This window comes from Arthrobacter sp. ATA002 (genome assembly GCF_026898095.1).
Lineage (GTDB): Bacteria > Actinomycetota > Actinomycetes > Actinomycetales > Micrococcaceae > Arthrobacter_B.
On sequence record NZ_CP114015.1, the window covers coordinates 2,858,712 to 2,974,054 of the forward strand.

Sequence of the window (115,343 nt, forward strand, 5' to 3'; positions counted from 1 at the left end):
GCACTGCTCGGGTGTGGTCACAACGCCGGAGAGGGTGGTCTCCTCCAGCTGGGGACGGAGCATGGCATCGTTTTCCACCTCACCGGTCAGGCCCTCGCTGGTCTTGACGGCGGTGAGTGCTGCTTCGAGCTCGTCCGCCGTGTACTGCTCCTGGCCTACGGCCAGAGTGGGCGTGGGTGACGGCGAGCCGGAGGCCGGTGAATCCGCGGTGGCGGTTTCGTCGGAGCTGCCGCAGCCAGAGAGCGCGAAAACACCGGCGATGAGCAGCGCACCGGCCTTCATGGACTTGTTCATATGTGGTTCCCCCATAGGTGTTCCGCCGTCCGGCACCGCGCCGTACGGCTTTGTTGCTGTGATTGAGGCTGGATGGCCGGAAGGCCGGTCCGGTTACTCTTCCAGTTCGGCGAGCACCGCGTCGATGAGCTTCTCGGCCTCGGCCTGCGCGCCTGCCGGATCAACCGGATCGCTCATGCTGACAGTGATGTTCGTGGTGCCGGCGAATCCGCTGATCTGGAGGGTTGTGGTTTGCTGGCCGGCCATATCGATGGTCACGCTGTAGGCCTGCGTGGTGACGGCGTCGGTGGACGCGTCAACCTCTTCGGCACTTGCGGTGAACACCTGGCCCTGCGTCTCCATCTGGAAGGTGGAGCAGTCGACCATCTGCTGGTCGTTGTTCGCAACCTGCTCGTCGATGAGCTCCGCATCCTCGAAGCTGATGACCGTCAGTGCGTCCGTGGCGCTGAGCTGCATGATGGCCACGGTGGAGCTGTCGATCTTTTCCCCAAGGTTGGCGGATGCCAGGTCGCTGCATTCTTCGGGTGTGATGGTAATGGTGTCGAGGGCTCCCTCGACCCCTTCCAGCTCGGGGCGCACTGCCGCATCATTGGCGATCTGCCCGGGCAGCCCCTGGTCCTCCTTCACGGCCGTGAGAGCTGCTTCGAGCTCGTCCGGGGTGTACTGCTCGCGGCCTACGGCCGGCGTGGGCGTCGGAGTGGGCGTGGGTGATGCCGCTTCGGCGGTCGCCGAAGAGTCTGCCGCAGCTTCGGCCGAATCGCCGGAGCCGCCGCATCCCGACAGCGCAAAGACACCGGCGATCAGCAGGGCACCGGCCTTCATGGACTTGTTCATATGATTCTTTCCCCCAGTTTGTGTCCCGTCCTCCGGCGTCAGTCCGGAAGCGGGCGGTTGGTGCTGCCACGCACTTTCGTCTTATTGAAAGCACACTGAGCATCTTACTGAGGTGATGCGCGTCATGCGAAATACGACCGCGGCCGCCGCGGGGACCTGGTCAGAACAGGATCGTGGCGAAGGTCCCGACCTGCTCGAACCCCACCGTTTCATACGTGGCACGGGCCGGAGCGTTGTAGGAATTGACGTACAGGCTCACCACGGGCGCCACCTGGCGGGCGGCCTCAACCACCGCCGACATGTAGGGGCGCTGAGCCCCCGTCCGCGGTACTCCGGGTTCATCCAGACGCCCTGGATCTGGACGGCGCCGCTGGACACCGTACCCAGCTCGGCCTTGAACACAACCCGTCCGGAGGCATCGAAGTCGACCAGTGACTGCTGCCGCGCGATCAGGGACTTGACCCGCTGGCGGTAATGGTGGCTGCCGCCGGCGACGGGTGAATACCCCACTTCCTCTTCGAACATGGCGGCGCAGGCCGGAAGCAGGACGTCGAGTTCCGAGGGCTGGGCATATCGCAGCCCCGGGGCGGGCTGCACCTGCGACACTCCGGTCATCTGCAGCAGCGGCTGGTCGCTGCGCACGTCGAAGGGCTGCGGACTGGAGTGCTGCAGCTCGGACCATATCGACAGCACGGCCTCGGCCGGCCCGAAGATCGAGGAGTAACGGCGTCCGGACCGCGCCAGGTACGCACCGATCTCGGGGCCCGTATCGGTAGTGACCCCCACCGGCACCACGTTGACGCCGGCCCAGCACGCAGCGGTGAGGTGACCGTGGTCGAAAACGCCGACGACCCGCCCGCCGGCCGGTGTGGGCGCGGCGCTGCGGGTCGTCTCGAGGTGCGAGAGCAGGAAAATGTTGGCAACCGGGTCGGTCTCGGCCAGGGCCCAGAGCGCGTCGGTGTCGGCCTTGTCCAGGACGCGGAGCATCCCGGTGCCGCTCCCGCGGACACCCCGGCCACTGTGGCCGGGAGTTCCGGTCTTAGCCGACTGTAACCATGGGGCCACCCGTGCCAGCATTTTCGCCATCGGTATCCCCCATGCTCTCTGCGATCTTCATAGCCTCTTCAATGAGGGTCTCAACGATCTGGTCCTCGGGGACAGTCTTGATGACTTCCCCCTTAACAAAGATCTGTCCCTTGCCGTTGCCGGAGGCGACGCCGAGGTCAGCTTCCCGGGCCTCGCCCGGTCCGTTGACGACACAGCCCATGACAGCCACCCGGAGCGGAACTTCCATGCCCTCGAGCCCGGCAGTTACCTGCTCTGCGAGAGTGTACACGTCCACCTGGGCACGGCCGCAGGACGGGCAGGACACGATTTCCAGCTTGCGCGGGCGCAGGTTCAGCGACTGCAGAATCTGGTTGCCCACCTTGATTTCCTCCACCGGAGGAGCGGACAGCGACACGCGGATGGTGTCGCCGATGCCCTTGGACAGGAGGGCGCCAAAGGCGGTGGCGGACTTGATCGTTCCCTGGAACGACGGACCGGCTTCGGTCACGCCCAGGTGCAGCGGCCAGTCCCCGCGTTCAGCCAGCAGCTCGTAGGCGCGCACCATGACCACGGGATCATTGTGCTTGACGGAGATCTTGAAATCGTGAAAGTCGTGTTCCTCGAACAACGACGCCTCCCAGACCGCGGACTCCACCAGTGCCTCCGGCGTGGCCTTGCCGTACTTGGCGAGCAGGCGCGGATCCAGCGAACCGGCGTTGACGCCGATGCGGATCGAGGTTCCGTGGTCTTTAGCGGCCTGGGCGATTTCCTTGATCTGGTCGTCGAACTTCCGGATGTTGCCCGGGTTCACGCGGACCGCGGCACAGCCGGCCTCAATGGCCGCAAAAACATACTTGGGCTGGAAGTGGATGTCGGCGATCACCGGAATCTGCGATTTCTTGGCAATGATCGGCAACACCGCGGCGTCGTCGGCGCTGGGGCAGGCCACCCGGACGATGTCGCAGCCCGAGGCCGTCAGCTCCGCAATCTGCTGCAGGGTGGCGTTGATGTCCGTGGTGGGCGTCGTCGTCATGGACTGGACGCTGATGGGGAAATCCGACCCGACCCCCACGGATCCCACTTTGATCTGGCGGGTCTTGCGCCGCGGCGCGAGGGTGGGCGGCGGTGCTGCTGGCATTCCAAGGTTGACCGAGGTCAAAACGTCCTCCATGTGCCTCATCGGCAGTTATTCGGCTAAAGCGCACTGCGGGAATGCGCTAATCCATTATCCACCCGCACCGATGCGGGAGGTACGAATATCGTTCAGGGCTTAGACGAGATCGGCAAAGGCGCCAATGACCGGCGTCCATTCGGTGGTCTTCATGCCCGATATGGCGCCGGCGGCGGCGAAGGGGTCCTGCATCACCAGGCTGGACAGATCAGCTTCGTCCTCGGCGGTGAAAATCAGCAAAGCACCGGCGCCGTCAGTGAACGGGCCCGAGGTCAGCAGACGCCCCTGCTCCGCCAGACCGGCCAGCCACTCCCGGTGGGCGGGGCGGTGCTCGTCACGAAGGGGGGCGGAATCGGCGTCGTACACGTATTCAACTGCAAAAATGCTCATGGCCCCAAGCCTACGGGATCACGGGCTCAGAGCAGGAAGGCGCGGGCCGCCGCAGCCACCCCCACAGCCCACAGCATGGAGGTCAAAGTCCCGATAATGAACCGTTCGGCGGCCGCGGGTGTGTCCTTAAGCTCTGCGTACCGGCCCAGGCCCTTGATCGCCACGACGTAGGCGATGGCGACCGGCTCGGAGGCCAGCACGGAAGCAGCCACGGCCAGCCGTTCGAGGACTCCGATCACCAGGCCGCCGCGAAGCACCGAACCCGGCGCCGGAGCGCTGCGGCGGTGCGCGGCTCCGGCCGGCCTTTTCGCACCGGATGCAGCCGGCGGCGGAGGGCCTGCGGGCACCCGTGCTCCGTTGGTGAGCGAGGCGTCCAAGTCCTGGTCGGCAGCGGGATCGGTATCGGAAAAGGGAGGTCCCGAGTTTTCCACTGCCCGGGCCAGGCGCAGGACGGCGGCGGTCACCGGCCACCCGAGAACAGCCGCAGCCGCCAGGGTCAGGACTATCCAGATGAAGTCCATTAAATGGTCCCCGTTTCCACGCCGGCCGGATGTTCCCCGGCGGACTTTTCCCCGGCGCGGGTCTCTCTGGCGGAGTTTTCTCCGGCGCGGGCGAGCAGCACGGCCGCGGCCGGGCGGGCCGCCCACTCCTCCTGCCAACCGGCTCGGGCGATCGTTTTGCCCACTGACTGCGGACTGATTCCGAGCTTGCGGGCCGCGGCGCTCTGGGCGCCCCGGGTCCCGGGTTCCACCTGCTCCAGGACCCGCCACTGTTCGGCGGTCCGGTCCCGGATCAACCGTCCAATCAGCACCAGGACCGCTTCGGCCTCGGCGGCTCCGGCGGGGCCCGTGACCGCCACCGGCGGCCGGTCACCCGTTTTCTTGGCGCGCTCCACCGCATCGCGCGCTGCGACAAACGCGGGCCCGGAGGCTTCCCGTGTGCTGGCCGGCAGCGGAGTGTGCACCGCGCCGACACCGATCCCCACCGACCAGTGTCCGTCCTTCAGTGCCCGCAGGGCCGCGTCCACCGCCGTGCCCGCATCAGCGGTAAGACCCTGGACTTCATCCCCCACTGACCGTTCGAACGGCAGGTCCATGGGCAGGCCGCGGAGCAGCTCCAAAAGATCAGGAACCCGGTCCCGGCCGCTGCGGCTGCCTTTCTGGTCAATGGTCAACACGAACATTGGTACCGCAGGTTCAGTGAAGTGGGATGCATAGTGAAACCGTATGCGGTTGTAATCCCAATTACAACCGTTTTCGGCTTCATCCACGTCTCCCCAGGAACTCCCTAGTTGAAGAGACTTACCGGCTTCACAATGTCCGCGTAGATCAGCAGCACGCTCATTCCCATCAGCAGGGCGAACACCACGTACGTCACCGGAAGCATTTTTGCCAGATCAAAGTGCCCGGGGTCCGGGCGCTTGAACAGCCTGGCAACCCGCCGGCGCAGCCCTTCCCAGAGGGCTCCGGCCACGTGGCCGCCGTCCAGCGGCAGCAGCGGGATCAGGTTGAACACGAAGAGCGCCAGGTTCACGCTGGCCACCAGCCCCAGCAGGGATGCCACCCGGCTCTCCACCGGCACTTCCTCCAGGGAGGAAATTTCACCGGCAATCCGGCCCACGCCCACCACACTGATCGGCCCGTTGGGATCGCGTTCCTCCGAGGAGAAGGCGGCCTGCGCGACGTCCACGACGCGCTGCGGAAGGTTGATGACCACACCGGCAATACTCTGGAGGTTTTCGCCGACTGCCGGCAGGACCTCGGAGCCCGGCTGCCGGACCAGCTCGGTGGACGCGGCGACCCCGATGAACCCCACTTCCCGGGTCACGGGATTTCCGTCGGCGTCCACGGCCGGGGCGCCATCGTCGCCGGTTACGGGGCGTTCGGTCAGCAGCGGGGTGATGACGGTGTCCTGTTCCACTCCGTCGCGGATGTAGCTGATCGGCACGGAACGGCCGGCCGCTTCACGGATTTGTGCGGACAGGTCTTCCCAGGACGAGACGGCGCTGCCGTTGAACGCGGTGATGGTGTCGCCCGGCAGCAGGCCGGCCTCGTACGCCGGAGCGGCCGGATCCGCGTCGGTGCATTCGGTCTGCCCCTGGGCGGCCTGGTCCGAGGTGATCACGCACTGGTTGACCTCGGCGAGGGTGGTGGTGCTTTGGGCGGTGCCGAAGCCCATCAGCAGCACGGCGAACAGCACGACGCCGATCAGCAGGTTCATGAACGGGCCGCCCAGCATCACGATGATGCGCTTCCAGACCGGCAGGTTGTAGAACATCCGGTTCTCATCACCGGGTTGGAGCTGTTCGGCGGCGGCGGCCCGGGCATCGGTAGCCAGCTGCTGGAACATTCCGGTGCTGGAGCTGCGGACGGTCCCGTCGGCGGCGTCGGCCTGGTTGGGCGGGTACATGCCGACCATGGACACGTAGCCGCCCAGCGGCAGTGCCTTAACGCCGTATTCGGTCTCCCCGTTGCGGCGTGAAAAGACGGTGGGGCCGAACCCGATCATGTATTGGGTGACCCGCACCTTGAAGGCCTTGGCCGGCACCAGGTGCCCTACTTCGTGCAGCGCGATGGACACGGCGATGCCCACCGCCACGAACAGGACGCCCAGGATGAAGAGGAGAACGGTCAACGGATTTCCTTTTGGTCAATCGAATCACTTGGGCCGGCGTGCCGCACGGTCAGCGTCCGCAGCGTTTGCGTGCGGCGGACCGGGCCCATTCTTCCGCCGCCAGTACCGACTCCAGCGTCAGCGGCGATGTGTCGGTGTGTTCGGCCAGTACGGCGGAGATCGTATCAACGATGTCTGTGAATCCGATGAGACCGTCGTGGAAGGCGTCCACCGCTTCTTCATTGGCGGCGTTGTACACGGCCATGCCGGTTCCGCCGGCCGCCGCGGTGCGCTTGGCCAGTGCGACGGCGGGAAAGGCCTCCTCGTCCAGCGGTTCGAAGGTCCATTGCGTGGCCTGTGACCAGTCACAGGGCCGCGCGGCCCCGGGCACCCGGTTCGGCCAGTCCATGCCCAGGGCGATCGGCAGGCGCATGTCCGGCGGCGAGGCCTGGGCGATGGTGGAGCCGTCCACGAACTGGACCATGGAGTGCACCATGGACTGCGGATGAACGACGACGTCGATCTTCTCCAGCGGCACGTCAAACAGCAGGTGGGCCTCGATGACTTCCAGGGCCTTGTTGACCATGGAGGCTGAATTCGTGGTGATCACCCGGCCCATTTTCCAGGTGGGGTGCGCCAGCGCCTGGTCCGGGGTGACATCCGCCAGCTCGCTGCGGGTCATGCCCCGGAAGGGCCCGCCGGATGCCGTCACAATGAGCCGGTCCACCTCCTGCGCCGTGCCGGAGCGCAGGGCCTGCGCCAATGCCGAGTGTTCGGAGTCCACGGGGACCAGCTGTCCGGGGGCCGCGGCACGCTTCACCAGCTCACCGCCCACGATCAGGGATTCCTTGTTGGCCAGGGCCAGCAGGTGGCCCGCGGCCAGCGCCGCGAGCGTGGGCTCCAGGCCAATGGAGCCGGTGATGCCGTTCAGGACCACTTCGGCTTCGGGCCAGGCGGCAATGGCCGTGGCCGCGGACGGGCCGGTGAAGAGTTCCGGATCATAGTCGGTTACGCCGGCGGCCCGGGCAGCGTCCTGCACGGCGCGGTGCAGGGTGGCGGTGTCAACGACGGCGGCACCGACGGCGGCGGCGCGGGTGTGGACCGCCTGCCGGGCCAGGAGTTCCAGGTTGGATCCCCCGGCGGACAGGGCCACGACGGTGAAGCGGTCCGGGGCTGAATCCGCCACGTCGATGGCCTGCGTGCCGATGGACCCGGTGGAACCCAGGAGCACCACGCGGCGGGGCACGCCGCCGGTGCTGCCGAAGGGACGGCCGGTTGCTGCTGCGGACGGGGTGCCGGAAGATGCTGAAGGCTGCATGGTTCCAGTATCGCGCACCGGGCGAGGATCGCGGTCTGCATCAGAATCCCGGAGGGCTGGCCGCTGCAAAGTCCGCATAGAGCTCCAGCAGTCTACGGATCTGCCCTGCTTGGAGATCGGTAGTACAGATAACGGGCCTACGGTGCCCAAATAAGCCCGTTATCTGTACTACCGGAGGAGTCCGGTGCCCATGCAGGGCCGGTCCGGGCGGCCGCCCCCGGACGCTAGAGCGTGATCGGAAGCGCCGCGACGGCCGAGGGAATACTGGTGGACCCGGAGACCACGGACAGCACCTGCCGGCTGCCGCGGCCGGTGTTGATCAACTCGGCGAGGACCGCGGCGACGTCGTGCCGGGGAATGCTGCCCGGTTCCTCGGCCGGGCCCAGCTCCACCAGTCCCGTGCCCTGGTCGTTGGTCAGGTGTCCCGGCCGCAGGATGGTCCAGTCCAGGTCGCGGGTGATGAGGTCCTGCTCGGCGGCGAGCTTGGCTACCAGGTAGGCATACATGACCTCGTCGACGCTGCCGGGCCGGTCCTCTCCCCGCACCGTATCCAGGCCGGACGCGGAGATCTGCACAAACCGGGTAACGCCGGCCTGCTCCGCGCCCTCAGCGAAGAGCACTGCGGCACCGCGGTCAACACTGTCCTTGCGGGCTGCGCCGCTGCCCGGCCCGGCACCGGCGGCGAAAACCGCGGCGTCGGCACCGGTCAGGACCTGTATGACGTCATCGGCAGTGCTGTTTTCCAGATCGATGACAACCGGGGCAACGCCGTCGGCCTCGACGTCGGCCGCGTGGTCCGGATTGCGGATCAGGCCGGCAACATCATGGTCACGGGCGGCCAGCAGCCGGCCCAGTTCGCGGGCAATCTGTCCATGGGCTCCTGCTATGACTATGCGCATCTTACGAAGGTAGCGCAGCACCGGTGCAGATGTCCTGACACCGGCAGCAAATGGAGTATTTCCTCAGCTATCCGCGCGGCTCAGGGTCTGCCGGGCCTGCTTCAGCAGCGGACCGTCGATCATGTCCCCGCGGAAGCGGAACACCCCGCCGTGTCTGGCGGCTTCGGCCAGGACCTCCCGCGCGTACTCAGTTTCCTCCTCGGAGGGTGCGTACGCGGCGCGCACGGCGGCCACTTGACCGGGATGAATGCAGGCCTTCGCCGCAAACCGGACGCCGCGGCGTCGCGCGCTTCAATCTCCAACCCGTCCGTGTCCGGGATATTGCCGTAAATCGAGTCGACGGCGCCCTTGCCGAAGGCTCCGGCGGCCAGCAGCACCGTAGCCCGGGCATGCTGCGCCACCGCGCGATAGCTTCCGTCGGAGCTGCGGCTGGACTCGCCGCCGAGCGATGCCAGCAGGTCTTCGGCACCCCACATCAGCGCGGTGACGCACGGTACCTGCGCGATGTCCGCCGCGCGGACCACGCCCAGCGCGGTTTCCACGAGGGCAACGACGGCGAAGTCCGCGAGCGCGGCGGCGATGGCCGGGGCGTCTTCGGCCTTGGCCAGCATCAGGGTCCGGTACGGCGTTTGCCGCACGGCGGCGAGGTCCTTGGCGAAGTCTTCGGTTCCTATGGGATTCACCCGCACAATGGTGGTGCCGGCATCCAGGTTCGACGCGGCCAGGTTCCGCCGGGCGGCCTCCTTGTCAGCGGGCGCGACGGCGTCCTCCAGGTCCAGGATCACTGCGTCAGCCCGATCGGCGGCCTTTGCGAACCGTTCGGGGCGGTCCGCCGGGCAGAAGAGCAGGGCAGGTCCCATGGCAAATGTCGTCACGCGGGTATCTCCTTCACATCCGGGGTGTGGATCCAATCTATCCTTCGCCGGCAGGGGTCTTTCACCGCCGGGTTATCCCCCGGCGCCGGTTTCCGTCCACACCAGGGCGCTGCGGGTACAGCGCCCCACGATGTCGCCGTCCTGGTTTCTGCCGGTGTGGGCCAGCGTGACAATTCCCTGGCCGGGCCGGGACGCGGACAGGCGTTTGTCCACGACTTCGGTTTCGGTGTACAGCGTGTCCCCATGGAAGAGCGGATGCGGAAAGCTGATGTCCACCAGACCCAGCTGCGCCACCAGAGTGCCCTGCGTCAGCTGCGCCACCGACTGGCCCACCATCGTGGCCAGGGTGAACATGGAGTTCACCAGCCGCTGCCCAAACGGCTGCCCGCCGCTGTAGGCGGCGTCCAGGTGCAGGCCCTGGGTGTTCATGGTGAGGGTGGTGAACAGGACGTTGTCGGCCTCGGTCACCGTACGTCCGGGACGGTGCAGGTACACGGCTCCGGGCTCGAATTCCTCGTACCAGAGGCCCCGCTGCTCAATGATCCGGGGCGCCATGGCCGGTTCGTCGGTGCCGCCCCCGGGTTCCTCATACGTCAAGGGACACCTCCAGCGGTGCTCCGGTTGCGGCGAGAACGTCGTCGACGGTAACCCCGGGGGCGGTCTCGCGCAGGATCAGTCCCTCCGGCCCCACCTCAATGACGGCGAGGTCGGTGACTATCAGGCCCACGCAGGCCTTCCCGGTCAGCGGCAGGGAACACTCGGTGACAATCTTCGGCCGGCCGCTGCGGTCGGTGTGTTCCATCATCACGATCAGCCGCTTGGCGCCGAACACCAGGTCCATGGCACCGCCCATGCCCTTGACCATTTTTCCGGGGATCATCCAGTTCGCGAGGTCGCCGTTGGCCGCCACTTCCATGGCCCCCAGCACCGCCACGTCCACGTGGCCGCCGCGCACCATGCCAAAGGACGCCGCCGAGTCGAAAAATGAGGGCGCCGGAATTCACCGTCACGGTTTCCTTGCCGGCGTTGATCAGGTCCGGATCCAGTTGTTCCTCCGTGGGGTAGGGCCCGACGCCGAGGACTCCGTTTTCGGAGTGCAGCACCACTTCCACGCCGTCGGGAATGAAGTTGGGAATCAGCGTGGGCATGCCGATGCCCAGGTTGACGTACTGGCCGTTTTCCAGTTCGCGGGCCACGCGGGCGGCCAGTTCATTCCGGGTCAGGGCCATGTCAGGCTTCCTTTGTTGACGTTGTCGAGGGTGCCGCCTCTGCGGCCGGGGCCGGGGCGGCAGAGGCAGCCGCGGCAGCCCGCACGGTGCGTTTTTCGATGCGTTTTTCCCCGGGACCCACGGGAACCACCCGCTGGACAAAGATGCCGGGGACATGAACCTGAGCGGGGTCCAGCTCACCGGGTTCCACCAGTTCCTCCACCTCGGCGATGGTAATCCGTCCGGCCATGGCGCACAGCGGGTTGAAGTTCATGGCCGTGGCATGGAAGAGAAGGTTTCCGTGCCGGTCCCCTTCCAGGCATGCACCAGGGCGAAGTCCGGGGTCAGGGACTCCTCCAGCACATACTCGGCGGTGCCGAAGACGCGCACTTCCTTCGGCTCCGAGGCCTGCAGCACCCCGCCGCCGCCGTCGTACTTTTGCGGCAGCCCGCCCTCACTGACCTGGGTGCCCACGCCGGCGCTGGTGTAAAAGGCCGGAATGCCGGCGCCTCCGGCCCGCAGCTTTTCGGCCAGGGTGCCCTGCGGGGTCAGGATCACTTCCAGTTCCCCGGCCAGGAACTGGCGGGCAAACTCCTTGTTCTCCCCCACATAGGAACTCACCGTCCGGCGGATGCGGTGGTCCGCGAGCAGCCGCCCCAGCCCCCAGTCATCGACGCCGCAGTTGTTGCTGACCGTCTCCAGGTCCGTGGCCCCCTGCCCGTGCAGGGCATCAATCAGCGCCACCGGAATACCGCAAAGCCCGAAGCCGCCCACCGCCAGTGATGCGCCGTCGGCAATGTCGGCCACCGCTTCGGCGGCTGTGCCTACCACCTTGTCAATCATCGATCCATCCGTCCGTTCGTCTCCATTGACCAACCTGCCGCGCTGCACCGGCCCGTCGGCGCCGTCGCCGCACCACCCCGTTCCGGTCCGCTTATCCTAGAGCCCCAGCTCGCGGGCGATGAGCATCAGCTGCACTTCGGTGGTTCCCTCGCCCACTTCCAGGATCTTGGAGTCGCGGTAGTGCCGGGCCACCCGGAATTCGTTGATGAAGCCGTAGCCACCGAAAATCTGGGTGGCATCCCGGGCATTGTCCATGGCTGCTTCCCCGGCCACCAGCTTGGCCATGGCTGCCTGCGTCTTGAACGGCTTGCCGGCCAGCATCCGGGCCGCGGCGTCGTAGTAGGCCAGCCGGGCGGTGTGGGCGCGCGTCTGCATCCGGGCGATCCGAAAGGAGATCGCCTGGTTGGTGCCGATGGCTGCGCCGAAAGCCTGCCGTTCCTTGGCATAGCGCAGCGCCTCCTCCACACAGCCCTGCGCCGCTCCCGTGGCCAGGGCCGCGATCGCAATACGCCCCTCGTCCAGGATCTGCAGGAAATTGGCAAAGCCGCGGCCTTCGGCTCCCAGCAGGTTGGCTTCCGGAACCCGGACGTTGTCCAGCGTCAGCGGATGCGTGTCCGAGGCGTTCCAGCCCACCTTGTTGTAGGCCTTCTCAGCGGTGAACCCCGGAGTGCCGGTCGGCACCAGGATCGTGGAAATCTGCTTCCGGAGGGAGGTGCCGCCGCTGCCGTCCGGCACCTCCGAGGTGCCGGTCACCGCAGTAACGGTCACCAGGCGGGTGATGTCGGTGCCGGAGTTGGTGATGAATTCCTTACTGCCGTTGATCACCCACTCTCCGTTGTCCAGGCGTGCCGTTGTCCGGGTGCCGCCGGCATCGGATCCGGCTTCACTCTCGGTCAGCCCGAAACCGGCGAGCGCCTCGCCGGAGGCGAGCATGGGCAGCCACTGTGCCTTCTGTTCCTCCGTGCCAAACCGGTACAGCGGCACGGCCCCCAGGGAAACTCCGGCCTCCAGCGTGATCGCCACTGACTGGTCAACCCGGGCCAGCTGCTCCAGGGCCAGGGCCAGAGCGAAGTAGTCCCCGCCCATGCCGCCGTACTCCTCCGGGAACGGCAGGCCGAACAGGCCCATCTCCCCCATCTGAGCCACCACCTTGTAGGGGAAGCTGTGCTCGGCGTCGTGCTGGGCGGACACCGGTGCAACCACGGTGTCGGCGAAGTCGCGGACCGTGTCCACCAGGTCCTGGTAATCCTCGCTGAGTTCAAAGTCCGGCATGTCCTGCTCCTTCGAAAGGCGGTGCATCGGTTTCTGGCGTGGCCGTGGCTGGATTGGCGGCGCCCGGGTTGACCGGGTTGGCGGCGCCCGGATTGACCGGGTTGGCGGCGCCCGGCGCATCGGCGGTTGGCGTCTCGGCGGGATCGGGGGTCACTACGGCCAGGACCTGGTCCGCTTTGACCTGGTCGCCGGGCTGCAGGTTCATGGACACCACGCCGTCGGCCGGAGCCGTGAGCTGGTGTTCCATCTTCATGGCCTCCACGCTCAGCAGCGGCTGGCCCGCGGTGACCCGGTCGCCGTCAGCCACTGCCACGGCCGTGACGGTGCCGGGCATCGGGGAGCGCAGCACCGGATCAGCGGTGCCTTCAGCGCGTCCGGCTGCGGCACGCTCCACTGCCAGCAGCTCTGCTCTGGAGCGGGTCCGGAGCGCGGCAGCGTAACCGGCACCGGCGACCCAGACCGTGTCATGGGCCGTCCCCGGGACCGGCACCAGCGTGATCGGCTGCACGACACCGTCCAGCGTTACCAGCGCCCGTTCGCCGTCCCTGAGCAGCGACGCGCGCCGATGCGGCCCGCCGTTGATGCTGACCACAGTGTCCGGTGCGCTGCCGCCCACCGTGACGACGTCGTCGTCGGCCCCCGCTGCGGTGGCAGCGAAGGTGAGCGTCAGCGGGCGCCGCGCACCGATCCGCCAGCCGTCGGCGCGCCGCCAGGGCGGAGGATCCGGGGTAGGGCCACCCGCGGTGAGGCTCTCCGTTCCGGCCAGGGCAGCGGCCCGCACCAGCGCGGCGGCCGCCAGCTCATGCTCCGAGGGAATGCGGAATGAGAGGCCGGGAAGCCTGCGCTCGATCAGCGTGGTGTCCAGCTGCCCGGCCCGCACCTCAGGGTCGTTGAGCAGCAGGCGCAGATACTCGAGGTTGGTCCCGATGCCGAGAATCAGGGTCTGCGCCAGCGCAGCGTCCAGCCGCTCCAATGCCGTACCCCGGTCCGGGCCCCAGGCGATGACCTTGGCCAGCATCGGATCATAGCTTGAGGACACCGCCAGGCCCGGGAGCAGGGAGGAATCCACACGGATGCCTTCTCCGGCGGGCTCGTGCAGGGCATGGATCCGGCCGGTTGTGGGCAGGAAGTCCCGCGCCGGGTCTTCCGCGTAGACCCGTGCCTCCACGGCGTGGCCGGTGAGCCGGACGTCGCCCTGGGCCAGCGGCAGCTTCCCACCGGCAGCGATGCGGATCTGTTCCTCCACCAGGTCCAGCCCGGTGACCATTTCCGTCACCGGATGCTCCACCTGCAGCCTGGTGTTCATTTCCATGAAGAAGAACTCTCCGGGCGCAGCGTCGGAGACCAGGAATTCCACGGTCCCGGCACCGGTGTAGTCCACGGAACGGGCAGCGTCACAGGCGGCAGCTCCGATCCGGGCCCGGGTGGCCCCGTCCAGCAGCGGAGACGGCGCCTCCTCGATGACTTTCTGGTGGCGGCGCTGCAGGGAGCACTCGCGCTCCCCCAGATGAATGACGTTGCCGTGCGTGTCGGCCAGGATCTGCACCTCGATGTGGCGGGGCGCACTGATCAGCCGTTCCAGGAACAGCGTGTCGTCGCCGAAGGCCGACGCGGCCACGCGGCGGGCGGCGGGCAGTGCGGCCGGGAGGTCCCCGGCCCGCTCGACGGCGTGCATGCCCTTGCCGCCGCCGCCGGCGGAGGGCTTGATAAGCAGCGGAAACCCCACGGATTCCGCCGCGGCGATGAGCTGCCGGTCGGTCAACCCCGGTTCGGCGATCCCCGGCACCACCGGCACCCCGTGCGAGGCCACATGGTTCTTGGACCGGATCTTGTCCCCCATCACGTCCAGGGCAGGCACCCCGGGGCCGATGAAAACGATCCCTGCCGTTTCCAGTGCCCGGGCGAAGTCGGCGCTTTCGCTCAGGAAGCCGTAGCCGGGATGCACCGCCTGGGCCCCGGTTATCCGGCAGGCGGCCAGCACGGCGTCCACGTTGAGATAGCTTTCCCGGGGTGCAGCCGGACCCAGCCGCACTGCAACATCCGCCTCCCGCACATGCCGGGCTCCGGCGTCGCCGTCGCTGTACACCGCTGCGGACCGGATGCCCAGCCGGCGCAGGGTGGCGATGATGCGGCAGGCAATTTCGCCGCGGTTGGCCACCAGGACCGTGTCAAAGAGTGCGTTGGTCATATCCGCTCACATCCGGAACAGGCCGAAGGAAGTCTCCGGCAGCGGGGCATTGGCGCACACGTCCAGGGCCAGGCCCAGGACGGTGCGGGTGTCTGCCGGGTCGATGACGCCGTCGTCCCACAACCGGGCCGTGGAGTAGTACGGGCTGCCCTGCGTTTCATAGGTTTCCCGGATGGGCGCCTTGAACGCTTCCTCGTCGTCGGCCGCCCATTCCGTGCCCTGCGCCTCATACTGGTCGCGCTTTACGGTGGCCAGCACCGACGCCGCCTGCGCCCCGCCCATCACCGAGATCCGCGCCGCCGGCCACATCCACAGGAACCGCGGACTGTAGGCCCGCCCGCACATGGAATAGTTGCCGGCCCCGAAGGATCCCCCGACCACCACGGTGAGCTTCGGAACTCTGGCGGTGGCGACGGCGGTCACCATCTTGGCGCCGTTCTTGGCAATGCCGCCGGCCTCGTAGTCCCGGCCCACCATGAAGCCCGATATGTTCTGCAGGAAAATGAGCGGAATGCCGCGCTGGTCGCACAGCTCGATGAAGTGTGCGCCCTTCAGCGCTGATTCGGAGAACAGCACGCCGTTGTTCGCCACGATGCCCACCCGGTGCCCGTGCAGCCGGGCGAAGCCGGTGACCAGGGTGGCGCCGTACTCCTTCTTGAATTCGGAGAATTCGCTGCCGTCCACCAGCCGGGCGATCAGTTCGCGCACATCGTACGGGGTCTGCAGGTCTGCGGGGACGGCACCGTAAATTTCGTCCCCGGAGTACGACGGCGGCAGGCTGGGCAGGGCCTTCCAGGCCGGGGGCTGCTCCGGGAAGGTCTCCACAATGCTGCGCACGATTTCCAGTGCGTGCGCATCGTTGTCGGCGAGGTGGTCGGTGACTCCGCTGACGCGCGAGTGCAGTTCCCCGCCGCCGAGTTCCTCCGCGGTGACGACCTCGCCGGTGGCGGCCTTCACCAGCGGCGGGCCGCCCAGGAAAATGGTGCCCTGGTTGCGCACGATGACTGTCTCGTCGCTCATCGCCGGCACGTAGGCGCCGCCGGCGGGTGCAGGACCCCAGGACCGCTGCGACCTGCGGTATTTTGCGGGCGGACATTTGCGCCTGGTTGAAGAAGATCCGGCCGAAGTGTTCCCGGTCCGGAAACACGTCGTCCTGGCGGGGCAGGAATGCGCCGCCGGAGTCCACGAGGTAAATGCACGGCAGCCGGTTTTCCAGGGCGATTTCCTGGGCCCTCAGGTGCTTTTTGACCGTCATCGGATAATAGGTGCCGCCCTTGACGGTGGCGTCGTTGGACAGCACCATCACGTGCCGTCCGTGGACCAGGCCAATGCCCGCGATCAGTCCGGCGCCCGGGCACTCGTCGTCGTACATGCCGTTGGCAGCGAGCGGCGCGATTTCCAGGAAGGGACTACCCTCGTCGAGCAGGCGGTCCACGCGGTCGCGCGGCAGCAGCTTCCCGGGCCGTGTGCCGTTCCCGGGACCGTTCCGGCCCGCCGGATGCGGCCTCGCCGAGGCGCTTGCGCAAGTCCCCTGCCAGCTGGGACTGGGCGGCGGCGTTGCGCAAATATGCGGGGGAAGCGGTGTCGAGCCGGGTTGCAAGGGTCTCCATTGACGTCTCTCTTCCAACCGGCTGCCGCCCGCGGGGTTCCGGAGGATCGACTGCCAGTTAATGACCACTAACTGAAATCAGGTTATTGGTTATTAACTCAGCTGTCCACCACAATGGAAGCTGCCCATGATTTGAAAACTGCCGGAAAGGTTGGCATGGACGCAGCGAAGACAGAAGCATCAGCAGCCGGTCCGAAGCGGGATCTGCCCGCGGCCCGCGCCACCGGCCGCAGCTTGGCCAAGGCGTCGCGCCGGGCTGCGATGCTCGATGCCGCTGCCGCCCTGTTCGCTGAACGCGGCTACAACGGTGTGTCCATCGAGGAGCTCGGAGCGTCAGCGGGTGTCAGCGGCCCTGCCGTGTACCGGCATTTCAGCGGCAAATCCAACGTCTTGTCGGCCCTGCTCGTCGGGGTCAGCGAGGACCTGCTTGCCGGTGGAAAGGCAGTGGTTGCCGATTCTTCAACCGCCGATGCGGCCCTCCGCGGGCTGGTGGAATTCCACGTCGATTTCGCCCTGCGCCAGGCCAACGTCATCAGGGTCCAGGACCGGGATTTGACCAGCCTGCCCGAGGACGACGAACGCGAAGTGCGTTCGCTCCAGCGCCAGTACGTCGAAGTCTGGGTGGACGCCCTGTCCGCCCTGCATCCGAGCTGCGGCCTGCCGCTGCTGAGGCACCGGGCCCAGGCGGTCTTCGGGCTGATCAACTCCACATCCCACACGCTGAACGGCAAAATGAAGCCCCGGGAAACGGCACGGCTGCGGTCGCTGCTGGAAACAATGGCCTGGGCCGCCCTCAATGCCTAGTACTCTGATTGAAACCCCTCGAGCAGAAAGACCTGCTGTGATTGAGCTTCGTGCCGTAGTTCCCGCCGATTTGGATGAATTCTTCTCCCATCAGCTGGATCCAAGCGCCAACCATATGGCTGGCTTTGCCGCCAAAAACCCCTCTGACCGCGGTGTGTTTGATCACCACTGGCAGAACATCCTGAACGACCCCACGGTTACGGTGCGCACCATCGTGGCCGACGGCGACGTCGTCGGCAGCATCCTGGCCTACCGCGACGGCGGCATCCCGGAGATCAGCTACTGGGTGGACACCGCCCGCTGGGGCCAGGAATCACCACCGCCGCCGTTGGACAGTTCCTGCAGGAGTTTTCCGAACGCCCCATCCGGGCCCGGGCCGTGGCCGACAACGCCAGCTCCATCGCCATCCTGGAAAAGTACGGCTTCACCGTCATCGGCGAAACCCAGGGCTTCGCGAACGCCCGCGGTGCCGTAGTGCGCGAGCTCGAACTCGAGCTGGCCTAAGCCGCGCCGGCGCCGACCGCGGCGCCGACCGAGTCCGGCATAGGCCGCGTTGGCGAGAACCCAGCCGCGAGAACCCAGAAACACGACAGAACCCGCAGCCCGTTCGGAGGGCTGCGGGTTTCTTCGTGTCCGGCTGACTGTCGCGGCCGCGCAGGGCACTGCGCGCCGGTGCCGAGTGTCGGGACAATGCCGCTGCCCACACCGAGAGTCGGGAAACCGTCCCTTTGACCCATCGAGTGTCGAGACAATGCCACCCCCACTCATCGAGTGTCGAGACGATGCTGTTCCCGCGCTGGCAGAGTCATATGGTCAGTGCAACGCTCTGAAAATACAGGAGCGATGCGATGCCCAGCGGTTACCCCTTCAGCCAAGATTTCAAGGACCGGTTTTACGACCTGATCTGTTCCGGCGTCTCCCTGACCAGAGCGTGCGAGCTCATGGGCGTGTCAGCGATGGGAGCAAGGAACTGGTGGCGTGATGCTGGTGCAATGAAACTAGTTCAAAGACCCGGTGGTGGCGGACTGGCAAGACCTGGCCCGTCGAATAGACCCGGCGGCCCGGGACGCCGGCTAAACCTGGACGAACGGATCGAGATCATGTGCGGACTGCGGGCCGGTAAAAGCCAAGCCGAGATCGGGCGCATGATTGGCCGGGACAAATCCGTGATCTGCCGGGAAATCAGACGCAACCTCAACGCCAACGGGATCTACCACGCAGGGATGGCGCACTCCCGCGCCCATATCCGCGCCGACCGGCCCAAACCGTTCAAACTCATAGACAACCCGGGACTCTGCACCCAGATCACGCAATGGATGGATCAGGGCTGGAGCCCAAAACTCATTTCGTTGGTCCTGGCCAAGGACTTCCCCGATGATAAGAGCATGCAGGTCAGCCACGAAACGATCTACCAGTGCCTTTACGTTCAAACCCGGGGCCAGCTCCGCAAGGACCTTTACCGCACCCTGAGCCTAAAGCGGGCCCGCCGCAAACCGTTGACCACCGATCACACCACCGGGCGCGGCAAGCTCTTCTCTGACGCGTTCACGATCAGCCAGCGCCCGGCCGAGGCCGAAGACCGGGCAGTGCCGGGGCATTGGGAAGGGGACCTGATCGTCGGAACCGGCTCCCGCTCAGCGATCGGCACGCTGGTGGAACGCTCGACCAGATTCACGATCCTGCTGCACCTTCCCGAACGGCATACCTCCGAAGCGGTCGCGGAGGCCATGATCGCGGCGATGAAGCACCTGCCGGCGGACCTGCTGCGCACGGTGACCTGGGACCGGGGCTCGGAAATGGTCAAGCACAGGCAGATCACTGCAGAGCTCGGGGCGCCGGTCTATTTCTGTGATCCGCATTCGCCTTGGCAACGCGGAACGAACGAGAACACGAACCGATTACTGCGGCACTGGTTCGAGAAGGGTACGGATTTGAGCGTGTATACCAAAGCCGATCTGCGCAAGGTCCAGGACTCCTTGAACCGGCGGCCCCGCCCGACCCTCGGGCTGGCGACACCGGCTCAGAAACTTGCTGAGCTGCTGCAACCTGCAGCAGCCTAAACCCGCGTTGCACTAACCGGTTGACTTAGCCGCTCGAAACACCGCATGAGCCCGACACTCGAGGGGTTTGGCCGCATGAGCCCGACACACGACGGGGTTTGGCCGCATGAGCCCGACACACGACAGGGTTTGGCCGCATGAGCCCGACACACGACGGGGTTTGGCCGCATGAGCCCGACACACGACGGGGTTTGGCCGCATGAGCCCGACACTCGATCCGCGGCAAGGACCGCGGCCCGCACACCCCACCTACATTAGGGCCAGTGCCATCGCCGGCTCCGCCAGCACCGCTCCCACATCGCTGAGGAACCGGGCCCCCTGTTCACCGTCCACCAGCCGGTGGTCGAAGGACAGGCTCAGGGTCATGACCTGACGCAGGGCGACCGCCCCCTCGTGCACCCAGGGCTGTTCCCGGATAGCTCCCAGCGCCAGGATTCCCGCTTCACCCGGATTGAGGATGGGTGTTCCCGCATCAACGCCGAAAACTCCCACATTGGAGATCGAAAAGTTCCTCCCGCCAGGTCCCCGGGAGGAGTCTTTCCCGCTCGTGCGGTCTGCGTCAGGGACTTCAGCGCTTCAGCCAGATCGCGGAGCCCCAGGCCGTCGGCGTCCTTGATGTTGGGGACCATGAGTCCCCGCGGGGTGGCCGCGGCTATACCCAGGTTGACGTACTGGTACTGGATGATTTCCCTGGCCGCCTCATCCCAGCGGGAATTGAGCGAGGGGTGCCGCCCCAGCGCGATGCACACGGCTTTTGCAGCAAGTGTCAGCGGTGTGAGCTTCACACCCTCGAACGCGGGCTTGCTGCGCAGCCGTTCCAACAACTCGGCCGAGGCCGTGACATCCACAGCCAGGAATACCGTGGCATGCGGGGCGGTGAAGGCGCTGGCGACCATGGCTGCAGCCGTATGCTTGCGCATTCCGGCGACCGGGATCCGTTCCTCCCGGACGCCGGCTCCGTGCATGGACGCGCCCGAGGGCCCTATGGAAGCGTCCGACGGTCCCGTGGAAACGCCCGACGACGGCGCCGCCGGATCCGCCGCCTGCGCCTGATCCGCCGCCTGCGCTGCCGCAGTGACATCGGATCGGACAATGAGACCGTCAGGACCGGTTCCCTGCACGAGATCCAAATTGACGCCCAGATCCCTGGCCAGTTTCCGGACCGGCGGCGTCGACCGCGGCCGTTCCGTCGGATGCTCCGGCGCGGGATCGGCCAAAGTCGTCCGCGCCTCGACCGGCATCGGCGGAGCCACAACAGGAGCCGACACAACAGCCGGCGCGGCCGCTGGAGGCGCGTGTGGAGTCGCGCGTGGAGAAACAGCGGCATCCGGTGCAGAAGGCTGTTCCCCGGTGAGCCAGCGCCGCCGCGCCGGACGCCCGGTCTTTTCCGGAACCGCGCCGTACCCCACGAGGTTGGGCGTCCGTTTCAGCGGCTCGCCGCCGCCGGATCCGGACGGCGCACTGTGTGCCGTGCCGGTACCCGCGGTGCCGCCCGATGAGGAATCCACAGTGCCGGGCGCTGCCGCAACGTCCGGGGCCGGGCTCCCCCCGACGTCGAAGGACACGATGGGCGCCCCGACTTCCACCACGGTGCCGGCGGGTTCGTGCAGCCGCGACACGATTCCTGCGTACGGCGAGGGCAGTTCCACCACTGCCTTGGCGGTCTCAACGTCGGCAATGACCTGGTTCAGGGTGACGGTGTCCCCTACGGCCACATGCCAGGTGACTATTTCCGATTCGGTCAGGCCCTCACCCAGGTCCGGAAGGCGGAATTCCTGAATCACAGGCCGGCTCCTTCCAGCGCCGCACCCGCAGTGCCGCGGGCTCCCGGCAAGCTGCTGAGGGAGTTGGGGCGGCGCAGGGCACGGTCGACCCCGTCCAGCATCCGGTCCAGATCCGGAAGGTGGTGGTGTTCGAGCTTGGAGGACGGATACGGCACGTCAAAGCCGGTGACCCGCACGGGGGCGTGCTCCAGGTAGTCGAAGCAGCGTTCCGTGATACTGGCGGAGATCTCAGCGCCCACGCCGCCGGATTTGCCGGCCTCGTGCGTGATCACCAGCCGGCCGGTTTTCCGCACCGATGCTTCGACCGTTGCGAAGTCCACCGGCGAGAGCGAGCGCAGGTCGATGACTTCAACGGAAACTCCCTCATCGGAAGCGGCGACGGCGGCGTCGGCGGCCGTCATCACCAGCGGGCCGTAGGTCACGAGGGTGACGTCGGTTCCCTCGGCCACCACCCGGGCCTGCCCGAGCGGCGGGGCGCCGTCCAGTGATTCCCGGACCTCACCCTTGACGTGATAGCGCCGCTTCGGTTCGAAGTACAGGACCGGATCGTTGCTGGCGATCGCCTGCTGAATCATTGTGTAGGCGTCCTGGGGATTGGACACGCTCACCACGCGCAGACCCGAGGTGTGCGTGAAGTAGGCCTCCGGGGACTCCGAATGGTGTTCCGGCGAACCGATGCCGCCGCCGAAGGGAACCCGGATGGTCAGCGGCATGTTCACCGCCCCGCGGGTCCGGTAATGCATTTTGGCCACCTGGCAGACGATCTGGTCAAAAGCGGGATAGATAAACCCGTCGAACTGGATCTCCACCACCGGACGGTAGCCGCGGAACGCCAGCCCGACGGCGGTGCCCATGATCCCTGATTCAGCCAGCGGCGTGTCAATCACCCGGGAGGCACCGAAGTCCTGCTTCAGCCCGTCAGTGATCCGGAAAACCCCGCCGAGGGTACCGATGTCCTCACCCATCAGGACAACTTTGGGATCGGCGTCCATGGCTGCGCGCAGCCCGGCATTAATGGCGCGGCCAAAGTCATGGTGCTCATGCGTTGCCTCCCTTGTCGTCGATGCCCACGGGGTCGGTGCCGTGCACCTGGACGGGGTGCGACCCGTCCTCTTCCGTGCCGTACGCGGCGAGGTAGCGCGCGTATTCCTCCTGCTGGTTCTCCAGCCAGGAGTTCGGTTCGGCGTACACATGCGCGAAAACGTCCAGGGCCGGCGGCGGCGCCATGCCAATGCAGGAGGCACGGAGCTCGGCGGCAACGGCGTCGGCATGGGCACTTACGGCGCCGGCGAACTCGTCAGTGAACAGTCCGTCGGCCCGCAGCAGGGCTTCCACCCGGCTGATCGGATCCTTGGCCCGCCATTCCTCCAGCTCCCCGGCGCCGCGGTAACGGGTGGGGTCATCCGCGGTGGTGTGCGGGCCCATCCGGTAGGTCACGGCCTCGATGAAGCTCGGTCCTCCCCGCTGCGCGCCCGGTCCAGGGCTTCGCGGGTCACGGCCATCACGGCCAGGACATCATTGCCGTCGACGCGCACCGAGGGAATGCCGAAGCCCGGGGCCCGGTTGGCGATCGGCACCTGCGCCTGCAGCCCCACCGGCTCGGAGATGGCCCACTGGTTGTTGGAGCAGAAAAAGACCACCGGTGTGTGGAAACTGGCGGCAAAGACCATCGCCTCATTCACGTCGCCCTGGCTGGTGGCGCCGTCCCCGAAATAGGTGATGACGGCGTCGTCGGTTCCGTCCGCCACCACGCCCATGCCGTAGCCGGCGGCGTGCAGGGCCTGGGCGCCGATAATGACCTGAGTGGGAGCCATGTTCACGCTGTACGGATCCCAGCCGGCCGCCGCGTTGCCGCGCCAGACCCGCATCAAGGATTCCGGGTCCACCCCGCGGCACCAGGCCACGCCGTTCTCCCGGTAGCTGCCGAACACGAAGTCACTGGGCCGCAGGGTGCGGGCGGAGCCGATTTGCGCGGCCTCCTGCCCCAGCAGCGGCGGCCACAGCCCGAGCTGGCCCTGGCGCTGCAGCGCGGTGGCCTCGGTGTCGATCCGGCGGATCACCACCATGTCCTCGTAAAGGCTGCGCAGCTGGTCGGGGCCGACGTCGTTAACCCAGTGGTCGTAGGAGGACGTCACGCGGGAACCGTCGGGGCGGATCAGCTGGACGTAGGGGCCGGCAGCGGTGGCGCCGGCGCCGTGAGGGGGTCGAACAGGAGTATGCAGAGACACGTCGGTACGCATCCTTCCGTGTTGGGCCCCAGGGATGGCGGGACCGAACCGATGCCCGGGCGCCGTTACCCGGATACTGTGACCCTACTCACACTCATCATGCGGCACAACCACACGGTAAATCATTGAGCATTGTGCCCTGCATCCGGCGATGAGCCCGTGCTAATCTTTCGCACTATGCCTTTCCTGGACAGCACCGACACCCGGCTCCTGCTTGCCCTGGCGAAGGACCCGCGGCGCTCCGTGGTGGCCCTGGCCGCCGTTCTGGGGATTTCCCGCAACACCGTCCAGGCCCGGCTGGCGCAGCTGGAGACAAAGGCGGTGTTCCTGTCCTTCGAGCGCAGGATCAGCCCCGCAGCCCTGGGCTATCCGCTGATGGCGTTTGTGCACGTCCACGTCCAGCAGCAGCAACTCTCGGAGATCACGGCGCAGCTCGCACTGCTGCCCGAGGTCGTGGAGGCCCACGGCTTGACCGGCGACGCAGACATCCTGCTGCGGGTCGTGGCAGCCGACGCCGAGGACCTGTTCCGCGTCAACAAGGCAATCCTGGCGATACCCGGCGTCGAGCGCTGCGACACCAATCTGGCCATGGGCGAGCTGATTCCGTTCCGGGTGGCCCCGCTGCTGCAGCGCGGGGATCCCGGGACGGCGGCGCTGCGGCCGCGCCCGGCACCTAATATTCCCGCCCGTTCCGGGCCCGGCGCGGGAAGCCCTTCCGGGCCCGGCGGGAAGCCCACCCGGACCGGCGCGGGCCGCCCACCCGGCCCGGCGCAGTACTGCCGGAACACGGGCTGGGGCCCCGCACCGAAGTGCGGGGCCCCAGCCGCCCGGCCGGCGGGAACCGGAGGCGCGGTAACGAGTTGGTGCGGTGCTGCGGTGTACCTAGTGGTCCACCGCTTTCTCCGCGCCGACGCCGGTCAGCGAACGGACTTCCATTTCCGCCTGCTTCTGCGGAGACTCGTCATCCTTGCCAACAACGGTGCCCAGCCAGCCCAGGAAGAACGCCAGCGGGATGGAGACCAGCCCCGGGTTGTTCAGCGGGAAGATGGAGATGTCGATGCCCGACACCATGGAGGTCTCGGACCCGGAGAAGACCGGGGACAGGATGATCAGCAGGATGGCCGAACCCAGGCCGCCGTACATGCTCCAGATGGCGCCCTGGGTGTTGAAGCGGCGCCAGTACAGCGAGTAAAGGATGGTGGGCAGGTTGGCGCTGGCGGCCACGGCGAAGGCCAGGGCAACCAGGAAGGCCACGTTCTGCCCCTGGGCGCCGATTCCGCCGAGAATCGACACGACGCCGATGACGATCACCGTGCGGCGGGCCACCTTGACCTCGCCGTCCGCGTCCACTTTCCCCTTGCGGATGACGTTGGCGTAGATATCGTGGGCGAAGGACGCCGCCGCCGTGATGGTCAGGCCTGCCACTACGGCCAGAATTGTCGCGAAGGCCACGGCCGCGATCAGCCCCAGAAGCACCGGCCCGCCGAGGGCGAAGGCCAGCAGCGGAGCCGCGGAGTTCACACCGCCGGGAGCGGAGGTAATGGTCTCGGCGGGAATCAGCGCAGCAGCCCCGTAGCCCAGGATCAGGGTGAACAGGTAGAAGATGCCGATCAGCCAGATGGCCCATACCACGGACCGCCGGGCTTCCTTGGCTGTGGGCACCGTGTAGAAGCGCATCAGCACGTGCGGCAGGGCGGCGGTACCCAGCACCAGCGCCATGCCCAGTGACACGAAGTCCAACCGGGTGATGTCGCTCTTGCCGTACTGCAGGCCCGGGTTGAGAAGCTCCGGGTTGCCGGACATTTCCACCGCGGAACCCAGCAGTTCGGACAGGTTGAAGCCGTTGTTCGCCAGGACCCAGATGGTCATGATGCCCGCACCGGCAATAAGCAGGCAGGCCTTGATGATCTGCACCCAGGTGGTGCCCTTCATGCCGCCGATCAGTACGTAGATGATCATCAGTGCGCCGACCACGGTGATGACCAGGGACTGGCCGATCGTCGAGTCGATGCCCATCAGCAGGGACACGAGCCCGCCGGCGCCGGCCATTTGGGCCAGCAGGTAGAAGAAGCAGACGGCCAGCGTGGTGATGGCGGCCGCGATCCGGACCGGACGCTGCTTCAGGCGGAAGGACAGCACGTCGGCCATGGTGAACTTGCCCGTGTTGCGCAACATTTCGGCCACCAGCAGCAGTGCCACCAGCCAGGCCACCAGGAAGCCGATGGAGTACAGGAAGCCGTCATAGCCGTTGATGGCGATGGCGCCCACGATACCCAGGAACGATGCCGCCGACAGGTAGTCACCGGCGATGGCGGTGCCGTTCTGCGGCCCGGTGAAGGACCGGCCGGCGGCGTAGTAGTCCGCCGCCGTCTTGTTGTTGCGGCTGGCCCGGAGCACGACGATGAGCGTCACCGCCACAAACAGGCCGAAGATCAGCATGTTCAGCCAGCCGGTTTCCCGGACGGCCTCGGCGGACACCTCGGCCGCCGTGATGTTTACCGTGCTCATTTGGTCTCCTCCGGACGGCTGACGCCCTTGGCCTCAAGTTTTTCGCGCAGGTCCGCGGCAATGGGATCCATCCGGCGGTTGGCGTAGCTGACGTACCACATGGTGATGCCGAAGGTCGTGACAAACTGCCCCAGACCCAGGAGCAGCCCGATGTTGATGTTTCCCCAGACCGGGGTGGACATGAAGTCATGGGCGTAGTCGGCCAGCAGCACATACGCGAAGTACCAGAGCAGGAACACCACGGCCATCGGGAAAATGAAGCTGCGCTGCCGTTTCCGCAGCTCCTGCAGCTCGGGAGATTTCTGAACCTCCGTGAAGTCGACCGGCGCCGCATGGGCGCCTGAGCCGGTGGATTGTTGTTTTGCCATCGCTCCTCCTTGAGTTGGGCACGTCCCGGCAGCTGCCTCCAGGGCAAGCCGGCTACGGACAGCACGTATGTACACAATGTGATCAGCATCACCCTGCTACGAATGGCGCCCGCGCACCATATTCCCCGCCGCGGCTTCGCTGAACGGTCCCTCCCCTGCGGTGAGCGGTGGCACGGCCGGCCGTGAGCGGTGCTCCGCCCTGCTGCGGTTAGGCTAAAGGGCATGTTCAGCCCAGCCGTCGACGTCGCCGTGATCTGCGCCGTCGCCGTCCTCACCGTGGCCCTGGTCGCCGCACTGGGCCACCGCCTCACCCGGTCCCAGCGCGACCTCGGGTCCGACCGGGAACGGGCCGTCCACTCCGCCCTGCACACTGCCAGCCTCGCGTCCCGCCACCTCCGCGCCGGCCTCACCCCTTCGGGGGCCAGCAAGGCCGGGCGGCATCTGCGCGCCCTGCTGGGCTGCGACACGCTGGTCCTGGCCGACGCCGCCGCGGTCCTGGCCTGGGAAGGATCGCTGCCGGACACCCCGGACTCACGTGCGCGGCTGCTGGAGGCCTCACGCACGGTGCTGGAGAGTGGACGGACCAAAGTCTTCCGCGGCGCGTCCCTGCGTTCGCTGGGGATCGACGACGACGGCGGTCGGCAGCTGCTGGTGTGCCCGCTGCAAGTGAACAACCAGACGGTGGGCACCCTTGGCGTCTTCACCCCCTCGGTCAGCGCCGGGCTGGTCCGCGCGGCGAATGACGTTGCAGCCTGGGTGGCCGGACAGGTGGAACTGGCCGAGCTGGACACCTCCCGCACCATGCTGATGGAGGCCGAGGTACGCGCCCTGCGGGCACAGATCAGCCCGCATTTCATCTACAACTCGCTCAACGCCATTGCTTCCTACATCACCACCGATCCGGTGCGGGCCGGGAGCTGGTGGTCGAGTTTGCCGATTTCACCCGTTACACCTTTCGCCGCAGCGGCAACTTCACCACCGTGGCGGAGGAGCTGCAGGCCATCGACCGGTATCTGCTGCTGGAGCGGGCACGCTTCGGCGACCGCCTGAAAATCAGCCTGCAGATTGGCCCGGAGGTCCTGGGCACCGTGATCCCGTTCCTTTCGCTGCAGCCGCTGGTGGAAAACTCGGTGCGGCACGGACTGGAGGCCGGCGAGGGCCACATCACGATCACGGCGAGCGACGCCGGGACGCTGGCCGTCATCACGGTCGAAGACAACGGCACGGGCATGGATCCGGACTACCTGCGCGCCGTGCTGGCCGGCCATGCCGAGGGCGACCACGTGGGGCTGCGGAATGTCGATGTCCGGCTGCGGCAGGTCTACGGCGATGACCATGGGCTGGTCATCGACACGGCGCCGGCGCCGGAATCCTCATCACCATGCACATCCCCAAGTCGCAACCGGGCCACAGTACGTAAATCTTGTAACCTGTTTCACATGTCCGCACCTGCCAAAACCCCGCCGCGGCCGATTTCCGTGGTGGTTGTCGATGATGAGCTCCCCGCCGTAAACGAGCTGGCTTTCCTGCTTGGCCGCGACTCCCGGGTGGGCGAGGTGCACCGGGCGTCCAGCGGCGCGGAGGCGCTGCGTGCCATCGCGGCCGGCCCGGTGGATGCGGTGTTCCTGGACATCCATATGCCCGCACTGTCCGGCCTGGACATCGCCCGCGCCCTGTCCGGGAGGGAACGGTCCCCGGCCGTAGTGTTCGTGACCGCCGACGAGGAACAGGCGCTGGCTGCCTTCGACCTGGCGGCGGTGGACTACCTGCTCAAGCCCGTCCGTCCGGAACGGCTGGCGGAATCGGTCCGGCGCATCTGCGACCTCGCGGCCGAGGCCACCGGCGGCGACGGCGACGGCGGCAGCCCCGACGTCGTCAGCGTGGTGCAGGGAGGCACCACCCGGCTCATCCGCCGCGACGACATCCGCTATGTGCAGGCGCAGGGCGACTATGCCCGCCTCCACACCGCCGATGCCTCCTACCTGGTCCGGGTACCGCTGACTGATTTGGAAGAGCAGTGGGCGGAGGCCGGCTTCGTCCGCATCCACCGCTCCTATCTGGTGTCGCGCTCCTACATCCGCCAGGTGCGCGTGGCCGGGGGCCGGGCCAGCATCAGTGTCGGTTCGGCGGAGCTGCCGGTCAGCCGCCGCCACCTGCCCGGGGTGCGCAGTACGCTCGCCGCCAGCCGGGTGCGGCCCCGCGCATGACCCGGGACGTTCCGCACTTCCCGGACCGAACCCCGGACACCCGCAGCGGGTCCGGGTCACCGCTCCGCGCTCCGCCCCGGTGTCCGCTGACTCCTACCCGGTGTCCCGGGAGCTGGATGAACAAACCGAAGTCGGTGAGCTCTTCATCGGATCCCTCATCCGCTCCCAGCTGCGTTTAGCCCTGGTCGTGGCCGGCGGCTTTCTCCTGATCCTCCTGGGTGTTCCGGTGCTCCTGGCCTTCCTGCCGGTCATCGCCGACCTGACGCTGTTCACCGTGCCGGCGCCCTGGATCCTGCTGGGGATCGGTGTGTATCCCCTGGTCATCATCTGCGGAGCGCTGTATGTCCGCAGCGCCGCCCGCAATGAGCAGCGGTTCCTGGACCTGGTCGATGATGCCCAGGCACGCCGGGGCTGCCGCGTGAACCCGGCCGCCGGCTATGCCGCCCTGGCAGCGGTAGCGGCCGCGACCCTGCTGATCGGGGTCTACGGGCTGCGCATCTCGCGGACCACCGGTGACTTCTACGTCGCGTCCCGGACCGTGCGGCCGTGGTGGAATGCCTCGGCGATCGGCGGCGAGTACCTCTCGGCGGCCAGCTTCCTCGGTGTGGCCGGGCTGATCCTGGTTTCGGGCGTGGACGCGCTCTGGTTCCCCATCGGCTACACGGCCGGGTATCTGATGCTGCTGCTCTTTGTGGCCGCGCCGCTGCGCCGTTCGGGCGCGTACACGATTCCGGACTTCGCCCAGGTCCGGCTGGAGTCCCTGGCCGTCCGCCGGATCACCAGCCTGCTGGTGATCGCCGTCGGCTGGCTGTACATTGTGCCGCAGCTGCACGGTGCTGCACTTACCATCGGCATCACCACCGGGTTGCCCGGCTGGGTGGGATCGGTGGCGGTAGTGGTGGTGGTCTGCCTAAGCGTGGTCACCGGCGGAATGCGGTCCATCACCTTCGTGCAGGCCTTCCAGTACTGGCTCAAGCTGGCCGCCATTGCCGTGCCCGTGTTGTTTGTCCTGTTCCGGCTGTCGTCAAACGGACTGCCGTGGACGGACGGCGGCGCCGCGTTCACTGCGGCGCTGAATCCGGAGACCCATGCGTCCCTGTACCGGAACATTTCACTGAGCATTGCGCTGCTCTGCGGAACGCTGGGCCTGCCGCACGTGCTGGTGCGCTTCTATACAAACCCGGACGGGCCGTCGGCGCGGCGGACCACACTGATTGTGCTGGGACTGCTGTCCCTGTTCTATGTCTTTCCGATCATCTACGGGGTCCTTGGCCGCGTCTATACCCCCGAGCTTGCTGCCGGCGGGGCGGACTCCACGGTGCTGCTGCTGCCCGGGCGGGTCTTTGACGGCGCAGTGGGGGATTTGTTGTCGGCGCTGGTCACGGCCGGAGCGTTCGCCGCGTTCCTGTCCACCACCAGCGGGCTGGTGGTGTCCCTGGCCGGAGTGGTCAGCCAGCAATTCTTCCGCGGCAGTGTGGGCGGGTTCCGGCTCTCGGCCATACTGGCCGCCGTCGTGCCCCTGGGCCTGGCACTGCTGACCAGTTCGCAGGCGCTGGCCGGAAGCGTGGGAATGGTCTTTGCGTTCACCGCATCGACGCTGTGCCCGCTGCTGGTGCTCGGCATCTGGTGGCGCGGCCTCACGTCCCGCGGTGCGGTGTCGGGCATGGCGACCGGCGCAGTCCTCTGCGGCGGGGCGATGGTGGCCGGGGGCGTGCTAGCCGCGCTGGGCCGGCACGTCCCGGTGTGGCTGGAACAGCCGGCGGCGTGGACGGTGCCGGCGGCCTTCGCGGTGACCGTGGCGGTATCCCGGCTGCGTCCGGACCTGGCCCCGGCCGGCGCCGCCAAGATCCTGGCCCGGCTGCATACCCCGGAGCGGCGGCACTAAACCGCGGCCGCCAGCGTGGCTGCCGGGTACAGCTAGAGGCGGCCTGACGCCCCTCGATGCCGGCGGCCATTGCTGCCGGCAGGCTGGTCGATGGAGGCCATGAGTTCGACTACCCGGTCCAGGAACGTGTCCACCTGCGTCTCCTCGTATCCGTCGGCGCCCTTGGCCTCACGGAAGACCGCGCGGCGGACCACGTCCACGCTCAGCGGCTTGTCATTCTCGAAGTAGCCCAGCAGCTCGTTGCACAGGGCATCGACGTCCTCGACGTTGTAGCTGGGCACCTTGCGCCTGCTGGGACGGCGGAACCGCTCGCCCGGCTTGCGGTGCAGCCGCGCACGCAGCACCGCCGAGGTGCGGCCGATCTGCAGCAGCCAGGCCTCTTCACCCTTCTCCTGGATCAACTCATCTCTTTCACGCTGCGCAAACACGTCCTCCAGCCGATCCAGCGCCGCATCCACGGCCTGGGGCTCGTAGCCGGCCTTCGCCGGGTCGAACGCCATGGAGCGGACGTTGCGGCTGGTGATGGGCTTTGCAGAGCTGCTTTCGGCGTTGTAGTAACTGCGTGCCTTCGCTAGAAACTCATCAACCTGGCGCGTGTTGTAGCCGTATTCCCGACGCCCCACACGCTGGAAAGGGGCGCTGGCCTGCCGCGCTTCGTCCATGTCTTAACTGTTCCTCTATGGTCATGCCGCTTGTGTCGAGACTGTTTGGAAAATCTGTGAATATCCTACGTTGCCGCCTGCCGGGTCTTGTCGGGCTACGCTCCCGTGAGCAAAACCGACAGCATGAACACCACGGGTGAGGCGAAGACCACCGAGTCCAGGCGGTCCATGATGCCGCCGTGTCCGGGCAGCAGGTTGGACATGTCTTTTACGCCAAGCTCCCGCTTGATCATGGACTCGGAGAAATCTCCGGCCGTTGCCGCGGCCACCGTGGCGACCGCCAGCACGAGGCCAAACCACCACGGCTGGTCCAGGAAGAAGAGTGCCGCCACGACTCCCACGACTGTGGCGCCGGCTGCCGAACCGGCAAACCCTCCCAGGATTTCTTCGGGCTGATTTTCGGTGCCATGGGATGCTTCCCGAAGATGGCACCGACCAGGTAGCCGAAGGTGTCGTTGGACACCACCAGCAGGAGCAGCACGGCGACGCCGATCTGGCCGTCGGGTTCGCCCAGGAGCAGCATGGCGAAGCTCAGCAGGAACGGAACCCACAGGACCACGAAGATGCCCGCAAAGATGCTGCGGACGGCATCCTCGGCCGTGTCGATGGCCCGCCACAGCAGGATCGCCACCACCGTTGCCACGAGGGCGAAGGCCAGCGACTCGCTGCCCCCGAAATACGCGGCAAACGGCAGCGCCACGGTACCGGCAAGAACCGGAACCATGGGTACCTTGATCCCGCGCACCTCCAGGGCCCGGCTGACTTCCCATACGCCCACGGCAGCAAAGACCGTGGCAATCGCCACGATGGCAAACGGGAAAAACAGCAGGCCGGCCAGGAGCGAGCCCAGCAGGACGACGCCGACGCCGATGGCTGCCGGCAGATTCCGTCCAGCCTTCGAGGGCTTGGCCGGGGCCTTCTGCTTCGATGGCCTGGGATTCTTGGACGTCCGGGCGTTCCCGGCTCCGTCGGTGGCACTCATGTCCGTGGCCTTTGCTGCCGGATCAGTCTCAAGGGACGCACCGCCAGCCTTGCTGGGAGGCTGGTCGTTCGTCATCAGACCTCTAGCAGCTCGGCTTCCTTGCGCTTGAGCAGATCGTCAATGGCCTCGGTGTGGGCCTTGGTCTGCGCGTCGAGGTCCTTTTCGGCGCGGGCGCCGTCGTCCTCGCCGATTTCCCCGTCCTTGACGAGGCGGTCCAGGGCGTCCTTCGCCTTGCGGCGGATGTTGCGGACCGAGACTTTGGCGTCCTCGCCCTTTGTCTTGACGATCTTGACGTATTCCTTGCGGCGGTCCTGCGTCAGCTCGGGCATGATCACACGGATAACCTTGCCGTCGTTGGACGGATTCGCGCCCACCTCGGAGTCACTCAGCGCCCGCTCGATGGCCCGCAGGGCGGACACATCGTAGGGGGTGATCAGCAGGGTGCGTGCATCCGGCGTGCCGAAGGACGCGAGCTGCTGCAGCTGGGTGGGCGTGCCGTAGTAATCCACCAGGACCTTGGAGAACAGTGCCGGGGTGGCGCGGCCGGTGCGGATGGTCGAGAAGTCCTCTTTGGCTACTTCCACCGCCTTGTCCATTTTGTCGGCGGCTTCGGCCAGGGTTTCTTCGATCATGGTGTCTCCTAACACGCAAAAATATCCACGCTGACGGTGGCTGGGCTCTCTTATTCATCCTAAGCCAAAAGGGTCAGGGTTCCCTGCACCGAGCCTGCGAGGTGGAGGGCAGACCCTCTTGGCGCAAAAGGGTCTTAGGTTCCCTGCACCGAGCCTGCGAGGTGGAGGGGCCGGGCCTGCGAGGTGGAGGGGCTGGGCCTGCGGGGCCTGGAACGGCGGCAACGATATTCCCTCGGCCGCGGACGGCCTCCGGAATAATAAAGCCGCCTTCCTCCAGGCCCCTACAGCCCTTGCCGTACAGGCTAGTTCGAAACGACGGTGCCGATTTTCTCGCCGCGGATGGCGCGGGTGACGTTGCCTTCGCCTTCCATGCCGAAGACCACCATGTTGAGGTCGTTGTCCTTGCACATGGTCATGGCGGTCTGGTCCATGACGCGGATGTCCTGGCGCAGGGCGTCGTCGTAGGTCAGGGTTTCCAGCCGTACGGCGGAGGGATCCTTGTTCGGATCGGCGGTGTAGACGCCGTCCACGCCGCTCTTGGCCATCAGGACCTCGTCGGCATGCACCTCAAGGGCACGCTGGGCAGCGACGGTGTCGGTGGAGAAGTACGGCAGGCCGGCGCCGGCGCCGAAGATGACCACGCGGCCCTTTTCCAGGTGGCGGATGGCGCGGCGCGGAATGTACGCCTCGGCTACCTGCCCCATGGTGATCGCACTCTGGACACGGGTCTCCACACCGGCCTGCTCCAGGAAGTCCTGCAGTGCCAGGCAGTTCATGACCGTTCCCAGCATGCCCATGTAGTCCGCACGTGAGCGGTCCATGCCGCTGGTGGAGAGCTCGGCGCCGCGGAAGAAGTTTCCACCGCCCACGACGATGGCGACTTCCACTTCACCAACAGTGGCGGCGATCTGCTTGGCGACGGCGCGGACGGTGTCGGGATCCACGCCGAGCTTGCCTCCACCGAAGACCTCGCCGGAGAGCTTGAGCAGAACGCGGCGTCGCGTCAAATCGGTGTCTTTCAGGACGTGGGCCATGGGTGCCTCCCGGGCATAGGAAATGTGCTGGTACTTAGGTTAGAGAGGGGTTTTGGGCAGACAAAGTTTTGGGCAGACAAAAGGGGCGGCCACCTTGGTGACTGCCCCTTTTGTTCATGATGACGTGTCCGTCAGGTCCAGTGCCTTGTGGGCTAGGCGCCTACGCGGAAACGGGCGAAGCCGGACGGTGCGGTACCGGCCTCTTCAAGCACCTTTGCCACGGTCTTCTTGGCGTCCTTGGCGAACGGCTGGTCCAGCAGGACGATTTCCTTGAAGAAACCGGTCAGGCGGCCTTCGACGATCTTGTTCAGCGCGGCTTCAGGCTTGCCCTCGGCGCGTGCGGTTTCGTCAGCGATGCGGCGTTCGTTCTCCACGGTCTCGGCGGGAACTTCTTCACGCGTCAGGTAAGTGGGAGCGTAAGCGGCGGTGTGCACGGCAATGTCGTGCGCAGCGGTCTTGGCTTCGTCGCTGTCGCTGTCCACAGCGAACAGAACGCCAACCTGGGCGGGCAGGTCCTTGGAGGTCTTGTGCAGGTAGGCATCAACGGTCTTGCCTTCGATGCGTGCCACGCGGCGGACAACAACCTTCTCGCCGAGGATTGCGCCTTCTTCAACAACAACCTCGGACAGCGGCTTGCCATCCACGTCGTAGGCGAGCAGCGTCTCGGCGTCGGCAGCGGCGGACTCAACCGCAGCGGCCAGAACCTTGTCGGCCAGTTCGATGAACTTGGCGGACTTGGCGACGAAGTCGGTCTCGCAGTTGAGTTCGATCATGACGCCCACGGTTCCGTCGATGACCTTGGCAGCAACCAGACCTTCGGCAGTGGAGCGGCCTTCACGCTTGGTAGCGCCCTTCAGGCCCTTGATGCGGATAAGCTCCATGGCCTTCTCAGCGTCGCCGTTGGCCTCGTCGAGAGCCTTCTTCACATCCATCATGCCGGCGCCTGTGCGCTCGCGCAGAGCCTTGATATCAGCAGCGGTGTAATTCGCCATTTGGACTCCAGTCCTCCCGTTGTAAGTTTTGGTGAGCTTCCGCCAGCGCGGCTGGCCGGAAAGTTCCGGCCAGCCGCGCTGGCAGATACTCAGCCGGGGTGATGGATCACCCCGGCCAAGGAAATTCGATCTTTACTTCTCGACGACGTCGGCTGCGGTAGCGTCCACAACGGCGTCAACGCCGGTTGCTTCAGCGGCCGGAGCCGCTTCTTCTGCCGGAGCGGCTTCAGCGGCGGGGGCAGCCGCGCCTTCGAGGAGCTCGCGCTCCCACTCAGCCAGCGGTTCAGCCGGAGCTTCAGTGTTGCCGGACTTGTTGTGGCGGGCGATGAGGCCCTCGGCAACGGCGTCGGCGATCACGCGGGTCAGCAGGTTGACGGAGCGGATGGCGTCGTCGTTACCCGGGATCGGGAAGTCGACGTCGTCGGGATCGCAGTTGCTGTCCAGGATGGCCACAACGGGGATATTCAGCTTCTTGGCCTCGTCGATGGCGAGGTGTTCCTTCTGGGTGTCCACGATCCAGACCACGGACGGAGCCTTGGTCAGGTTGCGGATGCCGCCGAGGTTGGTCTGCAGCTTGGTGAGCTCGCGCTTGAGCAGCAGCAGTTCCTTCTTGGTGTGGCCGGAACCGGCAACGTCGTCGAAGTCGATTTCTTCGAGTTCCTTCAAACGCGAGATGCGCTTGGCAACAGTCTGGAAGTTGGTGAGCATACCGCCGAGCCAACGCTGGTTCACGTACGGCTGGCCAACACGCGTGGCCTGCTCGGCGATGGCTTCCTGGGCCTGCTTCTTGGTACCGACAAACAGTACGGTTCCGCCGTGGGCAACGGTGGCCTTCACGAACTCGTAGGCACGGTCGATGTAGGACAGCGACTGCTGCAGGTCAATGATGTAGATGCCGTTGCGCTCGGTGAAGATGAAGCGCTTCATCTTCGGGTTCCAGCGACGGGTCTGGTGTCCAAAGTGGACGCCGCTGTCGAGCAGCTGGCGCATTGTAACGACGGGCATGTCGTCACTCCTTCCGGCAGCAGTAGGCGTGCTGGTGCACAATGATCCTGCTGCCAATTGACGGTTTATAGCTGTACGCCCGGGCGGGCGAAGCTCCTGGCACCCATCAGCTGATCTTCAGCATGCCTCTCCTGCCGGCTTACCGGACCGATGGAAAGGCACCCGCGGAAATTCCTGGGGAATAACCGGGATAATTGGGGCGCGCGTAGTCAGAATTCCGTGCCGGATTCCGCTCTGTTTTCGGTGAAACCAAGGCGGCATCTTCCCTGCGGGCAGGGAACATGGCACAGCAAACTGCTTCGTCAACTATACACCAGCCCGCCGGCGCATTTGTCCTCCCCAGCTCCGCTTCGGGCTCCCGCCGGTTCAGGCTGTCCACAGCCGGGGCCAGGGGCCGTACAGCCCGGGAAAAATCGCAGAGACTGCAGGCATGTTCCTTTCCCCTCTTGGCCGGCCCCGCCGCCCGCGGCCGACGACTCCGCATCTCGCCCGGGCGCTGCGCCGGCGACGTCGCGGACCCTTGGCGATGTCCGGGCTGTTGGCAGCCATGCTCCTAGCCGTGACCGTCCCCGCAGCGGGCTGGGAGCAGGGGGTCTCCGGAGGTCCGGCAAACGTCAGCACTTATGAACCGGCGTGGAGTTGGCCGCTCTCCCCCGTACCCGCGGTTGTCCGTCCCTTTGAGGCTCCGCCGCAACGGTGGCTCGCCGGACACCGGGGCGTGGATCTGGCGGCACCGCCCGGAGTCCCGGTGCTGAGCCCGGCCGCCGGCACCGTGACCTTCACCGGCTGGGTGGTGAACCGTCCGGTCCTCACAGTGGATCTGGGCGACGGCCTGCTCGCCAGCTTTGAACCGGTGGTTGCCGAAAAATCGGCCGGCGAGCCGGTGGCTGAAGGCGAGGTTCTGGGCCGGCTTGCCGATCCGGCGTCCGCGGCCCCCGGCCACTGCGCCGCGTCCTGCCTGCACTGGGGGGTTCGCCTCAACCGGGAATACGTGAATCCGCTTAAGTACGTTACGGACCGGAGGCCGTCGGTGCTGTTACCGCTGCGGTGAAACCGCGTCCGGAAGCCACGGATTCCGGACAGAAAAACAGGCGTGGCCGGCCCCGCGGGGGCGACCACACCTGTTCATCGCTTGTCTTCAGCACTCTGGATCCAGCGCTCCTGCACCGGGTAACTGGTGCAGCTGCCCGGTGCAGGCGAAAGGTCCTAGACGAAGGCGGCAACGCCGGTGATGGCGCGGCCGGTGACTAGGGTGTTGATCTCATAGGTGCCCTCGTAGGAATAGATGGCTTCGGCGTCGGCGAAGATCTTGGCCATGCCGTAATCGGTGACAATCCCGTTGCCGCCGAGGATGCTGCGGCCCATGGCCACGGACTCGCGCATGCGGGCTGTGGTGAAAGCCTTGGCCAGCGCGGACTGCTCGTCCTTGGCTTTGCCGAGGTCCTCGAGCTGGGCCAGGCGGACCATCATGCCCAGGGAGCTGACCGTGTTGCCCAAAATCTGGACCAGCTGTTCCTGGATGAGCTGGAAGGACGCCAGCGGCTTGCCGAACTGCTGGCGTTCCACGGCGTACTTGCGGGCGACGTCGAAGGCTGCCATCTGCTGTCCTACGGCCTGCCAGGCGACGGAGAGCCGGGTGACCTTGAGGACCTTGTTCGTGTCCTTGAAGCTGTTGGCGCCCTTGAGGTGGAAGTCGTCGCTGACCACCACGTTGTCCAGAACAATGTCGGCGTTCTGCACGGTGCGCAGGGCGATCTTGTTTTCGATCTTGGTGGCGCTGTAGCCCTTGGTCTTGGTGTCAACCAGGAAGCCCTTCACCTGATTGTCGGCCACGTCGCGGGCGTAGATGACGACCCAGTCGGAGAACGTGGCGTTGCCGATCCAGCGCTTCTCTCCGTTGAGGATCCAGTTGTCGCCGTCGCGGCGTGCGGTGGTCCGGGTGCCGCCGGCCACGTCCGACCCGCCGAGCGGTTCGGTCAGGCCAAAGGCGCCGATCTTTTTCATGGAATAGATATCCGGCAGCCAGGCCGCCTTCTGCTCCTCGGAGGCCAGGGCTTCGATCGAGCCGGTGAACAGTCCGTCATGAACGCCCAGGAATGTGGCAAACGAGGTGTCCGCCCGGGTGAATTCGGCGTGGCACAGACCGGCGAACAGGTTGGTGTGGCCCTGCCGGTAGACCGGGCTCATCACATCGAGTTCGGCAATTTTGGGAATCATGTGGTGCGGGAACTCCCCGCGTTCCACCAGTCCGTGGCGTGCGGGGTAACTTCGGCCTTCAACCATGCCCGGACCTCATGGAGCCGGTCCCGTTCTTTGTCCGAGAGCAGGTCCTCGAATGCGTAGAAGTCGCCGTCCGCGTACGGAAGATTGTCGACGTCGATAGTTGCCATGGAGATATCCTTCGTTGCTGATCATCGATGATCCGGGACTGTGAATCCGGTCTCACCTATGTTACCCACCGGTAATATGATCCACAACACGGACATCCTCAGGCTTCCGGCCGCCGGATGAGCCCGCCGTGGGCCCGCTTCGGGCAAAAGAAAACACCCCGGTCCGAAGACCGGGGTGTATCTGTGTCGCGACTCATCCGGAAACGATGTCTCGACTCATCACAAACGTAGGGCTGGTGGGGCTTGAACCCACGACCCACGGATTATGAGTCCGCTGCTCTGACCAGCTGAGCTACAGCCCCCAGCACCCCGAAGGGACTGGCTGCCCGCGAGGGCAATAGAAACATCCTAGTGGCTCGCGCGGCCGGGGAGCCAATTGCCCCGCGGCCGCACGAACAGGCTAGATGGCCCCCTGGGTCACCGGCCGCCCGTAGTACAGGTCCTCGAACGTGGACAGGGTCGCATCCAGGCTGTGCCGCTCCACCATGGACCGGCTGTGGGCGCCCATTCGTTCCCGTTCCGCCGGATCCAGTTCCAGGATCCCGGTCAGCCGTTCGCTGAGCTCGTCGCTGTTGCCCGGGGTGAAGAGGTAGCCGTTGCGGCCCGCCTCCACCAGATGCGGCAGGGCCATGGCGTCGGCCAGGAGCACCGGGGTGGAGGCGGACATGGCTTCGAGTGTCACCAGGGACTGCAGTTCGGCGGTTCCCGGCATGACAAACACATCAGCGCGCTGGTAGGCCCGGCGCAGCTCCCCGTCGGACACCAGTCCGCGGAACACCACACGGTCTTCCAGGCCCAGCCGCTTGACCTGCGCCTGCAGGGCGGGCTTAACTTCGCCGCCGCCCACGATCTCGGCGCAAACGTTCAGGTGCGCGGGAGTCTTGGCCACGGCGTCGATCATCACATCCACGTGCTTTTCCTCGGCCAGCCGGCCCACGAACAGGACGGTGGGGTGTTCGTTCCGCTCGACGGTCTCCCCTTCCTCCAGCTCGTACACCGAAGCGTCGATGCCGTTGGACAGGGGCAGGACGTCCGGCAGGAAGGCGTGGGCGTGCATGGCCTTGGCCGCCAGCGGCGTGGGGGTGGTGACAACGGCGGCGCGGCCCATAACCTTGCCCATGTCCTTCCACGAGTTCTTGGCGACGATGTTCTTGAACCACCGGGGAAACGGGAGGAACGGATCCAGGTTCGCCGGCATGAAGTGGTTCGTTGCGATGACCCGGATGCCGCGCTTTTCCGCCTCGTAGAGGGTGTACTCCCCCACCATGTAGTGGCACTGGATGTGTACGACGTCGGGCTGGACCCGGTCGAAGAGGAGGCTGATTTCCTTCTTGATCTGCCAGGGCAGGCAGATGCGCCAGTATTCGTGGGTGGGCACGCCGTGGGACCGCAGGCGGTGAACCGGCCAGTCGCCGTCGAGATCGGAGCGGCTGCCGCCGTCGACGTCGTTGGGCGCCAGGACGTGCACGTCGTGGCCCCGTCCGTTCAAACCCTTGGCCAGCCGGTAGCCGAACTGGGCCGCTCCGTTCAGGTGCGGAGGATAGGTGTCACAGGCAATGAGGATCGTCAGCGGTTTGTCGGCCGTTGCGTCGGTCAAAGGGAGCCCCTCTTTGGTCTTTTCCAGTTTTCGCGGCGGCCTGCTTTTGCCGGTGCCGTGCCTCTGCTCGCCGCTGGATCACATCCGGATGATAACGGGAGAGCGCGAACACCCCCACGATAGCAATCAAAGCTGCAACCCCCATGGCAACTGCAGCCACTGCCGGCACGTTGGGCTGCAGCTCGTTCAGAACCCCAATGCCGATGGCGATACCCACCATGGGATCGATCACGGTAAGCCCCGCGATCACCAGATCCGGCGGGCCGCTGGAGTAGGCGCTTTGCACGAACCAGGCCCCCAGCCCGCCCGCCACGGCGATGCCGACGACGGTGTACCAGGGGACGTTGAGCAGGAACCGGCCGTTCGGGTTGAGCAGGTCGGCGGTGATGACCTTGGTCAGGACGGCCACGAATCCGAAGAGGACGCCGGCCCCCACGATGAAGCCAATGGCGCCGATCCTGCGCCCGAACAGGGCATTGAGTGTGCCGAAGAACACCACCGCCACCGCCAGAAGCAGGACGATGGTCAGCTCCTGGGCCGGCTGGACTTCCCCGGTGTCACGCGTAACGCCGACGGCGAGGGAGACAAACAGCGCACTGCCCATGACGCAGGCCACAATGGAGACGATGGTGACGCGGTTCATCCGCAGGCCCTGGTCGCGGGAATTGACCACCGTGGTGATCACCAGCGCAATGGATCCGATGGGCTGCACCACGGTCAGCGGGGCCAGGGTGAGCGCCGTGACGTTGAGCGCCATCCCGACCCCCAGCAGCAGCAGTCCCAGCAGCCACCGGGGATTGCGCAGCAACCGGCCCAGCTGGGAGGACTGCAGTTCCAGACCGCCGGTGTCGGCCTTGACCGCGCTCCCCTGGCGCTGGGCGCCGAAAGCCAGGAAGACTGCGCTGGCCAAAGCGCAGGCGATGGCTACGCCGACCATCAGCCGTTCCCGGCCGCACTGCGTTCCCTGGCGTACTTATGCCACGCCGCCCGCAGATACCCGGCCGCTGCGTAGATGTGGCCCACACAGCCCAACAGCAGGACGGCGTTTCCCGTGGCGGACAGCCAGTCATAGTCAAAGCCGGGAACCCGCTGCAGCAGCAGGAGCGGGGCTCCCAGCAGCAGCAGCGCCGTCCGGATCTTGCCGGCGTTGCTGACCGGCAGATCGGGGCTGCCGTGGAAGAGCACCAGGGCGTTGACTATCAGGATGGCGTCGGGAATCACGATCGACAGAACCAGCCAGGCCGGGGCGATCCCCTGCACCACGAAGGTGGATGCCACGACAATCAGGGCGAGGCGGTCCGCCACGGGGTCCAGCCACTGGCCCACCTTGGACACCTGGTTCAGCCGGCGGGCCAGGTAGCCGTCCACCCAGTCCGTGGAGCCAACCACCACCAGGGTGATGAATGCGGGCCCGTACTTTTCGCCGGCGACGAAGTAGACGAAAAGCGGTACTCCCAGAAAACGAAGGACCGTGATCACGTTGGGAACGGTCCAGAACGTGTCCGTGACCGTCGTTTCGCGGCCCGGGCGTGTTCCTGCACCGATCAACCTGATCACGGCCCACCTCCCCTATCAGTAATGACGGGACTATTTGGCGGAAAGCCTGCGGATCATCAGAGCCATGGCCAGCAGCGAAGCCGCCATGACCGTCAGTGGCTGCCACCGCTCCCGGATAAGCACCATGATGTCGTCGGCTGGTGACGCCCCGCTGCCCTGGTCCGAAGCGTTTGCATCGGGGGTGCGGTGCTGGGCGGCCCGCCGGGCCTTAAGCTCCCGGATCTGCGCCTTGACGTCAACCTTCTCACCGAGGCCGTCGCGGACGGCGGCCATGTGCTCGCGCCGCTGTCGGGCACGGGTACGCAGCTCTTCGGGCGACGCCTGGGCGGGGCCGTCCTCAGCCTGCTCCTTCTTCTTCTTTTCCTGGTCCTTGTCCTTGGGTTCCTTCGGCTTCTTCTCCAGCGTTGCCGGGTCGAAGCTGCGGCCTTCCTTCAGGACACCCAGGTCGTAGCGCAGGCCGTAGATGGCTTCCTCGGGCAGGAGCGGCAGGGTCTTCTTGAAGCGGTTGATACCGATCAGTGCCCCCACTGCGGCGATCACCAGGAACAACAGGGCCACCAGCAGAGCGGCGAGCCAATCCGGCATGATCGTTCCCAGGCCAAGGATTGCGGCGACGATCAGCGCAACCGCCAGGGCCGCGGCGAAAAGCAGCGCAACGACGACGAACGCCGCAGCCACCCCGGCTTTGACGCCCTTTTGCTTCATTTCGGCGGTGGCGAGGGCGAATTCGTCATTCAACTGGCGGGGGGTCAGCCGGGCCATCACCTTCGCCAGCCCCACCAGTGACGAACTCCCTGCAGTCCTTCGTGTGCTAGCGGAGCGATTCATGCGCCCTGCCTCCGTCTCCTGATTAATCTTCGCCGTTGCCATTACCCAAAATTACCATTCTCCTCAGCTTTCACACTGTGAACAGGCTTTCCTCCACCCTACGGGGCGCCGAGGCCTTCCCTGTCCTCCAGCGCGCGCCCCGAGAATTCGGGGAGTTTGTTCTTGACGAACCAGAAGGACAGGACGGAGAAGATCGTGAAGATGGCGTACATGATCCATACGCCGAAGTTGTCGCTGACCCACGGGAACGCGAGGGTGACGATGAAATTGAAGATCCAGTTGACCATGGCGCCCAGTCCGAGAGCCAGGGAACGGATATTGTTCGGGAAGACCTCGCCCAGGGTGACCCACATCACCGGGCCCCAGGTGGCGGCGAAGAAGATGACAAAGAGGTTGGCGCCCACGAGGGCTACCGGACCCCAAATGCCGGGCAGCGCCACGTCGTCGCCAATGCCCTCAGCCTGCGAGAACGAAAGGGTTGCCATCAGCAGGCCCACGAACATGCCTGCGGAACCAATCATGAGCAGCTTGCGGCGGCCGATCCGGTCCACGAAGGCAATGGCCACGAGGGTCATCACGACGTTGATGATCGAGGTGATGACCGACGTCGTGAACGAATCGCTTTCGCTGAAACCCACCGACTGCCAGAGCGTAGTGGAGTAGTAGAAGATCGCGTTGATACCCACCAGCTGCTGGAAGGCGGCGATCGCCATGCCCACCCAGAGGATGGGCTGCAGGCCGAACTTCGGGCCGCGCAGATCCTTGAAAGTGGGCTGTTCGGTGTTGAAGCTCTCGCGGATCTGGCGGATCTTGAGGTCTGTGTCAGTCACTCCGGAAACATCCCGGAGCACCTTGGCCGCGTCCTCGTCACGGTCCTTGCGTACCAGGTACTGCGGCGACTCGGGGATGGTCAGTGCCAGGATGCCGTAGACCAGGGCCGGGAGCACGCCCACCAGGAGCATCCAGCGCCAGGCGGGCAGTCCCCACCACAATTCGCCCAGCGCGCTGCCGGCGGAATTCGCCAGGAACGCGTCGGACAGCAGGGCTGCGAAGATCCCCAGAGTGATTGCGAGCTGCTGGACGGAACCCAGCGCACCGCGCCATTTGTTGGGGGCAACTTCGGCGATGTACCCCGGAGCAATCACGGAGGCGGTTCCGATGGCAAGGCCGCCGACCAGGCGCCAGAACATCAGGTCCCATTCGCTAAACGCATAGGCGGAACCGATGGAGTTGACGGCAAAGAGGATGGCCGCACCGACCATGACCTTCTTGCGGCCCAGCCGGTCAGCCAGCTGGCCGGCGAACCACGCTCCCACGGCACAGCCCAGCAGGGTAATGGCGACGGTGAATCCCAGTACGCCGGGAGTAAGCGTGAATTCCTCACCGATGGCATCCACCGCACCGTTGATCACTGCGGTGTCAAAGCCGAACAGCAGACCGCCCACCGCGGCCGCCACGGTGACGGCAATCACCTTGAAAGGATGGGCCACCTTCTCTGATTCGCCCGGATTAGGCCTTGGCTGGCTCGCGCCCATGGAAGGTTCCTCTGTCTCTCGTCCGTAGTTGAAAAGTCCGCCCCAAACCTAGTAATCCTACGCATAACCCTAGGCACGACGCACGGTGGAGGGAACACGTGAGCCCGGACCAGGCGGGGCGGCGACGAAAGAAGGGGCGGGCTTTTTCCGAAGGAGCGGCCTTTTTCCGAACCGGGAGTGCCGGGCCAAAAGCCTGAACAAAAAAGGCTCCCCGGCCAGCATTTCTGCTGGCCGGGGAGCCTGTTTGCTCCTCCGACTGGACTTGAACCAGTAACCCTTCGATTAACAGTCGAATGCTCTGCCAATTGAGCTACGGAGGAAAGTGCGAGTTCTACTATACAGGGTTTTTGGGGCGGCCGTGCACGCCGCGGTGTGTCTTGCGACTCATGCCGCCGTGGCCCCGGCCCGGACACCGCTGACACCGGCCCGGACCGGTCAGCGCGGACGCCGACCGCACCGATGGCGCCCGGTACCCTTGGTCCACTTGGAGTACGGCCCGGCGCATGCCGGAAAGGATGAAGCGACAGCTATGGACGACGATGCCACACGAACGCCCGCCTTCCGCGATCCGCCGGGAGCCCTGCACCCCGCTCCGGAGCCGGCGGACGCCCCCGCCCTGAAGGATGTTCTGGGAGAGTTGGGCATCGGACATATAGGGGCGGCAATCGACGCGCGGGAAACCACCGGAGACGCGGCCGGCCTCGTCGGGAGGCACTTCAGTGCCTTTACCCCCGAGAATGCCGGAAAACCTGAGAGCATCCAGCCGGCCGAAGGACAGTTCACCTTTGACCGGCTGGATGAGTTGCTGGACTTTGCGGACAGGTACAGCTTGACGGTCTATGGGCACGTGCTGGTCTGGCATTCCCAAACCCCGGCATGGTTCTTCAGGGACGGCGACCGTGAGCTGACCGCCGGCCCTGCCGACCGGGCCCTGCTAAAAGCCCGCATGGAGGCCCATATCAAGGCCGTCGCGGATCATCTCGAGGCCCGTTATCCCAAGGGGGACAGCCCAATCTGGGCCTGGGATGTGGTCAATGAGACGGTTGCGGACGGCGCCACGGCCAACCCGCACAATATGCGGGACAGCCGGTGGTTCCAGGTGCTCGGCGAAGGTTATGTCGATTTGGCCTTTCACCTCGCCCGCCGGTACTTCCCGGCGGCGAAGCTGTTCATCAACGACTACAACACCGACCTGCCGCAGAAGCGCGGCGACTACCTGGAACTGATCGGCGCCCTTCAATCCAGGGGCGTGCCGGTCGACGGAGTGGGCCACCAGGTCCACACCGACGTCTCCCGCCCGGTTTACTGGCTCGAGGAGTCCATCGCGGCGGTGTCCGCGCTGGACCCGAACCTGCTCCAGGCGGTCACTGAACTCGACGTGAGCGCGTCCACCGTCAACCGGGGCGCGGACCTCGCCGGCCCCTCCACTGACTCCTACCGCCCGGCGTTCGAAAACGGTGCGGAGACGGCCGCTGCGGTCGGATACTACTACCGTGACTTGTTTGCCATGCTCCGCCGGAACAGCCGGGCCCTTGCATCAGTGACCTTTGGGGAGCAAGCAACGCCCGGAGCTGGCTGCGGACCTGGCCGGTCCGCCGTCCGTGGGAGCAGCCGCTGCCGTTCGATGCGGATCTGCGGCCCGCGCCGGCCTACTGGGGAATCGTGGACCCCTCGAGGCTGCCGGCCCGGCCAGGTGATGTGTCCGGAGTAAACGACTCATAAGCGCCTAACGGGGCAGAACAGCTCCAACAAAAATGAGGCCCGGACCGGTATTCGCCGGTCAGGGCCTCATCTGTTTGCTCCTCCGACTGGACTTGAACCAGTAACCCTTCGATTAACAGTCGAATGCTCTGCCAATTGAGCTACGGAGGAAAGCGCGTGTCCTACTCTACAGAGGTTTCGCGGGGAAGCGAAATCGGCGCCCGACACCGGTTTCCGCCTCTTCCGGCGGAGCGTCTACTGGTCGCCGCGAAGCGCCCGGCGCTGCATTTCCAGCTCCATCAGATCCCGGTTCAGCTGCTGGAAGAGCGCCGGGTCCGCGGTGGGATCCAGGCGCTGCAGCTGGCCGAGCTTCTCCGCCTTCAGATGGGTCACCTGCAGTTCGAACAGCCGGTTCAGGATGTCCCGGCAGTAGCGCCGCAGGGCATCGTCGTCGCGCGCATGCAGCGGAGTCACCGCCAGCTCGCTGACAAAGTCGCGCAGCGTGTCGGGCAGCTCCTGGCGGACCTGCTCCACCCACTGCGCCGGAGCCGTTCCGGCGTGGCCGGCGGCAATGATGGCATTGTGAACCGCCAGGTACGCCGGCACCGAAAAGCGGGCTGCCTTGAACCGCTCCCACTGCCCTTCATCGAGCAGGCCCGGCTGCTGCAGTGCCACCTCCAGTGCCTGGCGTTCCATGCGCGCGGCCGGGTCGCGGGGATCCGGCCGGGAAAACGCCGCCGGCTCCAGCGTGGGTTCGGGCACCTGCTGCTGGTAGCCGTTGTGCTGGATCTGCTGCTGACCCCGGCCATCGCGGGCGTCACGCTGGGAGCTGCGCCCGTCGTCGTGCGATGCCTGGCCGTGCGGGGCCTTGGCGGAGGACTGCTTGCCGGTGCCGCTGCCCTCGCGCAGCCGCTTGGCGGCACCGGCGACGGCGCGGGTCACGTCGTCGACGTCGGTCCCCAGCCAGCCCGCCAGCTCACGGGCGTAGGCCGGACGCATGGCCGGGTCGCGGATTTCGGCCACCACCGGGGCCGCCGCACGCAGGGCGGAGACGCGGCCCTCCACGGTGTTGAGATCGAACTTGCGCAGCGTGGAACGGATCGAGAACTCGAACAGCGGGCGGCGGGACCGAATCAGTTCGGCGACGGCGGTGTCGCCGTGTTTCTGCCGGATGTCGCACGGATCCATGCCCTCGGGATCGACAGCCACGTAGGTCTGGGCCGTGAACCGCTGGTCCAGGTCGAAGGCTTTCAGCGCAGCCTTCTGGCCCGCGGCGTCGCCGTCGAAGGTGAAGATGACCTCTCCCCGGTGCCGTCGTCGGAGAGCAGCCGGCGGGCAATCTTCACATGGTCCTCGCCGAAGGCGGTGCCGCAGGTCGCGACGGCGGTGGTGATCCCGGCGAGGTGGCAGGCCATAACATCGGTGTACCCCTCGACGACGACGATCTGCCGGTCCCTGGCGATGGTTCGCTTGGCCAGGTCGATGCCGTACAGCACCTGGGACTTCTTGTAGAGGGCAGTCTCCGGAGTGTTCAGGTACTTGGGGCCCTGGTCATCCTCGTACAGCTTGCGCGCACCGAACCCAATCACCGCGCCGGCAAGGTCGCGGATGGGCCAGATTAGCCGGCCGCGGAACCGGTCATAAAACCGTGAGGCATCGGAGCCGGTGGAGAACATGCCGGTGCCGGCCAGTTCCTCCCGGGTAACCCCCTTGCCCGTGAGGTGCTTGAGCAGAGAGTCCCAGCCCTGCGGGGCGTAGCCGACGCCGAAGTGGGCTGCGGCGGCCGGGTCGAAACCGCGCTCCTGCAGAAAATCCCGGGCCGCCTGCGCACCCGGGGTGTGCAGCTGGGCGGCGAAGAACTCCGCGGCAATTTTGTGCGCGTCGAGCAGCCGCTGGCGCTTACCGACGTCCTCGCGGCGCGGGCCGGTGCCGCCGTCCTCATAATGCAGTTCGTAGCCCAGCCGTGCTGCGAGCTTTTCCACCGTTTCGGAGAAGGTGCCGTGATCCATTTTCTGCACGAAGGAGATGACGTCGCCGCTCTCGCCGCAGCCGAAGCAGTGGTACGAACCGACCTGCGGCCGGACATGGAAGGACGGCGAGCGCTCGTCGTGGAACGGGCACAGGCCCTTGTAGGAGCCGATGCCGGCGGACTTCAGGGTTACGTAGCCGTCAATCACGGCCTTGATGTCGGTGCGGGAGCGTACTTCGTCAATATCTTCGCGTTTTATCAGACCGGCCATGCATCAAGTCTATTCTTCCCGGCCTAACCGCCTCCGTTGGCCGGCCCCGGCACGCCGATGCGGCAGTTCGCGGGAACCCCGCACAGAGAGGATCCCGCCCGGCCGTCGGCTGAGCGGGATCCTCTCGGACGATTACGCCCGTTTACTGCTCGTTGGAGCCGTTGTCCTCCGCACTGTTGGACCGTCGGCGGCTGGCAGCCATGGCGAGGCCGCCGATCAGGAGCAGTCCTGCTCCTGCGGAAAGGAAGCCGACGATCCCGGCGGCACCAGTGGACGGAAGCTCCGGCCGGGCCGGCTTCACCGGAGCCGGCTGCGGTTTCAGCGCCGGACCAGCCACCGGGCTGTAGGTGTTGGTCACGGTGGCCTCAGCCCCGCCGCCGGCAGGAATCAGGACCGGCTCCGGAAGCTCCGCCACCACGTTCACGGTGCTGGTTCCTCCGCCTGCCGGTTCCGTGACGGTGCATTCGGTGCCGGTCGGCAGGCCCCCAAACCCGGTACTCACATCAGTCCCGGTCCCGGCCGGAATGCTCACCGTTTCATCCAGGACCGAGCCGTCCGGTCCGCACCGGACCCGCAGGACAACCTCACCCTGTTGGCCCGCCGCTTCACCGGTGATGACCTTGGTGACCACCAACGCTCCGGGTGTGAATGAGTAGGTGTTGGTGACCGTGGCCGTGACGGTTTGGGCGCCGGCAACCGTGATCGGATCCGGCAGCTCCGTGACAACGGAAACCTCGGTGGTTGCACCGGTGGCCGGTTCGGTGACGGTGCATTCTGTACCCGTGGGCAGGTCCTCGAACGTGGTGGTGACGTTGTCCTGCGTTCCTGCCGGAATGGTCACCGTCTCGTTCAGCACCGATCCGTCCGGTCCGCAGAGGACCTGCAGGATCACTTCACCCTGCTGCCCGGCCGCTTCACCGGTAACGGCCTTGATGACCGCCAGGGTGCCCGGAGCGAAGGTGTATGTGTTGGTTACCGTCGCTTCCGATCCTCCCGCAGCGGGAATGGTCACGGGATCCGGCAGGACCGTGCTGACCAGGACCGTCTCCGTTGCACCGCTCGCGGATTCCGTGACCGTGCACTCAGTGCCGGCTGGAAGATCCTCGAAGGTGGCGGGCTCCGGAGCCGTGGTACCGGCCGGAATCGTCACTGTCTCATCCAGTACTGAGCCATCCGGCCCGCAGAGAACCTGCAGGACAATGTCTCCCTGCTGACCGGCTGCAGCCCCGTCGATAGTCTTGGTGACCGTCAGGCTGCCCGGTGCAAAGGTATACGTGTTGGTCAGCGTTGAAGTGACGGTGCTTCCGGCGAGAATCGTCACCGGATCAGGAAGCACCGTTTCCACCAGGACTGTCTCGGTGGCTCCGCTTTCCGGCTCCGTGACGTCGCAGGATGCTCCGGTGGGGATGTTGATGTACCGGCCGGAGCTCTGTCCGGTGGCTCCGGCCGGGGCCTGGAAGATCTCATCCAGCACGGTGGCGCCGTCCGAGATGCAGACCACCCTGACCTGTACCGTGTCCTGGTTGCCGGCAGCTTCCCCGGTGATCACCTTGGTGACCACCAGCGTTCCCGGCCGTTCCGTATAGGTATTGGTCACCGTTGCCGTTGCCGTTGTTCCTGCTGAAATGACCACGGCAGTGGGCAGGTCCACTGAAACCTCGATGGTCGCGGTCTCACCGGTGACGGGTTCTGTGACGGCGCAGGCGCTGCCCTCCGGAATTCCGTTGACAGTATTGGGGATCGAACCGGTGGCATTCGCCGGGATGGTGATGGCTTGTTCCAGCGTGGTGGCGCCGTCCAGGGTGCAGGTGACAACAATTTCTACGTCACTCTGACCGCCGGCTGAGACTCCCGCGATCGCCTTGGTAACTGTCAGCGATCCGGGATTCACCGCGTAGGTGTCGGTGACCACCACTTCCACGCCGTCTCCAGCCGGAATGGTGACGGTTCCCCCGGCGGGATCAATAACGGTGGTGACGCTGACGGCATCGTTTTCGCCGTCCGTGGTTTCCGTCACCGTGCAGCTGGTTCCCGCAGGCAGATTCTCGTATTCCTCGGTGGTTGGATCTACCGTTCCCGCGGGAATGATAATGGTATCGCTGAGCCCGGAGGTGCAGGTTACCGCCAGAACCACTTCGCCCTGGCGTCCGGCGCCGTCCCCGGCAATCTCCTTGCGGACCGCGAAGGTACCGGGCGTGAACTCATAAGTATCGGTGATGGTGGCTTCCACACTGCCGCCGGCGGGAACAGTAACTGTCCCCTCACCCGCAACGGTGACGCTGACCGCGTCCGTCTCACCGTTCACAGTTTCGGTCAGGATGCACTCGGTGCCTGCTGCAAGTCCGGGGAACTCCGAAACCTCCGGTTCCGTTTCACCGGCAGCAATAGTCACGGTGGTGTTCAGGACTGTAGCTCCGTCGGAGGTACAGATTACGGAAATCTGCACCTCGCCCTGGGCGCCGGCAGCCGTTCCGGTCACGATCTTGCGGACGGCCAGGGTTCCGGGGGTGAAGGTGTAGGTATCGGTGACGGTCGCCGTAACGGTGCTGCCCGCGGTAATGGTCTGGGGCCCCGGAAGGTCGGTCAGGACCGAGACGCTGGTGCTGGATCCGTTGGTTGGCTCAGTAATGGTGCAGGTGGTGCCAACCGGAATGTCAGCGAAAGTCTCCGACGTCACCGAACCGGTGGCGCCGGCGTCGACGGTGAAGGTGAACTGGTAGCCGCTGCCGCAGTCAACGCTGATGACCACTTCGCCCTGGCTTCCGGCGGCGGCCCCGGCAATGTTCTTAGTGACCTGGAGGGAACCGGTTTCGAAGAAGCTTGCGGACGCCGTAGCGTTCGCGCTGAGCTCTTGAGTAGCTGCCAGGATGAGCTTCTGCGCGGCGGTGACCCCCGAGGTGGCTCCGTCGTAGAGAAACACGTTCCCCGTGGGCACGGTCACCACGGCCCGCGCGGTGATGTTCGCCGGCCCGGTGCCGCCGGCATCGCTGCGCACCCAGACCTGCGTACCGCTGGGAACGGGATCGTCGCCGAGCGGATTGGTGCCTGCCGCATCAGAGTAAAGACTGAAGCCCTGATCCACCACAACCGTCACTTCGGCGGCGTCCTCCGCGGCCACCGTGTACGGACCGGCCACGCCGTCCACGGGCCCCTCGGCCGTTGCCGGGGTGATGGTGACGTTGGGAGCCGCCGGTTCGGGCAGGGTCCCGGCATTGGCTGTCGCATTCACGATGCCCGCGACTGTCGAGTAGAGCGGGCTCCGGGGGTTGACCACGTAGCCGTCGGTGAAGAACCAGATGGCCGCCTGCACAGCGGCGGCCTTCTGGTTGAGGTTGAGGCCGGTCGGCAAATTCGTGGTCGGGTAGTAGGTGTTCAGGATGCGCTCCACGTATCCGATGTTCGGGACGTTGGATTCATCCCAGGTGCCGTTCACGTACCCCAGGCCGACCTCAGTTTCGGTCCGCAGGTCAATGCAGTACATTTGGGCAGTGTTTTCACCCGTGACGTCCTCGGTGTTGATGATGCCGGCAAAGTCGACATTCTCGGTCACGTAGCCCTGAGGAATGGTTGTCGGATAGGACGCCACCGGCCAGGTGGCACCCACCGGCGGCAATGCCCCGGACACGGCCTGCCCTTCGCCCGTCGAGCTGATGACTATGTCCGTCACCTCGGAGATCAGGCCATTTCGCACCGGCGCATCGGGATCAAGGGTCGCGTTGGCCGGCACCCCCAGCGGAGCCGCCACCAGCAGCAGTGCCAGGAAAATCCCGGCCAGGAATCCGGACCGCGGGGGCCTGCGGCCGGTTCCGAAACGGTGACGGCGGCGAAACGCAGGAGACTGCTGGGCGCTCATGGGATTCCTCGAGTGGCTGGTCCGGCAGAGGTGCTCCTGCGGCCAGTGTTAACCGAAGGGGTTGTTGAGGCACCTCAGAGCCGAAACACTAACCACGGTCTCCAACCCGCCGCTAGAGTGCCTGGCCGTTTTCCTCCTGGCGAATCCGAAGAAACCGTCCCTGCGGGCCTACCAGAGTGCCGGAACGGGACCCACGAGCCGTTCGTGCAGGGCCAGCGCCGAGCCGTCCGTCAGTGATGCCACCTGGTCCACCACCACCCGCAGACGCGCGCCGTCGTCGTCGGCCTCCCGCCAGTCCGCGGCGAACATCGGCTCCAGATGCCGGTCCCCGTGGCCGACAGCTGCGCCACCAGGCCGGTAAGGATTTCGCGCTGCCGCTCATAGAGGGGCTGGCGCTGGTCGGTGGTCATCACGAACGTGGTGGCCAGGCCCTTCATCACGGCGATCTCCAGCTTGGTGTCCTCCGGAACCACCATTTCCGCGTGGTAGCGCGTCAGTGGCTCGGTGCCGTAAATGCCGCGGGTGGCCTCGAGGGCACTGTTGCAGAACCGCCCGATCAGCTGGCTGGTCATGTCCTTGAGCGCGGCCATCGCCTTGCGGCTGCCGTCGGATTCGCGGACCCAGACGGGGTCGGATTCCAGCCGCTTGAGCGCCGCTTCGATGGCCGCGCCGTCGGTGCCGGGCAGGTACCACTGCTGTGTGTAGCCGATGACGCGGGCACGCTGGTCGGGGTTGTCCAGCCACTTGAGCTGCACATGGCCGGCCACGATCGCGTCTTCGACGTCGTGCACCGAATAGGAAATGTCGTCGGCCAGGTCCATCACCTGCGCCTCAAGGCAGGAGCGGCCGGCGGGAGCGCCGTCGCGCAGCCAGGTGAAGACGGGCAGGTCGTCGTCGTAGACACCGAACTTGGTGGTGCGGTGGCCGTTGACCAGTGGCGCGTCGGTGATCGGCCACGGGTACTTGCAGGATGCGTCCAGGGAGGCGCGGGTCAGGTTCAGGCCGGCCGGACCGCCGTCGGGCGCGATGATCTTGGGCTCCAGCCGGGTCAGCAGGCGCAGGGTCTGCGCGTTGCCCTCGAACCCGCCGATGGCGTGGGCAATGTCGTTCAGCGCGGTCTCGCCGTTGTGCCCGAACGGCGGATGCCCCAGGTCGTGCGAGAGGCAGGCGGCGTCGACGACGTCGGGATCACACCCCAGCGCATTGCCCAGTTCGCGGCCCACCTGGGCCACCTCCAGGCTGTGCGTCAGCCGGGTCCGGACAAAGTCGTCGGTGTCCGGAGCCACGACCTGAGTCTTGGCCCCCAGCCGGCGCAGGGCCGAGGAGTGCAGCACCCGCGCACGGTCGCGGCCGAACTGGGTGCGGTTGGTGTTCTTGGCAGGCTCGGTGACCCATCGTGCAAGGTCAACATCGGTATAGCCTGCGGTGGAGAAAGCCTGCGGAAAGGTCATGGGTGTCTAGCCACCTGAAATGTTGAGTTCGGCTGCGGAAATGACTGACTTCTGCGCGGCGTTGAGCTCCCGCGACTCCAGCCAGTTTTCCGGCAGTGCGGTCTTCTTGGGTGATCCGGCGCGCCCGCGGGGACCCTCAGCGTCGGCGCCGGGGTACGGCGCTTCGGGATCGAGCTGGTCCAGCAGTCCGCGCAGGACTTCGAGCGTGGGCACGGTGGCCAGCTGGGCGCGCAGGTCACCACCCACAACATAGCCCTTGAAATACCAGGCCATGTGCTTGCGGATGTCCCGCAGCGCCATCATTTCGCCGCCGAACGTCTCCACCAGCAGTTCGGCATGCCGGTACACGCTCTCGGAGACTTCCTTCAACCCCGGGCGGTGCCGTTTGTCGCTGCCTTCGAAGGCGGCCTGCAGGTCGCCGAAGAGCCAGGGCCGGCCCTGGCAGCCGCGGCCAATGACGACGCCGTCGACGCCGGTTTCGCGCACCATCGCAATGGCGTCCTCGGCGGACCAAATGTCGCCGTTGCCCAGCACCGGAACATCCGGCAGGGCTTCGCGCAGTTCGGCGATCGCGGACCAGTCAGCCTTGCCGGAATAGAACTGGGAAGCGGTGCGTCCGTGCAGGGCGACGGCGGCGACGCCGGAGTCCCGGGCGATGCGGCCGGCCTCCAGGAAGGTCAGGTGGTCCTCGTCGATGCCCTTGCGCATTTTGATGGTCAGCGGGACGTTGCCCTTGGAGGCTTCCTTCACGGCTGTCTGCACGATCGCCTTGAACAGGTCCAGCTTCCAGGGCAGGGCCGAGCCGCCGCCCTTGCGGGTGACCTTGGGGACGGGGCACCCGAAATTCAGGTCGATGTGGTCAGCGCGGTCTTCCTCAACAAGGATGCGAATGGCTGCACCGACAGTCACGGGATCCACGCCATAGAGCTGGACAGAGCGGACCTTTTCGTCGTCGTCGTGCTCAATGATGCGCAGCGATTCCGGCGAACGCTCCACCAGGGCGCGCGACGTAACCATTTCCGTGACGTACAGGCCGCCGCCGTATTCGCGGCACAACCGCCGGAACGCCTTGTTGGTAATGCCGGCCATGGGGGCCAGGATTACCGGCGTGTCCACGGTGATGGGGCCTAGCTGCAGCGGGGGCAGCTCGAGCTTGAGTTCTGGGGATGAAACAGTCACACCCCCATTCTCGCAAGCCGGTGCAAATCCTGCTGCGGCTGTGGGTTCAGCTTGCGGGCTTCGGCGTGTGGATCGGGGTTGGGTCGGCGTTGCCGCCGCTGGGATTGCGCCGGGGATGCCGCCGGCGTGGCCCTGAAGTGGGCTCCACCGCGAGCGGCCGGGCCGAAACCGGGCTCCCCTAGGGGCGGCCTCTACCCGTAGTACAGATAACGGGCTCATTCGGGCGCGATAAGCCCGTTATCTGTACTACCGGCCCGCGATAAGCCCGTTATCTGTACTAGCGACCTCCTCCTACCAAGCACTCGGCCACAACGGTCCGCACGAGGAAACCGCCGGAGGCGTGCGTCAACAGAGGAAACGCTCCGAACGGGCTGATGATCCCCGCTCCCGCCCGGGCAGGTCCGTAACCCCCGGTTCAGGCTGCCATCGCCGCGACAGAGGACGACGACGGCGGACCCGCGACAGAGGACGACGACGGCGGACCGGCGTCGGCGGTTAGGGCCGGTTGCGCAGGGACCGGCGGGTGACGGGTGCCTCTTGTGCGCCGGTGATACCGGGGGCGTGCGGGTCCCTGGGTGCGTCCGGCGCGGTCTCCGCCTGTTGCTGCCCGGTCGCACGGCCGGACACGGAAACGAGCTCGGTCTCGTTGTCACTGGCATCCGGACCGCCGTCCGGACCGCCGTCGGACCCGTCAACGGCCGCAGTCCGGGGCACGCCCTTGATCCCGACGGCCTTGACCACCAGCACGGCGATTGCCGTAGTCACCGGGATGGCCAGCACCAACCCGATGGAGCCAACCAGGGTGCGAATCACTTCCTCGGCCAGTTCCCCGCCGGTCAGGCTGTCCAGGAATGGCCGGTCGTACAGCGAGACCAGGATGAGCACCGGCAGGGCCGCCCCGGCATAGGCAAAGGCAATCGTGTAGACCGTGGAGGCGATGTGGTCCCGGCCCACCCGCATCGCACCGGAGAACAGTCGCTTGGCACTGGCACCGGGAGCCAGTTCGTACATTTCCCACACCGCCGAGGACTGGGTGATGGTGACGTCGTTGAGCACACCGAGCCCCGAAATGATCAGCCCACACAGGATGATTCCCGAAACCGAGATGCTCTCCGAGGAGTTGATGAGCGTGTACGCGTTTTCGTCGTCGACCCCCACCAGATGCGCGGCGTCGGTGGCCCAGGCCGCCAGACAGGCCGTGATCGAGAGGCCGAACAGCGTCCCCAGCAGGGCCGTGGAGGTCCGGGCCGTGAAGCCGTGGGCGAAGTACAGCACCCCGAACATGATCACGCTGGAGCCAACCAGTCCCAGCAGCAGCGGCGGCTGGCCCTCCACCAGCCCGGGCAGGATAAAACCGGCCAGCACCGCGTAGGCCCCGGCCAGGCCCACCAGCGCGCGCAGCCCGCGCCAGCGCGCGACGGCGACCACGACTCCCGCGTAAAGCACGGTCAGCGCGGCCATCGGGACGGAACGGACGAAGTCCACGAAGACGTACGGCGGGGCTCCCCCGCCGCCCTGCATCACGGCCTCCAGATTCAGGTAGCGGATGCTGTCGCCGGCCTCGATGGCATCGCCCTTGGCCACTTCCGGCGGAACCTCCACTTGGATGGTGGCTCCCCCGGCGTCGGGAACCGTGTACGCCACGAGGCACTGCTGGGCGGTTCCACCGGCCTCGACCAGTGCCGCCGAGGACGGGCAGTCCTCCTCGCTGACCCGCTGGACGGTGCCGGTGTCGAAGGTCACGCCGTCAGCGGTGGCGTACGGGTCGGCGACGGTGACGGTGCTGCGGTCCCCCGTGGGCCACATCAGCAGCATCGCCACCAGCGCCAGCAGCCCCAACGGCACCAAGATGCAGGTCAGCAGCAGGTTTGCGCGGCGCCGCGCGGCCAGCGCCAGCGGGGACGGCGGCTCATCGGAGTGCGGGGAATGGCTGTGTCCCATGGGGTCCTTCGGCCTAGGCGCTGAGCTGCGTCCGGTGATACGGACGCAGGAAACACGGTCGGCATCATTGTCCCAATGGACCGCCGTTGTCCCAAAACGCCTGATGCCTTGCCGGAATCTCTCGTACAGATACCGGGCCTTAATGTTCCCCATAAGCCCGTTATCTGTACGACGGATGCGGGCCGGAACTCCATAAGCCCGTTATCTGTACAACGGATGCGCCTGTCTGCCCATATACGGTGGCAGACACGTGCACCGGGCCGCCGGAACCGCACCTCCGACGACGGCGGGCGCGGCCCCCGAAGGAACCACGCCCGCCGTCGTCGTCACCGCTGTCCTCGGCGCCGTCGTTGTCCCGCTGCGCCGCCGGAAGACCTGGCCGCGGCAGCAGCAACGGATTTAGGTGCTGACGATTTCCGTCGCCGGCCCCACTTCGCGGGCCGCGCCCTTGTCCAGCAGGGCCTGGATGATCCGTGCCACGGGCTTCATCGACTCGTCGACTTCCAGCTGGATCGGATACTGGTGGGTCAGCAGGGCCAGCAGCGATTCCAGGGCCGCTTCCGCCTCGGACTGTTCCAGCGCCGGATCGTAGCCCAGGAACACATCAGCCGGCTCGTCGGTGCGGTTCTGCGTGTAGCTGACGGCAAAGGCGGCGATCTTGCCGCCCTGTGCCTTGGGTGCGTCACGCAGCACGACAGCGCCGGCGGCACCGGTGGCGTCGTTGAGCAGCATTTGCTGTGCCCGCCCCAGCGTCATTTCCGACCTGTCCCAGCCGTGCACTCCGTTGTAGAACTCCATCACGGCGGCGGTGAGTTCCACCGATCCGGTGGCGGCCTCGTCCAGCTGCGGCCCGGCGTCGTCGGTGAACACCGGCAGGCTGATCCGCCCCGGTTCCACCACGACCACGCGGGAGCGCTGGATGCGGGAGAAGCCGGCCGCCTCGGCAAAGGCGGCCCCGGAAGTGCCCGGCTCCACCTTCGCGCGGAGGGCGGTCACGCCCGACGGCGCCGTCTCGGCTTCCTTGCGCAGCATGGCCAGCAGGGTGGAGCCGAGGCCGGCTCGCCGGTTTTCCCGGGCCACCTCCACGTACGCCCAGAGCCGGTCCGGATGCAGCGAGGTTTCGTAGACGACGCCGGCGGCGACCGGAATACCGTCATCTTCAGCCACGATGCAGCGGCTCCAGGGCTCGTTGGACGAGGGCCGCAGGACCGCCCGGAACTGGCCGGACTGCACCGTTTCCGGATCGCCCCACAGCTGATTCAGGGCCAGGTCATCATCTTCGCGCCATTCGCGGAACGTCAGGGCCATTACGCGCCGATCAGCCGTTCCGCGAGGTAGCCCTCAACCTTGTCCAGGCTCACCCGCTCCTGGGCCATGGAGTCACGCTCGCGCACGGTGACGGCGGAGTCTTCGAGGGTGTCGAAGTCCACGGTGATGCAGAACGGGGTGCCGATTTCGTCCTGGCGGCGGTACCGGCGGCCGATGGCGCCGGCGTCGTCGAAGTCGATGTTCCAGCTGCGGCGCAGCTGGGCGGCGAGGTCCTTGGCCTTGGGCGAGAGGTCCTCGTTGCGGCTCAGCGGCAGGACCGCAGCCTTGACCGGAGCCAGGCGCGGGTCCAGCTTCAGGACGGTGCGCTTATCGACGCCGCCCTTGGCGTTGGGGGCCTCGTCCTCGGTGTAGGAATCCACGAGGAACGCCATGAAGGAACGGGTCAGGCCGGCGGCGGGCTCGATCACGTACGGGGTGAAGCGCTCGTTGGTGGCCTGGTTGAAGTAGCTCAGGTCCGTGCCGGAGTGCTTGGAGTGCGTACCCAGGTCGAAGTCGGTGCGGTTGGCGATGCCTTCGAGCTCGCCCCACTCGGAGCCGGCAAAGCCGAAGCGGTATTCGACGTCGGTGGTGCCCTTGGAGTAGTGGCTGAGCTTTTCCTTCGGGTGCTCGAACAGGCGCAGGTTCTCCGGATCGATGCCCAGCTCGGTGTACCAGTTGAACCGGTTTTCAATCCAGTATTTGTGCCATTCCTCGTCGGTGCCCGGCTCGACGAAGAACTCCATTTCCATCTGCTCGAATTCACGGGTGCGGAAGATGAAGTTGCCCGGCGTGATTTCGTTGCGGAAGCTCTTGCCGATCTGGCCAATGCCGAACGGCGGCTTCTTGCGCGAGGTGGTCAGCACGTTGTTGAAGTTCACGAAGATGCCCTGCGCGGTTTCGGGGCGCAGGTAGTGCATGCCCTCTTCATTGGCGACCGGGCCCAGGAAGGTCTTGAGCAGGCCGGAGAATTCCTGCGGCTCCGTCCACTGGCCCTTGGTGCCGCAGTTGACGCAGGAAATGTCGGCCAGGCCGTTTTCGGGTGCGTGGCCCTTCTTTTCCTCGTAGGCCTCTTCGAGGTGGTCGGCACGGTAGCGCTTGTGGCAGCTCAGGCACTCCACCAGCGGATCGGAGAAGACGTCAACGTGGCCGGAAGCTTCCCAGACCTGGCGCGGCAGGATGACGGCCGAATCCAGCCCGACGACGTCGTCGCGCCCGCGGACCATGTGCTGCCACCACTGCTTCTTGATGTTTTCCTTGAGCTCGACACCCAGGGGCCCGTAATCCCAGGCGGACCGGGACCCGCCGTAAATCTCACCCGACTGGAAGACGAACCCCCGGCGCTTGGCGAGGGAGATGATCGGATCCAGTTTGGATTTGGTCGAAGCCATGGAATGGTACCGCCGTTCTTTCGTGTCTGCGCAGGCCGCTGGGTGCGGTCCGCTTCCGGTCCCGCCCGCAGCCCAGCCGGCAGGTTGCACGGCGGGGACTGCAGGGGCAAAAAAGCTACAACTACCAGCTTAAGCTCAGCCGGCCCAAACACTGGCACCGGCGCTGCCCGCAAAGGAGGGACCGCGCCGAGTGTAGGAATCACGCGGCTTCCTCACACCGAATGACGCACTAATGCCGCAAAAGCACGACCGAAACCGCATCGTCCCGACAGTCGACGGGGCAAGCCGCATCGTCCCGACACTCGACCGGGGCAAGCGGCATCATCCCGACAGTCGACGGGGCAAGCGGCATCACCCCGACACTCGGCGGGACGGCGCCGCATCACCGGCGGCGCAGCACTCCGGGAGTGTTCCACGGCAGGGTCGCGAGCACAATGGCGGCGAGGGTCAGCAGGGTTCCCAGCACAGTTGCCGCCACCACCACAGAGCCCGGCGCCGGGAGGAGGATGTCCAGCAGCAGCGATCCGATCAGCTGGCCGCCGATCAATCCCAGGCTGGTCAGCAGCACCCCGAGGCTGCGCACCAGAAGTGCACTCAGCCCAATGAAGATGCAGCCCATCGGGCCGCCCAGGTACAGGTACCACTCCCCGGGAGCGGCTGCCCGAACCCCGAGACCGCCACCTTCACCAGCCAAATCAGGCCGAGCACTACCGTGCCGCTGATAAAGTTCACCAGCGTCGCGGTGATCGGAGTGCCGTAGTGCATCCCGGTGGTGCCGTTCATGGCCTGCTGGAAGCTCATCAGCATGCCCGCCGTCAGGGGCAGCAGTACCGGAAGGAGCAGGTCGGAGGCGCCGGATGTTCCGGCAAGTTTGGGGCTCACCGCCCAGGCGACGGCGGCGATGGTCAGGACAGCGCCCACGACGCGCATAACGGTCAGTGCCTTTTTGCCGGCCGGGCCAATGCCCAGGCGGTCCACCACCAGGCCGGTTAGTGTCTGGCCGGCGACGGCGGCAACCGTGAACACCGCAACGCCCAGGACGGCGACGGTCAGGGTTTGGGACAGCACAAAGTAGCCGCCGATGGCTCCGGCCAGCACGTAGTAACGGGGAAACCGGCGTTCGCGCAGGGCCGGCAGCAGCTGGGCAGCGCCGGCACGGCCGCGCGGCAGCAGCACCGAAATCAGGATCATGACCACCAGCCCCACCGAGAAACTGACCAGCGCGGCGGCCAGGCCGTCATCCAGCCGGGCGCCGAGTGCACCATTGACGCGGGACTGGACGGGCATCGCGGCCCCGGCAGCGATAGCCAGGGGAAGACCGATGAGGGGATTGAATCGTACGGCGTTTGGCACGCCCTTACCCTACGGCAGGGCCGCGCCGCTTCCGGCATCGGTGACGGGACTTGTCGGGCAGAATGGAAGGTATGAGTTCCCCCGATCCCCAAGACCTGCCCATCCGCGACGACATGATCCGTCTGGGCCAGCTGCTGAAGCTGGCCGGCCTTGCCGAAGACGGCATCCAGGCCAAGCAACTCATCGAAGACGGCCTGGTGAAGGTCAACGGCGAAATCGAGGAACGCCGGGGCCGCCAGCTGCATCCCGGCGACGTCGTCTCGGTGAACGGCGAAGCGGTACGCATCGTTACAGAGGGTTAGCCCCGCCGCGGCGCGGCCAAGACATTGGGCGGCGCCGCCGTCGGGCCCCTCAGCCCTTGAGCACCATGTGGGTGAGGAATTCCTTCACATGTCCAAGCTCCTGCATGTTAATCCCGTGACCCATGTTCGAGTACAGGATCTTGGTCAGCGCGGTGTGCTCGTTGAGCCAGGCATGCGTGAACTCGATCCGCGGCGCATCGATCACGGGATCAGCCTGGTCCCGGCCCCAGAAGAAGGGCACCCGGCCGGCGGCGAGTTCGCCGTCCTTGAAGAACGGATTCCCGTCCGACGGCACCACGAACCCTGACAGCCCGACGACGGCGGCGAAGTCCGCGGGCCGGTGCCGCAGCAGGGTGCTCGCCACGGCCATCCCCATCGAGAAACCGAGCAGGGACACACTGCTGTGGACGCCTTTGACGCCGTCCAGCCAGTCGGAGACATCGGTCACGGCGTCGACTACGCGCTGCACGGAGAAATCGGGCTCGTTCATCAACGGGAACCAGGTATAGCCGGGGCCCTGGGCCTGCGGTGCACGCACTGACGCGATGGTGAACTCGGACGGCAGGTGGTCCGCCAGTCCCATCAGATCTTCCTCGTTGGCGAGGTAACCGTGGAAGAGGACCAGCAGCGGCGTTCCGGCACGCTCGGCTTCCGGCTTCGACCAGAGGACAGTGGGGTTCCAGGGAGCTGTTGTAGGCATGATATTCATTCTGGCACGGCCGGTTCCCGAACCTACGGTCGCGTAGCCCGGGGCCTCCTTGGCAGGATGGAGCGGTGACTTCTCCCTCGATGCCCCAGGACAGTTCTTCCCCTTCCGCGGCGGCTCCGGCCCAAACGGCTGCCGCGCCCGGTTCCGCACTCGAAGAGCAGGCGGGCCATCCCTGGAGAAGGTACGTCGCCCTCGGCGATTCCTTCACCGAAGGAATCGGTGACCCCAATCCGGAGAGCCCCGGCGGTCACCGCGGCTGGGCGGACCGGGTGGCGGAGGAGCTGGCCCGTGACCGGGAGAACTTCGCTTATGCCAACCTCGCCATCCGGGGACGGCTGCTGGATCAGATCATCAATGAGCAGTTGCAGCCCGCACTGGACCTGAAGCCGGATCTGGTCACGATCTGCGCCGGCGGGAACGATGTCATCCGGCCCGGCGGCGACCCCGACAGGCTGGCCGAAAAGATGGACGCCGCGATCGCACAGCTGGCGGGAAGCGGCGCCACAGTGGTGCTCTTCACGGGCCCCGATCTGGGCACCACCCCGGTGCTGGGCAGTGTCCGGGGACGGGTGGCTGTTTACAACGAGAACCTGCGGACCGTCGCCGCCCGGCACGACGTCGTCATCGCCGACATGTGGGCGCTGCGGGAGCTCAGCGCCCGGGACATGTGGGCGCCGGACCGGCTGCACTTTTCACCGCTCGGCCACCACACGATTGCGGCCATGGTGCTGGACACCCTCGCCGTCCGGCACACCCTGGAGCCGCTGGAACCCAAGCCGCTGCCGCCGAAAAACTGGCGCACCGCACGCACCGAGGACCTGACCTGGGCGCGCGAATACTTCATGCCGTGGGTGGTGCGCCGGGTGCGGCACCGCTCCTCCGGTGACGGAATCGAGGCAAAGCGTCCCGTGGCCGGGCCGATTTTCGGCGGCCCCGGAATGCCCCCGGGCTCGGCCGACTAACGCACCGCACGCCCAAGACGCCGGTCCAAAGGCAGCGGGGCCAAGCGCGCCAACCAAACCAGAGCGGCCGCGCGCCGATGAGCAGCCGCTGTCAGGCCCGTGATCCGCTTTCCGCCAGCCGGATGAGGGAGGCCAGATGGTCCGCCCAGTCCCCGGTGTGGCTGCGGGCCACCTCGTCCCCGTCCACCAGCGTGCCCAGGCCGCTTTCGGTGATGACGACGTCGGTGTAGTCGGTGTCGGCATCAGGACCAGGTACCGCATCCAGCAGGAAGCTCACCACTGTATGGGCGTTCCAGCCGGGTTTGGTCCAGCGGAAGGACAGCAGCCTGTCCCGGGCGACCGCCAGCACCGTCCCCGTGGCCCACTGCCCGCCGTCGTCGTCCGTGCCCTCCGCCGGACGCCCGCTCAGCGGAGCCCCGGGGCTGGGGGTGAAATCCATTCCTGGCCACCACGCGGCCCGGTTCTCCACCAGTGCATGCCAAAGCTCCGCCGGCGGACACTGGGCCTGCCCCGCGATCCGAATTGAATCACCCATGACAGTGTTCTTCCACGGCCGGCCCGCCTTGGCAAGAGCAGCCGCACCGCTCCAACTGCTGCAGCGCTGCTCCGGAACGGCTAAGGCGCACTCACTCCGGCCCGAAGAACCGCGTCCGCAGCGGACCGCCGATCTGCTCGACGTCGGTCAGGAAGCCATCGTGGCCGATGGGCGCCTTGATCGTGTGCACCCCAACGCTGCCGGGCAGGGCCGCAGCCAGCGCCTCGGACTGCTGCGGAAAGTAGAGCCGGTCAGAATCGACGGCGGCAATAAAGAACTCCGCGGTGGCCCCGGACAGTGCCTGCCGCAGGGAGCCGCGGCCGCGGGCGACGTTGTGGCTCATCAGCGCTTCGGTCAGGACCAGATAGCTGTTCGCGTCAAAGCGCTCCACGAGTTTGCTCGCCTGGTGGTCAAGGTAGCTCTCCACCGCGTACCGGCCCCGGGCTGCCGGCAGCACGGAGCCCAGCGGATCCTCCCGCGGCTGGGGCTGCTGCCCGAACCGGTATTCCAGTTCCGGCTCCGAGCGGTAGGTGATGTGCGCGATGCGGCGAGCCAGGCCCAGGCCGGCGGCCGGCGCCGTCCCGTTGTAGTAGTCGCCGCCGTTGAAGTTCGGGTCCAGCCGGATGGCCTCGAGCTGCGCCTGGCCGAAGGCTATCTGCTCGGCCGAGCTGGCGGCCGTGCAGGCAATCACGGCGCAGCGCCGCACCCGCCCGGGTTCGGTGACGGCCCATTCCAGGGCCCGCGCGCCGCCCAGTGACCCGCCCAGCACCGTGTGCCAGGACCGGATGCCCAGCTGGTCCGCCAGCCGGGACTCGGCGCGGACGGAGTCGCGGATCGTGACGAACGGAAACCGCGACCCCCAGGGCAGGCCCTGCGGATCGGCGGAAGACGGTCCGGTGGAGCCGTAGCAACCGCCGAGCATGTTCACGGCCACCACGAAGAACCGGTTGGTGTCCACGGCTTTCCCGGGTCCCACCAGATCGTCCCACCATCCGTCCTCCCCGCTGCCGCCGCGGGCAACATGGGTGCTGCCGGTGAGGGCATGGGCAATCAGGACCGCATTGGATGCGTCCTCATTCAGCGTCCCCCACGTTTCATAGGCGAGGGTCACCTCCGGCAGGTGCCCCCCGGTTTCCAGGTCCATGCCGCCGATCCGGGCATGCCGCAGCACCCCGTCCCGGGCAGGGGCGGGGTGCTGCGGCACCGTTGACGGCAGGGTCACGCGGATCGCTACGCTCCCTTGGCGGCGCGGAAGCCGGCGTCAAGGTCGGCAATGATGTCGTCGATGTGTTCAATCCCGACGGACAGCCGAACCAGGCCTGGGCTGACCCCTGCCGCCAGCTGGGCTTCAGCGCCGAGCTGGCTGTGCGTGGTCGACGCCGGATGAATCACCAGCGACCGGACGTCACCGACGTTGGCCACATGCGAGTGCAGCTCCAGCGCATCCACAAAACGCTTCCCCGCTTCGATGCCGCCGGCAATGTCAAAGGACACAATGGCGCCGGTGCCGCGCGGCCCGTACTTGCGGCCGCGCTCGAACCACGGACTCGACTCCAGGCCCGCATAGGCCACGGAGACGACGTCGTCGTGCGCCTCGAGCCAGCTCGCGACCGCGACGGCGTTGGCCACGTGCCGCTCCACCCGCAGGCTCAGGGTTTCCAGGCCCTGCGCAATGAGGAACGCGTTGAACGGGGACACCGCCGAGCCGAGGTCGCGGAGCAGCTGCACCCGTGCCTTGAGGACGTAGGCCAGATTGGCGCCCAGCACGCCGTCGGCCCCCAGGTCACGGGCATAGACCAGGTCGTTGTAGCTCTCGTCGGGGGTGTTGAAGCCGGGGAATTTCCGGGGTTTGCACCGAAATCGAAGTTGCCCGAATCGACGATGACGCCGGCGATGGAGGTCCCGTGGCCGCCGAGGTACTTGGTGGCCGAGTGCACCACGATGTCCGCACCCCATTCGATCGGGCGGATCAGGTAAGGCGTCGAAAGGGTGTTGTCCACGATCAGCGGCACCCCGGCCCCGTGGGCGACGGCACTGATGCCCTCGATGTCCAGCACGTCCTGGCGCGGATTGGACACCACCTCCCCGAAGAACGCCTTGGTGTTGGGCTGCACAGCAGCGCGCCACTGGTCCAGATTGTCCGGGTCCTGGACAAATGTGGTCTCGATGCCGAACTTCTTCAGGGTGTGCTTGAACAAGTTGTAGGTGCCGCCGTAGAGGCTGGGGCTGGCAACAATGTGGTCCCCGGCTTCCGCCACATTCAGGACCGCGAAGGTCTCGGCGGCCTGGCCGGAGGCAAGCAGCAGCGCCCCCACGCCGCCCTCCAGCGACGCGATCCGGTTCTCGACCGCTTCCTGGGTGGGGTTGCCGATGCGGGTGTAGATCGGTGCCAGCTCGGCCAGGGCAAACCGGTTGGCTGCTGCTTCGGCGCTGGGAAAGACGAACGACGTCGTCTGGTAGATCGGCAGCGCCCGGGCGCCGGTGACGGCGTCGGGCTCCTGTCCCGCATGGATCTGCCGGGTTTCGAAGGACCAGTTTCCTGACATGCCATTGCTCCCTTGTGACCAGGGGCCGCACCGAGACTTCTAGCCGGAAAAGAGCCGGCAGCCACGTGTGACCCGCGCTTGCCGTACGTCCGTTTGACGTACAGCCAGGTCTTCACCCGGGGCACCCCACCGCGGTTGGAGGGTTGCCGGCCAGCAAGCCGGGGCTGTCTGCTGGCACTCATGACCTATCCCCTATGAAAACGGATATGCGTGCGCCCTGCAAGGTCTGTGACGGTTCATTTCCCGGGGCCGCTGCCGCCCCGGCGTTTGCCGCGCACCGGGGTCCGCCGTCCCTGAGCGTCAGGTCTGGGCGGGTCCGCACCGGTGGGAAATAGGTATCTTTAGGGCCGGGAACGGCGAAAAGACGCAGTTAGGGTTACCTTGGTCGAGAGGTCGATCACAACGTGCCATTATGGGCCGCATGCGCTTGGACCATGTATCTTATGCCTGTGAATCCGACGGTCTTTTGGCCACGACCGAGAGGATTGCCTCCGCTCTGGGAGCAGACTTCGTCAAGGGCGGTGTGCACCCGCGTTTCGGCACCCGCAACATGATTCTTCCGCTGGCAAACCACCAGTATGTCGAGGTGGTGGAGGCACTGAATCACCCGGCATCGGACAAGGCTCCGTTCGGGCAGGCCGTGCGCCAGCGTTCCGAATGCGGCGGCGGCTGGATGGGCTGGTGCGTTGCCGTGGATGATCTCAAGCCCTTCGAGGAGCGCCTGGGCCGCGAGTCGGTCCCGGGCAACCGCAAGTTTCCCGACGGCCAGGAACTCACCTGGCGCCAGATTGGGATCAACGGCCTGATTGCCGATCCCCAGGTGCCGTACATGCTGCGCTGGGACGACGGCACCGAGCCGCTGCATCCTTCCGCGGCCCTGCCCGGCATGCCCGGCGCCGTGAAGCTGAACTCGCTGACCATCGCGGGGTCCGCTGACCGGGTTGCCCAGTGGCTCGGCACCCCGGTAGAAGAACCCCTGGAAAATGTCGGTGTCACCTGGATTTCCCCCAAGGGAACGCCCGGCATCATGTCTGTCACGTTCGACACGGCGAACGGTCCCGTGGAGATTTAGTTCCTGCAGTCTGCCCCTCCGCTTTGGGAAATCCCGGTCACTCTGGGAAACCCCTCCGCTTTGGGACATCCCTCCGCTCCGCCGCGGCAGGGATTTCCCAACCGGTCGATTTTTCCCAAACCGGAGGGGAATCGGGCGGATTCGGCAGACGACGGCGGAGAGTTCTCCACAGATTGATCATCGCACTGCCGGTTGGGTTCCTTTCTGTCCAGCCTTGAGGGATGAACCCTGCCTTTCTTTACGCGTCCGACGCCGAGACCTACGGTGAGGGCCGTCGTTCCCTCGCATTGCGCTGCCGGTCAGGTGAGCTGATCCGCGTCCGCAGCGGCGTGTACCTGCCGGCGGACGCATGGCAGCAGCTGCCATCCTGGGAACAGCACCGGGCACGGATACTTGCCACTGCGCGGCAGGGACAGAGCCAGCGCATCCTGATCCAGCAGTCTGCAGCGGTTTTCTGGGGGCTGCCGGTCATCGGCACGGAACCGGAGGTCATGCTGCTGGCAGTGCATCCATCTCACGGCAGGCGCCGTGGCGGCATTCGCTGGGCGGAGCGGCAGTTGCTCGAGCCCGTGACGACCCAGGCAGGGGTAACGCTGACCTCCCGTGCGCAAACGGCCCTGGATATGGCTGCACATCTGGAATTCGAACGCGCCGTTCCGGCCATGGACCGCGTGCTGCTGCCCGATTCCACACGGATGCAGCCGGCGCTGGGGAAGACCAGGCTGCTGGAACTCTCCGAAGCACTGCCGTCCCGAGCCAGACGAATGAGGGCCCGGCGGGTAATTGACTTCGCCGACCCCGCGGCCGAATCCCCCGGTGAATCCTATTCCCGGGCCATGCTGCACCGGCATGGCTTTCCGGAGCCGGAGCTGCAGCGGGAGTTCATTACACCGGGCGGGCGGTTCCGGACCGACTTTTACTGGGAGGAACAGGCCCTCGTCGGGGAGCTCGACGGCTCGGTCAAGTACGGCGGGAGCGGGGCGGTGCTCGCTCCCTCGTGGGAGACCCTAAGCAGGAGAAGCGGAGGGAGGATGCCATCCGCGCCACCGGCGTCGGATTTGTCCGCTGGTCCTGGGGCGATATTGGGAAGCCTCCGGATCATCCGGACGGACTTGTGCAGCGGCTGGTGCGCGCAGGACTGCCCCGCGCCCACACGCGCACCGCCCGGACCGCCCGCTGAATGTCCTCGACCCTGATCCCGCCTCCGCTCAGGGAAATCCCTCCGTTTTGGGACATCCCTCCGGTCCGCCGCGGCAGGGATTTCCCCAACCGGTCGATTTTTCCCAAACCGGAGGAAAACGGAAAGCCCGAGGTTCAGCGCGGCGTCAGCACACGGTCAGCAACCCCCGGCGGCCCGAAGGAGCCGGGCGTTGACGTCCCGCAGCGTATCGGCGTCGATCTTCACCACCCGCCGGTCGTACGTGAGCAGCCCGTTGACTTCGTCCTCCACATCGGTGAGCTGGGTGTAGACCGTCGCTGCCAGGCCGTGCTGCACCGCGGGCTCGATCTGCCGCCGGTGCAGCTTGTCATACGCCTGCCGCAGGGCTTCCGGAGTCTTGAAGCGCCGGTATCCGAATTCCTTCTCGTTGAAGGTGTGGCCCGGTATGCGCAGGCTGTACCCGCCGTATTCGGAGAGCACGACGGCGCGGCCGTCCCGGAGCCAGTCCGTGCGCAGGTGAAAGGGGACAAAGTACACATGCACACTCTTCAGGTCTCCCCCGCCCTGGTCGTGCCAGCCGCTGGCGTGGTCGATGCTTCGGCTCGAATCCAGCGAGCGCAGCAGTTCCGTGGCGGCATTCGCGTCGAACTGCCCCCATCCCTCGTTGAAGGGCACCCACACGGCAATCGAGGTGCTGTTGCGCAGCAGCTCGACCGTACCGCGCAGCTCCGCGAGAAACGCGTCCCGGCCCTCGTCGTCGGCCCGTCCGAAGGCGGCGTAGTCGCCGTCGTCGCGGTGCCGCGCTCCCACGGCGGGCGCTGTCACCACCGCGTGCCGGTAGGAGCGGCCGCCGTTGACCAGGTCCTGCCACACCAGCATGCCCAGCCGGTCGCAGTGGTAGTACCAGCGCAGCGGCTCCACCTTGATGTGCTTGCGCAGCATGTTGAAGCCCAGGTCCTTCGCGGCCTGAATGTCGTACGCGAGCGCCTCATCCGACGGCGCCGTGTACAGCCCGTCCGGCCAGTACCCCTGATCCAGCAGCCCGGCGTGAAAGTACGGTTCGCCGTTGAGCAGCAGCCGGGCGTGGCCCGCGTTGTCCCGGCCCACCCCGAACGTCCGCAGCCCGGTGTAGCTGCGCACGCTGTCGATCTCCTCGTTCCCGGCGCGCAGCCGCACGTCCAGGTCGTACAGGAACGGATCCTCCGGCGTCCACAGGTGCGGATCCGGCACCGGAATCGTCACCTCCTCGCCGGGCACGACGACGGCGTCCGCCAGAGTGCGCCCGCCGGCGGACACGGTGATCACCGCGGTCAGGCCAGCCCGGCTGTGATCGCCGTGTCCGCCCGGAGCGCCACCGCCCGCAGCGTCGAGGTTCCCCGTGTCGAGGTTCCCCGTGCCGCCGTCCAGCAGCACGGTCACGGCCACCGAGTCCAGGGACGGCACCAGGACCAGCTGCGAGATGCTCGTCCGCGGGACCGATTCCAGCCAGACCGTCTGCCAGATGCCCGACTGGGAGGTGTACCAGATGCCGCCGCGGTCCAGGGTCTGCTTGCCGCGGCTGTGATATCCGGTGTCGCTGATGTCGCGGACCCGGACCACGATTTCCTGCTCGGCGCCGGGAACCAGCGCGTCGGTGATGTCCAGGGAGAAGGGCAGGTAGCCGCCGTCGTGCCCGCCCACGTCCGTGCCGTTGACCGTGACGGTGCAGCTCTGGTCCACCGCGCCGAAGTGCAGCAGCACCCGTTCACCCGCAAATCCGGCCGGCAGCCGGACGGAACGCCGGTACCAGAGCAGCTGCTGCGGCTGGAGCTGCCGGCCGACACCGGAGAGCGGCGCCTCGGGCGAGAACGGCACCAGGATCTTCCCGTCCCACTCCCCTCCCCCGGGGCCTGGTCGCGGCGGGCGGAGGTGATGGCGTACTCCCAGTAGCCGTTGAGGTTCAGGTAGCTGTCCCGGGCAAGCTGCGGGCGGGGATACTCCTGCAGCACGGAGTTCGGATCCAGGGCTGCTCCCCAGGGGTCGTCAGTGTCACGGGGCGGTGTTCTCCTTGGTTGGCGTTTCGGGCAGGCGGGACAGAACGGGTGCCGGCATCAGTCGCCGATGCCGATGGCGGAGCCAAAGAGCGCGAAGCCCACAAACCCGGCAATGTCCACCAGGGCGTGGGCGATGACCAGCGGCATGACCCGCCGGGTCTTGACGTAGGCGTAGCCGAACAGCAGTCCCATCAGGAAGTTTCCGATGCCGGGACCGATGCCCTGGTACAGGTGGTAGCTGGCCCGGATCAGCGCCGAGGTGAGAATGATCGCCGGGGTTCCCCAGCCCAGCTGCCGCAGCCGCAGGAACAGGTAGCCCACCACAATGACTTCCTCCAGCACGGCGTGGCGCATGGCGGAGAGGATCAGCACCGGCAGCGTCCACCAGTAGGTGTCCAGCGCCGCCGGAACCAGGGCCGTGGTGATGCCCAGGGCCCGGCCCGCGGCGTACACGCCGAGGGTGCCGACGCCGATCACCGCTGCCAGGGCCGCGCCCAGGCCGAAGTCGCGCAGCGGTTTTTCGAAGGTGAACCCGATCCGCCGGAACGCGGATTTTCCCGGCTCCGTGAGCAGGTACAGGACCAGTGCCACGGGCAGCAGGGAGAAAAAGATCCCCAGCAGCTGATAGGTCAGATCAAACCAGGGGTTCTCGTCCAGCACCGGGTTCAGCGTGGTGGTCTGCCCGGCGAGCGGGCCTTCGGTGGCCTTTTCCAGCAGCTCGACGACGGCGTAGACGCCGGAGCGGCCCAGGGACAGTCCCAGCACAATCAGGATTTCAAAGACCAGCATCTTCCGGGCCCGCGGGTCCAGGGAACCGGCGGAGGCGGGAAGGGGCGGCGCGCATGGTTCCCATTGTGCCGGATGCCGGCGCCGGGCGGCGGCAGAAAACGGGGAAGCCCGGAACCGTCAGCGCAGGCGCTGCCCCGCCCGCCACACCGCGCCGGTCAGCGGCATCCCCGGCCGGTACGCCAGGTGCGCGGCCGAGGGCGCGTTGAGCAGCTGCAGGTCCGCGCGGTGTCCGGCGGCGAGCGAGCCCACTGCCCGCTGCCCGTCCCGGTCCTCTCCCGTGTGCACCCGCAGGGCCAGCGCGCCGCCGAAGGTTGCGGCCCGGACGGCTTCGGCGACCGTGAGGCCCATCTGCAGCACCGCCGTGGCCACGCAGAAGTTCATGGAACTGGTGTAGGACGTGCCGGGGTTGCAGTTGGAGGCCAGCGCCACCTGCACGCCGGCGTCCAGCAGCTTCCGGGCCGGGGCAAGCGGCGCCCGGGTGGACAGGTCGCAGGCCGGCAGGCAGGTGGCCACCGTGCCGGGGGTTCCAGCCACATCCCACCCGGTCCAGGTACCCGCGAGGGCCGCGACGTCGTCGTCGGTCAGGTGGTTCACGTGGTCCACGCTGGCCACCCCGAATTCCACGGCCAGGCGCACGCCGGCGCCGGGGCCCAGCTGGTTTCCATGCACCCGCAGCCCCAGCCCGGCGTTCCGGCAGGCCTGCAGCACCCGCCGCGACTGGTCCTCGGTAAAGGCTCCCCGTTCGCAGAAGACGTCGGCCCACTGCACGTAGGGCAGCACCGCGGCGAGCATGTCGGTGCACACCAGGCCGGTGTATTCCTCGGCGTCCATGCCGGCCGGGACCAGATGGGCGCCCAGGAACGTCACCTGATCGGCCACGCCGGCGGCAATCCGCGCGTGCCGCTGCTCCTCCTCCACGTTCAGCCCGTATCCGGTCTTGGTTTCCAGGTAGGTGGTGCCGCCGGCAGCGGCTTCGGCGGTGCGGGCCAGCAGCAGCCGGATCAGGTCATAGTCCGAGGCGGCCCGGGTGGCTTCGGTGGTGACGGCAATGCCGCCGGCGGCGTAGGGCTGCCCCGCCATCCGCGCTTCGAACTCCGCGCCGCGGTCGCCGGCGAAGACCAGGTGCGTGTGCGAATCCACCCAGCCGGGCAGCCCGGCCCGCCCGCCGGCGTCGACCATCTCGTCGGCGGCCGGCGCGTCGGAGGCAGCGCCGATCCAGCTGATCCGTTCGCCCTCGAACACCACGGCCGCGTTGCGCAGCACGGCGGCTTCGGCCCCCTCGCTGTAGTCCTGGGTGGAGAGTTCGCCGATATTGGTAATCAGTGTTGATGCCGGCCCGGCCGGGGTGCGGGATGCGGTTGCTGCGCTCATTGATCTTCCGTTGCGGTGGTGTGTTGGAGGTTGGCGGCGTCCATGACGGCGACGGCGGCCAGCAGCAGCGCGGCAGGGTCGCCCAGGAGGGCGTGCCGGCCGTTGCGGGCCACGACGCGGCCGCCGATGACGACGGTGTGCACGTCCGACGCGGTGGCAGCAAGTGCCAGCTGTCCGGGGCGCGAGCCGGCGGTGCGGATGGTGTTGGGGTCCACTGCCATGAGATCGCAGCTGTTCCCCGGAGCCAGTCCCGGTGCCCGGCGGCCCTGGGCGGCGGCCCCGGCGCCCGACGCCGCCGCCAGCAGCTCGGCCGGACTGAAGCTGCCGCGTTTCCCGGAGCGGAGGCGTTCGCCGTGTTCCAGCGCCCGCATCTCCAGCCAGGGGTCGACGACGGCGTGCTGGTCGGTGCCCAGCGCAATCCGGGCTCCAGCGTCGCGCAGCTGCGCCGCGGGATCAATTCCGTCGGCCAGGTCGGCCTCCGTGGTGGGGCAAAGCACTACGGTGGCGCCGGCATCGCCGAGGACGGTGATGTCCTCCCCGCTCAGGTGGGTGGCGTGGACCGCGGAGAGCCGCCGGGTGGCCAGTCCGTGTTTGGCCAGCAGCCGCGCCGAGGTGAGGCCGGAGGCCTCCAGGCAGGCCTCGTTCTCGGCAGGCTGCTCGGAGAGGTGGATGTGCAGCGGCAGGTCGGCGGGGAGCTCCCGGGAGATTAGCGCCAGCTCGTCCTCCGGAACGGCGCGCACCGAGTGCAGTGCCGCCCCCACGCTGACCTGGGCCGGATCAAACTCCCCGGCAAACGCGGCGCGCAGGGAGGCCAGCCGCTGCAGCCAGGCGGCGCCGTCGCGGTCGCCAAACCGCAGCTGCTCCCCGCGGAGCGGGGCATTGAAGCCGCCGGCCAAATAGCAGGTGTCCAGCAGGGTCAGGCGGATGCCGGCAGCGACGGCGGCCCGCGCCAGCGCCCGCTCCATGGCGTGCTCCGGCGCGTAGGCGCTGCCGTCCGGCCGGTGGTGCACATAGTGGAACTCCGCCACCGACGTCCATCCGGTGACCACCATTTCAGCGAACACGGCCGTGGCCAGCTGTTCATACAGTTCCGGCGTCAGGGCGCCGGCGGCGTCGTACATCTGCTCCCGCCAGGTCCAGAAGCTGCCGGGGCCTCCGGCGTGCGTGCGGCCGCGCAGGATCCGGTGGAAGGCATGGGAGTGGGCGTTCGACGCCGCCGGGAACGTCACGCCGGGCAGCCGGCAGTCCCCCTCCCGGGCCGGCACTCCGGTTTCCGTCCGCGTCACCGTGCCTGCGGCGTCGGTCTCCAACCGGACACCGGCAGCAACGACGCCGTTCACCCAGCCCTGCTCACACCAGAAGGACGCCTGCCGTTCCGGCGCGCTCACAACAGGTCCTGCAGCGCGTCGGCCAGCGCGGCGACCCCTGCCTCGGCATCGTCGTCCTCCACGTACTCCTCCGGCGAGTGGCTGATCCCGGAGGGGTTGCGGACAAACAGCATGCCGGTGGGCACCCGGGCGGCCAGCACTCCGGCGTCGTGTCCTGCCCCGGTCGCCAGGACGGGCGCGCCGGGCACGGTGCGGGCCACGGACTGCTCAAGCGAGCGCTGCAGGGCGGCATCGAAGGAGACGGTCCCGGAATAGGACTCCTCCGTCAGGTGCACGGAACAGCCTTCCATGGCGGCAATCCGCTGCGCCTGACCGTGGAATTTCTCCACCAGGGCGGCCGTCACGGCGTCCTCGGGATGGCGGACGTCCAGCCAGAGGTCCACCCGGGAGGCGATGACGTTGGTGCCGCCGGGAACCGGTTCCAGGCGGCCCACGGTGGCCCGGGCGCCGGACTGTGCGGCGGCGGCCTGCCGAACGGCCACAATCAGCTGCGCTGCCGCGACCATGGGATCGGCCCGGTCCGCCATCAGGGTGGTGCCGGCGTGGTTGCCCTGCCCCGTGATGGAAAACCGCCACCGGCCGTGACCCAGCACGGATCCGCCCACGGCAACGGCCGGTCCGCGTCCGGCAGCGTCCATGAACTCCTCCGTGTTCAGGCCGCGACCCTGCTCCACGTGCAGTTCCACAAAATCCCCGATGCGGCCCAACGCCGCCTCGTCCCGGCCCATGCGGTCCGGGTCCAGTCCATTGGCGCGGGCGACGTCGGCAAAAGTGTTACCGTCGGCGTCGCGCAGGGCCAGCGCCCTGGCCGGCTCGATGGTGCCGGCCAGCAGCCGGGAGCCAAGACACGCCACACCAAAGCGCGATCCCTCTTCTTCCGGGAACACCGCGACGGCGAGGGCCCGGTTGCGGACCAAGCTGCCCGCCTTTTCCCGGGCCTGCAGGAGATCCACGGCCGCCAGCGCGCTGGCCACGCCAAGCGGTCCGTCAAAGGCACCGCCACCCGGCACGGAATCCAGGTGCGATCCGGTCACCAATGCGCCGCGGCGCTCTGCCTCCGGCGACAGTTGACCGCCGGTCTCCCCAGATGATCCGCCCGGCAGGTCCCACCAGGCCCACAGGATGCCATTGGAGTCGGATTCCACGGCGAGCCCGCGCCGGGACGCCTCGGCGGTGAACCACTCACGCAGGTCTCTTTCCGCGGCGGAGTACACCGGGCGGGAGTAGCCGCCGCGGCGTGCATCACGGCCGGTGTCTTCGATGGCGGCCAGCAGGAAGTTAACGGGCGAAGCGGGTGTCGGGTGCATGGACCCTACTCTTCCATTGGGATACGGACGCCGCGCTCGGCGGCGACATCGGAGGCCCGCTGGTAGCCGGCGTCGGCGTGCCGGATGACCCCGGTGCCCGGGTCGTTGGTGAGGAGCCGCTCCAGCTTTTCGGCCGCCAGTGCGGTGCCGTCGGCGACCGACACCTGACCGGCGTGGATGGAGCGGCCGATGCCCACTCCGCCGCCGTGGTGAATGGAGACCCAGGTGGCGCCGGACGCGGTGTTCAGCAGGGCGTTAAGCAGCGGCCAGTCGGCCACGGCGTCGGACCCGTCGGCCATGGCCTCGGTCTCGCGGTAGGGCGAGGCCACGGACCCGGAGTCCAGGTGGTCGCGGCCAATGACGATGGGCGCGCTGACTTTGCCCTCGGCCACCAGGGAGTTGAACAGCAGCCCGGCCTTGGCCCGGTCCCCGTAGCCCAGCCAGCAGATCCGGGCCGGCAACCCCTCGAACTCCACGTGTTCCGCCGCGGCATCGAGCCAGCGGTGCAGGCGGGTATTCTCCGGAAAAAGGTCCTTGATGGCAGCGTCGGTGACGGCGATGTCGTGCGGATCCCCGGAGAGCGCCACCCAGCGGAACGGGCCCATGCCCTCGCAGAACAGCGGGCGGATATAGGCGGGAACGAAGCCCGGGAACTCGAAGGCCCGCTCGAACCCGCCCTGGCATGCCTCGTCGCGGATCGAGTTGCCGTAGTCGAACACCTCGGCGCCGGCGTCCTGGAAGCCCACCATTGCCGCCACCTGTCGGGCCATGGACTCACGGGCTTTCCTGGTGAACCCCCCGGGGTCGGCCGCGGACTCGGCTTTCCACTGGTCCACGGGAATGCCGGCCGGCAGGTAGCTCAGCGGATCATGCGCGGAGGTCTGGTCCGTGACAATGTCCACGGTGATCTCTCCGGCGTTGTGCCGGCGCAGCAGCTCCTCGAACACCTCTGCCGCGTTGCCGACCAGCCCCACCGACAGGGCACGCTTCTCGGCCTTGGCGGCCATGACGCGGGCGACGGCGGTGTCCAGGTCCGTTTCCACCTCCTGCAGGTAGCGCTTGCCGGCGCGGCGGCGCAGGCGGGATTCGTCGACGTCGACAATGAGTACTGCTCCCCCGTTGAGCGTGACGGCCAGCGGCTGTGCCTCGCCCATGCCGCCGCAGCCGCCGGTCAGGGTCAGCGTGCCGGCCAGGGTGGCGTTCTCGTCAGCGAAGATCCTCCGGGCCACGGCCCCGAAGGTTTCATAGGTGCCCTGCAGGATTCCCTGCGTGCCGATATAGATCCAGGATCCGGCCGTCATCTGCCCGTACATCATCAGCCCCTCGGCCTCCAGCCGGCGGAACTCGGGCCAGGTGGCCCAGTCCCCCACCAGGTTGGAGTTAGCGAGCAGCACCCGCGGCGCCCACTCGTGGGTGCGGAACACGCCCACCGGCTTGCCGGACTGGACCAGCAGGGTTTCGTCGCCGGCCAGGGTGGACAGGGTGCGGACGATCGCGTCGTAGGCCTCCCAGCTGCGCGCGGCCCGGCCGGTGCCGCCGTAGACCACCAGGTCCCCGGGGCGCTCGGCAACTTCCGGGTCCAGATTGTTCATGAGCATGCGCAGCGGCGCTCGGTTTGCCAGCTCCGGGCGGTCAGGGTGCTGCCGCGCGGAGCCCGGATGCTGCGGGCGGGATCTGATGTGGTGGCCATCTTCCAGACCGTAACGGAGCCGGTTTCCGTTGCTTCCCCTGGGCCGGCAAGGTCTGGGATCTCAGACAGCAACCGTCACCGGCGAGCTGGACCCGCGCCGAGCCGGCGGGAAATCTCCGCGGCGCAGCGGGAGACGTCGGACAGCCAGCGGGCCGCCAGATCCTCGATTCCCCCGCCGGCACCGGGTTCGGGCAGTGAGGAATTTGGAGCCGTGAGGGTAACGCTGGCGACGGCGTGCCCGGAACGGTCCAGGACGGGCACGGCGATGGAGGAAAAGCCTTCGGTTACTTCATTTTCTTCCCAGGCATAGCCGCGGTTCCGCACCTGTGCCAGCAGACCGGTGAGCGCCGTACCCCCGATGCGGCCGGACCGCATGGTCTCCGGAGCAGGATAGAGGGCCCGCAGCTGGGCATTTGTCATCTGGGCCAGCATGGCCCGCCCGCTGGCGGTGCGGTGCGCCGGAAGCCGGATGCCGGCGTCGGTCACCAGCGGCTGCTGCCGCGGCGCCCGTTCCTCGATGACATAGATGGTGTCCGTGCCCTGCAGCACCGCCAGGTGCGCGGTCAGCCGTGCCCGGGCCACCAGCGTGCGCAGCGGAAACCGGCCGATGCGCTGCAGCGGTGCCTGCCGGGCGTAGCCGGTGCCGAGCTCATGCGCGGTCGCCCCGAGGGCGTATTTGCGTTCCTCCGGCAAATGCACGGCAAACCCGTCCTGCACCAGGGCGGCCAGCAGGTGGTAGGTGGTGGACCGGGGCAGGGACAGGTCACGGGAAACGGCAGTGGCGCTGACCGGGCCCGCCTGCATGCCCAGATACCTCAGGATGGACAGGACCTGCGCTGCTGCTGGAACCTGGACCCGGGAGTAGCTCTCTGGCATTCCCGGAGTCTACGGCAGTGTCTGGGATCCCAGAAACAGAATCGGCGGCAGGCTGGGCCCGGCAGTGTCCGCATGCTCAGATAAGAAGATGGACACCCTGGAACACCCCCGTACAACCGTTGAACTCGGCACCGGCGCCCTGACGGCGGAGAACATTGTTGCCGTAGCCCGGTACGGTGCTCCCGTGGAGCTGGCGCAGGAAGCCGTTGCGGCCATGCAGTCCTCACGGGAAGTCATTGAAGAACTCGCCGCCGACGACAAACCGCATTACGGCGTTTCCACCGGTTTCGGCGCGCTGGCGGTGAAGCAGATCGTTCCGGACCAGCGCCGGCAGCTGCAGCGCTCCCTGATCCGCAGCCACGCGGCGTCGTCGGGGGCGGAAGTGGACACCGAGGTGGTGCGGGCCCTGATGCTGAACCGGCTGTCCACTCTGGCCACCGGCCGCACCGGGGTCCGTCCCGGGGTGGCCATGGCGTACGCGGGGCTGCTGAACGCCGGTATCACCCCGGTGGTGGGCGAATACGGGTCGCTGGGCTGCTCCGGGGACCTCGCTCCGCTTTCGCACTGTGCTCTGGCCCTGCTCGGCGAAGGAGAGGTCCGCACGGCCGACGGCGACCGCGTGCCGGCAGCCGCGGCGCTGGCCGCCGCCGGGTTGGAGCCCGTGGAGCTTCAGGAAAAGGAAGGCCTGGCCCTGATCAACGGCACCGACGGAATGCTGGGCATGCTGACGCTCGCCACCGCCGACCTGCGCCGGCTGCTCGCCACCGCCGACCTGGCTGCAGCCATGAGCGTGGAGGGGCTGCTCGGCAGTGACGCGGTGTTTGCCGCGGATCTCCAGGCCCTGCGGCCGCAGCCCGGACAGGGCGCGTCCGCTGCGAACGTTCGCGCGGTGCTGGCCGGGTCGGCCCTCATTGACGAGCACAAGACCGGCGGATTCACCCGGGTGCAGGACGCCTATTCCCTGCGCTGCGTTCCCTCCGTTCACGGCGCGGCCCGGTCCACGCTGCTCCATGCCGAGAATGTTGCCGGGTGCGAGCGGGCCTCGGCCATCGACAACCCGGTGGTAACCCTGGACGGGCGGCTGGAATCCAACGGAAATTTCCACGGGGCTCCGGTGGGCTACGTGCTGGATTTCCTGGCCATCGCCGTCGCCGACGTCGCGTCCATGAGTGAGCGGCGGACCGACCGGTTCCTGGACACCGCTCGCAGCCACGGCCTCAGTGCCTTCCTGGCTTTCGATCCGGGAGTGGACTCGGGCCACATGATCGCGCAGTACACCCAGGCCGGAATCGTGGCCGAGCTCAAACGGCTGGCCGTGCCCGCCTCGGTGGACTCCATCCCGTCCTCGGCCATGCAGGAGGACCACGTCTCGATGGGCTGGGCCGCGGGACTGAAACTGCGCCGCGCCATCGACGGCCTGGAAAGGGTGCTGGCCATTGAGCTGCTGGACATCTGCACGGGCGCTGGACATGCGCGACGGCGGCGTGAACACCTCCCGCAGCGCCCCCGCGGTCACGGCCGTGCGGTCCGCGCTGCGGGCGGTGGTGGCCGGCCCCGGCCCGGACCGGTACCTCGCACCGGAAATCGAAGCGGCCCGGCTGCTGGTGGCCAACGGTTCCCTGCTGGCCGCTGCAGACCCAGTGCTGGGCCGGCCGTTACGCTAGGCGCATGACCCCTTCGGATTCCGGTTCGCTGCCGGCCCGCCGCTTGACCGCCCGCATCACCGGCGACGTGCAGGCGGTTGGATTCCGGTTCCGGACCCTGCAGCAGGCCACCCGCCTCGGCCTGACCGGCGTGGCCTCGAACAGGTCCGACGGGTCGGTACAGGTGGTGGCGGAAGGAGCCCGGCCGGCACTCGACGGGCTGCTGGAGTGGCTGGGCTCCCCTGCCGCCCCGGGCACCGTCCGCGGCATCGAGGAATCCTTTTCCGACGCCACCGGCGAATTTCCGGATTTCAGCACCGGCTAATACGGCCCGAACCGCCCTAGTTCGCGCAAAGTCCGGGATTCTCCCTGAATGCTGCTGCGAATGCCCTCATGAATGCCGTAAAAATGCGGGTAATACCGCAGGCAGGAGAGATTTCCGGGCAAAGAAAAACGCCGGCAGACTGTGGATTGATTGGGGGGAACAATCCTAGTCTGCCGGCGCCGGATAGGTCACTACGCTATCCATTCATCACTCGCACCCTTATGAGGTACCTCTTACGATAATGGTGTGTTCTGGGCGGAAACTGTAGGAAAGCTGGCAACTCCCTGAAAGCCCCTGCAAGTTGGAGCAGCGGGTCAGGACGCCTGTTTGCGGTTGTCCGGAACATGCTGGCGCCGCGGCTGGGGCATGGCGTTACTGAAAGCCAGCACCAGCGACGGCCGCAGCGGCTTGGACGGCGCACCGCAGGCCTCATCTACCCGGCCAACGGTCCCGGAAGAACTCTCCTGGCCGCCGGCCTGGTTCTTCCCCGGCGTGCGGCCGGCGGAGCCGCCGGTGCGCTTCGCGGAGGAAGATTTCGACCCGTTGGAGCCGGCGGGCCGGTTACCTCCCGACCGGTCCTTCGCCGGCGGCGTCTTGGCGGACGGTGCTTTGGCGGACGGCGTTTTAGCACCCTGGGCAGATTTGGCTCCAGACTTGCCTGAAGCCCCTTTAACCGGAGCTTTGTTACCCGGGGCCGGCTTGGCCGACGCCGTATTGCCGGAGGCGCCCTTGTTGGAGGCGCCTTTGTTGGAGGCGCCCTTACTGGAGACCGATTTGTTCAGCGCCGATTTAGCCGGCCCCGTCTTCTGCTTCGTGGCGGACGCAGGCTGCTTTTTCGCGGACTGCTTATTTACGGACTGCTTCTGAACGGGCCGAGCATCCTCGGCGGACTGCTTCGCGGACTGCTCTTTTGCCGTTGTGGACCGGGGTGCCGCCTTGGCAGGCTGCTGCCGGGTTTCGGCTTTCATGGACGAGGCGGGCTGCGCCGCGGCACCGGCCTCCGCAGCAGCTGCCGGCACCGCGGCACGAACAGTGCGCGGGCTGGCCGGAGCGGGCTGCGGGCGGCCCGTGGCGGCGGCGGGATGCAGTGCCGCCAGGATTTCCTCCGTGGCTGAGCGTGTGGTGTCGACAAAGACCACGGCTGCCGCGTCCTCCGGTGCGGTTTCGGTTCGTTTCACCGCGGAGTTCTTCACCACGCGGTATAGGGCGGCGGTGACCACAATGAGCGCGGCGCCCGTTCCGTAAATCAGCACCAGGGACAGGGCCAGAGAAGTTGTCCCGCCGGAAAAGAATCCGAACCCCGTGATTGCCATCAGCAGCCAAATGCTGGAAATAACGGTCAAGGCGGTTCGAACTTTTACATAGAGCGGACGCTGCTGCACGCCATTCAACTGTGGCGGCAAAATATCTGGCACTGGGACAGACCTTTCAAGCGAAAAGGTGGATCAAAAGGGGGAGGAAGCCCACTTGGCTTTGTCCTTCCACTGTAGGCACCGGAGGCGGCGAAAAAGGCCATACGCGCCCCGCTCAGCTAATTCGTTACGAAGCAGGCATGAGATTTTGGTCACAGTCCGCGCCGGCCGGGATTTAGTGCCTGAACCGCCGCTGTTTCCGGCTCCTGTCCGAGCAGCAGGGCTGCCGCAAGTTCGGCAATTCCTGAGGAAGTTTGGAAGCCGTACCCGCCTTGTCCTGCCAGCCAAAACAGGCCCGGCACGCCGTCGTCGTATCCCACGACGGGCAGTCCGTCGGCGGCCTCGGTGCGCAGCCCGGTCCAGCATTTCACCGCCCCGGTGATGCCCAGGGTAGTGACGGAATTAATCCGGGTAATGAGTGCCGCGATGTCCTCCTGCCGCGGCTGGGCATCCATGGGACCACTCGCCTCGCTCTCCGACGGCGAGATCAGCACCCGCCGCCCCTCAGGCCGGTAATAGAAGGAGTCGCCGGCGTCGGCCACCATCGGCGCACCTGCCGGCAGCGGATGGCCGACGTCGACGACGGCGGCCGTGCGGCGGTACGGCTGCAGTCCGCGCGGCCGGGCTCCGTACAGGCCGGCGACCTGGTCGGCCCAGGCGCCGGCGGCGTTGACCACCACCTTGGACCGGATGTGCAGGGCTCCCGCCGTGGTGACCCAGCTTCCGCCGTGGTCGGAGGTGCCGGTTTCCGACGCCTCACCTTTCAGCTCCGCGGCGCGGACCGGATGTCCGGTCAGGATCTTTCCGCCGCGGTCCAGGATCCGCCGGCGGTGGTAATCCATCAACGCATCGGTGTTGCACGCGACGGAGGTGGTGTCCAGTCCCGCCGCGGCGAACAGACCGGGCTTCAGTTCCGGAGCCAGGGCCTGCATTTCCGCGGGCATGATCGGGTGCATGTGTCCGCTGGCACGGTCCCTGACGTTTTCCTCGCTGCCCACCAGCAGGAAACTGCGCGGGGTGAGGACCGGTTCGGGAAGATGGACCTCCAACGCGCGGATCAGTGCCAGCGTCCTCAGGGTCAGGTCCTGCACGACGCCCGGGCCGTAACTGGGGATCAGCTGCCGGGCTGACCGCGAGGAGGTGTGGTAGCCCAGCGTCTGCTCGGCTTCGGCGACGAGCACGCCTGTCCGGCCGGCCAGCGCGGAGGCTAGGGACAATCCGGCTATTCCGCCGCCAACCACCAGGACGTCCGTGCTTGGTGTATCAGTGCCCATCACATGCCGCCTCCGGCGTCGGTCAAAATTTCCATGAGCGTCTCGGACCCCATCAGGTACATCCCCGGATGATCGTCCGAATTGGCGAGCAGGCTGGAAGCCATGCACACTGCCCAGCCCTGGGCCCTGCCCCAGATGTACGGATCAGCGTCGTACTGGTTTCCCAGGGCCGCGCGCAGGGCGCTGCGCCCGTTCCGGTCAAAGACCAGCCACGCCGCGGCCAGGTCGGTGGCCGGATCGCCGGCCGTGAGGTCGCCGAAGTCGATTACGGCTTCCAGCCCGCCGCCGCTGGTGCCCACCAGGTTGGCCGGATGTAGGTCGCCGTGCAGCCACACCGGTGGGCCGGGCCACAGCGGCAGCCCGAGGCTCGTCTCCCATAGTTCGCGGATCCGGGCCGCGTGCGGCACCATGCCGCTGTCCAGGCGGCTGCGCACGGCATCGTCCCGATCGCGGAGAGGAACGCCGCGGACCGGGTTGCGGGGAAAACCGGCGGGGGCCGGCTGGTGAAAGGCGTTCAGGAACCGGGCCAGCGGTGCGGCCAGAGCCACGTTGCGGTCCCGCGGCTGCAGGGACACCTCGGTGCCGGTAAACCAGCGGGTGACGCTCCAGGGCCAGGGAAACGCATCGGAGGGTTGGCCGGCAAACAGGGGTGCCGATGTTCCCACCGGCAGGTCAGCGGTCAGTCCGGGCAGCCAGGTCTGCTCATTGGCGGTTAATGCGGCTGCGCTCCGGCGCCGCGGCAGCCGGACGGCGTAGTCGGTGCCGAGCCGGTAAATGTAGTTATCCCAGCCGTTCGCCACCGGCTGCAGCGCCGCGTCCGCCAGCGCCGGGTGCTGGTCGAGGAGCAGCTGCCGCACCAGGCCGGTATCCACGAAGATCTCTGCTGCAGGATGAGTGGCCATGCCTGAACCCTACCGTCAGCCGAAGCCAGCCGTCTGCCCGCCAGCTGCGGCGGGGCTGCGCGGCTGTGATTTGGGGGCAGCGCGGCGGGTATTTTGCGGCTGCGCGGGCCTTTGAGCCCCGGCGCCCGGGCCGTGAACCGGTGCCGGCCCCGGGAAACCCGGGGCCGGCACTGGTTCATACGTCCGGCTGCTTAGCCCTGCACGCCCAGGCGTTCGAGGATCAGCTCGCGGACACGGCCGGCGTCGGCCTGCCCGCGGGTCGCCTTCATAACGCCGCCAACAATGGCGCCCACGGCCTGGACCTTGCCGCCGCGGATCTTGTCCGCGACGTCGGGCTGGGCCGCCAGTGCGGCGTCGATGGCTTCGAGCAGAGGACCGTCGTCGGACACCACGGCCAGGCCGCGCGCCTCGATGACTTCCTCCGGGGCGCCTTCGCCGGCGAGGACGCCGTCGAGGACCTGGCGGGCCAGCTTGTCGTTGATCCTGCCGGCCTGGATCAGCCGGTCCAGGTCAACGATCAGCTCTGCTGTGACGCCAACCTCGGTGGGCTCCACTTCGGCTTCCTTGGCGCGGCGGGACACTTCGCCCATCCACCATTTGCGGGCCACCTGGGCGGAGGCGCCTGCGGCGATGGTTTCCTCAATGGAATCCATGACTCCCGCGTTGACCACGTCGCGGAACTCGGCGTCCGAGTAGCCCCAGTCGGCCTGCAGGCGCTTGCGGCGCTCGGCCGGCGGCTCGGGCAGGCGGGAACGCAGCTCCTCGATCCATTCCTCGGTCGTGACCACGGGAACCAGGTCCGGCTCCGGGAAGTAGCGGTAGTCGTCGGCGTCGGACTTGGGCCGGCCCGACGTCGTCGAGCGCGTGTCCTCGTGCCAGTGCCGGGTTTCCTGGACAATCTTGTTGCCCGATTCCAGGACAGCGGCGTGGCGCTGGATCTCGAAGCGGACGGCGCGTTCGACGGCGCGCAGCGAGTTCACGTTCTTGGTTTCCGAGCGCGTCCCGAACTTTTCCTGGCCGTGCGGGCGCAGGGAAACGTTGGCGTCGCAGCGCACGTTGCCGCGCTCCATCTTGGCGTCGGAGACACCCAGGTTCTTCACGATCTCGCGGACCGCTGCCACATAGGCCTTGGCCAGCTCGGGCGCGCGGGAGCCGGCACCCTCGATCGGCTTGGTGACAATCTCCACCAGCGGAACACCGGAACGGTTGTAGTCCACCAGGGAGAAGTCGGCGCCCTGGATGCGGCCGGTGGCCCCGCCCATGTGGGTCAGCTTTCCGGCGTCTTCCTCCATGTGCGCGCGCTCAATCTCGACGCGGAACACGGTGCCGTCCTCAAGTTCGATGTCCAGGTAGCCGTCGTAGGCGATCGGATCTTCGTACTGCGAGGTCTGGAAGTTCTTGGGGGTGTCCGGGTAGAAGTACTGCTTCCGGGCGAAGGTGCAGGATTCGGCGATCTTGCAGTTCAGCGCCAGCCCGATCAGGATCGAGTACTCCACGGCGGTCTTGTTCACCACCGGCAGCACGCCGGGCATGCCCAGGCACACCGGAGTGACGTTGGTGTTCGGCTCGTCGCCGAAGACGTTGGGCGCATCGGAGAACATCTTGGTGTTGGTGCTGAGCTCCACGTGGACCTCAAAACCGAGCACCGGATCGTACTTCTCCATGGCCTCTTCGAAGGACAGGGTGTCGTCCTGGATGTGCACAGACATTACTTCACTCCTCCGAGTACGGGTGCAGAGGCCAGCAGCGGTCCGCCCCACTTGTTTTCCAGCAGGCGCTCCAGCGCGGCGCCGGCCCGGTACAGGCGCGCATCTTCCCGGACCGGAGCCAGGAACTGGATGCCCACGGGCAGTCCGTCGGCCAGACCGCCGGGGATGGAGATGCCCGGAACGCCGGCCATGTTGGCCGGGATGGTGGCGACGTCGTTCAGGTACATGGCCAGCGGATCATCCAGCTTCTCCCCCAGCTTGAAGGCCGTGTTGGGCGAGGTGGGGGAAATCAGCACGTCGGCCTGGGCAAACGCGGCGTCGAAGTCGCGCTGGATCAGGGTGCGCACCTTCTGGGCCGAGCCGTAGTAGGCGTCGTAGTAGCCGGCCGAGAGGGCGTAGGTGCCCAGGATGATGCGGCGCTTGACCTCGTCGCCGAAACCGGCGGCGCGGGTGGCGCCCATGACGCGCTCAATGGTCAGAGGACCGTCGGCGGGCAGGGCACGCAGGCCGTACCGCACGCCGTCGTACTTGGCGAGGTTGGAAGACGCCTCGGACGGCATGATCAGGTAGTAGGCGCCCAGGGCGTACTTGAAGTTGGGGCAGGAGACCTCAACGATTTCCGCCCCGGCGTCTTTCAGGAGCTCAAGTGACTCGTTGAAACGGGCCAGGACGCCGGATTCGTAGCCTTCGCCCTGCAGTTCCTTGATGACGCCGATGCGCATGCCCGCCACGCTGCCGTTGCGGGCAGCTTCCACGAGGTTGCCCACGGGATCGGTCAGCGAGGTGGAGTCGCGGGGGTCGTGGCCGCCGATGACTTCCTGCAGCAGGGCCGCATCCAGCACGGTGCGCGACACCGGGCCGATCTGGTCCAGGGAGGAAGCCATGGCAATGGCACCGTAGCGGGAAACTCCGCCGTAGGTGGGCTTCACACCCACGGAACCGGTGACGGCGGCGGGCTGGCGGATGGAACCGCCCGTGTCGGTGCCCAGCGCCAGCGGCGCTTCGAAGGCGGCAACTGCGGCTGCGGACCCGCCGCCGGAACCGCCGGGAATGCGGTCCAGGTCCCACGGGTTGCGGGTGGGGCCGAACGCGGAGTGCTCGGTGGAGGAGCCCATGGCGAATTCGTCCAGGTTGGTCTTGCCGAGCATCGGCATCCGGGCGGCACGGATGCGGGTGATCACCGTGGCGTCGTACGGGCTCATCCAGCCCTCAAGCATCTTGGAGCCGGCCGTGGTGGGCTGGCCCTTGGTGACGATGAGGTCCTTGATGGCGATCGGGACACCGGCGAGGGTGTGCAGGGTTTCGCCGGCGGCGCGGGCCTTGTCGACGTCGGCCGCTACCTGCAGTGCTTCGTCGGTGTTCACGTGCAGGAACGCGTTGACGGCGCCGTCGACCTCGGAGATCCGGTCCAGATGGGCCTGCGTAAGTTCAACGGCGGATACCTCGCCGGATGCGAGCTTGTCCGCCAGGGCGGCGGCGCTCAAGGTGATCAGTTCATTCATGGAAGTCTTTACTCCTCATCCAGGATGGCAGGGACCTTGAAGCGGCCGGCAGCATTGTCGGGAGCACCGGAGAGCGCTTCTTCGTTGGTCAGCGTCTGCCCCACAACATCCTCGCGGAACACGTTGGTCAGCGGGATCGGGTGGGAGGTGGCCGGGATGTCTTCGCCGGCAACTTCGCTTACGGATTTGATCGAATCAACAATGACATCCAGTTCGCCGGCCATTTTGGCCAGTTCGTCCTCGGTCATCTCAATGTGGGCCAGATGCGCCAGGTGCGCCACAGCCTCACGATTGATCTCAGACATGAGTCTCCCATGCGTCTTTTACGGATAAATAAGGTATCCGTTCCAGTCTACGGCGTTTACTGGTGCGGTTTTCCGGGTTTCGGGGCGGGGCGGGCGCCTGTGAAGCCGCCGGTGCGGGCTTCTGTGAAGCCGCCGGTGCTGCGAATCCGTTGTACAGCTAACGGGCTTTAGCACCCTCCCAGCCCATCCGTTGTACAGCTAACGGGCTATAGCACCCTCCCAGCCCATCCGTTGTACAGCTAACGGGCTTTAGCACCCTCCCAGCCCATCCGTTGTACAGATGACGGGCCCAAAACCTCGTCTTGGGCCCGTCATCTGTACAACGGACGTCATGCGTTCATCGAGTGTGCAGATCTGGCGGCTTCCCTACCACCATGGCTTCCGAGTGTGCAGGCCTGGCGGCTTCGAAGGCGTCCGCAGCCCCGGAGCATACCCGGGCCAGGACCGCCCGCCGGTACCCGGACCGCACGACGAAACCCCCATCCGCATAAACGCGGATGAGGGTTCAACCTGCCTCGGCTACACAAGCCGAAGCGCGGATCAGAGCTCGAGGCGGAAGACCCAGAGGATGATGTCTTCATTGGGTACGTACCAGTCACGCTCGGGAACGCGCTTGAAGCCCATGGACAGGTACAGGGCATGGGCGTTGGTCATCGGGGTCATGCTGGTCAGGCTGACACTGTGGATGCCGTCGAGGCTGCGCGCGTACTCGATCACGGCCGCAACCAGCGCCCGGCCGACGCCGCCGCGCTGCAGGGCGGGGTCCACGGCGAGCATCCGGAATTCCAGTTCGCCCTCGACGGCGATGTCGGTGTAGGGCTGTCCGGCGAAGGTAATCGCGGTTGACGCCGCCACTTTTCCGTCCAGCTCGGCCACCCAGACCAGCGCGTTCGCCGCACGGTCTTCTACGTTTTCAAGTTCCTTGACGTAGGGATTATCTGCCTCGATGAACCCTGCGCTGAGGTACGCATCACGGGTGATCCGGCGGATGTCGTCAAAGTCTGCCGCGGTGGCCTGCCGGACGGTGATGCTCATGCGTGTTACGAATCCTTACGTAGGTCTTGATTTCCAACGTAGATTCTAGCCCCACCAAACCCCGCGCTGCCGCCGGCGGTGACCCCGGACACTCGGCCCGGCATTCCCCGGCGCGACGCGGGCACGGCGCGGGCACGGCGCCGGACACTCCCCCGGGCACGACGCCGACTCGACGCAGGCACGGCGCGGGCACGACGCCGGCAGGACCGGGCCTACCGCCGTCGGGCAGCTGCCGCGCAGGAAACGCAGAACCGGGCCTCGGGCCGGATCTCCAGGCGTTCGGAGGGGATGGGGTTGCCGCAGTTCTCACACACCCCGTAACTCCCCTTGTCCAGGCGGACGCGGGCGTCCAGGAGCTCGATGAGAGCGGATTCGGCGGCGGCCAGCAGCGCCATTTCGTTATTGCGTTCCACCGACACGGTGGAACCCTCCGGATCGTGTTCGTCGTCGGCGGGGGTGTCCTTGGCGGCGAGAGTCACTTCCCGGATGTCAGCCAGGACGGCATCGATTTTTTCCCGGGTTTCCGCAATGCGTTCGTCCAGCAGGTGCGCGAAGTGTCCGGTGTCCAGATCGGCAGGGGTGGCAGCCCCGGGAACCGGGGTGCGCACAGCTGCGGAGCCTGGGGCTTTCCGCGGAGCGGCAGTAACTTTACGGGTCATGGGGTTCCTCCGGTCCATGAATGGCAAGTGCGACCAATTATCCGCGCCTCGCTTCACATGTCCCGCCCCTGGGGCACCCGCTTCCCTCAGGGCTTAAACCCACGCCCGGCCAGGGCGGCAGACAAGGGTGGGACACCAGTCCGGGCAACGGCCTCCGGCGGACCCGGGGCCGGCCGGGGCAGCGTCAATTCCGGCAACTGCAGAATGCTGCCGCACCAGGCCTCCAGCAGCTGGCGGTCATGGCTCAGCGCCAGGACACCGAGGCCGCGGGCAGCAACCTCCCCGCCGATAATCCCGACCACCGCAGCAGTGGTGGCGGCATCAAGCATGGCTGTCGCCTCATCGCAGATGAGGTAGTCCGGCCCTGCAGCCAGGGCACGCGCAAGGCAGGCGCGCTGGAGCTGGCCGTCGGAAACCTCGCTCGGATACCGATCGAGCAGGTCGGCGGTCAGCTGGACCCTGCCCGCGAAGTGCGAGACCGCCGCGTCCACATCCCGGCGCCGTGCAGCACCGCGGGCAGCACCGCGGGCGTTCCGGATTCCCTCCTGATCACAGCGCGCAGCGTCATCCGGGGGCTGCAGGACCGGCGCGGGGACTGGAACAGCATGGCGATGCCGCCGTCGCCCGCCGCGCGAACGGCTTCACCGTTGCAAGTGACAAACCCCGTCGACGGCGCCACCAGGCCGGCCAGCACCCGGGCCAGCGTTGTTTTCCCGCTGCCCGACGGCCCGGTCAGGCCGACCTGGCTGCCGGCCGGGATGCTAAGCGTGACGTTCCGCAGCACTGTCCGGCCGCCGTAGGAAAATCCCACGTTGGCGGCACTCAGTTCATCTGGCATAACCCGTCTCCATTTCCCCGGCCGCCCGCAGCCGGTCCGCGTACGTGTAGTCCGCCGGTAAATCCGTCAGCGCCGGGGGCAGCCCCGGCATCGGGTGCAGTCCGTTGGCCGGAAGCGCCGCGAGCAGGTCCACGGTGTAGGGCTCCGCCGGTGTCGTCAGGATCTGCGCGGCCGGACCGGTTTCGATGATCCGCCCGGCGTACATCACCGAGACCTCGTCCGCGGTACCGGACGAGGCGAGCGCCTGCAGGTCATGCGTTATCAGTACGACGGCGGTGCCGGCGTCCGCGGTGCTGCGCAGCAGTTCCAGGGTGAGGTGGGCCAGACGGGGGTCCAGCCCGGAGACCGGTTCGTCCGCCACCAGCACGTCGGGATCCCCGGCCAGGGCGAAGGCCAGGGCTGCGCGCTGCAGCATGCCCCCGCTCAGCTCATGCGGAAACGCCTCCAGAGCCTGTGCCTCCAGGTTGACCCGGGCCAGCAGCTCCTCCGCCGTGGCCTCTCCCCGCAGTTCGCGGAGCGTCTCCCGCAGCTGTGCCCCCACCCGTCTCACCGGGGTGAGATAGGTGGCTGCGGACTGCGGAACGTAGCCGATCCTCCGTCCCCGAAGCCCTGCCGTCCGCGAGGCCGCGGCATGCCCCGCACCGGTCAGGGGTGTCACCGCTCCGTTCCGGTCGACATACTCCAGCCGTCCGCCGGCCATGGTGCCCGCCGGCAGCATACCGAGGATGGCCGTGGCCAGAGTTGTCTTTCCGGAGCCTGACTCCCCCACGACGGCATGCACTTTTCCGCGAAACGCCGTAAACGCCACATCGGTGGCAGCGTGCACCCAGGCTGTTTTTCCGCGGATAGTCACCGGTATCCGGACGGTGTGCCCTGCGGCGCGAATGGCAACGCTCATGATCTGCCTTCCGTTCTGGACACGAGCCCGGACCCGCAGGCCGCAATGGCCAGCGTGGTGCAGAGAAGGAGCAGCGCGGGGAACACCAGGGCCCACCAGCCGCCCAGCAGCACCTCGGCCTGGGCCTCCTGCAGCAGCGTCCCCAGGGATGCCCGGTCCGGGGACAGGCCAAGTCCCAGGAAGGAGAGGGTGGATTCATGCCAGATGGCGTGGGGCAGGAGCATCACGGTGGCCACCATGCCCTGTCCCAGGGCTGCGGGCAGGAAATGCCGCCGGAGCACCTGGGCGCGCGTCGCACCCAGCAGATAGGACGCCTCCACATACTCGAGGCCGCGCACTGACAGAGCTTCCGCGCGGACAATCCTCGCAACCTGCGTCCAGTGCGTCAGCGCGATGGAGGCAATGATCGCGATGACTGATCCCCGGAACATGGCCACGATCACCACGCCCAGCAGCAGGTGCGGCACAGCGTTCACCGCGTCGATAATCCGCATGATGATCCGGTCTGTCCGTCCGCCCACCGCTGCCGACACCGAACCCACCAGCATTCCCAGAACCATCGCCAGCACCGCGCAGAGCGCGGCAATAAGCAGCGAGACCCGCAGCCCGGAGGCCAGCCGAACAAACAGGTCGCGGCCGGCGTGGTCCGTTCCGAACAGATGGGCGGACGACGGCGGCAGGCGGGCCGCGCTGAAATCGGTCACCTTTTGGTCCGTGCCGGCAAGCATCGGAACAAACACTGCATAGGCAACGATTCCGGCCAGCACGGCCGCCCCGATAAGTGCACCCGTGCGCTTTCCGGCGCGGCTGCGCTCCGGGGAGAACCCGGCGCAGGCCCGCTGAGCCGTCGGACCTGGAGCCGCCGGGGCCGGCGCCGGTGGACCCGGAGCTGTCGGGGCTAGACATCGGCCGTCACCCTCGGATCGAGCAGGACGTAGAGGAGGTCCGCGAGCAGGGATGCAGCCAGCACGGCAACGGTGGTCATCACCGTGAGCGCCGCCAAGAGGGCAAAATCCAGTGCCTGCGCCGACGACACCACCGCCGCGGCCAGCCCCGGCCAGGAAAACACCGTTTCGATCAGCACTGCGCCCACGATCACTTCCGGAAGCCTGGATCCGAGCACGGCGATGAACGGTGCCAGAGCTGCGGGCAGCACGTGTTTGCGGATCACCGTCCGCTCACGCAATCCCCGGAGCCGAACCCCGCGCACGGCGTCGGACCTCAGGACTCCTGCCATGGAGGCCCTCAGGGAGAGCAGCAGCCACGGCAGCTGCGACAGTGCTGTCGCCAGCACGGGCAGCACCATGTGCCGGGCCACTTGCCCCGCGCTGGGCTCGGCACCCGGATCTGTCAGTCCGCCGCCGGGCAGCCAGCCGGCGGTGACGGCGAAGATTCCCAGCAGGCCCAGCGAAATGACGAACGGGGGCAGTCCCTGGAGCACGGTGGCCGCGGCGCCCACGGCGCGGTCCAGCGGTCCGCCCGGCCGGTAGGCGCACCGCACGGCAGCCAGGAGCGCGGTCACCACCGCAAGGAACAGTCCTGTTCCGGCCACCAGCAGGGTCCAGGGCAGGCGCTCGGCCATCACCGCCGTCACCGGCTGCCGAAAGACCCGTGAATGGCCGAAATCGCCGGTGAGCGCCGAGCCGGCCCACTGCCACCAGGCGGAGAACCAGGAAGTCTCCAGATTGAGGGCTTCCGAGAGCTGCCGCCGCTGCTCAACCGAGGCCTGGACATAGCGGTCCCCCAGGTAGGCAGCCAGCGGATCGAAAGGCGAGACGGCGGCCAGCAGGAACACGAGCAGGCTCACCCCCAGCACTACGGGCACCGCCAGGACTGTACGGCGGACGACAATGGTCCGCAACTCCGCGCGCCGGCGTCTCCGGCGCGCCTGCCGGCCGGGCAGCGGCGTTGCTTCCAGGGACACGGGCTAGTCCCGGGTCCAGTCGCGCAGGCTCCACCAGAAGCCCCACCCGACGTCGTGGGTGTGCGGTTCCAGGACCGTCTGGACGTTCTGCCAGCCCATGTCCTGCTGAATGTAGTTGTGGTCAATGAAGGCCAGCATGACGTAACCGGGATCCTGGATGTACAGGTCCTGGACGGCCAGGTAGTGGGCGGTCCGTTCGGCGGGGTCCAGGCTCTTCCGGGCCGCCTCCAGATGGGCGTCCATCGCGGCGGTGCCGGTGTTGCCCGGATTCGCAAACGGCGAGCCGGAGCCCGGTATTGCCGTATGCAGGGTTTCAAACAGCTGCGAGTCCAAGTCATAGGGCTTGTCCCCGCCGCCCAGGAGGATCCCGACGTCGTTGCGCCGCTCCTCGATGACGCTCCAGTCGGTGCCGAGAAGCGTGACGTCCACACCGAGCTTGGACATGTCCGAGGCAAAGGCCAGGGACAAGTCCCGGCGCAGGGTGTCGCTTGCGTTGTACGCCAGTTCAAAGGCCGCCGGCACGTCGTCCCTGGCCCGCACCCCGTCTTCTCCCGGAAGCCAGCCCGCCTCGTCGAGAAGCGTCTTGGCTGCCTCGGGGTCATAGGGAAAAACGGCCTGCGGATTGAAGGCGTCTCCGTAGACGGCCGCCACCGGAGTGTGGGCCGGGGTCCCGCGGCCGTCCAGTACATGGTCCACCATGCCCGCGCGGTCAACGGCCAGGTTCATGGCCCGAACCGCCAGGGGATCGCTGGCAAAGACATTGCCGGAGGGCAGGGACAGCCCCGCCAATCAGCCGTTTCCACGGCCTCGTGGGAGTACCCGGCTTTATCCTCGTAGGCTGCGGCCAGCCGGGGCGGCAGGACGGTCCCGTGGATTTCTCCCGATTGAAGCCGCTGGGCCCGCGAATTGTCATCGGGCACGTGGATGATCGTCACCGTCTTTACTTCCGGTGCACCGTTCCAGTAGTCCTCCTTGGCGGTCAGGACCAGTTCGTCCGGGCGGAGCGACGTGACAGTGTAGGGTCCGGTTCCCACCGGATCAGTGTTCAGTGAAGATTCGGCCGCCAGGCCCGGTGTCAGCCGCTCCGACGGCGCGATGCCCAGCAGCAGGCGGCTGGCAAACCCCGCGTACGGGTACTTCAGGGTGAAGGTGACGGTTCCGTCCGCTCCGGCGGCGGCAGCCTGAAGCATGTCGTAGGACGGGGCCAGCTCGGAGGCCGAGCCCGGGTCGATGACCGCGTTGTACGTTGCGGCAACGTCCCCGGCATCCAGGGCGGTGCCGTCGCTGAAGTTAACGCCGCCGCGCACTCGCACCGTCCATTCGGTGCCCTCGGCGTTACTCTGCGGCATATCAGCTGCCAGCGACGGAACGAGATCGGGCAGGGACGAGGAACCGTCCTGCGGCGAGAGCCGCAGGAGTCCGTCATAGATGTGCGACTGTCCGCTGTCTCCATGTCCTCCCACGGGGTTGAACCGGCCGGGTTCAGTAGCATCCGCCAGGACAAGGGCGGCACTGTCCGGGGAATCATCCGGATCCGCTGTACAGCCGGCCAACACGGCCAGCAGCAGTGCTGCCGCTGCCGCTCGGGACAGGTTTCGGAACCTGGTCTCTGACATGGTGGCTCCCGTCAACGTATGCATGCCTGTGCAGATAATGATGAATCAATACCTACCCCGGCACCATCCCCGGGTCCCAAACCCGCTCCCAAACTTGTCTTTGCGTTACCCCGCCCCTGTTCCGGCGCCGGTTGTGCGGTGTGCCGGTGCTCTGCAAGGATTCCGAGGTATGCAAGGATTCGGAGGTATGAGACCCTTGCCACCCCGTGCCGCCGCCGGCGATGCAGTAACAGATGTTCCCGGCACCGTGGATGTTCAGGGGTGGACCGCCCGTTTCGACCTGATGTCCGACCCGACCCGGCTCAAGCTGCTGCTGTGCCTGCACTTTAGTCCGGACAGCTCGGTAACGCGGCTGGCCGCCGCGGCCGGGGTCTCGCAGACGGTGGTCAGTCAGTCACTGCGCCCGCTGCGGGGCCGGGAATGGGTCGTGGTGGAAAAAGTGGGCCGCGAACGCCGTTACCGGCTGGTGGACGAATCGCTGCACGTCCTGCTCCATACCATCGGCGCCCCACACTCCGGCTAGCCGAGCGGTACAAAGCTGAAAGACATGCCGGCGCCGTCCGGCGTCAGTCCGGCGCCGTCCGGAGTCAGTACAAGGGGGAACACTTGGTTGATGCGCATTACAACGAGCCGCGGCTGGTGGCGCTGTACGACGAGGACAACGCCGGCACCTGGGACACCGACTTTTACGCCGGGATGCTGGAAGCGCTTAGTGAACAGCGCGGGCCGCTGCGGGTGGCCGACGTTGGCTGCGGCACGGGCAGCTTTGCCGTCCGGCTGGCGCGGGCGGGCCACGCCGTCACCGGAATTGATCCGGCTGCGGCAATGCTGGACTCGGCACGCTCGCGCGACGGCGGGGAGCTGGTCACCTGGCTGTCCGGCACCGCCGTCGACCTGCCCGAAGGTCCGTTTGACGCCGCCGTCATGACCGGGCATGCGTTTCAGTGCCTGCTCACGGAAGCGGAAATCCTGTCCACGCTGGAGGCGGTGGGCTCCCGGCTGACGCCCGGCGGAACCTTCTTTTGAGTGCCGGAACCCGGCCGCCAAGGCGTGGCTGGAGTGGGACAACAGCAGCGCAGGGCCCGAGCTGCAGGAATCCTCGGCCGGGACGCTGGAAGTTGAATGGGAACTTGTCGCCGCTCAGGAGGAGCTCCCGACGGCGTCCTGGTCACCTTCGAGGACAGGACCCGTTTCCTGGCCGACGGCGAGCGCTTCGCCAGCCGCAGCACCCTGAAGTTCACCCCGGCGGAGCTGCTGGCGGAACTGCTGGAGCGTGCGGGTTTCAGTTCCGTGGACTGGTACGGCGATTGGCAGGGCGGGCCGCTTGATTCCGGAACCAGCCGGGAAATCATCGCCGCGGCCCGGCGGTAGCCCTACTCCGGCAGGACGGTCCCCGCGGCAGTAACGGCATCGAGCCGCTCGGCGTCGTCCGCCGGCCGCGGCGGGCGCTGGACCCGCACGCCGGCTTCCTCGGCAATCAGGGCGCCGGCGGCATAGTCGTACTCGTTGAGGCCGCGCTCGAAGTACGCGTCGAGGCTGCCGTCCGCCACCATGCACAGATCCAGCGCCGCGGAGCCCAGCCGCCGCACATCGGCAAAGCTGCCGGCCATCCCCGGCAGGGCGGCGTACTGTTCCTCCCGCACCCCGGCGTCGTAGGAGAAACCGGTGCCCAGCAGCTTGCCGGCCCGCTGCGGGTCCGGGCCGGTGAGTTTGCGGACGCTGCCGTGTTCGGCCAGCCAGGCGCCGTGGCCGCGGGCGGCGGAGTACACGCGCACCAGCGCCGGGGCGTGGACGACGCCGGCCAGCCATTCGCCGTCGTCATTCACCGCTGCGACCGACGTGGCGTAGTACACGATGTTGCGGATGAAGTTGGTGGTGCCGTCCAGCGGATCGATGGACCAGCGGATGCCCGAGGCATGGACCGGAACGCTGTCCGCCAGCTCTTCGCCCGTGACCGTGTCCTGCGGCCGGCGCCGCGCGAGCACTTCCCGCACTGCCTGTTCAGCCGCAGTGTCAAAGGCTGTCACCCAGTCCCCGTCAGCGCTCTTATTTGCCGCAGAGAGTTCCTCGGAGCCGCGGCGCGCCAGCACCGCGGCTCCGGCGGCCGCCGCCTCGCGGGCGACGTCGAGCAGGTCCAGCGGATCGGCCGCGTCCGGCAGCTTGCTCATTCGGAACCCTCCTCCGGTGCGTCTTCCCCGGGCTCTGCGTCGTCCAGCGGCACGCCGCCTTCGGCCAGCAGCGTCCGGAAACCGTCTTCGTCAATGACCCGGACTCCCAGGGCTTCGGCCTTTTCCAGTTTGGTGCCGGCATTTTCCCCGGCCACCACGTAGTCGGTTTTTTCGAGACCGACCCGGAGGCCTTTCCGCCGCGGGCCAGGATGGCTTCCTTGGCCTCATCCCGGCTGAAGTTAGGCAACGTCCCGGTAACAACGACAGTCAGGCCCTCCAGCGTGCGGGGCATGGTTTCGTCGCGCTCATCGGCCATCCGCACTCCGGCCGCGGCCCAGGCGTCCACGATCTCGCGGTGCCAGTCCTCGGCGAACCATTCCTTCAGGGCGGCGGCAATGGTCGGGCCGACGCCGTCGACATGTGCCAACTGCTCTTCGGTGGCAGCGCGGATGGCCTCCATGGAGCCAAAGGCACCGGCGAGGGCGCGGGCCGCCGTCGGGCCCACATGCCGGATGGACAGCGCGACCAGAACCCGCCACAGCGGCTGGGTTTTGGCCTTCTCCAGTTCAGTGAACAGCTTCCGCGTGGTGGCGCTGGGCTCGGACGGTTTTTGGCGGTGCCCTTGGTGTAGAAGTACGGGACCAGTTCGGTGCCGTCGACCACGCCCTTGACGCGCTTGGGGCGTTCAATCCGCACGTCCGCCAGGTCCTCGACCTTGAGGTCAAACAGGCCGGCCTCACTGGTCAGCGGCGGGTTTTCCGGTTCGGCAGGCGAGGTGAGCGCGATGGCCGCCTCCCAACCGAGCGCCTCAATGTCGAAGGCGCCGCGGCCGGCCAGGTGGAACACCCGTTCCCGCAGCTGCGACGGGCAGGACTTGGCGTTGGGGCAGCGGATGTCCACGTCGCCCTCCTTGGCCGGCTTCAACTCGGTTCCGCAGGAGGGGCAGTGCGTGGGCATCACGAAGTCGCGGACGGGCGGATCCTGCGCGTCGCGGAGCGCCATGACCGGGCCGACTATTTCCGGGATAACGTCACCGGCCTTCCGCAGCACCACGATGTCGCCGATCTTGACCCCCTTGGCCTTCACCACGTCCTGGTTGTGCAGGGTGGCCATCTCCACGGTGGATCCGGAGACGAGCACCGGGGTCATAATCCCGTAAGGCGTGACGCGTCCGGTGCGGCCCACGTTGACGCGGATGTCCAGCAGCTTGGTGTTCACCTCCTCCGGCGGGTACTTGTAGGCCACGGACCAGCGCGGCACCCGGGAGGTGTTGCCCAGGGCCCGCTGGAGGGCGAAGTCGTCCACCTTGACCACAATGCCGTCGATTTCATGGGAGAGGTCGTGGCGGTGCTCGCCGTTCTCGGCAATGTACTTCAGCACTTCTTCGTAGGTGTCCAGCACCCGGTAGTAGGGCGACGTCGGCAGGCCCCACTGGTGCAGCAGTTCGTATGTTTCGGACTGGCTGGCAACGTTCAGGCCCTCGCGGGCACCGATGCCGTGCACATACATGCTCAGCGGACGCCGGGCGGTGACTTCCGGATCCTTCTGGCGGAGCGAGCCGGCGGCCGCGTTGCGGGGGTTGGCGAAGGGCGCCTTGCCCGCCTCCACCATGGTCTCGTTCAGGTGCGCGAATTCCTTGGAGGGGATGAACACCTCGCCGCGGATTTCCATTTCCGCCGGCAGGTTCTCCCCCTTCAGGGTGCGCGGGATGGAGGCGATCGTGAGCACATTGTGGGTGATGTCCTCGCCGGTGGTGCCGTCCCCGCGGGTGGCGGCCCGGACCAGTTCGCCGTTGCGGTAGAGCAGGTTCACGGCCAGCCCGTCGATCTTGAGTTCGGTCAGCCATTTGATTTTGGCGTCCGGCGCGATGTTGGCGACGGATGCTTCGGCCCTGCGCACCCAGGCGTCGAGTTCATCCAGGGAGAAGACATCCTCGAGGCTGTACATCCGCTGCAGGTGCTCCACCGGGGCAAATGCGGCGGAAACTTCGCCGCCCACTTCCTGGGTGGGCGAGTCGTTGGTGACCAGCTCCGGGTGCAGCGCCTCAATTTCCTCCAGACGGCGGTAAAGCTGATCGAACTCCGCGTCTGAAACCAGCGGCGCGTCGTCGTTGTAGTAAGCGAAGCGGTACCGGCGCACCTGCTCGGCGAGCTCCTGGTATTCCTCGCGCAGGTCCCCGGCGGGCGGGGTGTCGGTGCTGACCGACTCGACGGCGGCTTCAGTTTCCGGGGATGTCTTGGCTGTGCTCACCTAACCAATCTTGCCCCATCCGGCCCGCTGGCGGGAGCTACGCGCCGCGGCCGGCGAGGGCGGCGGCGCCGGGTTTGGAACGTGCGGCGTTCCCCTGGCCGTTCCGGTGTTCGAAATGTGCGGCCGAGATCATTCCGGCGGCTAGCCGATGTTCTGTACCGCGCTGCGGGCCGGGCACCGGCGCCGGACGCCGACTGGTCGTTCAGGTTCAGGGTCTGCTTGACCAACCCGATAATGTTCCGGGTTTCCGTGGCGGCGTTGCGGAAACGGTTCTCCACCGCCTGGTACTCCTCCGAAACGCCGTCCGCCTGAAAATCGGCCATGGCGGAATTGACCGCTTTCTCGCGCTCCCCGATGAGCGATTCGAGGCGGCCCACAATGGACTGGATATCCCCCTGCACGGCGGAGGAGGTGTCGGTGTCATAGCTCAAACGATCCTGGGACATTACAAACCCTTTCAAAACCGGCGAATATTTACGGTGGAAGCAACAGGACAATAAGTATCGATCTGCAAGTACCGATCAGCGGGATGAACCGAACCGGGCTGCATCAAAACTCGCCGCTCCCTGCTGCTGCTGGGCATTGTCCGCGGCTTCCTGGTCGCCCATCTGAAAGGACCGGTCCATTTCCGACTGCCCCATGAGGATCGCGGCAAGGGATCCGTTGAGTTCATTGGCAACCTCATCGGTCCGGGCCTTGAACTCGTCAAACCTCACCCGCCCTGAGCCGTTGAACTTGCCCTCCAGCGGAGCCACCGCCTGCACCAGCGAACGCACCAGCTGCCCCAGGTCCTCATTGGAAGACCCGGTGTGCTGTGTCAATGTCCCCAGCGTGTGCGAACCCATATCGAATTTCATCAGTGCCCACTTTCAGCGCGTGCCGCGCAGTCGTCCGGTTCGGTCCGGGAGCGGAAACCGGTCCCGTTCCCTGAAAATCTGTTCCGCCTGCCGGTGGCACCATCAAACGCGTCCCCCGGCGGAAACACCATGCAAAGACCCGCCCTGTGGATAACCGGCTCTCTCTCCGCGGGTGGGCAGGACCGCACGTTTTTCTCCCTCCGGATGGTTTTCGCCGGGAGGACGGGTCCGGCGGCGCGGCGGCGGCAACCTTGCTATGGGATGCGTCACCTGCTAGGCCTATTCCTACGGATAGGGCGGTCCGCCCCGGTACGACGGGGCCCGGGCCGTCGGCGGCGGACGGTGAAGGGAAGTGCACAGTGGCACGGAGGGAACCCCGCGTTGAAAACGTGGACGAGAAGGACATACAGGTAAAGCCTGCCAAGGAGTGGGCTGCCGGCGTGCCGGCTGTGTATCACTCGATGAAACCTGCGATCGAACATATGGGCGTAAAGCGCGCCCTGGACGCCACGTTCAAAATGAACCAAAAGGACGGCTTCGACTGTCCCAGCTGCGCCTGGCCGGACCCGGCCCACCGCAGCAAATTTGAGTACTGCGAAGAGGGCGTCAAAGCGGTCACCTGGGAGGCCGCGCCGGTGGTCATCTCCTCGGAGTTCTGGGCCGATCACAGCATCAGCGACCTCCGCAACCGCACCGAGTACTGGCTGGGCATGCAGGGGCGGCTCACCGAACCGGTGTACAAGCCGGCCGGCGAAGACCACTACCGTCCCATCAGCTGGGACGAGGCCTTCCGGATTGTGGCGGACAAGCTCAACGGCCTTGAATCCCCCCACGAGGCCGCCTTCTACACGAGCGGGCGCACCTCCAATGAGGCCGCTTTCCTGTACCAGCTCATGGTCCGGGGTTTCGGCACCAACAATCTTCCGGACTGTTCCAACATGTGCCACGAATCCTCGGGCTGGGCCATGGGCCAAACCATTGGAATCGGCAAGGCCACCGTCACCTATGATGACTTCGGCCAGGCGGACCTGATCATCCTGATGGGGCAGAACCCGGGGACCAACCATCCGCGCATGCTGACGGCCCTCGAAGGATGCAAGGCCAACGGCGGGAGCATCGTCGCGGTGAACCCGCTGCCCGAAGCCGGCCTGCGGCGGTATAAGAATCCGCAGAAGGTCCGCGGCGTGGCCGGCAAGGGAACGGAGCTCGCCGATCAGTTCCTGCAGATCCGCCTCGGCGGGGACATGGCCCTGCTGCAGGCCATCTCCAAACGCGTCCTGGAAGCCGAAGAGCGCAACCCGGGAACCGTCCTGGACCACGACTTCCTGGAGAAGCACTGCGAGGGCCTCGAAGACCTCCGGCAACACCTTGCCCATCTGGATGATGCCACCGTGGTGGAAGCCACCGGCCTGCCCATCGAAGAGATCAACGAGCTCGCCGAACGGTACCTGAAAGCCGAGAAGGTCATCATCACCTGGGCCATGGGCATCACCCAGCAGAAAAAAGCCGTGCCCACGATCAAGGAAATGATCAACCTGCTGCTCCTGCGCGGGAACATCGGCAAGCCGGGAGCCGGCGCGGCGCCCATCCGCGGCCACAGCAACGTCCAGGGCGACCGCACGATGGGCATCTGGGAGCAGATGCCCCCGGCTTTCCTGGACGCCCTTGGCAAGGAATTCAGCTTCGATCCCCCGCGGGACCACGGAACCGACGCCGTCGAAACCTTCCACCGGATGGAGGACGGCCGAATCAAGGTGTTTGTGGCCGTGGGCGGAAACCTAATTTCGGCCATCTCGGACACGCAGTTCGCGGAAAGCGCGATGCAGAAGACTGACATGACGGTCCAGATTTCCATCAAGCTCAACCGCTCCCATCTCATCACCGGGCAGGAAGCCCTGATCCTGCCGACCAAGGGCCGGACGGAACTGGACATCCAGGAAAGCGGGCCGCAGTTCGTGTCAGTGGAAGACACGGTGTGCGTGGTTCATGCCTCACGGGGAAACCTGACCCCGGTCGGCGACAATCTGCTCTCCGAACCGGCAATCGTCGCCCGGCTGGGCGCTCTGCTCGTCGGGAATAAAATCGACGCCGATTGGGAGGGGTATGAAAAGAACTACGACCTGATCCGCGAGCACATCGGCCGGGTCGTGGAAGGCTGTGACAACTACAACGAGCGGATCCGGCAGGACGGCGGCTTTGTGCTCCCCAACGGCCCGCGTGATTCGCGCACCTTCCACACTCCCACCGGCAAGGCCATCCTCACGGTCAATGATCTGGAAGCCGTGGAACGGCCCGAAGGCACCCTCATCCTGCAGTCGCTGCGCTCCCACGACCAGTGGAACACCACCATTTACGGGCACAACGACCGCTACCGCGGCATCCGCGGCGGACGCCACGTGTTGTTCATGAATGCCGCGGATATAACGGAGCTGGGGCTGACCGACGGCCAGTACGTGGACATCCACGGTGTACACCACGACAACGTGGAACGGGTCCTGCGGAAATTCCGCGTCGTTTCCTATCCCACGCCCCGGGCTGCGTGGCCGCCTATTATCCGGAGGCGAATGTCCTGGTTCCCATGGACCATGTCGCCGAGGGCAGCAACACTCCCGTGTCGAAGACCGTGCTGGTGCGGGTGGAACCAAACCGCGCCCCGGCTGGGGAGCAGTCCGAGGACTTCAAAACCCGGGCCCCGGCCTAGGCTCCCTGCCTGCCGGTTCGCCGGGCCTTTTTCCTGCCGTTTCGCCGGGCCTTTTTCGCCGGGCCTTTTTCGCCGGGCGGTTTGCCGGGCCGCCCGGCGAAGCGGCAGGTTGTCCCTCCCTTGCCGGGCGCCCGCGGCTTGCCCCCGGCCGGGCCGCTACTGTGCTGAGTCTTTCCACCCCGGCTGGTCCGGCCCCTGAGGCCTGTCGCGGCCAGCTGGAACGCAGTGTCGGCCGCGCTCTGAACAGCCTCGTCCGCTGCCTTCCGGCCGCTGGTCTTGGACAGCCCGGCAGCATATCCAACTACAAACGTGCTGATCAGGCCGGCGTTGTCCCCCACAGTTTTGGACGACTGTTCCGCCAGCTCCACCAGCATCTTGTGATCCACTTCCAAGTCCAGGATCTGCAGTGCCTGGGTGAGGCGCCGGCTCCATTCGCTCAGCGTGCGTTCTTCGGTGTCAGGGTTGGAACTCATGGCATCTCCTTCGGTGCGGACTGGTGCATCAAGAACTAGCATCGGCGGCTGCTTTGCACAACGCCCGGCCTGCGCGCGTCGCAGGGCGGACGGTGCGAAGTTATCCCCAGCCCTTGAGTTACGGGAGCAGGAAGGCGCCCCCGGTGCAAGGATGAACGCAACGTGTCCACAGGGCGAGGGGACCTCAATGGCCAGCGATTACGACAACCAACTCATCGAGTCCGTCACTGTGCGCCGCAACCGGCTGCTCACCGCCCTGCTCTTCGGGGAAAACCCCAATGAGCGCCGGTGGATGGACAGCTTGCGGCTGTTCATCCTCAGTGCCGCGGCCGCCGCCGTGATCGCTTCCGTCTGCGTCGGGTACTCCTTTGTCAGCAACCTGCTCGCCGAGAACCGCGCCAAGCAGGAACAGCAGGCCTACCAGCCGTACTCCGGGACAGGAGCCTGAGCCATGGCTCACCCTTTCACCCGGGTCACCCTCGTGGGCACCCGCAGGCATGTTGATCTGCTGCTGCCCTCCCATCAGCCCGTCGGGCTGCTCCTGCCGCAGGTGCTGAACCTGCTGGGCGATGCGCCGGCGGAGACGGTTGCGGCCAAGGTGCTGGTGGCGCCGGACGGTACGGAGCTGAACGCCGGCGCGTCCCTGAGCCAGGCCCGCGTCCTGGACGGGGCCAGACTGCTGCTGTGCAATGTGTCCGAAGCGCCTCCGGCTGCCGTCGTTTACGATGTCAACGACCTGGTGGCCGGCGAATCGGCAGCGGTTGGCGGCCGGTGGAACCGCCGCTGCCGGGACCTTACCACCGGAGCCTTCATGGCGGCAGGCCTTTGGGCGGGCGCGGAAATCCTGCTCACCGCGCTGGCCCCGAATACAGCCTGGTGGATGCTGTTCACCCTGTCCCTGCTCGGACTGGCCGCAGGATCGGCGGCAAACCGTCCGCCGCGCCGCGCCGCCTTCGGCTCCGCCCTGCTGGCAGCGGGCTGGCTCACCGGACTCGGCGGAGCCCTGCACCTGTACGGCGGCGTTCCGGAGCAACTTCCGCCGGCCTCGCTGGCCCTGGCTGGACTCTCCGTCCTGACACTCGCCGCGCTCGGAACCGGCGCCGCCCAGCCGCGTGCCTGGCTCAGCGGTGCGGCTGCCCTGGCCCTTGCCGCCGCAGTGTGGACTGCCGCCGGAGCCCTGTCCGGGGACCCCGTGCGGGCCGGCGCCGTCGCAGCGCTGGCGGGCGCACTGATCCTGGGGCTGCTGCCCAAACTGGCCCTGGCGGCGTCGGGCCTGGCCACGCTGGATGATCAACGGGCCAAGGGGCTTCCCAGCGCGCGTACCGATGCCGTCGGAGCGGTGGCTGCGGCCCACCGCACCCTGACGCTGGGCACGGCTGTCACCGCCCTCTCCCTGGCCCCGGCCCTGTGGCTGCTCGGCACCGACGCCGGCAGCCAGCGCTGGACGCTCCCCCTGCTGCTGGCGCTGACGCTGGCGCTCTTCCTGCGGACACGGTCCTTTCCGCTGGCGCCGCAGCGGGGTGCCCTGTATCTGACCGTCGCCGTGGGCCTGGCCGCGGTGACGGTGGCTGGCCTCCGTTTCCTTCCCGGCCAGCCATGGGTGGTCGGACTGGCCGTTCTGGCAGTTGCTTCGGGTGCCGCCGCGGTTCTCTCCGTCTCATTTCCCGACCATACGCAGGCACGGTTCCGCTTGCTGGCCAAACGCCTGGAATCAGTGGCGATTCTGGCTTCGGTCCCGCTTACAGTGGGGCTCTTCGGAGTGTTCGGCCAGCTCCTGGACAGCTTCTGATGGCCGGCGCCTTCGTGTCATCTGCCGAACCCCGGGCCCACGGCCGGCCCGGCCGCCCGGTTGCGGGGTCAGACGCCGCTGCGCCAATACGCCGCCTGCTGCGGACCCGGCCCGCAGAATCGGTACTGCACCGCGCGCTGGCGGACACCGCGTATCTGTTCCGCGGCGACGACTATCCCCAGCGGTTGGCCGAAGCAGCCGCGGGAACCCAGGTGCCGGTCACGACAGGGCGCCGCATCGCCGTGGTGGGTACCCGCGGCGGTGCCGGCAGGAGCACCGTCGCAGCACTGCTGGCGCGGATCTACGCGGCCATGCGCGCTGACACTGTTGCCGCCGTCGATCTCGCCCCCGGAGCCGGCACCCTCGCCCTGCGGCTGGGCGTTCCCCACGCGCCGCCGCTTGAAACCGCAGCCGCGCGGCTGCAGGCGGAGGCCCCCGATTCGCTGCACGGACTCGCCGCCCTCCTGACAGCCGCAGGACCGGCAAACCTGCTCGTCACGGGCCGGCGCCGGCCCGCATTGAACGCTGTAAGCGGCAACCCTGCCCCTCCAACCTCCGCGGCGTGGACCCCCGCCGGCCCTCTGGTCCCGCCGGTCTGGACTCCGGGCGGTCCCGCCCCGGGGTCCGGTGCTGCCGGAGAGGAGCCCGGCCGAAACGTTCCCGACGGCGCCTCCCGGATTTCACGGGCCATCTCCCGCTATTGCCCGATTACCCTCTTTGACTGCGGTGCCGGACTTACCGATCCCGGCGTGCTCTGGGCGGTGGAGAACTCACACGCGGCCGTTTTCGTGACACCGGCCAGCGTTGCGGGAGTGGAGGACGCCTTGGAATATGCCGCAGCCTGGCGCCGCCTGCCCGGGATCTCCGGAGTACCGCTGCTGATTCTCGTGGCGCAGCCCGCACCCGGCGGGTCCTTCAGCGCGTCGCGGGAAGCCGGACGCCTGCGCCGGGCAGGCATCGACGCGGTCCACCTGGGTCATGACCGGCACCTGGCGGCTGGGGTAGAGGTGCGTTCGTCCCTGTTGTCCCGGCGGACACGGCTTGAGGCAGCGACCGTGGCGTCCCGGGTTCTGTCCGCGGCATGCGCTCCGGAAACCCGGCCCCGGGCGGAATCGGCAACCGACCGGAACATGCGCTGATGAGCACGAAGATCCTGCACCGTCCGGCACGCACCACCGCGCCGGCGCGCACCATGGAGACCTTTACCCTGGATGCACCGCCGCCGGTCGAGGCCGGTAAAACCGGCATGAACATGATGTCTCTCGTTCCGCTCCTGGGAGCAGGAGTGTCGATGACCGTCATGATGCTCTTCCGCGGGTCCCCGCTGGCAGCCGTGGGAGCACTGATGATGATCGTGACCATCATCGCCTCGGTGATTATGATGCTTAGCCAGCGGGGCCGGCAGGGAAAGCAGCGCCGGGAGCAGCGGGAAAACTATCTGGAGTATCTGGAGCGCTCGCGGGCCACCCTTCGCTCCGATGAAGGCGCGGCCCTGTCCACGGCCCGGTCCGCCAGCCCGCCGCCGGATGCCCTGTTCGACGTCGTCCGCGACCCGCGGCGAATCTGGGAACGCCGGCGCTCCAACGAGGATTTCCTGCACGTGCGGATCGGAACCGGCGCGCGCCGCAACCGCGACATTACTATCCTCAATACCGGATCGGCGCTTGCCCAAACGGACACGTTCATGTCCGCCGAGCTGGAAATCCTCAAGCGGCGGTACGAGACTACTCCGGGGCTGCCCCTGACCGTGCCGCTGGATTGCGCCGGCAACATTTCAGTGGTGGGCTCACGCGGGTTCGTGACTTCGGTGGCACGGCTGCTGCTCATCGAAGCTGCCGCATTCCATTCCCCCGAGGACCTGCATCTGGCCATGCTCCTGCCGGAGGACCGGCGCGGCAATTGGGAGTGGGCAACCTGGCTCCCGCATTTGGCGGACCAGAGCAGCACCCATGCCACGGGCCCGGTCCGGCGGCTTGCCCCCACAGCGGATGCCCTGGGTGAAGTCCTTTCCGACGACCTGAACAACCGCTCATCCCTGGCCGCCGAGTCCCGCAAGAACTTCCTGCGCGGCGGCGTCGGCACGTCACTCCCCCGATTGTTGATACTCAGCGATTCCTACGGCCGGCTTCCGGCGGAGATCCGGCTCCCGGACCAGCAGGCGTCCGCCGCTTCACTGGGCATGACCACCCTCTTCCTGGTCGCCGACCGGCAGCAGGAGCCGGGCGAGGTGGCAGTGCGGATCACCGAGGCTGCCGACGGGGCTTTCACGGTGGAGAACTACCGAGGGGATCCGGTGCATCCGGACGTCGAGCACGGAACCCTGGACCGCCTTCCGGTGCCGCTGGCCGAGGCGCTGGCCCGGGAGCTGGCACCCCTCCGTCTGTCACCGGACTCGCTGGAGCACGACACTTCGGAAAACGCCCAGGGTTTCCTGGAAATGCTGGGGTTGTCAGCCAGCCTTGACGAGGCCGACATCCGGCGGCTGTGGAAGCCCCGCGGTGAGGTCGATTTCCTGCGCGTGCCGCTGGGTCCCGACGACCGGGGCCGCCCGGCGCTGCTCGATTTGAAGGAATCAGCGCAGTTCGGGCACGGTCCGCACGGTCTTTGCGTAGGCGCCACCGGATCGGGCAAATCTGAGATGCTTCGAAGCATGGTGGTCGGACTGCTGGCGACGCACTCTCCCGAAGTCCTGGCCATGGTGCTGGTGGATTACAAGGGCGGTGCCACCTTCGCCCCCTTCGCCGGTGCGCCGCAGGTCGCGGGGGTTATCACCAACCTGTCCGACGACGTCAGCCTGATCGAGCGCGTCTACGCCAGTCTGGCCGGCGAAATCCAAAGGCGGCAGGAAGTCCTCAAGGCGGCCGGCAACCTCGCCAACATCACCGACTATCAGCTGCACCGGCAGGAACTCCAAGCCGCAGGCCGCGACGTGGCGCCGCTGCCGCATTTGGTGGTGATCATCGACGAATTCGGCGAGCTGCTCACCGCCCGTCCGGATTTCATCGAACTGTTCCTCTCGATCGGCCGGATCGGACGTTCCATTGGAGTTCATCTGCTGCTTTCCAGCCAGCGGATCGAGGGCGGAAGCTGCGCGGCCTGGATACCTATCTCAGCTACCGCATCGGCCTGCGCACCCTGTCGGAAACGGAGTCCCGGACGGTTCTTGACACCCCCGATGCCTTTCATCTGCCCCCGGTGCCGGGCTTCGGCTACTTGAAGGTGGACACCACGACCTATACCCGGTTCAAGGCCGGATACGTCTCCGGGCCGCTGGAAGCCGCCCGGGAGGAGGATGTATCCGCGGGAACGGAGGACCAGCCGGAGGTCCTGCCGGTTCCGCGCTACGCGGCGACCCTCGCCCAGGCGCCGGCCGCAGTACCGGCCGCAGGCGACGGGGACAGAACCGGGGACCGGGGCGGTGCCGGCGTCGGCACCGCAGGCGCGCCGCCGTCCACCCCATCCTCCAAGCGGACCATGGGCCCGACCGTCCTCTCCACGCTGATGGAGACCCTGTCCACGTTCCCGCGCGCGGTGGCCCCCATCTGGCTTCCGCCCCTGCCCCGGGGCATCGCCCTGGACCGGGCCGCCGGCGGGCTCGCCGGGGACAAGGGACTGAGGCTGGCCAGCGGCGGATCCCTGCGGATCCCGGTGGGCCTGCTGGATGACCCGGCCAAGCAGTGGCAGGGAATCTGGGAGCTGGACCTGGCGTCCAACGGCGGCAATGCGGCCATCGTGGGCGGGCCGCAGACCGGTAAAAGTACTGCCCTGCGCACCATTGTGGCCGCATTGTCGCTGACCCACAGCCCCGCCGAGGTAGGGATCTATGCCATTGACCTGCTTGGCAGCAGCCTGCTGCCGCTGGACGGGCTGCCGCACGTGGGCGGGGTGGCGGTACGTACAAACCGGGAAGTCATCCGCCGGACCGTGGATGAGCTCCTGTCCATGCTCGCCCACCGCGAGCACGTATTCGAAAAATATCAGGTGGATTCCCTGTCAACGCTGCGCCGGCGCTGCTCGGCCGGTGAAATCCGCGAGCTGCCCAGCGCGGACATCGTGCTGGTCCTGGACGGATACGGACAGCTCAGCGATGAATTTGAAGACGTCGAAAAGGCTGTCCACGGGCTGATCAGCCGCGGCGCCGGCTACGGCATCCATGTCATTGCCACCTGCTCGCGGATGAATGAGGTCCGGATTTCCCAGCAGAGTTTCTTCGGCAACCGGATCGAGCTGCGGCTGGCTGATCCCGGCGATTCGTCCCACGGGCGCAAGCTCGCCGAGGCAGTGAGCACGGACAGCCCCGGCAGGGCGTTGACGGACCGCAAGCTGCAGGGACACTTCGCGCTGCCGCGGCTGGATTCCGATCCCGACGGCGGATCCGCTGTAGAGGGCCTGCGGGACCTGGTGGCGGCGGTAGCGGCCTCCACTCCGGAACGGGCAATGCAGGTCCGGGTCCTGCCCGGCGTGGCGTCCGCCGGCGCTGCTCCCACCCCCGACGCGGAGGCCTCCGTTCCGCTGGGGCTCCGGGAGACGGACCTGGGGACGGAAATACTGGACCTGCACGGCAGGGAACGGCACCTGCTGGTCATGGGCGACGACGGCTCCGGCAAGACCAATGTCATGCGCTCGGTGATCCGCCGGCTCCTGGAACAGCACCGCCCCGACGGCATTGTTTTCGCGGTGTTCGATCCGCGCCGGAGCCTGACCGGCGAAGTTCCGGCCGATTCGCTGGGCGGCTACGCCACCAGTGCCGCGCTGGCGGACCAGCTCGCCGCCGCCGTCGCCGGTGAGCTGCAGAAACGCAGCACGGCGGCTCCGGCGGAACTGGCGGGCCTGCCGCGCATCGTGCTGGTTATTGACGACTATGACGTCCTGACCGCCGGCGGAGCCTCACCCTGAGCCGAGTTAACCCCGTTCCTGCCGCTGGCACCGGAAATTGGCCTGCACGCCGTCCTGTCCCGGCGGGTCCGCGGGGCCAGCCGCGGCATGTACGAAGCGTTCTTTACTTCGCTGCGGGATTCGGGCAGTGCAGCCCTGATCCTCTCCGGTGACCGGGCGGAAGGCACGCTGATCAACGGCGTTCGGGCCCGAACGCTGCCGCCGGGACGGGCCCAGCTGATCCAGCCGGGCAGGCCGGTTCAGGTGCTGCAGCTGTTCCTTAACGACGGCGCCGTCCTCGCCGGCACCGGGTAGCGCCAGCGCCAGTGGCCGGCGCGGCCGTCAGTCGGTGCTGCCCGAAGCGGGCTGGGCCTCCGCTGCGCCGGGAAGAACCGCCGCCGGCACACTGCTTTCCAGGGAACCCTCGACGTCGACGACCAGGACGGTGATGTTATCGCGGCCACCGGAGCGCAGCGCTGCCTCCACCATGGAGGCGCAGGCGTCCTGCGGATTGGCGACCGAGGAGAGGATCTGCTGGAGCTGCGCGTCGCTGACCTCTCCGGTCAGCCCATCCGAGCAGACCAGCAGGCGGTCTCCGGGCTCCACCGGAATGAGCCAGTAGTCGGCGCCTGTGTCGCTGCCCGTTCCCAGCGCGCGGGTAACTACGTGGCGGCGGGGATGGATGAGTGCTTCATCCGGCGTAATCTGGCCCATATTCACCAGTTCCTGGACCTCGCTGTGGTCCACGGTGATCTGCTCCAGTGCTCCGTTCGTGAGGCGGTAGGTCCGGGAGTCTCCCACGTTGAAGACGAGCCAGCTGGGCCGGCCGGAGTCGCTGCGGACCAGGACGGCGCCGGTCAGCGTGGTGCCGGCACGGCCGCCCGTCGCATCGCGGATGCCGGCGTCAGCTTCGCGCAGCAGCAGCTGCAGGTCGGCGGATCCAACCTCAGGCAGGTGCTCGCCGATAAACGGTGCCTCGCCCAGCGTGCGGACGCAGATGCTGCTGGCCACTTCGCCGGCTTCGTGTCCGCCCATGCCGTCGGCGACGGCGAACACAGGGTCCGCGGCAATCAGCGAATCCTCGTTCTGGTCCCGGCGCAGGCCGCGGTCGGAAGCGTAGCCAAAGACTGCACGGACGTCCAGGCCCTGGGATGTCGTTTCGTCGGAGTTCATTCACGCCCTATCCGGAAGCTGCCCGTTGCGGTGGTTCGCAGTAGTGACACATCTTACGCATTTCTCCTGCTTACCCTAGCCGAATGCGCTGGACCTGTGCCCAACCGCCGGCGGGACTGCGTGCGGCGGGCCCGCGCGGGCGGACAGCGGGGGCCGCCGGCCGTCAGTCGAGGATCAGGCCGGGCCCGGTGCCCCGGGCAAGGGTGACCGGGTGGATTTCTCCGAATCCGCGGACGTTGCGCGGCTGGTGCGGAATCAGCACAAACCGGTCGTTGTGCCGCAGGGCGGCGGCTGTGGAGGCGTCCGTCAGGACGGTGCCGGGCTCCGCGAGCGACGTCAGCCGCGACGCCAGGTTGACGGTGGGACCGTAAATGTCGCCCAGCCGGGAAAGCACCCGCCCCCAGACCAGGGACACGCGGGCCGCCGGCAGCAGGTCGTCTTCGGTGAAAGCCTTGGCCAGTGCAAGGGAAATTTCGGCTCCGGCCTCGGGCGTCTCGGCGTTGAAGAGCACTTCGTCGCCGATGGTCTTAACCAGCCGCCCGCCGCCGACCGAAATGATCTCCGCGCACTTGTGCTCGAAGCGCTGGACCATGTGCGCCAGCGTCTTCTCGTTCATCTGCCGTGACAGGGAAGTGTAGGAAACCAGGTCCGCAAAGCCGACGGCGCGGGCCAGCGGCAGCGGATTGTCATCCGAGGCGGAACCGTCGTGGCTGGCCAATCCGGCTTCGGCCCGCAGCGCCAGGCGCTGCACGGCGGAGTTCATCTGCCGTTTCCAGGCGTAGACAAGTGTTTTTTCCAGCGGCTCGATCAGGGCCGGGAGGGCGGCGACGAGCGCCTTGCGGGCTTCGGCGTCGGGAATCCCGCGCTGCACCACCATTTCCTCCACCAGCGCTTCGATCTGCCACACCACCATCCGGTCGGTCATCTGCCCGATGGAGCGCATGATCGAGATGGCTGCTTCCTCGGTCAGCTGCTCATCCCGGACCAGTTCGATCACCGTCGTCAGGGCCTCCCGGTCCTGTTCGGTGAAGAACACGGCGTCGTCGTCGAGATTGGGGAAGCCCATTGCCCGCCAGAGTTTGCGGGCGGAGAGCAGTGACACGCCGGCCTCGGCTGCGGCCTCGCGCCGCTTCAGGGTGCGCGGGCCGCCGATTAGCTGGGCTTCGAGCCTGCGGACGTCCTCGCGGTCAATGGCGGCCGAGGCAGCGCCGGAGTTCGTGCCGCCGGCGCCGCCTGTACTGTCTGCACCTGCGGAAGGCCGGGCGTTGTCCGAAGACCCGGCGCCGGGCCGGGCCCGGGGAGGAACGGCCGGCATGGACAGGGTCATGGGCTCCGGATCGGCTGTACGGTCGGCGTCGCGGCCTTCTTCACTCATGTTCCCTCCCTTCGTAGTCGTAATCCCCATTTCCTTCCATATCTACACCATCGAACATGGCGGTCAGCGGCAGCTCCCCTATCGCAGCCAACACAATGGCCTTGAACTTGTGGACCTCCGGAACGTGTTCGTAGTGGACCACCCGGTCGTAGCCGACGTCCACCGCCAGCGTCCCTGAACGCTGCATCCGGTCCGTCACGGTCTGCCACACCTCGAGCTGGAAAACCGATGCCAGCGCCAGTTCGCGTTCCCGCCGGCCCAGCACGCCCTGCCGGTGAATCAGGCGGCGGTTCGTCACGATATAGCGCGCAAAGGCCCAGCGCAGCACCGGCGGGAGGCTGAAGCGCATCAGCAGCACGGCGGCAACGGCGACGACGGCGGCCTGCAGATACGCATGCCAGCCGGCCACCTGCCCGGGCAGGGAATCCCGGTCAAGATAGCCGTAGCCGAATCCGGCGGCGGCGCACACCAGGACGGCCAGGGCAACGGGCCACACCAGCTGGCGGGCGTGGGGCCGGCTGGCCACGATGATGCGTTCGCCCGGCGCCAGGTCCAGCCGGATTCTCACGCCTGCACGGCGCGCAGGTGCACGACGTCGCCCGCCACCACCGCATGCCGCTCACCAAGTTCATCGACCAGGATCAGCGATCCGTAGGTATCCAGGGCCACCGCGCGTCCGGTCAGGGTTTTTCCGCCGGGCAGCTCGGCGCGAACCTCCTGCCCCAGGGTCACCATCCGCGCCCGGACCTTCTCCAGCAGCGAGGTCCCGTCCGTCCACGGCCGGGAGGCATCGCCGTCGACTGCGCAAAACTCGCGGTACGTGCGGGCCAGTTCACGCAAATAATCCTCGAGCAGAATGTTGCGGTCGGTGGTGGAGGCGTACTCCATCAACAGCGAGGTGGCCGTGGGAACGGGCAGGTCCTCGTCCGTCAGCGACACATTCATCCCGGCGCCGACGACGACGGCGGGAGGAGCTCCGCTGGAATCCATCACCAGCTGCGCCAGGACTCCGGCCAGTTTGCGTCCGTCCACCATGACGTCGTTGGGCCACTTCAGGCGGGCTTCGACGCCGGTGCGCCCGGCCACGGATCCGGACAACGCCAGCGCGGCCAGCAGGGACAGCCAGCCGTAGGACTGGGTGGGAAGCGGCCGGCCGGCGTCGTTGACCGGCCGGAGCAGGACACTGACAAACAGCGATGAACACGGCGGGGCAATCCAGGCCCGGCCCAGCCGCCCCTTGCCGGCGGTCTGCATTTCGGCGGTCAGGACCGACAGGTCCGGAAAGCCGGAGGGATCAAGCCGTGCTGCGTCGGCCAGGTCCGTGTTCGTGGAACCGGTTTCTGCCACGACGTCCAGCCGGGGCAGGGGGCCCTGCGGCGCCAGGAGCGCAGCCCGCAGGCGCTCCTGATCAAGCCCCGGTCTTTCCATGCTGGAGTAGCGCAAATGCATGCTTCCGATCTTACGCGGGTGCCCGGACATTCCCGCCTGTCCGGGTCCCGCCGCCGGCCGCGCCGGTCCGTGCCGCCGCCGCCCTTACCCCGCCGGTCCACCGGGCCGGGCCGCCACCGGGCCGGGCCGCCACCGGGCCAGGTCCCGGGCCGTGCCCCGGCACCGCAGCATCCCGCCGTCGTGCCGCCGCCTCCCTTACCCCGCCGGTCCACCGGGCCAGGTCCCGGGCCGTGCCCCGGCACCGCAGCATCTCGCCGTCGTGCCGCCGCCGCGCAGGGAATACGCCCTCCTAGAGGAAGAAGTCCTGCATCAGCTGGTCTTCGGGCGCGCCTAGTGAGTAGGGGCGGAAGTCGGTGATGCCTTCCTCGCGGAGGACCTGCTCATCGGTGTAGAAGTTGCCGGTGGTTTCGCGGCTGGGGCGGGTCAGGACGGCGTGGGCGGCGTCGGCCATGATGTCCGCGCTGCGCGAGGCGGCGGCCATCTTTTCGCCGCCGAGGTTGCGGATGGCGGCCGTGTCGATCGCAGTGACGGGCCAGAGCGAATTCACGGCCACGCCGTCGTTCTTCAGTTCCTCCGCCAGCCCGAGCGTGGTCAGGGACATCCCGTATTTGGCCATTGTGTAGGCCAGGTAGGATCCGGCCCACTTGGGATCGAGGTTCAGCGGCGGGGAAAGCGTCAGGATGTGCGGGTTCTCCGACCGGCGCAGGGCGTCAAGGGAGAATTTGGAGAGCATGAACGTGCCGCGGACGTTGATGTCAGCCATCAGGTCGTAGCTCTTCATGGTGACATCGTCGGTGTTCCGCAGGTCGATGGCGGAGGCGTTGTTCACCACGATGTCGATGCCGCCGAAGCGCTCGACCGTCTCGGCCACGGCACGGGCGACGTCGTCATCATTGCGCACATCGCCAATGATCGGCAGGGCCTTGCCGCCGGCCGCCTCCAGCTGCTCTGCCGCGGTGTAGACCGTGCCGGCCAGCTTGGGGTGGGGTTCGGCGGTTTTGGCCATGATGGCGATGTTCGCGCCGTCGGCAGCCGCGCGCAGCGCAATGGCCAGGCCGATGCCGCGGCTGCCGCCGGACATGAGGATGGTGCGGCCGGCGAGGGAACGGGTCTGGGCATCGGATGTGAGAGAAGTCATGGCAACAGGCTAATACACCGCAGGACAATATGTTACTCACCAGTAACATCCGTCTGGGGAGTTCGTCTGGCGGGCACCTCTGCCGTTCAGTGCCCGGCGGCCCGTCCGTTGTACAGATAACGGGCCTCCACCCCATCCGTTGTACAGATAACGGGCCTCCACCCCATCCGTTGTACAGATAACGGGCTTCCACCGACTCTTTGAGCCCGTTATCTGTACAACGGAATCCAGCACCGGCCGAAGACGCCGACGCCGGACAGCGGACGCCACTAGCTGTCAACCGTCCCCGTACCGCACAACCCCGGCCAAGCCCAGCAGCGCGAAATTGTAGGATCCCTACACCGGGGCTCAGCGAATGCCCTCACTAGACTGGATAAATCGCCGTGCACGTTGTGCAATTCCTACTTAACGCAGAAATCCCGCACCAGCACCGCCCGGCACACGCCCCATCCACTCAGCATTCCGGAGACCAGATGAGCATCGACCAGGACCTTGATCTGCAGACGACAGCCGGCAAGATCGCTGAGTACCGCCGCCGCCAGGCGCAGGCTGAAATGCCCTCCGGCCCGGCCGCAGTTGAGAAGCAGCACGCCCGCGGCAAGCACACCGCCCGGGAGCGCATCGAGATGCTCGTTGATGCCGGATCCTTCGTCGAGCTCGACGCCCTGGCGGTCCACCGCTCCACCGCGTTCGGCATGGAAAAGAAGAAGCCCCTCGGTGACGGCCTGGTCTCGGGCTACGCCACCGTGGACGGCCGCCCGATTGCCGTCTACAGCCAGGACTTCAGCGTGTACGGCGGGTCGCTGAGCCAGGTCAACGGCGAGAAGATCGTCAAGGTCCAGGAACACGCGCTGCGCAACGGCTGCCCCGTCGTCGGCATCCTCGACGGCGGCGGCGCCCGCATCCAGGAGGGCGTGGCCTCGCTGGCCATGTTCGCCGATATCTTCCGCAACAACGTCCATGCCTCCGGCGTGGTGCCTCAGATTTCACTCATCATGGGTCCGTCCGCCGGCGGCGCCGCCTACTTCCCCGCGCTCACCGACTACGTGGTGATGGTGGACAAGACCAGCCACATGTTCATCACCGGCCCGGACGTCATCAAGACCGTGACCGGTGAGGACGTGGATATGGAAACCCTGGGCGGGGCGCGGCAGCACAACGCCAACACCGGCACCTCCACCTACCTGGCCTCCGACGAAGAGGACGCCATCGAGTTTGTCCGCGAGCTGCTGGATTTCCTGCCCTCGAACAACCTCGCCGAAGCGCCGCTGGCCGCCTTCGCGCAGGACCTGGAAATGAACGACGGCGATCTGGCCCTCGACGAGCTCATCCCCGACTCCGCTAACCAGCCCTACGACATGCGCGCGGTGATCGAGCAGGTCCTCGACGACGGCCACTTCCTCGAAATGCAGTCCCTCTACGCGCCGAATGTCATCATCGGCTACGGCCGGGTCGAGGGACACACTGTCGGGATCGTCGCCAACCAGCCGATGCAGTTCGCCGGCACCCTGGACATCGCCGCCTCCGAGAAGGCCGCCCGCTTTGTCCGCAACTGCGACGCCTTCAACATCCCCATCCTCACCTTCGTCGACGTCCCGGGGTTCCTGCCGGGCACCGACCAGGAGTTCAACGGCATCATCCGCCGCGGCGCCAAACTGCTCTATGCCTACGCCGAGGCCACCGTCCCCAAGCTCACCGTCATCACCCGCAAGGCGTACGGCGGCGCGTACATCGTGATGGGTTCCAAGAAACTCGGTGCGGACCTGAACCTCGCCTGGCCCACCGCACAGATTGGCGTCATGGGCGCCCAGGGCGCGGTCAACATTCTCTACCGCGGGCAGCTCAAGGCAGCGGCCGACGCCGGTGAAAACGTTGAGCAGGCCCGCGCGGACTACATCGCGCAGTATGAAGAAGAGCTGCTCAACCCGTACCAGGCCGCCGAGCTCGGGTACGTCGACGCCGTCGTCGCCCCCTCGGAAACCCGGCTGCAGCTGATCCGCGGGCTCCGGGCACTCCGCGACAAGCGGGCTTCCCTGCCGGCCAAGAAGCACGGAAACATTCCGCTGTGAGTGCCTGGGAGCTGCCGGATCCGTGGGACCGGACGCCGGAGCCGGCCGCGCCGCAGCCGCCGCTGTTTTCCGTCCTCGGCGGCAATCCGTCGGCCGAGGAACTGGCGGCGCTCACCGCCGTCGTCATGGGCCTGAACGACGGCGGTGCCGCCCCGCGTGCCACTGCCGAATCCGCGCGCCGGACCTGGAACCGGCGGCGGATGCTGAGCCTG

The 115,343-nt window shown here is 67.1% G+C and carries 89 protein-coding genes, 3 tRNA genes, 19 pseudogenes and 1 riboswitch (2 of these 112 cut by a window edge); of the genes and pseudogenes, 29 read left to right on the forward strand and 82 right to left on the reverse strand.

From position 1 onward, the window contains the following. The 18 genes and pseudogenes from OL239_RS14150 to OL239_RS14230 all read right to left on the reverse strand — a co-directional run. Positions 1 to 309: the beginning of a hypothetical protein gene (locus OL239_RS14150; RefSeq protein WP_268909453.1), read on the reverse strand. Its footprint begins 426 nt before the window's first position; only the first 309 of its 735 coding nucleotides appear in the window; its start codon is at positions 307 to 309; its stop codon lies beyond the left edge, outside the window. Between the two features lie 78 nt (positions 310 to 387). Then, positions 388 to 1,128: a hypothetical protein gene (locus OL239_RS14155; RefSeq protein ID WP_268909454.1), complete on the reverse strand. Its 741-nt coding sequence runs from the start codon at positions 1,126 to 1,128 to the stop codon at positions 388 to 390. Positions 1,129 to 1,288: 160 nt separating this feature from the next. Next, positions 1,289 to 1,390, reverse strand: a complete 102-nt coding sequence (locus OL239_RS20280; RefSeq protein ID WP_442864153.1) for a GNAT family N-acetyltransferase — start codon at positions 1,388 to 1,390, stop codon at positions 1,289 to 1,291. Further along, positions 1,384 to 2,115, reverse strand: a complete 732-nt coding sequence (locus OL239_RS14160) for a GNAT family N-acetyltransferase (RefSeq protein ID WP_329609238.1) — start codon at positions 2,113 to 2,115, stop codon at positions 1,384 to 1,386. Before OL239_RS14160 ends, OL239_RS20280 begins: the two co-directional genes overlap by 7 nt. Positions 2,116 to 2,167: 52 nt before the next feature. Further along, positions 2,168 to 3,334, reverse strand: coding sequence for a flavodoxin-dependent (E)-4-hydroxy-3-methylbut-2-enyl-diphosphate synthase (gene ispG, locus OL239_RS14165; protein WP_268911774.1), 1,167 nt, complete (start codon positions 3,332 to 3,334; stop codon positions 2,168 to 2,170). 111 nt (positions 3,335 to 3,445) lie between these two features. Further along, positions 3,446 to 3,736 (reverse strand): YciI family protein, encoded by a 291-nt coding sequence (locus tag OL239_RS14170; protein ID WP_268909455.1) that lies wholly within the window; start codon positions 3,734 to 3,736, stop codon positions 3,446 to 3,448. A 26-nt stretch (positions 3,737 to 3,762) separates the two neighbouring features. Then, complete coding sequence (locus tag OL239_RS14175; protein ID WP_268909456.1) at positions 3,763 to 4,257, reverse strand: hypothetical protein; 495 nt, start codon at positions 4,255 to 4,257, stop codon at positions 3,763 to 3,765. After that, the gene (locus tag OL239_RS14180) at positions 4,257 to 4,919 is read right to left on the reverse strand and encodes a MarR family transcriptional regulator (protein ID WP_268909457.1); all 663 of its coding nucleotides are present in this window, start codon (positions 4,917 to 4,919) and stop codon (positions 4,257 to 4,259) included. The genes OL239_RS14175 and OL239_RS14180 overlap by 1 nt, the downstream gene beginning before the upstream one ends. Before the next feature lie 104 nt (positions 4,920 to 5,023). After that, positions 5,024 to 6,370: a M50 family metallopeptidase gene (locus OL239_RS14185; protein ID WP_268909458.1), complete on the reverse strand. Its 1,347-nt coding sequence runs from the start codon at positions 6,368 to 6,370 to the stop codon at positions 5,024 to 5,026. A 49-nt stretch (positions 6,371 to 6,419) separates the two neighbouring features. Continuing rightward, positions 6,420 to 7,667: a 1-deoxy-D-xylulose-5-phosphate reductoisomerase gene (dxr, locus tag OL239_RS14190; protein ID WP_268909459.1), complete on the reverse strand. Its 1,248-nt coding sequence runs from the start codon at positions 7,665 to 7,667 to the stop codon at positions 6,420 to 6,422. 224 nt (positions 7,668 to 7,891) lie between these two features. Continuing rightward, on the reverse strand, positions 7,892 to 8,587 hold the full coding sequence (locus tag OL239_RS14195) for an NAD(P)-binding oxidoreductase (RefSeq protein WP_329609239.1): 696 nt from the start codon (positions 8,585 to 8,587) through the stop codon (positions 7,892 to 7,894). A gap of 42 nt (positions 8,588 to 8,629) precedes the next feature. Next, positions 8,630 to 9,426 (reverse strand): annotated as a pseudogene (locus OL239_RS14200) (HpcH/HpaI aldolase/citrate lyase family protein). Positions 9,427 to 9,513: 87 nt separating this feature from the next. Then, positions 9,514 to 9,996: a MaoC family dehydratase gene (locus OL239_RS14205; protein ID WP_268911776.1), complete on the reverse strand. Its 483-nt coding sequence runs from the start codon at positions 9,994 to 9,996 to the stop codon at positions 9,514 to 9,516. Positions 9,997 to 10,027: 31 nt separating this feature from the next. Continuing rightward, positions 10,028 to 10,670, reverse strand: a pseudogene (locus OL239_RS14210) (CoA transferase subunit B). A 1-nt stretch (position 10,671) separates the two neighbouring features. Beyond that, positions 10,672 to 11,492, reverse strand: a pseudogene (locus tag OL239_RS14215) (CoA transferase subunit A). 96 nt (positions 11,493 to 11,588) lie between these two features. Beyond that, entirely contained in the window at positions 11,589 to 12,764 is a 1,176-nt protein-coding gene (locus OL239_RS14220; protein WP_268909460.1) for an acyl-CoA dehydrogenase family protein, read from the reverse strand. Beyond that, complete coding sequence (locus OL239_RS14225) at positions 12,751 to 14,952, reverse strand: ATP-binding protein (RefSeq protein ID WP_268909461.1); 2,202 nt, start codon at positions 14,950 to 14,952, stop codon at positions 12,751 to 12,753. Before OL239_RS14225 ends, OL239_RS14220 begins: the two co-directional genes overlap by 14 nt. Positions 14,953 to 14,958: 6 nt before the next feature. Next, a pseudogene (locus OL239_RS14230) lies at positions 14,959 to 16,562 on the reverse strand (carboxyl transferase domain-containing protein). Positions 16,563 to 16,717: 155 nt separating this feature from the next. On the opposite strand from OL239_RS14230, the gene OL239_RS14235 reads away from it, so the two are divergent. From OL239_RS14235 to OL239_RS14245, 3 genes are all read left to right on the forward strand, one after another. Further along, a complete protein-coding gene (locus OL239_RS14235; RefSeq protein ID WP_442864154.1) occupies positions 16,718 to 17,365 on the forward strand; it encodes a TetR/AcrR family transcriptional regulator in 648 nt (215 codons plus the stop codon). Positions 17,366 to 17,743: 378 nt separating this feature from the next. Further along, complete coding sequence (locus tag OL239_RS14240; protein ID WP_268909462.1) at positions 17,744 to 17,869, forward strand: hypothetical protein; 126 nt, start codon at positions 17,744 to 17,746, stop codon at positions 17,867 to 17,869. A gap of 344 nt (positions 17,870 to 18,213) precedes the next feature. Beyond that, complete coding sequence (locus OL239_RS14245) at positions 18,214 to 19,425, forward strand: IS30 family transposase (protein WP_268908791.1); 1,212 nt, start codon at positions 18,214 to 18,216, stop codon at positions 19,423 to 19,425. A 249-nt stretch (positions 19,426 to 19,674) separates the two neighbouring features. Here OL239_RS14245 and OL239_RS14250 read toward each other — a convergent pair. The 3 genes and pseudogenes from OL239_RS14250 to pdhA all read right to left on the reverse strand — a co-directional run bounded on the left by OL239_RS14250 (position 19,675) and on the right by pdhA (position 23,449). Beyond that, a pseudogene (locus OL239_RS14250) lies at positions 19,675 to 21,209 on the reverse strand (dihydrolipoamide acetyltransferase family protein). Then, positions 21,206 to 22,201 carry an alpha-ketoacid dehydrogenase subunit beta gene (locus OL239_RS14255; protein ID WP_442864155.1) on the reverse strand — a complete coding sequence of 332 codons (996 nt, stop codon included), beginning with the start codon at positions 22,199 to 22,201 and terminating at the stop codon, positions 21,206 to 21,208. Before OL239_RS14255 ends, OL239_RS14250 begins: the two are co-directional and overlap by 4 nt. Before the next feature lie 46 nt (positions 22,202 to 22,247). Next, positions 22,248 to 23,449 (reverse strand): annotated as a pseudogene (gene pdhA, locus OL239_RS14260) (pyruvate dehydrogenase (acetyl-transferring) E1 component subunit alpha). Positions 23,450 to 23,614: 165 nt separating this feature from the next. On the opposite strand from pdhA, the pseudogene OL239_RS14265 reads away from it, so the two are divergent. Then, positions 23,615 to 24,073, forward strand: a pseudogene (locus OL239_RS14265) (Lrp/AsnC family transcriptional regulator); the annotation flags it as partial. Positions 24,074 to 24,319: 246 nt separating this feature from the next. Here the strand turns inward: OL239_RS14265 and OL239_RS14270 are convergent. Both OL239_RS14270 and OL239_RS14275 read right to left on the reverse strand, forming a co-directional pair. Continuing rightward, positions 24,320 to 25,945, reverse strand: a complete 1,626-nt coding sequence (locus tag OL239_RS14270; protein WP_268909463.1) for a solute symporter family protein — start codon at positions 25,943 to 25,945, stop codon at positions 24,320 to 24,322. Further along, a complete protein-coding gene (locus OL239_RS14275; protein ID WP_268909464.1) occupies positions 25,942 to 26,313 on the reverse strand; it encodes a DUF485 domain-containing protein in 372 nt (123 codons plus the stop codon). The genes OL239_RS14270 and OL239_RS14275 overlap by 4 nt, the downstream gene beginning before the upstream one ends. 222 nt (positions 26,314 to 26,535) lie before the next feature. Here OL239_RS14275 and OL239_RS14280 point away from each other — a divergent pair. The 3 genes and pseudogenes from OL239_RS14280 (at position 26,536) to OL239_RS14290 (ending at position 30,405) form a co-directional block, all read left to right on the forward strand. Next, positions 26,536 to 27,733: pseudogene (locus OL239_RS14280) on the forward strand (sensor histidine kinase). A 19-nt stretch (positions 27,734 to 27,752) separates the two neighbouring features. Further along, positions 27,753 to 28,520, forward strand: a complete 768-nt coding sequence (locus OL239_RS14285; protein ID WP_268909465.1) for a LytR/AlgR family response regulator transcription factor — start codon at positions 27,753 to 27,755, stop codon at positions 28,518 to 28,520. Positions 28,521 to 28,938: 418 nt separating this feature from the next. Continuing rightward, positions 28,939 to 30,405 carry a sodium/solute symporter gene (locus OL239_RS14290; RefSeq protein ID WP_268911778.1) on the forward strand — a complete coding sequence of 489 codons (1,467 nt, stop codon included), beginning with the start codon at positions 28,939 to 28,941 and terminating at the stop codon, positions 30,403 to 30,405. Positions 30,406 to 30,437: 32 nt separating this feature from the next. On the opposite strand, the gene OL239_RS14295 is transcribed toward OL239_RS14290, so the two are convergent. From OL239_RS14295 to rpsB, 6 genes and pseudogenes are all read right to left on the reverse strand, one after another. Continuing rightward, the gene (locus OL239_RS14295; protein ID WP_268909466.1) at positions 30,438 to 31,067 is read right to left on the reverse strand and encodes a DivIVA domain-containing protein; all 630 of its coding nucleotides are present in this window, start codon (positions 31,065 to 31,067) and stop codon (positions 30,438 to 30,440) included. A 95-nt stretch (positions 31,068 to 31,162) separates the two neighbouring features. After that, positions 31,163 to 32,049, reverse strand: a pseudogene (locus tag OL239_RS14300) (phosphatidate cytidylyltransferase). Positions 32,050 to 32,123: 74 nt separating this feature from the next. Further along, complete coding sequence (gene frr, locus OL239_RS14305) at positions 32,124 to 32,681, reverse strand: ribosome recycling factor (RefSeq protein ID WP_268909467.1); 558 nt, start codon at positions 32,679 to 32,681, stop codon at positions 32,124 to 32,126. 302 nt (positions 32,682 to 32,983) lie between these two features. Next, positions 32,984 to 33,715 carry a UMP kinase gene (gene pyrH, locus OL239_RS14310; protein WP_268909468.1) on the reverse strand — a complete coding sequence of 244 codons (732 nt, stop codon included), beginning with the start codon at positions 33,713 to 33,715 and terminating at the stop codon, positions 32,984 to 32,986. A 152-nt stretch (positions 33,716 to 33,867) separates the two neighbouring features. Beyond that, on the reverse strand, positions 33,868 to 34,707 hold the full coding sequence (gene tsf, locus OL239_RS14315; RefSeq protein ID WP_268909469.1) for a translation elongation factor Ts: 840 nt from the start codon (positions 34,705 to 34,707) through the stop codon (positions 33,868 to 33,870). 132 nt (positions 34,708 to 34,839) lie between these two features. Then, the gene (gene rpsB, locus OL239_RS14320; RefSeq protein ID WP_268909470.1) at positions 34,840 to 35,712 is read right to left on the reverse strand and encodes a 30S ribosomal protein S2; all 873 of its coding nucleotides are present in this window, start codon (positions 35,710 to 35,712) and stop codon (positions 34,840 to 34,842) included. Between the two features lie 430 nt (positions 35,713 to 36,142). Between rpsB and OL239_RS14325 the strand changes: the two genes are divergently transcribed. Further along, entirely contained in the window at positions 36,143 to 36,763 is a 621-nt protein-coding gene (locus tag OL239_RS14325; protein ID WP_268909471.1) for a M23 family metallopeptidase, read from the forward strand. A 155-nt stretch (positions 36,764 to 36,918) separates the two neighbouring features. Here the strand turns inward: OL239_RS14325 and OL239_RS14330 are convergent. The 8 genes and pseudogenes from OL239_RS14330 to OL239_RS14365 form a co-directional block, all read right to left on the reverse strand. Beyond that, a pseudogene (locus OL239_RS14330) lies at positions 36,919 to 38,102 on the reverse strand (acyl-CoA dehydrogenase family protein). A 228-nt stretch (positions 38,103 to 38,330) separates the two neighbouring features. Continuing rightward, positions 38,331 to 38,404, reverse strand: a tRNA-Ile gene (locus OL239_RS14335). Positions 38,405 to 38,502: 98 nt separating this feature from the next. Beyond that, a complete protein-coding gene (locus tag OL239_RS14340) occupies positions 38,503 to 39,699 on the reverse strand; it encodes a glycosyltransferase (protein ID WP_268909472.1) in 1,197 nt (398 codons plus the stop codon). Continuing rightward, positions 39,650 to 40,636 (reverse strand): DMT family transporter, encoded by a 987-nt coding sequence (locus tag OL239_RS14345; protein WP_268909473.1) that lies wholly within the window; start codon positions 40,634 to 40,636, stop codon positions 39,650 to 39,652. The genes OL239_RS14340 and OL239_RS14345 overlap by 50 nt, the downstream gene beginning before the upstream one ends. Then, the gene (locus tag OL239_RS14350) at positions 40,636 to 41,256 is read right to left on the reverse strand and encodes a CDP-alcohol phosphatidyltransferase family protein (protein ID WP_329609240.1); all 621 of its coding nucleotides are present in this window, start codon (positions 41,254 to 41,256) and stop codon (positions 40,636 to 40,638) included. The genes OL239_RS14345 and OL239_RS14350 overlap by 1 nt, the downstream gene beginning before the upstream one ends. A gap of 30 nt (positions 41,257 to 41,286) precedes the next feature. Continuing rightward, positions 41,287 to 42,084 carry a phage holin family protein gene (locus OL239_RS14355; RefSeq protein ID WP_268909474.1) on the reverse strand — a complete coding sequence of 266 codons (798 nt, stop codon included), beginning with the start codon at positions 42,082 to 42,084 and terminating at the stop codon, positions 41,287 to 41,289. 98 nt (positions 42,085 to 42,182) lie between these two features. Further along, on the reverse strand, positions 42,183 to 43,619 hold the full coding sequence (locus tag OL239_RS14360) for a sugar porter family MFS transporter (protein ID WP_268909475.1): 1,437 nt from the start codon (positions 43,617 to 43,619) through the stop codon (positions 42,183 to 42,185). 247 nt (positions 43,620 to 43,866) lie between these two features. After that, positions 43,867 to 43,939, reverse strand: a tRNA-Asn gene (locus OL239_RS14365). A gap of 209 nt (positions 43,940 to 44,148) precedes the next feature. On the opposite strand from OL239_RS14365, the pseudogene OL239_RS14370 reads away from it, so the two are divergent. Further along, positions 44,149 to 45,090, forward strand: a pseudogene (locus OL239_RS14370) (endo-1,4-beta-xylanase); the annotation flags it as partial. 104 nt (positions 45,091 to 45,194) lie between these two features. After that, complete coding sequence (locus OL239_RS19670) at positions 45,195 to 45,341, forward strand: hypothetical protein (RefSeq protein WP_329609417.1); 147 nt, start codon at positions 45,195 to 45,197, stop codon at positions 45,339 to 45,341. Positions 45,342 to 45,418: 77 nt separating this feature from the next. On the opposite strand, the gene OL239_RS14375 is transcribed toward OL239_RS19670, so the two are convergent. From OL239_RS14375 to OL239_RS14400, 6 genes and pseudogenes are all read right to left on the reverse strand, one after another. Then, positions 45,419 to 45,491: transfer RNA gene (locus tag OL239_RS14375), tRNA-Asn, on the reverse strand. 84 nt (positions 45,492 to 45,575) lie between these two features. Continuing rightward, positions 45,576 to 47,560: pseudogene (gene dnaG / locus OL239_RS14380) on the reverse strand (DNA primase). A gap of 142 nt (positions 47,561 to 47,702) precedes the next feature. Then, positions 47,703 to 51,413 carry a thioester domain-containing protein gene (locus tag OL239_RS14385; protein ID WP_268909476.1) on the reverse strand — a complete coding sequence of 1,237 codons (3,711 nt, stop codon included), beginning with the start codon at positions 51,411 to 51,413 and terminating at the stop codon, positions 47,703 to 47,705. Between the two features lie 168 nt (positions 51,414 to 51,581). Beyond that, positions 51,582 to 52,864, reverse strand: a pseudogene (locus OL239_RS14390) (deoxyguanosinetriphosphate triphosphohydrolase). 6 nt (positions 52,865 to 52,870) lie between these two features. Then, positions 52,871 to 54,043 (reverse strand): tRNA dihydrouridine synthase DusB, encoded by a 1,173-nt coding sequence (gene dusB, locus OL239_RS14395; protein WP_268909477.1) that lies wholly within the window; start codon positions 54,041 to 54,043, stop codon positions 52,871 to 52,873. A gap of 495 nt (positions 54,044 to 54,538) precedes the next feature. Further along, entirely contained in the window at positions 54,539 to 55,984 is a 1,446-nt protein-coding gene (locus tag OL239_RS14400; protein ID WP_268909478.1) for a YibE/F family protein, read from the reverse strand. A 250-nt stretch (positions 55,985 to 56,234) separates the two neighbouring features. Between OL239_RS14400 and OL239_RS14405 the strand changes: the two genes are divergently transcribed. After that, positions 56,235 to 56,387: a hypothetical protein gene (locus OL239_RS14405; RefSeq protein WP_268909479.1), complete on the forward strand. Its 153-nt coding sequence runs from the start codon at positions 56,235 to 56,237 to the stop codon at positions 56,385 to 56,387. Here the strand turns inward: OL239_RS14405 and OL239_RS14410 are convergent. The 3 genes and pseudogenes from OL239_RS14410 to OL239_RS14420 all read right to left on the reverse strand — a co-directional run bounded on the left by OL239_RS14410 (position 56,384) and on the right by OL239_RS14420 (position 59,967). Then, positions 56,384 to 57,292, reverse strand: coding sequence for a GNAT family N-acetyltransferase (locus OL239_RS14410; RefSeq protein ID WP_268909480.1), 909 nt, complete (start codon positions 57,290 to 57,292; stop codon positions 56,384 to 56,386). The genes OL239_RS14405 and OL239_RS14410 overlap by 4 nt on opposite strands. Then, complete coding sequence (locus tag OL239_RS14415; RefSeq protein ID WP_268909481.1) at positions 57,292 to 58,680, reverse strand: glycine--tRNA ligase; 1,389 nt, start codon at positions 58,678 to 58,680, stop codon at positions 57,292 to 57,294. The genes OL239_RS14410 and OL239_RS14415 overlap by 1 nt, the downstream gene beginning before the upstream one ends. A 382-nt stretch (positions 58,681 to 59,062) precedes the next feature. Beyond that, positions 59,063 to 59,967 (reverse strand): annotated as a pseudogene (locus OL239_RS14420) (DMT family transporter). Positions 59,968 to 60,104: 137 nt separating this feature from the next. On the opposite strand from OL239_RS14420, the gene OL239_RS14425 reads away from it, so the two are divergent. Then, positions 60,105 to 60,335, forward strand: coding sequence for an RNA-binding S4 domain-containing protein (locus OL239_RS14425; protein WP_268909482.1), 231 nt, complete (start codon positions 60,105 to 60,107; stop codon positions 60,333 to 60,335). A gap of 49 nt (positions 60,336 to 60,384) precedes the next feature. Here OL239_RS14425 and OL239_RS14430 read toward each other — a convergent pair whose 3' ends face one another. Then, entirely contained in the window at positions 60,385 to 61,035 is a 651-nt protein-coding gene (locus OL239_RS14430) for an alpha/beta hydrolase (protein ID WP_268909483.1), read from the reverse strand. Between the two features lie 89 nt (positions 61,036 to 61,124). Between OL239_RS14430 and OL239_RS14435 the strand changes: the two genes are divergently transcribed. Beyond that, entirely contained in the window at positions 61,125 to 62,006 is an 882-nt protein-coding gene (locus OL239_RS14435) for an SGNH/GDSL hydrolase family protein (RefSeq protein WP_268911780.1), read from the forward strand. 91 nt (positions 62,007 to 62,097) lie between these two features. Here OL239_RS14435 and OL239_RS14440 read toward each other — a convergent pair whose 3' ends face one another. From OL239_RS14440 to OL239_RS14450, 3 genes and pseudogenes are all read right to left on the reverse strand, one after another. Then, positions 62,098 to 62,541, reverse strand: a complete 444-nt coding sequence (locus OL239_RS14440; RefSeq protein WP_268909484.1) for an SRPBCC family protein — start codon at positions 62,539 to 62,541, stop codon at positions 62,098 to 62,100. Between the two features lie 91 nt (positions 62,542 to 62,632). Next, the gene (gene metX / locus OL239_RS14445; RefSeq protein WP_442864309.1) at positions 62,633 to 63,757 is read right to left on the reverse strand and encodes a homoserine O-acetyltransferase MetX; all 1,125 of its coding nucleotides are present in this window, start codon (positions 63,755 to 63,757) and stop codon (positions 62,633 to 62,635) included. Positions 63,758 to 63,771: 14 nt separating this feature from the next. Next, a pseudogene (locus tag OL239_RS14450) lies at positions 63,772 to 65,087 on the reverse strand (bifunctional o-acetylhomoserine/o-acetylserine sulfhydrylase). Between the two features lie 69 nt (positions 65,088 to 65,156). Continuing rightward, positions 65,157 to 65,273, reverse strand: a riboswitch (SAM riboswitch). A gap of 235 nt (positions 65,274 to 65,508) precedes the next feature. On the opposite strand from OL239_RS14450, the gene OL239_RS14455 reads away from it, so the two are divergent. Continuing rightward, a complete protein-coding gene (locus OL239_RS14455; RefSeq protein ID WP_268909486.1) occupies positions 65,509 to 66,159 on the forward strand; it encodes a VOC family protein in 651 nt (216 codons plus the stop codon). 221 nt (positions 66,160 to 66,380) lie between these two features. Further along, complete coding sequence (locus tag OL239_RS14460; RefSeq protein ID WP_268909487.1) at positions 66,381 to 67,355, forward strand: hypothetical protein; 975 nt, start codon at positions 66,381 to 66,383, stop codon at positions 67,353 to 67,355. A gap of 140 nt (positions 67,356 to 67,495) precedes the next feature. On the opposite strand, the gene OL239_RS14465 is transcribed toward OL239_RS14460, so the two are convergent. The 7 genes and pseudogenes from OL239_RS14465 to OL239_RS14495 form a co-directional block, all read right to left on the reverse strand. After that, the gene (locus OL239_RS14465; RefSeq protein ID WP_268909488.1) at positions 67,496 to 69,172 is read right to left on the reverse strand and encodes a glycoside hydrolase family 2 protein; all 1,677 of its coding nucleotides are present in this window, start codon (positions 69,170 to 69,172) and stop codon (positions 67,496 to 67,498) included. Between the two features lie 236 nt (positions 69,173 to 69,408). After that, on the reverse strand, positions 69,409 to 70,140 hold the full coding sequence (locus OL239_RS14470) for a CPBP family intramembrane glutamic endopeptidase (protein WP_268909489.1): 732 nt from the start codon (positions 70,138 to 70,140) through the stop codon (positions 69,409 to 69,411). A gap of 117 nt (positions 70,141 to 70,257) precedes the next feature. Next, positions 70,258 to 71,511, reverse strand: a complete 1,254-nt coding sequence (gene hutI, locus OL239_RS14475) for an imidazolonepropionase (RefSeq protein ID WP_268909490.1) — start codon at positions 71,509 to 71,511, stop codon at positions 70,258 to 70,260. Next, a complete protein-coding gene (locus OL239_RS14480) occupies positions 71,508 to 72,899 on the reverse strand; it encodes a formimidoylglutamate deiminase (protein ID WP_268909491.1) in 1,392 nt (463 codons plus the stop codon). Before OL239_RS14480 ends, hutI begins: the two co-directional genes overlap by 4 nt. Next, positions 72,896 to 74,206, reverse strand: coding sequence for an allantoate amidohydrolase (locus OL239_RS14485; protein ID WP_268909492.1), 1,311 nt, complete (start codon positions 74,204 to 74,206; stop codon positions 72,896 to 72,898). The genes OL239_RS14480 and OL239_RS14485 overlap by 4 nt, the downstream gene beginning before the upstream one ends. 5 nt (positions 74,207 to 74,211) lie before the next feature. Next, positions 74,212 to 75,896: pseudogene (hutU, locus tag OL239_RS14490) on the reverse strand (urocanate hydratase). A 75-nt stretch (positions 75,897 to 75,971) separates the two neighbouring features. Beyond that, positions 75,972 to 76,772, reverse strand: coding sequence for an IclR family transcriptional regulator (locus OL239_RS14495; RefSeq protein ID WP_268909493.1), 801 nt, complete (start codon positions 76,770 to 76,772; stop codon positions 75,972 to 75,974). Between the two features lie 88 nt (positions 76,773 to 76,860). Between OL239_RS14495 and hutH the strand changes: the two are divergent. Then, positions 76,861 to 78,436, forward strand: a pseudogene (hutH, locus tag OL239_RS14500) (histidine ammonia-lyase). A gap of 4 nt (positions 78,437 to 78,440) precedes the next feature. After that, positions 78,441 to 78,740 carry an acylphosphatase gene (locus OL239_RS14505; protein WP_268909494.1) on the forward strand — a complete coding sequence of 100 codons (300 nt, stop codon included), beginning with the start codon at positions 78,441 to 78,443 and terminating at the stop codon, positions 78,738 to 78,740. A gap of 314 nt (positions 78,741 to 79,054) precedes the next feature. On the opposite strand, the gene OL239_RS14510 is transcribed toward OL239_RS14505, so the two are convergent. The 15 genes from OL239_RS14510 to OL239_RS14580 form a co-directional block, all read right to left on the reverse strand. After that, entirely contained in the window at positions 79,055 to 80,083 is a 1,029-nt protein-coding gene (locus OL239_RS14510; protein WP_268909495.1) for a hypothetical protein, read from the reverse strand. Positions 80,084 to 80,304: 221 nt separating this feature from the next. Then, positions 80,305 to 81,426, reverse strand: coding sequence for an NAD(P)/FAD-dependent oxidoreductase (locus tag OL239_RS14515; RefSeq protein WP_268909496.1), 1,122 nt, complete (start codon positions 81,424 to 81,426; stop codon positions 80,305 to 80,307). Further along, positions 81,426 to 82,328, reverse strand: coding sequence for an aminoglycoside phosphotransferase family protein (locus tag OL239_RS14520; RefSeq protein ID WP_268909497.1), 903 nt, complete (start codon positions 82,326 to 82,328; stop codon positions 81,426 to 81,428). The genes OL239_RS14515 and OL239_RS14520 overlap by 1 nt, the downstream gene beginning before the upstream one ends. A 191-nt stretch (positions 82,329 to 82,519) precedes the next feature. After that, complete coding sequence (gatB, locus tag OL239_RS14525) at positions 82,520 to 84,037, reverse strand: Asp-tRNA(Asn)/Glu-tRNA(Gln) amidotransferase subunit GatB (RefSeq protein WP_268909498.1); 1,518 nt, start codon at positions 84,035 to 84,037, stop codon at positions 82,520 to 82,522. Continuing rightward, a complete protein-coding gene (gatA, locus tag OL239_RS14530; protein WP_268909499.1) occupies positions 84,037 to 85,539 on the reverse strand; it encodes an Asp-tRNA(Asn)/Glu-tRNA(Gln) amidotransferase subunit GatA in 1,503 nt (500 codons plus the stop codon). Before gatA ends, gatB begins: the two co-directional genes overlap by 1 nt. Before the next feature lie 8 nt (positions 85,540 to 85,547). Further along, positions 85,548 to 85,844, reverse strand: coding sequence for an Asp-tRNA(Asn)/Glu-tRNA(Gln) amidotransferase subunit GatC (gene gatC, locus OL239_RS14535; protein ID WP_152221910.1), 297 nt, complete (start codon positions 85,842 to 85,844; stop codon positions 85,548 to 85,550). Between the two features lie 540 nt (positions 85,845 to 86,384). Continuing rightward, positions 86,385 to 86,879 carry a GNAT family N-acetyltransferase gene (locus OL239_RS14540; RefSeq protein ID WP_268909500.1) on the reverse strand — a complete coding sequence of 165 codons (495 nt, stop codon included), beginning with the start codon at positions 86,877 to 86,879 and terminating at the stop codon, positions 86,385 to 86,387. 212 nt (positions 86,880 to 87,091) lie between these two features. Further along, entirely contained in the window at positions 87,092 to 87,538 is a 447-nt protein-coding gene (locus OL239_RS14545) for a TraR/DksA family transcriptional regulator (RefSeq protein WP_268909501.1), read from the reverse strand. Between the two features lie 86 nt (positions 87,539 to 87,624). Then, positions 87,625 to 88,029 (reverse strand): ATP-binding cassette domain-containing protein, encoded by a 405-nt coding sequence (locus tag OL239_RS14550; RefSeq protein WP_268909502.1) that lies wholly within the window; start codon positions 88,027 to 88,029, stop codon positions 87,625 to 87,627. Continuing rightward, positions 87,987 to 88,376 carry an ATP-binding cassette domain-containing protein gene (locus tag OL239_RS14555; protein WP_329609241.1) on the reverse strand — a complete coding sequence of 130 codons (390 nt, stop codon included), beginning with the start codon at positions 88,374 to 88,376 and terminating at the stop codon, positions 87,987 to 87,989. The genes OL239_RS14550 and OL239_RS14555 overlap by 43 nt, the downstream gene beginning before the upstream one ends. Further along, positions 88,366 to 89,274 (reverse strand): ATP-binding cassette domain-containing protein, encoded by a 909-nt coding sequence (locus OL239_RS14560; protein ID WP_268909503.1) that lies wholly within the window; start codon positions 89,272 to 89,274, stop codon positions 88,366 to 88,368. Before OL239_RS14560 ends, OL239_RS14555 begins: the two co-directional genes overlap by 11 nt. Further along, positions 89,271 to 90,041, reverse strand: coding sequence for an ABC transporter permease (locus OL239_RS14565; RefSeq protein ID WP_268909504.1), 771 nt, complete (start codon positions 90,039 to 90,041; stop codon positions 89,271 to 89,273). Before OL239_RS14565 ends, OL239_RS14560 begins: the two co-directional genes overlap by 4 nt. Positions 90,042 to 90,172: 131 nt before the next feature. Beyond that, positions 90,173 to 91,198: an ABC transporter permease gene (locus OL239_RS14570; RefSeq protein WP_268909505.1), complete on the reverse strand. Its 1,026-nt coding sequence runs from the start codon at positions 91,196 to 91,198 to the stop codon at positions 90,173 to 90,175. 3 nt (positions 91,199 to 91,201) lie between these two features. Further along, positions 91,202 to 91,924, reverse strand: a complete 723-nt coding sequence (locus OL239_RS14575; RefSeq protein WP_268909506.1) for an ABC transporter substrate-binding protein — start codon at positions 91,922 to 91,924, stop codon at positions 91,202 to 91,204. Then, a complete protein-coding gene (locus OL239_RS14580) occupies positions 91,921 to 92,814 on the reverse strand; it encodes an ABC transporter substrate-binding protein (protein ID WP_268909507.1) in 894 nt (297 codons plus the stop codon). Before OL239_RS14580 ends, OL239_RS14575 begins: the two co-directional genes overlap by 4 nt. Positions 92,815 to 93,001: 187 nt before the next feature. On the opposite strand from OL239_RS14580, the gene OL239_RS14585 reads away from it, so the two are divergent. The 3 genes from OL239_RS14585 to OL239_RS14595 all read left to right on the forward strand — a co-directional run bounded on the left by OL239_RS14585 (position 93,002) and on the right by OL239_RS14595 (position 94,185). Continuing rightward, on the forward strand, positions 93,002 to 93,337 hold the full coding sequence (locus OL239_RS14585) for an ArsR/SmtB family transcription factor (protein ID WP_268909508.1): 336 nt from the start codon (positions 93,002 to 93,004) through the stop codon (positions 93,335 to 93,337). 83 nt (positions 93,338 to 93,420) lie between these two features. Further along, positions 93,421 to 93,840, forward strand: coding sequence for a class I SAM-dependent methyltransferase (locus OL239_RS14590; protein ID WP_268909509.1), 420 nt, complete (start codon positions 93,421 to 93,423; stop codon positions 93,838 to 93,840). A gap of 96 nt (positions 93,841 to 93,936) precedes the next feature. Next, positions 93,937 to 94,185 (forward strand): hypothetical protein, encoded by a 249-nt coding sequence (locus tag OL239_RS14595; protein ID WP_268909510.1) that lies wholly within the window; start codon positions 93,937 to 93,939, stop codon positions 94,183 to 94,185. Between the two features lie 2 nt (positions 94,186 to 94,187). On the opposite strand, the gene OL239_RS14600 is transcribed toward OL239_RS14595, so the two are convergent. From OL239_RS14600 to OL239_RS14615, 4 genes and pseudogenes are all read right to left on the reverse strand, one after another. Then, positions 94,188 to 94,982, reverse strand: a complete 795-nt coding sequence (locus tag OL239_RS14600; RefSeq protein WP_268909511.1) for an inositol monophosphatase family protein — start codon at positions 94,980 to 94,982, stop codon at positions 94,188 to 94,190. Next, positions 94,979 to 97,232, reverse strand: a pseudogene (gene ligA / locus OL239_RS14605) (NAD-dependent DNA ligase LigA). Before ligA ends, OL239_RS14600 begins: the two are co-directional and overlap by 4 nt. Continuing rightward, positions 97,229 to 97,678, reverse strand: a complete 450-nt coding sequence (locus OL239_RS14610) for a pore-forming ESAT-6 family protein (RefSeq protein WP_268909512.1) — start codon at positions 97,676 to 97,678, stop codon at positions 97,229 to 97,231. The pseudogene ligA and the gene OL239_RS14610 overlap by 4 nt, the downstream one beginning before the upstream one ends. Before the next feature lie 75 nt (positions 97,679 to 97,753). Then, the gene (locus tag OL239_RS14615; RefSeq protein ID WP_268909513.1) at positions 97,754 to 98,089 is read right to left on the reverse strand and encodes a hypothetical protein; all 336 of its coding nucleotides are present in this window, start codon (positions 98,087 to 98,089) and stop codon (positions 97,754 to 97,756) included. 359 nt (positions 98,090 to 98,448) lie between these two features. On the opposite strand from OL239_RS14615, the pseudogene OL239_RS14620 reads away from it, so the two are divergent. Beyond that, a pseudogene (locus OL239_RS14620) lies at positions 98,449 to 100,790 on the forward strand (FdhF/YdeP family oxidoreductase). Here OL239_RS14620 and OL239_RS14625 read toward each other — a convergent pair. After that, positions 100,787 to 101,305, reverse strand: coding sequence for a DUF6457 domain-containing protein (locus OL239_RS14625; RefSeq protein WP_329609242.1), 519 nt, complete (start codon positions 101,303 to 101,305; stop codon positions 100,787 to 100,789). The pseudogene OL239_RS14620 and the gene OL239_RS14625 overlap by 4 nt on opposite strands. Before the next feature lie 145 nt (positions 101,306 to 101,450). Here OL239_RS14625 and OL239_RS14630 point away from each other — a divergent pair, with 145 nt between their 5' ends. The 6 genes from OL239_RS14630 to OL239_RS14655 all read left to right on the forward strand — a co-directional run bounded on the left by OL239_RS14630 (position 101,451) and on the right by OL239_RS14655 (position 108,242). Continuing rightward, positions 101,451 to 101,711, forward strand: a complete 261-nt coding sequence (locus OL239_RS14630) for a hypothetical protein (protein WP_268909515.1) — start codon at positions 101,451 to 101,453, stop codon at positions 101,709 to 101,711. A gap of 3 nt (positions 101,712 to 101,714) precedes the next feature. Continuing rightward, complete coding sequence (gene eccD, locus OL239_RS14635) at positions 101,715 to 103,052, forward strand: type VII secretion integral membrane protein EccD (RefSeq protein ID WP_268909516.1); 1,338 nt, start codon at positions 101,715 to 101,717, stop codon at positions 103,050 to 103,052. Positions 103,053 to 103,066: 14 nt separating this feature from the next. Further along, complete coding sequence (locus OL239_RS14640; RefSeq protein ID WP_268909517.1) at positions 103,067 to 104,191, forward strand: hypothetical protein; 1,125 nt, start codon at positions 103,067 to 103,069, stop codon at positions 104,189 to 104,191. Continuing rightward, positions 104,191 to 106,269, forward strand: a complete 2,079-nt coding sequence (eccCa, locus tag OL239_RS14645) for a type VII secretion protein EccCa (RefSeq protein ID WP_268909518.1) — start codon at positions 104,191 to 104,193, stop codon at positions 106,267 to 106,269. The genes OL239_RS14640 and eccCa overlap by 1 nt, the downstream gene beginning before the upstream one ends. Before the next feature lie 2 nt (positions 106,270 to 106,271). Continuing rightward, on the forward strand, positions 106,272 to 107,948 hold the full coding sequence (gene eccCb, locus OL239_RS14650) for a type VII secretion protein EccCb (RefSeq protein WP_268909519.1): 1,677 nt from the start codon (positions 106,272 to 106,274) through the stop codon (positions 107,946 to 107,948). An 87-nt stretch (positions 107,949 to 108,035) separates the two neighbouring features. Further along, positions 108,036 to 108,242, forward strand: a complete 207-nt coding sequence (locus tag OL239_RS14655) for a hypothetical protein (protein WP_268909520.1) — start codon at positions 108,036 to 108,038, stop codon at positions 108,240 to 108,242. A 27-nt stretch (positions 108,243 to 108,269) separates the two neighbouring features. Here the strand turns inward: OL239_RS14655 and OL239_RS14660 are convergent, their stop codons facing one another. The 5 genes from OL239_RS14660 to OL239_RS14680 form a co-directional block, all read right to left on the reverse strand. Further along, complete coding sequence (locus OL239_RS14660; RefSeq protein WP_268909521.1) at positions 108,270 to 109,100, reverse strand: PP2C family protein-serine/threonine phosphatase; 831 nt, start codon at positions 109,098 to 109,100, stop codon at positions 108,270 to 108,272. 163 nt (positions 109,101 to 109,263) lie between these two features. Beyond that, the gene (locus OL239_RS14665; protein WP_268909522.1) at positions 109,264 to 110,475 is read right to left on the reverse strand and encodes an adenylate/guanylate cyclase domain-containing protein; all 1,212 of its coding nucleotides are present in this window, start codon (positions 110,473 to 110,475) and stop codon (positions 109,264 to 109,266) included. Further along, on the reverse strand, positions 110,468 to 111,043 hold the full coding sequence (locus OL239_RS14670; RefSeq protein WP_268909523.1) for a PH domain-containing protein: 576 nt from the start codon (positions 111,041 to 111,043) through the stop codon (positions 110,468 to 110,470). Before OL239_RS14670 ends, OL239_RS14665 begins: the two co-directional genes overlap by 8 nt. Beyond that, a complete protein-coding gene (locus OL239_RS14675; protein ID WP_268909524.1) occupies positions 111,040 to 111,924 on the reverse strand; it encodes a biotin--[acetyl-CoA-carboxylase] ligase in 885 nt (294 codons plus the stop codon). The genes OL239_RS14670 and OL239_RS14675 overlap by 4 nt, the downstream gene beginning before the upstream one ends. Positions 111,925 to 112,213: 289 nt before the next feature. Next, positions 112,214 to 113,062, reverse strand: a complete 849-nt coding sequence (locus OL239_RS14680; protein WP_268909525.1) for an SDR family oxidoreductase — start codon at positions 113,060 to 113,062, stop codon at positions 112,214 to 112,216. Between the two features lie 473 nt (positions 113,063 to 113,535). On the opposite strand from OL239_RS14680, the gene OL239_RS14685 reads away from it, so the two are divergent. Beyond that, positions 113,536 to 115,131 carry an acyl-CoA carboxylase subunit beta gene (locus tag OL239_RS14685; protein WP_268909526.1) on the forward strand — a complete coding sequence of 532 codons (1,596 nt, stop codon included), beginning with the start codon at positions 113,536 to 113,538 and terminating at the stop codon, positions 115,129 to 115,131. Next, on the forward strand, positions 115,128 to 115,343 hold the 5' portion of the coding sequence (locus OL239_RS14690) for an acyl-CoA carboxylase subunit epsilon (protein WP_268909527.1). Its footprint extends 45 nt past the window's final position; only the first 216 of its 261 coding nucleotides appear in the window; its start codon is at positions 115,128 to 115,130; its stop codon lies off the right edge, out of view. The genes OL239_RS14685 and OL239_RS14690 overlap by 4 nt, the downstream gene beginning before the upstream one ends.

Excerpts from the sequence above, each read along its gene's own strand:
- OL239_RS14155 (WP_268909454.1), bottom strand. The coding sequence starts at position 1,128 with ATGAACAAGTCCATGAAGGCCGGTGCCCTGCTGATCGCCGGTGTCTTT.
- OL239_RS14160 (WP_329609238.1), bottom strand. The coding sequence starts at position 2,115 with ATGCTCCGCGTCCTGGACAAGGCCGACACCGACGCGCTCTGGGCCCTG.
- OL239_RS14170 (WP_268909455.1), bottom strand. The coding sequence starts at position 3,736 with ATGAGCATTTTTGCAGTTGAATACGTGTACGACGCCGATTCCGCCCCC.
- OL239_RS14175 (WP_268909456.1), bottom strand. The coding sequence starts at position 4,257 with ATGGACTTCATCTGGATAGTCCTGACCCTGGCGGCTGCGGCTGTTCTC.
- OL239_RS14180 (WP_268909457.1), bottom strand. The coding sequence starts at position 4,919 with ATGTTCGTGTTGACCATTGACCAGAAAGGCAGCCGCAGCGGCCGGGAC.
- dxr (WP_268909459.1), bottom strand. The coding sequence starts at position 7,667 with ATGCAGCCTTCAGCATCTTCCGGCACCCCGTCCGCAGCAGCAACCGGC.
- OL239_RS14205 (WP_268911776.1), bottom strand. The coding sequence starts at position 9,996 with ATGGCGCCCCGGATCATTGAGCAGCGGGGCCTCTGGTACGAGGAATTC.
- OL239_RS14220 (WP_268909460.1), bottom strand. The coding sequence starts at position 12,764 with ATGCCGGACTTTGAACTCAGCGAGGATTACCAGGACCTGGTGGACACG.
- OL239_RS14225 (WP_268909461.1), bottom strand. The coding sequence starts at position 14,952 with ATGACCAACGCACTCTTTGACACGGTCCTGGTGGCCAACCGCGGCGAA.
- OL239_RS14235 (WP_442864154.1), top strand. The coding sequence starts at position 16,718 with ATGGACGCAGCGAAGACAGAAGCATCAGCAGCCGGTCCGAAGCGGGAT.
- OL239_RS14245 (WP_268908791.1), top strand. The coding sequence starts at position 18,214 with ATGCCCAGCGGTTACCCCTTCAGCCAAGATTTCAAGGACCGGTTTTAC.
- OL239_RS14255 (WP_442864155.1), bottom strand. The coding sequence starts at position 22,201 with ATGGACGCCGATCCCAAAGTTGTCCTGATGGGTGAGGACATCGGTACC.
- OL239_RS14270 (WP_268909463.1), bottom strand. The coding sequence starts at position 25,945 with ATGAGCACGGTAAACATCACGGCGGCCGAGGTGTCCGCCGAGGCCGTC.
- OL239_RS14275 (WP_268909464.1), bottom strand. The coding sequence starts at position 26,313 with ATGGCAAAACAACAATCCACCGGCTCAGGCGCCCATGCGGCGCCGGTC.
- OL239_RS14285 (WP_268909465.1), top strand. The coding sequence starts at position 27,753 with ATGTCCGCACCTGCCAAAACCCCGCCGCGGCCGATTTCCGTGGTGGTT.
- OL239_RS14295 (WP_268909466.1), bottom strand. The coding sequence starts at position 31,067 with ATGGACGAAGCGCGGCAGGCCAGCGCCCCTTTCCAGCGTGTGGGGCGT.
- frr (WP_268909467.1), bottom strand. The coding sequence starts at position 32,681 with ATGATCGAAGAAACCCTGGCCGAAGCCGCCGACAAAATGGACAAGGCG.
- pyrH (WP_268909468.1), bottom strand. The coding sequence starts at position 33,715 with ATGGCCCACGTCCTGAAAGACACCGATTTGACGCGACGCCGCGTTCTG.
- tsf (WP_268909469.1), bottom strand. The coding sequence starts at position 34,707 with ATGGCGAATTACACCGCTGCTGATATCAAGGCTCTGCGCGAGCGCACA.
- rpsB (WP_268909470.1), bottom strand. The coding sequence starts at position 35,712 with ATGCCCGTCGTTACAATGCGCCAGCTGCTCGACAGCGGCGTCCACTTT.
- OL239_RS14325 (WP_268909471.1), top strand. The coding sequence starts at position 36,143 with ATGTTCCTTTCCCCTCTTGGCCGGCCCCGCCGCCCGCGGCCGACGACT.
- OL239_RS14345 (WP_268909473.1), bottom strand. The coding sequence starts at position 40,636 with ATGGTCGGCGTAGCCATCGCCTGCGCTTTGGCCAGCGCAGTCTTCCTG.
- OL239_RS14355 (WP_268909474.1), bottom strand. The coding sequence starts at position 42,084 with ATGAATCGCTCCGCTAGCACACGAAGGACTGCAGGGAGTTCGTCACTG.
- OL239_RS14360 (WP_268909475.1), bottom strand. The coding sequence starts at position 43,619 with ATGGGCGCGAGCCAGCCAAGGCCTAATCCGGGCGAATCAGAGAAGGTG.
- OL239_RS14385 (WP_268909476.1), bottom strand. The coding sequence starts at position 51,413 with ATGAGCGCCCAGCAGTCTCCTGCGTTTCGCCGCCGTCACCGTTTCGGA.
- OL239_RS14400 (WP_268909478.1), bottom strand. The coding sequence starts at position 55,984 with ATGGGACACAGCCATTCCCCGCACTCCGATGAGCCGCCGTCCCCGCTG.
- OL239_RS14410 (WP_268909480.1), bottom strand. The coding sequence starts at position 57,292 with ATGGCCCTGACGTTCCGCGAATGGCGCGAAGATGATGACCTGGCCCTG.
- OL239_RS14415 (WP_268909481.1), bottom strand. The coding sequence starts at position 58,680 with ATGGCTTCGACCAAATCCAAACTGGATCCGATCATCTCCCTCGCCAAG.
- OL239_RS14425 (WP_268909482.1), top strand. The coding sequence starts at position 60,105 with ATGAGTTCCCCCGATCCCCAAGACCTGCCCATCCGCGACGACATGATC.
- OL239_RS14430 (WP_268909483.1), bottom strand. The coding sequence starts at position 61,035 with ATGCCTACAACAGCTCCCTGGAACCCCACTGTCCTCTGGTCGAAGCCG.
- OL239_RS14435 (WP_268911780.1), top strand. The coding sequence starts at position 61,125 with ATGCCCCAGGACAGTTCTTCCCCTTCCGCGGCGGCTCCGGCCCAAACG.
- OL239_RS14440 (WP_268909484.1), bottom strand. The coding sequence starts at position 62,541 with ATGGGTGATTCAATTCGGATCGCGGGGCAGGCCCAGTGTCCGCCGGCG.
- OL239_RS14455 (WP_268909486.1), top strand. The coding sequence starts at position 65,509 with ATGCGCTTGGACCATGTATCTTATGCCTGTGAATCCGACGGTCTTTTG.
- OL239_RS14460 (WP_268909487.1), top strand. The coding sequence starts at position 66,381 with ATGAACCCTGCCTTTCTTTACGCGTCCGACGCCGAGACCTACGGTGAG.
- OL239_RS14470 (WP_268909489.1), bottom strand. The coding sequence starts at position 70,140 with ATGCTGGTCTTTGAAATCCTGATTGTGCTGGGACTGTCCCTGGGCCGC.
- hutI (WP_268909490.1), bottom strand. The coding sequence starts at position 71,511 with ATGAGCGCAGCAACCGCATCCCGCACCCCGGCCGGGCCGGCATCAACA.
- OL239_RS14485 (WP_268909492.1), bottom strand. The coding sequence starts at position 74,206 with ATGCACCCGACACCCGCTTCGCCCGTTAACTTCCTGCTGGCCGCCATC.
- OL239_RS14495 (WP_268909493.1), bottom strand. The coding sequence starts at position 76,772 with ATGCCAGAGAGCTACTCCCGGGTCCAGGTTCCAGCAGCAGCGCAGGTC.
- OL239_RS14505 (WP_268909494.1), top strand. The coding sequence starts at position 78,441 with ATGACCCCTTCGGATTCCGGTTCGCTGCCGGCCCGCCGCTTGACCGCC.
- OL239_RS14515 (WP_268909496.1), bottom strand. The coding sequence starts at position 81,426 with ATGGGCACTGATACACCAAGCACGGACGTCCTGGTGGTTGGCGGCGGA.
- OL239_RS14520 (WP_268909497.1), bottom strand. The coding sequence starts at position 82,328 with ATGGCCACTCATCCTGCAGCAGAGATCTTCGTGGATACCGGCCTGGTG.
- gatB (WP_268909498.1), bottom strand. The coding sequence starts at position 84,037 with ATGTCTGTGCACATCCAGGACGACACCCTGTCCTTCGAAGAGGCCATG.
- gatA (WP_268909499.1), bottom strand. The coding sequence starts at position 85,539 with ATGAATGAACTGATCACCTTGAGCGCCGCCGCCCTGGCGGACAAGCTC.
- gatC (WP_152221910.1), bottom strand. The coding sequence starts at position 85,844 with ATGTCTGAGATCAATCGTGAGGCTGTGGCGCACCTGGCGCATCTGGCC.
- OL239_RS14540 (WP_268909500.1), bottom strand. The coding sequence starts at position 86,879 with ATGAGCATCACCGTCCGGCAGGCCACCGCGGCAGACTTTGACGACATC.
- OL239_RS14545 (WP_268909501.1), bottom strand. The coding sequence starts at position 87,538 with ATGACCCGTAAAGTTACTGCCGCTCCGCGGAAAGCCCCAGGCTCCGCA.
- OL239_RS14555 (WP_329609241.1), bottom strand. The coding sequence starts at position 88,376 with ATGCCAGATGAACTGAGTGCCGCCAACGTGGGATTTTCCTACGGCGGC.
- OL239_RS14560 (WP_268909503.1), bottom strand. The coding sequence starts at position 89,274 with ATGAGCGTTGCCATTCGCGCCGCAGGGCACACCGTCCGGATACCGGTG.
- OL239_RS14575 (WP_268909506.1), bottom strand. The coding sequence starts at position 91,924 with ATGAACCTGGCCGTTGACCGCGCGGGCATGGTGGACCATGTACTGGAC.
- OL239_RS14580 (WP_268909507.1), bottom strand. The coding sequence starts at position 92,814 with ATGTCAGAGACCAGGTTCCGAAACCTGTCCCGAGCGGCAGCGGCAGCA.
- OL239_RS14585 (WP_268909508.1), top strand. The coding sequence starts at position 93,002 with ATGAGACCCTTGCCACCCCGTGCCGCCGCCGGCGATGCAGTAACAGAT.
- OL239_RS14595 (WP_268909510.1), top strand. The coding sequence starts at position 93,937 with ATGGGAACTTGTCGCCGCTCAGGAGGAGCTCCCGACGGCGTCCTGGTC.
- OL239_RS14600 (WP_268909511.1), bottom strand. The coding sequence starts at position 94,982 with ATGAGCAAGCTGCCGGACGCGGCCGATCCGCTGGACCTGCTCGACGTC.
- OL239_RS14610 (WP_268909512.1), bottom strand. The coding sequence starts at position 97,678 with ATGTCCCAGGATCGTTTGAGCTATGACACCGACACCTCCTCCGCCGTG.
- OL239_RS14615 (WP_268909513.1), bottom strand. The coding sequence starts at position 98,089 with ATGAAATTCGATATGGGTTCGCACACGCTGGGGACATTGACACAGCAC.
- OL239_RS14625 (WP_329609242.1), bottom strand. The coding sequence starts at position 101,305 with ATGCTAGTTCTTGATGCACCAGTCCGCACCGAAGGAGATGCCATGAGT.
- OL239_RS14630 (WP_268909515.1), top strand. The coding sequence starts at position 101,451 with ATGGCCAGCGATTACGACAACCAACTCATCGAGTCCGTCACTGTGCGC.
- eccD (WP_268909516.1), top strand. The coding sequence starts at position 101,715 with ATGGCTCACCCTTTCACCCGGGTCACCCTCGTGGGCACCCGCAGGCAT.
- eccCa (WP_268909518.1), top strand. The coding sequence starts at position 104,191 with ATGAGCACGAAGATCCTGCACCGTCCGGCACGCACCACCGCGCCGGCG.
- OL239_RS14655 (WP_268909520.1), top strand. The coding sequence starts at position 108,036 with ATGTACGAAGCGTTCTTTACTTCGCTGCGGGATTCGGGCAGTGCAGCC.
- OL239_RS14660 (WP_268909521.1), bottom strand. The coding sequence starts at position 109,100 with ATGAACTCCGACGAAACGACATCCCAGGGCCTGGACGTCCGTGCAGTC.
- OL239_RS14665 (WP_268909522.1), bottom strand. The coding sequence starts at position 110,475 with ATGAGTGAAGAAGGCCGCGACGCCGACCGTACAGCCGATCCGGAGCCC.
- OL239_RS14675 (WP_268909524.1), bottom strand. The coding sequence starts at position 111,924 with ATGCATTTGCGCTACTCCAGCATGGAAAGACCGGGGCTTGATCAGGAG.
- OL239_RS14680 (WP_268909525.1), bottom strand. The coding sequence starts at position 113,062 with ATGACTTCTCTCACATCCGATGCCCAGACCCGTTCCCTCGCCGGCCGC.
- OL239_RS14685 (WP_268909526.1), top strand. The coding sequence starts at position 113,536 with ATGAGCATCGACCAGGACCTTGATCTGCAGACGACAGCCGGCAAGATC.